The 113237-nt window shown below is 65.8% G+C and carries 108 protein-coding genes, 3 tRNA genes and 1 riboswitch (2 of these 112 running past the window's edge); of the genes, 32 read left to right on the forward strand and 79 right to left on the reverse strand.

Annotated elements, in window-relative coordinates:
- Window positions 1-717 carry the 3' portion of a heparan-alpha-glucosaminide N-acetyltransferase domain-containing protein gene (locus GUV69_RS07475; RefSeq protein WP_164201104.1) on the forward strand. 519 nt of this gene lie to the left of the window's left edge, so 717 of the gene's 1236 nt are visible here — the last part of the coding sequence; its start codon lies beyond the left edge, outside the window; it ends in the stop codon at window positions 715-717.
- A gap of 27 nt (window positions 718-744) precedes the next feature.
- Here the strand turns inward: GUV69_RS07475 and GUV69_RS07480 are convergent, their stop codons facing one another.
- The 7 genes from GUV69_RS07480 to GUV69_RS07510 form a co-directional block, all read right to left on the reverse strand.
- The gene (locus GUV69_RS07480; RefSeq protein WP_164201106.1) at window positions 745-1227 is read right to left on the reverse strand and encodes a hypothetical protein; all 483 of its coding nucleotides are present in this window, start codon (window positions 1225-1227) and stop codon (window positions 745-747) included.
- A gap of 3 nt (window positions 1228-1230) precedes the next feature.
- Complete coding sequence (dapB, locus tag GUV69_RS07485) at window positions 1231-2001, reverse strand: 4-hydroxy-tetrahydrodipicolinate reductase (protein ID WP_164201108.1); 771 nt, start codon at window positions 1999-2001, stop codon at window positions 1231-1233.
- Between the two features lie 77 nt (window positions 2002-2078).
- Window positions 2079-2540 (reverse strand): molybdenum cofactor biosynthesis protein MoaE, encoded by a 462-nt coding sequence (locus tag GUV69_RS07490; protein WP_164201110.1) that lies wholly within the window; start codon window positions 2538-2540, stop codon window positions 2079-2081.
- Window positions 2530-3117: a MogA/MoaB family molybdenum cofactor biosynthesis protein gene (locus tag GUV69_RS07495; protein ID WP_244292649.1), complete on the reverse strand. Its 588-nt coding sequence runs from the start codon at window positions 3115-3117 to the stop codon at window positions 2530-2532. The genes GUV69_RS07490 and GUV69_RS07495 overlap by 11 nt, the downstream gene beginning before the upstream one ends.
- Window positions 3114-3608 carry a cyclic pyranopterin monophosphate synthase MoaC gene (gene moaC, locus GUV69_RS07500; RefSeq protein WP_164201112.1) on the reverse strand — a complete coding sequence of 165 codons (495 nt, stop codon included), beginning with the start codon at window positions 3606-3608 and terminating at the stop codon, window positions 3114-3116. Before moaC ends, GUV69_RS07495 begins: the two co-directional genes overlap by 4 nt.
- Window positions 3596-4840 carry a molybdopterin molybdotransferase MoeA gene (locus tag GUV69_RS07505; protein ID WP_164206315.1) on the reverse strand — a complete coding sequence of 415 codons (1245 nt, stop codon included), beginning with the start codon at window positions 4838-4840 and terminating at the stop codon, window positions 3596-3598. Before GUV69_RS07505 ends, moaC begins: the two co-directional genes overlap by 13 nt.
- Window positions 4841-4863: 23 nt before the next feature.
- Window positions 4864-6426: a molybdopterin-dependent oxidoreductase gene (locus GUV69_RS07510; RefSeq protein ID WP_164206317.1), complete on the reverse strand. Its 1563-nt coding sequence runs from the start codon at window positions 6424-6426 to the stop codon at window positions 4864-4866.
- 187 nt (window positions 6427-6613) lie between these two features.
- Here GUV69_RS07510 and moaA point away from each other — a divergent pair, with 187 nt between their 5' ends.
- The 3 genes from moaA to GUV69_RS07525 all read left to right on the forward strand — a co-directional run bounded on the left by moaA (window position 6614) and on the right by GUV69_RS07525 (window position 9796).
- Entirely contained in the window at window positions 6614-7762 is a 1149-nt protein-coding gene (moaA, locus tag GUV69_RS07515) for a GTP 3',8-cyclase MoaA (protein ID WP_208786608.1), read from the forward strand.
- Window positions 7763-7767: 5 nt separating this feature from the next.
- Entirely contained in the window at window positions 7768-8034 is a 267-nt protein-coding gene (locus GUV69_RS07520) for a MoaD/ThiS family protein (protein WP_164201114.1), read from the forward strand.
- A gap of 97 nt (window positions 8035-8131) precedes the next feature.
- Complete coding sequence (locus tag GUV69_RS07525; RefSeq protein ID WP_164201116.1) at window positions 8132-9796, forward strand: HNH endonuclease signature motif containing protein; 1665 nt, start codon at window positions 8132-8134, stop codon at window positions 9794-9796.
- An 82-nt stretch (window positions 9797-9878) separates the two neighbouring features.
- Here GUV69_RS07525 and GUV69_RS07530 read toward each other — a convergent pair whose 3' ends face one another.
- The 7 genes from GUV69_RS07530 to GUV69_RS07560 all read right to left on the reverse strand — a co-directional run bounded on the left by GUV69_RS07530 (window position 9879) and on the right by GUV69_RS07560 (window position 18061).
- Window positions 9879-10340: a DUF1579 family protein gene (locus GUV69_RS07530; RefSeq protein WP_164201118.1), complete on the reverse strand. Its 462-nt coding sequence runs from the start codon at window positions 10338-10340 to the stop codon at window positions 9879-9881.
- Between the two features lie 81 nt (window positions 10341-10421).
- A complete protein-coding gene (locus GUV69_RS07535) occupies window positions 10422-11765 on the reverse strand; it encodes a M16 family metallopeptidase (RefSeq protein WP_164201120.1) in 1344 nt (447 codons plus the stop codon).
- A 125-nt stretch (window positions 11766-11890) separates the two neighbouring features.
- Window positions 11891-14158: a polyribonucleotide nucleotidyltransferase gene (locus tag GUV69_RS07540; protein WP_164206321.1), complete on the reverse strand. Its 2268-nt coding sequence runs from the start codon at window positions 14156-14158 to the stop codon at window positions 11891-11893.
- 247 nt (window positions 14159-14405) lie between these two features.
- Window positions 14406-14675: a 30S ribosomal protein S15 gene (gene rpsO / locus GUV69_RS07545; RefSeq protein ID WP_164201122.1), complete on the reverse strand. Its 270-nt coding sequence runs from the start codon at window positions 14673-14675 to the stop codon at window positions 14406-14408.
- 238 nt (window positions 14676-14913) lie between these two features.
- On the reverse strand, window positions 14914-16173 hold the full coding sequence (kynU, locus tag GUV69_RS07550; protein ID WP_164201124.1) for a kynureninase: 1260 nt from the start codon (window positions 16171-16173) through the stop codon (window positions 14914-14916).
- Complete coding sequence (kynA, locus tag GUV69_RS07555; RefSeq protein ID WP_164201126.1) at window positions 16170-17024, reverse strand: tryptophan 2,3-dioxygenase; 855 nt, start codon at window positions 17022-17024, stop codon at window positions 16170-16172. The genes kynU and kynA overlap by 4 nt, the downstream gene beginning before the upstream one ends.
- A 53-nt stretch (window positions 17025-17077) precedes the next feature.
- Window positions 17078-18061: a bifunctional riboflavin kinase/FAD synthetase gene (locus GUV69_RS07560; RefSeq protein WP_164201128.1), complete on the reverse strand. Its 984-nt coding sequence runs from the start codon at window positions 18059-18061 to the stop codon at window positions 17078-17080.
- Window positions 18062-18315: 254 nt separating this feature from the next.
- Between GUV69_RS07560 and GUV69_RS23415 the strand changes: the two genes are divergently transcribed.
- Complete coding sequence (locus tag GUV69_RS23415) at window positions 18316-19188, forward strand: DUF937 domain-containing protein (protein ID WP_164201130.1); 873 nt, start codon at window positions 18316-18318, stop codon at window positions 19186-19188.
- Window positions 19189-19209: 21 nt separating this feature from the next.
- Here GUV69_RS23415 and GUV69_RS07570 read toward each other — a convergent pair whose 3' ends face one another.
- The 3 genes from GUV69_RS07570 to truB are packed head-to-tail and all read right to left on the reverse strand — an operon-like array spanning window position 19210 to window position 21021.
- Window positions 19210-19692: a hypothetical protein gene (locus GUV69_RS07570; protein ID WP_244292650.1), complete on the reverse strand. Its 483-nt coding sequence runs from the start codon at window positions 19690-19692 to the stop codon at window positions 19210-19212.
- A 3-nt stretch (window positions 19693-19695) separates the two neighbouring features.
- Window positions 19696-20049, reverse strand: coding sequence for a hypothetical protein (locus GUV69_RS07575; protein WP_164201132.1), 354 nt, complete (start codon window positions 20047-20049; stop codon window positions 19696-19698).
- 3 nt (window positions 20050-20052) lie between these two features.
- Window positions 20053-21021, reverse strand: coding sequence for a tRNA pseudouridine(55) synthase TruB (gene truB, locus GUV69_RS07580; protein ID WP_244292651.1), 969 nt, complete (start codon window positions 21019-21021; stop codon window positions 20053-20055).
- A 70-nt stretch (window positions 21022-21091) separates the two neighbouring features.
- On the opposite strand from truB, the gene GUV69_RS07585 reads away from it, so the two are divergent.
- Window positions 21092-22255, forward strand: a complete 1164-nt coding sequence (locus tag GUV69_RS07585; RefSeq protein ID WP_208786609.1) for a pyridoxal phosphate-dependent aminotransferase — start codon at window positions 21092-21094, stop codon at window positions 22253-22255.
- Between the two features lie 39 nt (window positions 22256-22294).
- On the opposite strand, the gene trxA is transcribed toward GUV69_RS07585, so the two are convergent.
- Window positions 22295-22720, reverse strand: a complete 426-nt coding sequence (trxA, locus tag GUV69_RS07590; protein WP_431197103.1) for a thioredoxin — start codon at window positions 22718-22720, stop codon at window positions 22295-22297.
- 23 nt (window positions 22721-22743) lie between these two features.
- Window positions 22744-23229: a nucleoside deaminase gene (locus GUV69_RS07595; RefSeq protein ID WP_164201141.1), complete on the reverse strand. Its 486-nt coding sequence runs from the start codon at window positions 23227-23229 to the stop codon at window positions 22744-22746.
- A 187-nt stretch (window positions 23230-23416) separates the two neighbouring features.
- Between GUV69_RS07595 and GUV69_RS07600 the strand changes: the two genes are divergently transcribed.
- Window positions 23417-24529, forward strand: a complete 1113-nt coding sequence (locus GUV69_RS07600; protein WP_164201143.1) for a ScyD/ScyE family protein — start codon at window positions 23417-23419, stop codon at window positions 24527-24529.
- 93 nt (window positions 24530-24622) lie between these two features.
- Here the strand turns inward: GUV69_RS07600 and rbfA are convergent, their stop codons facing one another.
- From rbfA to rimP, 5 genes are all read right to left on the reverse strand, one after another.
- Window positions 24623-25132 (reverse strand): 30S ribosome-binding factor RbfA, encoded by a 510-nt coding sequence (rbfA, locus tag GUV69_RS07605; RefSeq protein ID WP_164201146.1) that lies wholly within the window; start codon window positions 25130-25132, stop codon window positions 24623-24625.
- 285 nt (window positions 25133-25417) lie between these two features.
- Window positions 25418-28348, reverse strand: coding sequence for a translation initiation factor IF-2 (gene infB, locus GUV69_RS07610; protein ID WP_164201148.1), 2931 nt, complete (start codon window positions 28346-28348; stop codon window positions 25418-25420).
- A gap of 152 nt (window positions 28349-28500) precedes the next feature.
- Window positions 28501-28890: a YlxR family protein gene (locus GUV69_RS07615; protein WP_244292652.1), complete on the reverse strand. Its 390-nt coding sequence runs from the start codon at window positions 28888-28890 to the stop codon at window positions 28501-28503.
- A gap of 189 nt (window positions 28891-29079) precedes the next feature.
- Window positions 29080-30060, reverse strand: a complete 981-nt coding sequence (gene nusA / locus GUV69_RS07620; protein ID WP_164201151.1) for a transcription termination factor NusA — start codon at window positions 30058-30060, stop codon at window positions 29080-29082.
- Window positions 30060-30674: a ribosome maturation factor RimP gene (gene rimP, locus GUV69_RS07625; RefSeq protein WP_164201153.1), complete on the reverse strand. Its 615-nt coding sequence runs from the start codon at window positions 30672-30674 to the stop codon at window positions 30060-30062. The genes nusA and rimP overlap by 1 nt, the downstream gene beginning before the upstream one ends.
- Window positions 30675-30780: 106 nt before the next feature.
- Here rimP and GUV69_RS07630 point away from each other — a divergent pair, with 106 nt between their 5' ends.
- From GUV69_RS07630 to GUV69_RS07640, 3 genes are all read left to right on the forward strand, one after another.
- Window positions 30781-32022: a DUF4439 domain-containing protein gene (locus GUV69_RS07630; RefSeq protein ID WP_164201155.1), complete on the forward strand. Its 1242-nt coding sequence runs from the start codon at window positions 30781-30783 to the stop codon at window positions 32020-32022.
- An 81-nt stretch (window positions 32023-32103) separates the two neighbouring features.
- The gene (locus GUV69_RS07635) at window positions 32104-32832 is read left to right on the forward strand and encodes a VIT1/CCC1 transporter family protein (RefSeq protein ID WP_164201157.1); all 729 of its coding nucleotides are present in this window, start codon (window positions 32104-32106) and stop codon (window positions 32830-32832) included.
- A 7-nt stretch (window positions 32833-32839) separates the two neighbouring features.
- On the forward strand, window positions 32840-33904 hold the full coding sequence (locus GUV69_RS07640; protein ID WP_164201159.1) for an aminoglycoside phosphotransferase family protein: 1065 nt from the start codon (window positions 32840-32842) through the stop codon (window positions 33902-33904).
- Here GUV69_RS07640 and GUV69_RS07645 read toward each other — a convergent pair.
- The 11 genes from GUV69_RS07645 to dxr form a co-directional block, all read right to left on the reverse strand.
- Window positions 33888-35282, reverse strand: a complete 1395-nt coding sequence (locus tag GUV69_RS07645) for a pyridoxal phosphate-dependent decarboxylase family protein (protein ID WP_164201161.1) — start codon at window positions 35280-35282, stop codon at window positions 33888-33890. The genes GUV69_RS07640 and GUV69_RS07645 overlap by 17 nt on opposite strands.
- Before the next feature lie 52 nt (window positions 35283-35334).
- A complete protein-coding gene (locus GUV69_RS07650) occupies window positions 35335-36129 on the reverse strand; it encodes a sulfite exporter TauE/SafE family protein (RefSeq protein ID WP_164201163.1) in 795 nt (264 codons plus the stop codon).
- A 9-nt stretch (window positions 36130-36138) separates the two neighbouring features.
- The gene (locus GUV69_RS07655; RefSeq protein ID WP_164201165.1) at window positions 36139-37947 is read right to left on the reverse strand and encodes a proline--tRNA ligase; all 1809 of its coding nucleotides are present in this window, start codon (window positions 37945-37947) and stop codon (window positions 36139-36141) included.
- 342 nt (window positions 37948-38289) lie between these two features.
- Window positions 38290-39180 carry a GNAT family N-acetyltransferase gene (locus GUV69_RS07660; protein ID WP_164206325.1) on the reverse strand — a complete coding sequence of 297 codons (891 nt, stop codon included), beginning with the start codon at window positions 39178-39180 and terminating at the stop codon, window positions 38290-38292.
- Window positions 39143-40309 carry a flavodoxin-dependent (E)-4-hydroxy-3-methylbut-2-enyl-diphosphate synthase gene (gene ispG / locus GUV69_RS07665; RefSeq protein WP_164201167.1) on the reverse strand — a complete coding sequence of 389 codons (1167 nt, stop codon included), beginning with the start codon at window positions 40307-40309 and terminating at the stop codon, window positions 39143-39145. The genes GUV69_RS07660 and ispG overlap by 38 nt, the downstream gene beginning before the upstream one ends.
- A 46-nt stretch (window positions 40310-40355) precedes the next feature.
- Window positions 40356-40649 (reverse strand): YciI family protein, encoded by a 294-nt coding sequence (locus GUV69_RS07670; RefSeq protein ID WP_164201169.1) that lies wholly within the window; start codon window positions 40647-40649, stop codon window positions 40356-40358.
- 44 nt (window positions 40650-40693) lie between these two features.
- Entirely contained in the window at window positions 40694-41257 is a 564-nt protein-coding gene (locus tag GUV69_RS07675) for a hypothetical protein (RefSeq protein ID WP_164201171.1), read from the reverse strand.
- Window positions 41254-41976, reverse strand: coding sequence for a MarR family transcriptional regulator (locus GUV69_RS07680; RefSeq protein WP_164201173.1), 723 nt, complete (start codon window positions 41974-41976; stop codon window positions 41254-41256). The genes GUV69_RS07675 and GUV69_RS07680 overlap by 4 nt, the downstream gene beginning before the upstream one ends.
- Window positions 41977-42054: 78 nt before the next feature.
- Complete coding sequence (locus GUV69_RS07685; protein WP_164201175.1) at window positions 42055-42753, reverse strand: DUF423 domain-containing protein; 699 nt, start codon at window positions 42751-42753, stop codon at window positions 42055-42057.
- Between the two features lie 46 nt (window positions 42754-42799).
- Entirely contained in the window at window positions 42800-44131 is a 1332-nt protein-coding gene (locus GUV69_RS07690) for a M50 family metallopeptidase (protein ID WP_164201178.1), read from the reverse strand.
- Between the two features lie 18 nt (window positions 44132-44149).
- On the reverse strand, window positions 44150-45334 hold the full coding sequence (gene dxr, locus GUV69_RS07695) for a 1-deoxy-D-xylulose-5-phosphate reductoisomerase (protein WP_164201180.1): 1185 nt from the start codon (window positions 45332-45334) through the stop codon (window positions 44150-44152).
- A gap of 86 nt (window positions 45335-45420) precedes the next feature.
- Between dxr and GUV69_RS07700 the strand changes: the two genes are divergently transcribed.
- Entirely contained in the window at window positions 45421-46887 is a 1467-nt protein-coding gene (locus GUV69_RS07700) for a lipase maturation factor family protein (RefSeq protein ID WP_164201182.1), read from the forward strand.
- Between the two features lie 33 nt (window positions 46888-46920).
- Here GUV69_RS07700 and GUV69_RS07705 read toward each other — a convergent pair whose 3' ends face one another.
- Genes GUV69_RS07705 through GUV69_RS07735 form a run of 7 tightly spaced genes read right to left on the reverse strand, consistent with a single transcriptional unit; the run spans window position 46921 to window position 54863 of the window.
- Window positions 46921-47760: an HpcH/HpaI aldolase/citrate lyase family protein gene (locus GUV69_RS07705; RefSeq protein ID WP_164201184.1), complete on the reverse strand. Its 840-nt coding sequence runs from the start codon at window positions 47758-47760 to the stop codon at window positions 46921-46923.
- Window positions 47757-48302, reverse strand: a complete 546-nt coding sequence (locus tag GUV69_RS07710) for a MaoC family dehydratase (protein ID WP_164201186.1) — start codon at window positions 48300-48302, stop codon at window positions 47757-47759. The genes GUV69_RS07705 and GUV69_RS07710 overlap by 4 nt, the downstream gene beginning before the upstream one ends.
- Entirely contained in the window at window positions 48299-49066 is a 768-nt protein-coding gene (locus GUV69_RS07715) for a CoA transferase subunit B (protein WP_164201187.1), read from the reverse strand. The genes GUV69_RS07710 and GUV69_RS07715 overlap by 4 nt, the downstream gene beginning before the upstream one ends.
- A gap of 2 nt (window positions 49067-49068) precedes the next feature.
- Entirely contained in the window at window positions 49069-49869 is an 801-nt protein-coding gene (locus GUV69_RS07720; protein ID WP_164201189.1) for a CoA transferase subunit A, read from the reverse strand.
- A 35-nt stretch (window positions 49870-49904) separates the two neighbouring features.
- The gene (locus GUV69_RS07725) at window positions 49905-51068 is read right to left on the reverse strand and encodes an acyl-CoA dehydrogenase family protein (RefSeq protein ID WP_164201191.1); all 1164 of its coding nucleotides are present in this window, start codon (window positions 51066-51068) and stop codon (window positions 49905-49907) included.
- 2 nt (window positions 51069-51070) lie between these two features.
- Window positions 51071-53248, reverse strand: a complete 2178-nt coding sequence (locus tag GUV69_RS07730; protein ID WP_164201193.1) for an ATP-binding protein — start codon at window positions 53246-53248, stop codon at window positions 51071-51073.
- A 7-nt stretch (window positions 53249-53255) separates the two neighbouring features.
- A complete protein-coding gene (locus GUV69_RS07735; protein WP_164201195.1) occupies window positions 53256-54863 on the reverse strand; it encodes a carboxyl transferase domain-containing protein in 1608 nt (535 codons plus the stop codon).
- 289 nt (window positions 54864-55152) lie between these two features.
- Between GUV69_RS07735 and GUV69_RS07740 the strand changes: the two genes are divergently transcribed.
- Complete coding sequence (locus tag GUV69_RS07740) at window positions 55153-55725, forward strand: SACE_7040 family transcriptional regulator (protein ID WP_244292845.1); 573 nt, start codon at window positions 55153-55155, stop codon at window positions 55723-55725.
- Window positions 55726-55756: 31 nt separating this feature from the next.
- On the opposite strand, the gene GUV69_RS07745 is transcribed toward GUV69_RS07740, so the two are convergent.
- The 3 genes from GUV69_RS07745 to pdhA are packed head-to-tail and all read right to left on the reverse strand — an operon-like array spanning window position 55757 to window position 59333.
- Window positions 55757-57136 (reverse strand): dihydrolipoamide acetyltransferase family protein, encoded by a 1380-nt coding sequence (locus GUV69_RS07745; RefSeq protein WP_164201197.1) that lies wholly within the window; start codon window positions 57134-57136, stop codon window positions 55757-55759.
- 8 nt (window positions 57137-57144) lie between these two features.
- Complete coding sequence (locus GUV69_RS07750) at window positions 57145-58155, reverse strand: alpha-ketoacid dehydrogenase subunit beta (RefSeq protein WP_164201199.1); 1011 nt, start codon at window positions 58153-58155, stop codon at window positions 57145-57147.
- A complete protein-coding gene (gene pdhA, locus GUV69_RS07755) occupies window positions 58155-59333 on the reverse strand; it encodes a pyruvate dehydrogenase (acetyl-transferring) E1 component subunit alpha (RefSeq protein ID WP_164201201.1) in 1179 nt (392 codons plus the stop codon). Before pdhA ends, GUV69_RS07750 begins: the two co-directional genes overlap by 1 nt.
- 195 nt (window positions 59334-59528) lie before the next feature.
- Here pdhA and GUV69_RS07760 point away from each other — a divergent pair, with 195 nt between their 5' ends.
- Together GUV69_RS07760 and GUV69_RS07765 are read left to right on the forward strand one after the other, a co-directional pair.
- On the forward strand, window positions 59529-60023 hold the full coding sequence (locus GUV69_RS07760) for an Lrp/AsnC family transcriptional regulator (RefSeq protein ID WP_164201203.1): 495 nt from the start codon (window positions 59529-59531) through the stop codon (window positions 60021-60023).
- A gap of 159 nt (window positions 60024-60182) precedes the next feature.
- Window positions 60183-60866 carry a hypothetical protein gene (locus GUV69_RS07765; protein WP_244292653.1) on the forward strand — a complete coding sequence of 228 codons (684 nt, stop codon included), beginning with the start codon at window positions 60183-60185 and terminating at the stop codon, window positions 60864-60866.
- 118 nt (window positions 60867-60984) lie between these two features.
- Here GUV69_RS07765 and GUV69_RS07770 read toward each other — a convergent pair whose 3' ends face one another.
- Both GUV69_RS07770 and GUV69_RS07775 read right to left on the reverse strand, forming a co-directional pair.
- Window positions 60985-62601, reverse strand: coding sequence for a solute symporter family protein (locus tag GUV69_RS07770; RefSeq protein WP_164201205.1), 1617 nt, complete (start codon window positions 62599-62601; stop codon window positions 60985-60987).
- A complete protein-coding gene (locus GUV69_RS07775) occupies window positions 62598-62978 on the reverse strand; it encodes a DUF485 domain-containing protein (protein ID WP_164201207.1) in 381 nt (126 codons plus the stop codon). Before GUV69_RS07775 ends, GUV69_RS07770 begins: the two co-directional genes overlap by 4 nt.
- Before the next feature lie 179 nt (window positions 62979-63157).
- On the opposite strand from GUV69_RS07775, the gene GUV69_RS07780 reads away from it, so the two are divergent.
- The 4 genes from GUV69_RS07780 (at window position 63158) to GUV69_RS07795 (ending at window position 66962) form a co-directional block, all read left to right on the forward strand.
- A complete protein-coding gene (locus tag GUV69_RS07780) occupies window positions 63158-64348 on the forward strand; it encodes a sensor histidine kinase (protein WP_164201209.1) in 1191 nt (396 codons plus the stop codon).
- 61 nt (window positions 64349-64409) lie between these two features.
- Window positions 64410-65129, forward strand: a complete 720-nt coding sequence (locus GUV69_RS07785) for a LytR/AlgR family response regulator transcription factor (protein WP_164201211.1) — start codon at window positions 64410-64412, stop codon at window positions 65127-65129.
- Entirely contained in the window at window positions 65126-65488 is a 363-nt protein-coding gene (locus GUV69_RS07790) for a DUF485 domain-containing protein (RefSeq protein ID WP_164201213.1), read from the forward strand. Before GUV69_RS07785 ends, GUV69_RS07790 begins: the two co-directional genes overlap by 4 nt.
- 7 nt (window positions 65489-65495) lie before the next feature.
- Entirely contained in the window at window positions 65496-66962 is a 1467-nt protein-coding gene (locus GUV69_RS07795; protein ID WP_164201215.1) for a sodium/solute symporter, read from the forward strand.
- Between the two features lie 53 nt (window positions 66963-67015).
- Here the strand turns inward: GUV69_RS07795 and GUV69_RS07800 are convergent, their stop codons facing one another.
- The 6 genes from GUV69_RS07800 to rpsB form a co-directional block, all read right to left on the reverse strand.
- Complete coding sequence (locus GUV69_RS07800; protein WP_164201217.1) at window positions 67016-67600, reverse strand: DivIVA domain-containing protein; 585 nt, start codon at window positions 67598-67600, stop codon at window positions 67016-67018.
- A 96-nt stretch (window positions 67601-67696) separates the two neighbouring features.
- Window positions 67697-68617, reverse strand: a complete 921-nt coding sequence (locus GUV69_RS07805) for a phosphatidate cytidylyltransferase (protein ID WP_164201219.1) — start codon at window positions 68615-68617, stop codon at window positions 67697-67699.
- A complete protein-coding gene (gene frr, locus GUV69_RS07810) occupies window positions 68617-69174 on the reverse strand; it encodes a ribosome recycling factor (RefSeq protein WP_164201220.1) in 558 nt (185 codons plus the stop codon). Before frr ends, GUV69_RS07805 begins: the two co-directional genes overlap by 1 nt.
- Before the next feature lie 126 nt (window positions 69175-69300).
- Window positions 69301-70038 (reverse strand): UMP kinase, encoded by a 738-nt coding sequence (gene pyrH / locus GUV69_RS07815; protein ID WP_164201222.1) that lies wholly within the window; start codon window positions 70036-70038, stop codon window positions 69301-69303.
- Window positions 70039-70164: 126 nt separating this feature from the next.
- On the reverse strand, window positions 70165-71001 hold the full coding sequence (gene tsf, locus GUV69_RS07820) for a translation elongation factor Ts (RefSeq protein WP_164201224.1): 837 nt from the start codon (window positions 70999-71001) through the stop codon (window positions 70165-70167).
- 129 nt (window positions 71002-71130) lie between these two features.
- A complete protein-coding gene (gene rpsB, locus GUV69_RS07825; RefSeq protein WP_164201226.1) occupies window positions 71131-72012 on the reverse strand; it encodes a 30S ribosomal protein S2 in 882 nt (293 codons plus the stop codon).
- Window positions 72013-72413: 401 nt separating this feature from the next.
- On the opposite strand from rpsB, the gene GUV69_RS07830 reads away from it, so the two are divergent.
- A complete protein-coding gene (locus tag GUV69_RS07830) occupies window positions 72414-72923 on the forward strand; it encodes a M23 family metallopeptidase (protein ID WP_164201228.1) in 510 nt (169 codons plus the stop codon).
- On the opposite strand, the gene GUV69_RS07835 is transcribed toward GUV69_RS07830, so the two are convergent.
- A complete protein-coding gene (locus tag GUV69_RS07835; protein WP_164201230.1) occupies window positions 72920-74110 on the reverse strand; it encodes an acyl-CoA dehydrogenase family protein in 1191 nt (396 codons plus the stop codon). The genes GUV69_RS07830 and GUV69_RS07835 overlap by 4 nt on opposite strands.
- Window positions 74111-74391: 281 nt before the next feature.
- On the opposite strand from GUV69_RS07835, the gene GUV69_RS07840 reads away from it, so the two are divergent.
- Complete coding sequence (locus tag GUV69_RS07840) at window positions 74392-77166, forward strand: AAA domain-containing protein (protein WP_164201232.1); 2775 nt, start codon at window positions 74392-74394, stop codon at window positions 77164-77166.
- A 37-nt stretch (window positions 77167-77203) separates the two neighbouring features.
- On the opposite strand, the gene GUV69_RS07845 is transcribed toward GUV69_RS07840, so the two are convergent.
- The 5 genes from GUV69_RS07845 to GUV69_RS07865 form a co-directional block, all read right to left on the reverse strand.
- A tRNA-Ile gene (locus GUV69_RS07845) sits at window positions 77204-77277 on the reverse strand.
- 140 nt (window positions 77278-77417) lie between these two features.
- Window positions 77418-78614, reverse strand: a complete 1197-nt coding sequence (locus GUV69_RS07850) for a glycosyltransferase (RefSeq protein WP_164201234.1) — start codon at window positions 78612-78614, stop codon at window positions 77418-77420.
- A 175-nt stretch (window positions 78615-78789) separates the two neighbouring features.
- A complete protein-coding gene (locus GUV69_RS07855; protein WP_164201236.1) occupies window positions 78790-79698 on the reverse strand; it encodes a DMT family transporter in 909 nt (302 codons plus the stop codon).
- Entirely contained in the window at window positions 79698-80336 is a 639-nt protein-coding gene (locus GUV69_RS07860) for a CDP-alcohol phosphatidyltransferase family protein (RefSeq protein ID WP_164201238.1), read from the reverse strand. The genes GUV69_RS07855 and GUV69_RS07860 overlap by 1 nt, the downstream gene beginning before the upstream one ends.
- A gap of 42 nt (window positions 80337-80378) precedes the next feature.
- Complete coding sequence (locus tag GUV69_RS07865) at window positions 80379-81233, reverse strand: phage holin family protein (RefSeq protein WP_164201240.1); 855 nt, start codon at window positions 81231-81233, stop codon at window positions 80379-80381.
- Between the two features lie 185 nt (window positions 81234-81418).
- On the opposite strand from GUV69_RS07865, the gene GUV69_RS07870 reads away from it, so the two are divergent.
- The 3 genes from GUV69_RS07870 (at window position 81419) to GUV69_RS07880 (ending at window position 83358) form a co-directional block, all read left to right on the forward strand.
- On the forward strand, window positions 81419-82642 hold the full coding sequence (locus GUV69_RS07870) for a multidrug effflux MFS transporter (protein WP_164201242.1): 1224 nt from the start codon (window positions 81419-81421) through the stop codon (window positions 82640-82642).
- Window positions 82639-82818, forward strand: coding sequence for a hypothetical protein (locus tag GUV69_RS07875; protein ID WP_164201244.1), 180 nt, complete (start codon window positions 82639-82641; stop codon window positions 82816-82818). The genes GUV69_RS07870 and GUV69_RS07875 overlap by 4 nt, the downstream gene beginning before the upstream one ends.
- A 132-nt stretch (window positions 82819-82950) precedes the next feature.
- Window positions 82951-83358: a hypothetical protein gene (locus GUV69_RS07880; RefSeq protein ID WP_164201246.1), complete on the forward strand. Its 408-nt coding sequence runs from the start codon at window positions 82951-82953 to the stop codon at window positions 83356-83358.
- 51 nt (window positions 83359-83409) lie between these two features.
- On the opposite strand, the gene GUV69_RS07885 is transcribed toward GUV69_RS07880, so the two are convergent.
- The 6 genes from GUV69_RS07885 to GUV69_RS07910 form a co-directional block, all read right to left on the reverse strand.
- Window positions 83410-83482 (reverse strand) — tRNA-Asn (locus GUV69_RS07885).
- Window positions 83483-83607: 125 nt separating this feature from the next.
- A tRNA-Asn gene (locus GUV69_RS07890) sits at window positions 83608-83680 on the reverse strand.
- 77 nt (window positions 83681-83757) lie between these two features.
- The gene (dnaG, locus tag GUV69_RS07895; RefSeq protein WP_164201248.1) at window positions 83758-85701 is read right to left on the reverse strand and encodes a DNA primase; all 1944 of its coding nucleotides are present in this window, start codon (window positions 85699-85701) and stop codon (window positions 83758-83760) included.
- Between the two features lie 52 nt (window positions 85702-85753).
- On the reverse strand, window positions 85754-87052 hold the full coding sequence (locus tag GUV69_RS07900) for a deoxyguanosinetriphosphate triphosphohydrolase (RefSeq protein WP_167525084.1): 1299 nt from the start codon (window positions 87050-87052) through the stop codon (window positions 85754-85756).
- Window positions 87036-88214, reverse strand: coding sequence for a tRNA dihydrouridine synthase DusB (gene dusB, locus GUV69_RS07905; RefSeq protein ID WP_164201252.1), 1179 nt, complete (start codon window positions 88212-88214; stop codon window positions 87036-87038). Before dusB ends, GUV69_RS07900 begins: the two co-directional genes overlap by 17 nt.
- A 64-nt stretch (window positions 88215-88278) precedes the next feature.
- On the reverse strand, window positions 88279-89742 hold the full coding sequence (locus tag GUV69_RS07910; protein ID WP_164201254.1) for a YibE/F family protein: 1464 nt from the start codon (window positions 89740-89742) through the stop codon (window positions 88279-88281).
- An 83-nt stretch (window positions 89743-89825) separates the two neighbouring features.
- Here GUV69_RS07910 and GUV69_RS07915 point away from each other — a divergent pair, with 83 nt between their 5' ends.
- On the forward strand, window positions 89826-90620 hold the full coding sequence (locus GUV69_RS07915; protein ID WP_164201256.1) for an alpha/beta hydrolase: 795 nt from the start codon (window positions 89826-89828) through the stop codon (window positions 90618-90620).
- A gap of 105 nt (window positions 90621-90725) precedes the next feature.
- On the opposite strand, the gene GUV69_RS07920 is transcribed toward GUV69_RS07915, so the two are convergent.
- The 3 genes from GUV69_RS07920 to GUV69_RS07930 all read right to left on the reverse strand — a co-directional run bounded on the left by GUV69_RS07920 (window position 90726) and on the right by GUV69_RS07930 (window position 94267).
- Window positions 90726-91754, reverse strand: a complete 1029-nt coding sequence (locus tag GUV69_RS07920) for a GNAT family protein (RefSeq protein ID WP_164201258.1) — start codon at window positions 91752-91754, stop codon at window positions 90726-90728.
- Window positions 91755-91756: 2 nt separating this feature from the next.
- Window positions 91757-93142 (reverse strand): glycine--tRNA ligase, encoded by a 1386-nt coding sequence (locus GUV69_RS07925; RefSeq protein ID WP_164201260.1) that lies wholly within the window; start codon window positions 93140-93142, stop codon window positions 91757-91759.
- 159 nt (window positions 93143-93301) lie between these two features.
- Complete coding sequence (locus GUV69_RS07930; protein WP_164201262.1) at window positions 93302-94267, reverse strand: DMT family transporter; 966 nt, start codon at window positions 94265-94267, stop codon at window positions 93302-93304.
- A gap of 33 nt (window positions 94268-94300) precedes the next feature.
- Between GUV69_RS07930 and GUV69_RS07935 the strand changes: the two genes are divergently transcribed.
- Complete coding sequence (locus GUV69_RS07935) at window positions 94301-94534, forward strand: RNA-binding S4 domain-containing protein (protein WP_164201264.1); 234 nt, start codon at window positions 94301-94303, stop codon at window positions 94532-94534.
- Between the two features lie 55 nt (window positions 94535-94589).
- Here the strand turns inward: GUV69_RS07935 and GUV69_RS07940 are convergent, their stop codons facing one another.
- Window positions 94590-95240, reverse strand: a complete 651-nt coding sequence (locus tag GUV69_RS07940) for an alpha/beta hydrolase (RefSeq protein WP_164201266.1) — start codon at window positions 95238-95240, stop codon at window positions 94590-94592.
- Between the two features lie 149 nt (window positions 95241-95389).
- On the opposite strand from GUV69_RS07940, the gene GUV69_RS07945 reads away from it, so the two are divergent.
- The 4 genes from GUV69_RS07945 (at window position 95390) to GUV69_RS07960 (ending at window position 99061) form a co-directional block, all read left to right on the forward strand.
- The gene (locus GUV69_RS07945; protein WP_244292846.1) at window positions 95390-96184 is read left to right on the forward strand and encodes an SGNH/GDSL hydrolase family protein; all 795 of its coding nucleotides are present in this window, start codon (window positions 95390-95392) and stop codon (window positions 96182-96184) included.
- Between the two features lie 20 nt (window positions 96185-96204).
- Complete coding sequence (locus GUV69_RS07950) at window positions 96205-97407, forward strand: winged helix DNA-binding domain-containing protein (RefSeq protein WP_307480410.1); 1203 nt, start codon at window positions 96205-96207, stop codon at window positions 97405-97407.
- 371 nt (window positions 97408-97778) lie between these two features.
- Entirely contained in the window at window positions 97779-98183 is a 405-nt protein-coding gene (locus GUV69_RS07955; protein WP_164201269.1) for a GNAT family N-acetyltransferase, read from the forward strand.
- Between the two features lie 347 nt (window positions 98184-98530).
- Window positions 98531-99061 carry a hypothetical protein gene (locus GUV69_RS07960; RefSeq protein WP_164201271.1) on the forward strand — a complete coding sequence of 177 codons (531 nt, stop codon included), beginning with the start codon at window positions 98531-98533 and terminating at the stop codon, window positions 99059-99061.
- A gap of 65 nt (window positions 99062-99126) precedes the next feature.
- On the opposite strand, the gene metX is transcribed toward GUV69_RS07960, so the two are convergent.
- Both metX and GUV69_RS07970 read right to left on the reverse strand, forming a co-directional pair.
- The gene (gene metX, locus GUV69_RS07965) at window positions 99127-100242 is read right to left on the reverse strand and encodes a homoserine O-acetyltransferase MetX (protein WP_208786610.1); all 1116 of its coding nucleotides are present in this window, start codon (window positions 100240-100242) and stop codon (window positions 99127-99129) included.
- Between the two features lie 13 nt (window positions 100243-100255).
- Window positions 100256-100370, reverse strand: a riboswitch (SAM riboswitch).
- Between the two features lie 67 nt (window positions 100371-100437).
- Window positions 100438-101775 carry a bifunctional o-acetylhomoserine/o-acetylserine sulfhydrylase gene (locus GUV69_RS07970; RefSeq protein WP_164201273.1) on the reverse strand — a complete coding sequence of 446 codons (1338 nt, stop codon included), beginning with the start codon at window positions 101773-101775 and terminating at the stop codon, window positions 100438-100440.
- Between the two features lie 204 nt (window positions 101776-101979).
- On the opposite strand from GUV69_RS07970, the gene GUV69_RS07975 reads away from it, so the two are divergent.
- Window positions 101980-102618: a VOC family protein gene (locus GUV69_RS07975; RefSeq protein ID WP_164201275.1), complete on the forward strand. Its 639-nt coding sequence runs from the start codon at window positions 101980-101982 to the stop codon at window positions 102616-102618.
- Window positions 102619-102775: 157 nt separating this feature from the next.
- Here GUV69_RS07975 and GUV69_RS07980 read toward each other — a convergent pair whose 3' ends face one another.
- Complete coding sequence (locus GUV69_RS07980) at window positions 102776-103555, reverse strand: CPBP family intramembrane glutamic endopeptidase (RefSeq protein ID WP_164201277.1); 780 nt, start codon at window positions 103553-103555, stop codon at window positions 102776-102778.
- Window positions 103556-103698: 143 nt separating this feature from the next.
- Between GUV69_RS07980 and GUV69_RS07985 the strand changes: the two genes are divergently transcribed.
- Complete coding sequence (locus tag GUV69_RS07985) at window positions 103699-104379, forward strand: histidine phosphatase family protein (RefSeq protein ID WP_164201280.1); 681 nt, start codon at window positions 103699-103701, stop codon at window positions 104377-104379.
- Between the two features lie 6 nt (window positions 104380-104385).
- Here GUV69_RS07985 and GUV69_RS07990 read toward each other — a convergent pair whose 3' ends face one another.
- The 5 genes from GUV69_RS07990 to tdh all read right to left on the reverse strand — a co-directional run bounded on the left by GUV69_RS07990 (window position 104386) and on the right by tdh (window position 109943).
- Window positions 104386-105174, reverse strand: a complete 789-nt coding sequence (locus GUV69_RS07990; protein WP_164201282.1) for a DeoR/GlpR family DNA-binding transcription regulator — start codon at window positions 105172-105174, stop codon at window positions 104386-104388.
- Between the two features lie 93 nt (window positions 105175-105267).
- Window positions 105268-106479, reverse strand: a complete 1212-nt coding sequence (gene hutI, locus GUV69_RS07995) for an imidazolonepropionase (protein WP_164201284.1) — start codon at window positions 106477-106479, stop codon at window positions 105268-105270.
- Between the two features lie 11 nt (window positions 106480-106490).
- Window positions 106491-107639, reverse strand: coding sequence for an NAD(P)/FAD-dependent oxidoreductase (locus GUV69_RS08000; protein WP_164201286.1), 1149 nt, complete (start codon window positions 107637-107639; stop codon window positions 106491-106493).
- Between the two features lie 40 nt (window positions 107640-107679).
- The gene (locus tag GUV69_RS08005) at window positions 107680-108888 is read right to left on the reverse strand and encodes a glycine C-acetyltransferase (protein ID WP_164201288.1); all 1209 of its coding nucleotides are present in this window, start codon (window positions 108886-108888) and stop codon (window positions 107680-107682) included.
- An 8-nt stretch (window positions 108889-108896) separates the two neighbouring features.
- Window positions 108897-109943 (reverse strand): L-threonine 3-dehydrogenase, encoded by a 1047-nt coding sequence (gene tdh / locus GUV69_RS08010; RefSeq protein ID WP_164201291.1) that lies wholly within the window; start codon window positions 109941-109943, stop codon window positions 108897-108899.
- 142 nt (window positions 109944-110085) lie between these two features.
- Here tdh and GUV69_RS08015 point away from each other — a divergent pair, with 142 nt between their 5' ends.
- Window positions 110086-110997: a LysR family transcriptional regulator gene (locus GUV69_RS08015; protein WP_164201293.1), complete on the forward strand. Its 912-nt coding sequence runs from the start codon at window positions 110086-110088 to the stop codon at window positions 110995-110997.
- Between the two features lie 9 nt (window positions 110998-111006).
- Here GUV69_RS08015 and GUV69_RS08020 read toward each other — a convergent pair whose 3' ends face one another.
- Together GUV69_RS08020 and gatB are read right to left on the reverse strand one after the other, a co-directional pair.
- Window positions 111007-111642, reverse strand: coding sequence for a hypothetical protein (locus GUV69_RS08020; protein ID WP_164201295.1), 636 nt, complete (start codon window positions 111640-111642; stop codon window positions 111007-111009).
- 195 nt (window positions 111643-111837) lie between these two features.
- A protein-coding gene (gatB, locus tag GUV69_RS08025; protein ID WP_164201297.1) for an Asp-tRNA(Asn)/Glu-tRNA(Gln) amidotransferase subunit GatB crosses the window boundary here: on the reverse strand, window positions 111838-113237 show its 3' portion. It continues 109 nt past the right edge of the window; 1400 of the gene's 1509 nt are visible here — the last part of the coding sequence; its start codon lies beyond the right edge, outside the window — the gene reads right to left on this strand; the stop codon is at window positions 111838-111840.

The raw sequence follows: 113237 nt of genomic DNA on the forward strand, positions 1-113237 counted from the left end.
CACCTGGGGCATAACCCGTCCTGGGAGGATCTTTCGACGCCCTTTCCGCTGCTGGGCGACCTGTTCCTGACCGGCTACTACCCGGTGTTCCAGTGGCTGGCCTATTTGTTGGTAGGCCTTGTCATAGGCCGGCTGGCGCTCACCAAGGCGATGGTTCCTGTCCTGCTGCTGACCCTAGGCACAGCCGTTGCCGCCCTTGCCAAGGCTTTGGGGACTGCCGCGATGGAGAGCTGGGGCGGCCGGGCAGCCCTGGAGCAGGTGCTGAATGCCCCCGGATACCCGCTCAGCAGCGTCCTCCAGGTCAACCTCACCGGGATCCGGCAGGAAGGCTCGTGGTGGTGGCTGGCATCCGCTGCACCGCATTCCGCCACCAGCCTGGATCTAGCCCACACCTGCGGAGTGGCAGCGGCCGTGGTGGGAGCGTGCCTGCTGCTCGGCAGGCTGGCCGACTGGGTGGACCTGGATCTGCTCTTGCCGCTGCGCGGGGCGGGCGCCATGACGCTGACCCTCTACTCGGCCCATGTCTGGGTGGTGTCCGGGTTCTACCTGAAGCCCCTGCCGGCCGGCTGGACCGAGGACGGGATGTACTTCGCGCACGCCGCCACGGCCGTCGTCGTAGGCATGGCCTTTGTGCTGCTGAAATGGCGGGGGCCGCTGGAGCTCGTTGGCCACGCTGCCAACCAGCTGGGCCGCAATGGAAGGATCAGCGGGCGGTAGCGGAAACCCCCTCCGCAGCTACGTCCCTCAGCCGGCAGGAACGTTGCCGCGGAAGAGGCGGCCTGCATCACGCATCGAGGAGCGGGCGCGCTTACGGTCGCCGGCGGCGTCGTAGGCGCAGCTCAGGCGGAACCAGGAGCGCCAGTCCTCCGGGGCGGCTTCAGCCTCGGCCTTATACTTCTCGAACTCCTGGTCGGCTGCCGCCCTGATGATCCGGCCGGCAGGCGTGCGCGGCAGATTATCCACGGGCAAGCCGCCTTCGGCCTCCAGAATCCGGGCCATCTTCTCAGTACGCGCCCCGAACATCAGTTCCCGGATCAGCGCCCAGGCACCGACAACCGGCAGCACCAGGTACGCGGCACCGATGGCTTGGGCCGCCAGGTTGTTGTCCGTGAGCAGCAGGATGGAGCGCTGGAAGGACACCACCAGATAGAAGACCAGCAGGAGCGTGACGGCACCTACCCAGATTTTGGTGCGGTTTTTTGTGAATGCAGCAAGCAACCCGCCCACGGCTTAGACTCCCAGGTCCAGGTAGCCGTCCAGGCCTACCGTCAGGCCCGGGTTCGCCGCCACGTTTCGGATGCCCAGCAGAACGCCGGGCATAAACGAGGCGCGGTCAAAGGAATCGTGCCGAAGCGTCAGCTGCTCCCCCGGCCCGCCGAGCAGGACTTCCTGGTGGGCAACGAGCCCGCGAAGCCTGACGCTGTGGACGCGGACTCCGTCCACGTCGCATCCCCGGGCGCCGTCGAGTTCACTGGTGGTTGCGTCAGGGCTGGCCGGGACGTGTGCAGCTGCCCGCTCAGCCGAGATGAGCTGGGCGGTGCGGACGGCAGTTCCGGAGGGCGCATCCACTTTGTCGGGGTGATGAAGTTCGATGATCTCCACGGACTCGAAGTACTTTGAAGCCTTGGCGGCGAAGGCGGAGGCAAGCACGGAGCCGAGGGCGAAGTTGGGGGCGATCAGCACGCCGGTTTCCGGGTGCTGCGCGAGGAGTGCTTCCAGGGCGGCGAGCCGGTCTGAATCCCACCCGGTGGTTCCCACCACGGCGTGCATGCCGTGCTCGACCGCATAGCGTACGTTCGCTTCGGTGCTTTCGGGAACGGTAAGGTCCACCACGAATTCGGCGTCGGCGGCGGCCAGCTTATCCAGCGAATCCCCACGTCCCAGGGCGGCAACAAGAGTCATATCGGCGGCGGCTTCGACGGCCTTGACGGCCTCGGCGCCCATGCGCCCGTTGGCGCCAAGGACAGCCACACGGCTGGGTGCGGAGTGTTGTTCGGTCATGCTGTTAACCCTACCGTCGGCCCCGGCGCCGGACGGAACCGGCGGACGTGCGTTACCTCGCGTTGGCGCGGTCCGGCTCAGCCGCCGGCGCCGACCCATTCCACTGTGCCGTCGGCGAAGAACTGTTCCTTCCAGATGGGAACCTGCTCCTTGATCCGGTCCACAAGTTCCGAACATACGGCAAAGGCCTGGCCACGGTGGGCTGCAGATACCGCACATACCAGCGCGGGATCGCCAATCTCCAGCAGGCCGATGCGGTGGGCGGCCCAGATCCGCACCGGCTTCGCCCCGGGCGACCCGTCCGAATGCTCGGCAACCAGGCGTGCGACGACATCGGCCATGACCTGGTGGGCCGTCGGGTGCGCGCTGTAGCTGAGACGCTCGACTGCCTTGCCGCCGTCGTGGTTCCGCACCACCCCGCTGAAGCTCACCACGGCGCCGGCGGTGTCCGATTCGACGGCGGCGATGGCCTGTTCCACAGCGATGGGCTCGGCGCTCAGGACGGCGTGGACCACTTCAAAAACTGATTCAGTGCCCATTCCGGCCCTCCAGTTGGTCGCAAAGGTGCCCGATTACGGGATCCAGGACGGAAAGCCCGTCCATGACGCCTTTCGGCGAACCGGGCAGGTTGATAATGAATGTCCGGCCGGCGGCTCCGGCATGGCCCCGGCTCAACGCGGCGAGCGGCGTTTTGAGCGCACCGGCACGCCTGATGGCTTCCATGATTCCGGGAATCTCCCGGTCCAGCAGGGGCAAGGTCACATCGGGAGTCCGGTCATCCGGGCTGAGTCCTGTCCCGCCGCTGGTGATGACGACGGCGGGGTGCTGGGTCAGGAGCGCACGGATGGCGGCGCCCACCGGCTCGCCGTCGGGAACCACCATGGCCGGGTAGGCCTCGAAGCCGTGCTCGGTGAGCCAGTCCGTGATGACAGGGCCCGTTTCGTCCTCGTAAATTCCGGCCGCGGCCCGCGTTGAGGCGATGACAATTCCGGCCTTCCGGCCCTGTACCTCACCGTGCGTGTGTTGCTCGCGGGTGTGCGGCTCAGACGCATGAGGCTCAGACGCATGCGGCCCAGGCGCATGCGGCTCGGGCAGGAACGTACTGTCAGTGCTCATAGTGTCCAGTCCCCGCTCTTGCCGCCGCTTTTGGCCAGCACTTTGATATCTGTCAGCACGGCGTGCTTGTCCACTGCCTTGATCATGTCGTAAACGCTCAGGGCAGCCACCGATGCAGCTGTCAGCGCTTCCATCTCCACACCGGTGACCCCACGGGTCTTGACCGTGGCCACGATGTCCACGGAATCGGCCGCCAGCTGGAAATCCACGGTCACCTTCGATAGTGGCAGCGGATGGCACAGCGGGATGAGCTCCGGGGTCTTTTTGGCGGCCATGATCCCGGCGACGCGGGCCACGGCCAGGGCATCACCCTTGGGCAGCCCGCCGGTGCCCAGCAGGCCCATCACTTCACGGGTTGTCCGGACGGTGGCAGTGGCTGTGGCCTCCCGGGTGGTTTCGGCTTTGTTTGACACGTCCACCATTTGGGCGCTGCCGTCCTGGCGAAGGTGGGTCAGCGCCGGCGGGGTCTGTTCTGGATTCACAGCATCCATACTTCCACCTCATCGCCCTCGGCGAGCGCCGAGACCCCGGCCGGCACATGCACCAGGGCGTTGGAGCCGGCGAGCGCATGCATGAGGTGGGAGCTGTCGCCCCCTTCGAGGCGCACGCTGCCGTCAGCCTGGAAGGTCCCGCGGCGGACCTGGTGTTTGTGTTCGGGCGAGGTGAGGCTGTGGGCCAGCCGGGCCGGCAGTGCGGTCCGGGGAGCGGGCGAGCCGAAGAGTTCGGACAGCACCGGCCGCAGGAACATTTCGAAGGACACCAGGCAGCTCACCGGGTTCCCCGGGAAACCGAGGAACGGCACGCCGTCGAACGTCCCGATCCCCTGCGGGCCGCCCGGCTGCATCGCCACGTGGACGAACTCGGTGGCCTCGCCGTCCATGGCCTGGCGGACAACTTCATAGGCTCCCTTGCTGACCCCGCCCGTGGTGACGATCAGGTCCACGGTGCCGGCATGGCTTCGCAGCAGTGCCCGGAGTTCGTCGGGACGGTCCGAGGCGATGGCCGTGCGCACCACGCTCAGGCCCGCCTGGCGCATGGCACTTTCGAGGAGTGTTCCGTTGGAGTCGTAGATTTTTCCGGCCGGCAGCGGCTGGCCCGGTTCAACCACTTCGTCGCCAGTGGTGGCCAGGAGGACAGTCAGCGGCCGGCGAACGGTCACGTCACCGATGCCCAAGGCAGCGAGCAACCCCAGCTGCGCCGGGCCCAGGAAGGTTCCCGCAGCCAGCGCCCGCTCCCCCGCCGCAACGTCGCTGCCGGCAGAGCGTACGAAGGTGCCCGGCGCCGTCGCGGGCAACCACACAGTACTTGCCACACCGGGGACGGGGAACCGGTCCGGGACGGCACGTTCGACGGGCACGACGGCGTCAGCACCGGCAGGGATCATCGCTCCTGTCATGATGGGGGCAGCATCGCCGCGTCCAAGCGCCGCGGGGGTGGCACCTGCCGGGACCGGATCAACCACCCTGAGCTCCGCACCGCCGTCGGGCACGTCCGCACTGTTGATGGCGAAGCCGTCCATCTGGGAGTTGGCGAACGGCGGAAGGCTCAGGGGCGCAGCAATATCATTGACCAGGCCCTTGCCCAGTGCGTCCCGCAGCGCAACGGATTCCGCCCTGGCTTCGGTGAGCAGCGGTGCCAGCAGTCCGGCGACGGCGGCCCGGTGACTGGCAACGGACCGTGACCGGTGCGGGGCACCGCCGTGCTCGTGCGGAGAGCTGTGCATGGTCCTGCCTTCGGTGGGCGCCGTCATGGATTCACGTCAACTCTAATGGTGTGGAAGCCGGTGGCTCCGTCCGGCGCAACGGGACGGCGTTCCTCAGCCTGCGGTTTGCCACTGAGGTCTGTGGCGCGGACCTGCACCTCATACTGGCCAGGCGTCAGGTCCATGCCCAGCTGCCACTGGTACCACGTGTCAGGAGAGATCCCCGGGGCGAGGTCAGCCTGCTGCCACGGACCCCGGTTGACGCGCAGTTCGACCGACCCAATGCCGGTGTGCTGCGACCATGCCACCCCGCCGAACATCACGGTGCCGGCGCTCACACGCCTGCCGGTGCGGGGCACATCAATCCTGGAGGCCGTCTTAATGGGGCCGCGTTCGGACCAGCCGCGCGGTGTCCAGTAGCCTTCGTCGTCGGCGAATCTGGTGACCCGCAGTTCCGTCAGCCATTTGGTCGCGGACACGTAGCCGTAGAGGCCGGGTACGATCATCCGCACCGGGAAGCCATGTTCCAGAGGCAGCGGTTCGCCGTTCATCCCCACCGCCAATATGGCATCCCTTTCGTCGGTCAGAACGTCCAGCGGCGTGCCGGCGGTCCAGCCGTCTGAGCTGCGGGAAAGGACCATGTCGGCGCCGGCTTGGGGGCCCGCCAGAGCGAGCAGTTCCCGCACACGCCAGCCGAGCCAGCGGGCATTGCCGATGAGGTCGCCGCCCACTTCGTTGGAGACACAGGCGATGGTCACGTGCCGTTCGATCAGTGGTTTGGCCAGCAGGTCGGCCAGGCTCAGGTCGATCTCCCGGTCCACCATCCCGGTCACCCGCAGCGACCACGTTTCGGGGTCGATGACCGGAACGATCAGTGCTGTGTCAATCCGGTAGAAGTCCCTGTTCGGCGTGACCAGCGGCTGCATTCCGTCCAGAGTCACCCCTGCGCCGGCCGGAATCGCGGGCGCCTTCGATGCCGGGGCGGGAAGCTGCAGTCTTTCGCGGGCAGTGCTGATGCCGGAAGCCGCACCCCGCCAGATACCCGCAACAACTCCGGCCACGGCCGTCACGCCGGCGCCCGCTGCGAGGGCCTGCAGGAAGGTGCGCCGGCCGGGATCTTGTGTTCCCTTTGGGGCCGGGTGGACCGCATCAGAGTCTTCCCGGAGCCTGCGGAGCAAATACCTCAGCAAGAGTGCGCCGGCCAGGGCCGCGAGCAGGGGAACCGGCACAGCCCCGGGTGTCAGCTGCTCGCGGGTAAGAACGGCGACGAGCCCCGCGAGTCCAAAAGCAGCCACGATGGCGGTTCCGGCGTACCGCCTGCGCTGCTCCAGGATCCCGGCGACTGCACCCGCTGCTGCCACCACCAGCAGCATCGCCGCCACAAATACCGCTTTGTCCGCCGTGCCGAACAGGGCCACCGCCCAGTCCTTCACCCCCGGAGGCAGACCGTCGATCACCACCCCGCCTACAGCTGTCAGTGGCGACAGGGACGGGCTCAGCAGTCCCGCGAGCAACTCGCCGGTCACCACCGCGGCCACTGCGGAAACCGCGCCTGACGCCGCAGCCCAGCGGCGGCTGCCTTGCGCGGCATGGCGACCATCGCGCATTTCCGGGCTCGCGCCGTCGTCGGCTGTTTCCGGCCGGGGCTGGGACCTGTTCACTCCTCCAGCATAGGTTCGCGGCGGCCGGGCGGCACCGCGGTTTGCCGCTTGTCGGCAGCGTTTGCGGGGACTTGGGTCCGGTGCCGGGCGACGCGGACGTGATGAGGGGCCCCGGGTGGCGTAGCCTGAATTCATGAGTGTTCAGCTAGGCATGCCGCAACCCCGGGACGACGCACGTCCGGCCCTGCCTCCTGCCCGGCCAGCCGGCACGCCGGCGGGACTCCTTGATCAGTACGGCCGCAGGGCCACCGACATGCGGCTCTCCCTGACGGACAAGTGCAACCTGCGCTGTACCTACTGCATGCCTGCCGAGGGGCTTGAGTGGCTGGCCAAGCAGGCAGTGATGAGCGCCGAGGAAATCGTGCGGATTGTCCGCATCGGGGTGGATCACCTGGGGGTGCGTGAACTGCGCCTGACCGGCGGGGAGCCCCTGGTGCGGGCAGACCTGGTGGACATCATTGCCGCCCTCCGCAGCAACCATCCGGAGCTCCCCATCTCCATGACCACCAACGGTGTTGGTTTGGATAAAAAGGCCGCCGCGCTCAAGGCTGCGGGCCTGACGCGCATCAACGTTTCCCTCGATTCGCTGCACGAGGAGACCTTCACCAAGCTCACCCGCCGCCCGTTCCTGGACCGTGTGCTGGCCGGCGTGGACGCGGCGTGGGCCGCAGGTCTGGGGCCAGTGAAGCTCAACGCCGTCCTGATGCGCGGCATCAACGACGCCGAGTCGCCCTCCCTGCTCGCCTGGGCCCTGGACCGCGGCTACGAACTGCGGTTCATCGAGCAGATGCCCCTGGATGCCGACCACGGCTGGACCCGCCGGAACATGATTACGGCTGCCGAGATTCGTTCGTTGCTTTCTGTGGACTACGTCCTCAGCCCGGACCCGCGTGCCCGCGACGGCGCCCCGGCAGAACGCTTTGAAGTACGACGCCGGGTGGCTGAGGCAGTGGGAACGGCCGGTTCTGATACGGAGCGGCTGAGCGCCGAGGGGCCGGTGCTGGGCACCGTGGGGATCATCGCGTCCGTCACTGAGCCGTTCTGCGCCGATTGCCGACGCACGCGGATCACTGCGGAGGGCAAGATCATGAGCTGCCTGTTCTCGCGCGAGGAGTTTGATTTGCTGGGCCTTCTTCGCGGGGGCGCCAGCGATGAGGCACTGGCCGAACGCTGGCAGGATGCCATGTGGGTCAAGCCCAAGGCACATGGAATGGACCACACCGGTCTCGGCGCCGCGGACTTTGTCCAGCCGGACCGCAGCATGAGCGCCATCGGAGGCTGAATTTCTTGAACGTACGTTACTTCGCTGCCGCACGCGCCGCCGCCGGGGTGGAAGAGGAAGGCTTCGACCTTCCCCCGGGGGCGACCGTGGCCGACCTTCTGGAGGCAGTTCTCGCCGTGGAACGCGCCGAGCCGCCTGCCGGTACTCCCCCCTTGCAGCGGATCCTGTCCCGGAGCAGTTACCTGCTCAACGAAGTGGCTGTTCGCGACCGCACTGCTGTGTTAAATCCAGGCGATGTTGTGGATGTGCTACCGCCTTTCGCTGGCGGGTAGGCGCGTTGTAGTTCCTGGCGACGTGATTCACCGGAAGTTATGCACATAGGCGGTTTGCTTGGCGCGTGGTTGTAACGCGTGCTGGGAAGCTTGACAGATGGATGGCACAGCGGCTTCGGAGACGGCGGAGGACCTGGCGAGGACTTTCGCTGAGCTTGCCGTGCGGCTCCGCGGCGGGGACGGATCTATTGGTACGTGTGACCCTGCGCCCGATTCCGGACCTGGTCCTGACGCTGATCGTGATCCTAGTTCCGGCTCTGGTCTTAGTCCTGGCCTTGGCTCTGGCCTTGATCCTGACGCTGATCCGTTGCGGCGCCGGGCGGACGAGTGCCTGAACGCGCTGGCTACGGTCGCCCGGGCGGAAGCGATGATCGCTGCCCTGAAGGTTTATGCGGCGGCGGATTTCGCCTCCACCGTCCGGGCCATTGCGGGACCGGCGGTGTCGCCGGAAGACCACACCGCCCAGGACATGAGTATCGTGGCTGAAGTCGCCTGCGCCCTGACCGTCAGCGAACGCACGGCCGGCGGGCTGCTGGGCGAGGCCCACCGCCTCACCACAGCCCTGCCGCTCACGTTGGCGGCCCTTCAGGCCGGGACCTTATCGTGGCAGCATGCCCGGATCATGGTCGACGAAACAACCAACCTGGACCAGGACGGGGCAGCGGCGTTGGAGGCGCATTTCCTGGACCCGGACGCGCCGAACCCGGCCCGCGGCGCGGCCGGCGGGATGGTCCCGGGCCGGTTCCGGGCCAAAGCCCGGACGTGGCGGGAGCGGCATCACCCGGTCAGCATCGAACAACGCCACACCCGGAGCGCCTTGGACCGTCGGGTCGAATTCTGTCCGGACCGGGACGGGATGGCCTGGCTCTCGGCCTACCTGCCCGCCGACCAGGCAGCCGGGATCTGGAACCGGGCCACCACCGCCGCCCGGGCCCTCCAAAGCCCAACCGAGGCAAGGACACTCACCCAGCTCCGGGCGGATAACGTCGCGGCGTGGCTGCTCGGCGGCACACTGCACAGCACCCAGCACGCCACTCAGGGCGGCACCCTGGACGGCACTCTGGACAGCACTCAGAACGGGGCTGCCGGGAGGATCCCGTCACCGACAGCCCAGGTCCTGGTGACGGTTCCGGTGTTCGCGCTGCTGGGTCTGACCGATGAACCGGCCATCCTCGACGGGTACGGACCGATCCCGCAGTCCATGGCCCGCGCCCTCGTCGCTAATGGTGCCGAGTCGTTCCGCCGGGTCCTGACCGATCCCCGGGACGGGGCACCGTTGGAGATCGGGCGGGAGAGCTACCGGATCCCCAAGGCACTGCGTCAATGGCTCCGGCTCCGGGACGGAAAATGCCAGTTCCCCGGCTGCTCCAACCCATCCCTGGACAACGAAGCAGACCACCTGAACGCCTGGGCCCACGGCGGGACCACCGGGATCTCAAACCTGACCCAACTCTGCCCCAAACATCACAAGCTCAAACACACCACACCCTGGCAACCCACCGAAGCCACCAAGGACGAGCCGCCCGGCTGGATCTCACCCACCGGCCGCCACTACCAAAGCGAACAACCCGACCCGGAACCACCCCACTGGCCATACGGCCTCAGTAGCAACGGCATTGCAGGCATTGAGGCCATCACGGGCAGCAAGGCAACCACTGGCCGTAAGGCAATTGAAGAGAGTGGCGCGATCAATGACAGTGAGGCGGATGATGCGCGTCCGTCCATCCATCGTCCACTAGTACCTGATGGATCACGTATATGACGGTTCATTTCCCCGGGTCGGGCCTACGCAGGCTGAGTTCGGCGGCCCACGGAGCTCCCAGGCAGTGTGCAAAACGCAGTGCTCACGCGCGGCGGCACGCGGAGGACATGAACGGGACAAAGCTCTGCCCGTCGCCGAGCCGCAGCTCTGCGATGTGGGTCAGGATGCCGTCGTCGACACGAAAGGTGTGGCGGGCAGTCCCCCGGTCGCTGTGGCGCTCCACGCGCAGCACACCGTCCACCCACGTGCAGCGGACGGGAGCTCCGGGCGGCTGGCCCATGCTGTCGACGTAATACCAGAGGATGTCGTTATGGTCGGGATCGACAGTGAACACACCGTGGCCTTCAAAGTGACTGCCGTTGGCCTCAGTGTGCCGGTAGCTTTGCACTACGGCGAATCCTCCCGCGGCACGGGTAAAGCTGATTTCGGCCGAGGCTAAGCGTTCCGGGGCCCACGCCGATGCGGCAAGACGCGTGGTTCCCTGCCAATGCCCCAGGAAGTCTTCCAGCACGGCGTGCACAGTGCCCGGCAGCGGAGGGTTCATGGCTACATTATCGCCGGACAGCGCGCTCCCCGACAGAGAATGCAGCGATCTCCCCGGCAGAGAAAGACTTGTCGGCCGGCGTTAGAGGCCAAACGTCTCAGATTCGTCGAAGGGGCCCACCACGGTGACAGTCCGCGGCGCGGCGGCGAGCTCCTTTGCGAGGTCCTGGACTTCCCGGGCCGTGACGGATTTGATCAGCCGGAGCGTCTCGTCGATGTCCTGGTACTCGCCGGAGACAAGCTCGGCGCGGCCCAGCCGGGACATCCGGGAACCCGTGTCCTCAAGCGCCAGAACGATGCCGCCGCAGAGCTGGCCCACAGCCTTGCGGAGCTCGTCGTCGGAGATCCCGCCTTCGGCGAGCTTGTCCAGCTCCAGCCCCAACAGGTCAAGCACCTGGCGCACCTTTGACGGTGTGCACCCGGCGTACATGCCGAAGTAGCCGGCGTCGGCGTAGGACGAGGCGAAGGAGTAGGTGGAGTACACCAGGCCCCGCTTTTCGCGGATCTCCTGGAACAGCCGCGACGACATCCCTCCACCGAGGACTGCATTGAGCACACTCATGACGTAACGGCGGTCATCCGTGGCCACGATGGTGGGACAGCCCATGATGATGTTGGCCTGCTCCACCGCACGCTTGACCACGTGCAGTCCGGCATTGCCGGTAATGTCGGCCCGCTCGGTGGAGCGCCGCTCCACGGGCGCTGCGGAGGGCTCAAGCGACCACCCTGCAGTGTGGAGCGCGTCCACCACAAGGTTGCAGACGACGTCGTGCTCCAGACCGCCGGCGGCGGTGATGACCAGCTCGTCCGGGCGGTAGTAACGGCGGTAGTGCTCCCAGACGGAGTCCCGGGCAACGGCGCGGATGGCGGCCGGGGTGCCGCCGATGGGCCGGCCCAAGGGGTGCGTACCAAGTACCGCTGCAACAAAGTTTTCATGCGCGACGTCGGTCGGGTCATCGCTGTCCATGGCGATTTCTTCCAGGATAACGTCGCGTTCCTGCTCCATTTCGGCAGGGTCCAGAACCGCACCGGTGATCATGTCCGCAATGACATCGATGGCCATGGGCAGATCGGTGTCCAGGACGCGCGCGAAGTAGCAGGTGCTTTCCTTGGCCGTGGCGGCGTTGGATTCTCCGCCCACCTCGTCGAAGGCGGAGGCGATTTCGAGCGCAGTTCGGCGTTTGGTGCCCTTGAACAGGAGGTGCTCCAGGAAGTGCGTAGAGCCGTGCTGGCCAGGGGCTTCGTCGCGTGAGCCCACCCCTACCCAGAACCCGATGGTTGCCGAGCGCTGGCCCGGCATCGCCTCGGTCAATACCCGCACGCCGCCGGGCAGCACTGATCGCCGGACAACGGAGCCGCCGTCGGAGCCGTGGACCAGGGTGTCGCCGGGCTGGTTCTGCTCAAGCGGCAGGGGTACAACAGTCAATTGAAGCCTTTCGGGAGCGGCAGCCGGATCTGGCTGCCATCGTAACAGCGGCGGGGCCGGTGGATCATCCACCGGCCCCGCCGATTCATGCTGTGTGCGGGAAGATGCTACTCCGCGTGAGTGTACTACTCGGAGTCTGCAGCGCCCTCCGCGGCGGAAGCGTCAACGCTGTCGCCAGCGCCTTCCTCTTCAGCCACTACGGGGGACAGCGACAGCTTGCCGCGGTCATCAATCTTGGTGATTTCCACCTGGATCTTCTGACCGACGGATACAACGTCATCAACGTTGTCCACGCGCTTGCCGTTGGCCAGCTTGCGCAGCTCAGAGATGTGCAGCAGGCCGTCCTTGCCCGGGGTCAGGGAAATGAAGGCACCGAAGGTGGTGGTCTTGACGACCGTACCCAGGTAACGCTCGCCGATTTCCGGAACCTGCGGGTTGGCAATGGCGTTGATGGCGGAACGTGCTGCGTCTGCAGACGGACCGTTGGTGGCGCCAATGTAGACCGTGCCGTCATCTTCGATGGAGATGTCAGCGCCGGTGTCTTCCTGGATCTGGTTGATCATCTTGCCCTTGGGCCCAATGACCTCGCCGATCTTGTCAACGGGGATCTTGACCGCGATGACGCGCGGCGCGAACTCGGAGAGCTCGTCCGGGGTGTCGATCGCGGAGTTGATGACGTCCAGGATGTGCAGGCGGGCTTCGCGGGCCTGCTTCAGTGCTGCTGCCAGCACGGATGCGGGGATGCCGTCGAGCTTGGTGTCCAGCTGGATGGCCGTGACGAACTCGGAGGTACCGGCAACCTTGAAGTCCATGTCGCCGAAAGCATCTTCGGCGCCCAGGATGTCCGTCAGGGCTGCGTAGCGGGTCTGGCCGTCGACCTGGTCGGAGACCAGGCCCATGGCGATACCTGCAACGGCTGCCTTCAGCGGCACGCCAGCGTTGAGCATGGAGAGCGTGGAGGCGCAGACGGAACCCATCGACGTCGAACCGTTGGAGCTGAGTGCCTCAGACACCTGGCGGATGGCGTACGGGAATTCCTCGCGGGACGGCAGTACGGGCACGAGCGCGCGCTCTGCCAGGGCACCGTGGCCGATTTCGCGGCGCTTGGGCGACCCGACGCGGCCGGTCTCACCGGTGGAGTACGGCGGGAAGTTGTAGTTGTGCATGTAGCGTTTGCGCGTAACGGGTGACAGCGAGTCGATCTGCTGTTCCATCTTGAGCATGTTCAGCGTGGTGACGCCCATGATCTGGGTTTCGCCGCGCTCGAAGATGGCCGAACCGTGTACGCGGGGCAGAACCTCAACCTCGGCGGTGAGCTGGCGGATGTCCGTCAGGCCACGGCCGTCGATGCGGATCTGGTCCTTGAGGATGCGCTGGCGCACAACCTGCTTGGTGACCGAGCGGAATGCTGCGGACAGCTCCTTGTCGCGGCCTTCGAACTGGCCGGCCAGGGCAGCGGTGGTTTCGTCCTTCAGCGCGTCGGTAGCAACGTCGCGTTCCTGCTTGTCAGCGATCTGGAAGACGGCTGCGAGCTTCTCAGCGGCGGCGGCCTCAACAGCAGCGTAGACGTCGTCCTGGTAGTCCAGGAAGACCGGGAACTCAACGGTGGGCTTGGCAGCGCGTGCAGCCAGGTCAGACTGGGCGTCGCACAGTGCCTTGATGAACGGCTTGGCGGCCTCGAGGCCCTCGGAAACAACCTCTTCGGTGGGGGCAGTAGCGCCCTGTTCCTTGATGAGGTTCCAGGAGTTGTCGGTCGCTTCGGCTTCAACCATCATGATGGCGACGTCGTCACCGTCCGGACCGGACACAGTGCGGCCGGCTACGACCATGTTGAACACGGAGTTCTCAAGCTGGGAGTGCTTCGGGAAAGCAACCCACTGCGAGCCGTTTTCGTCGGCAACGAGGGCAACGCGGACGCCGCCGATCGGGCCGGAGAACGGGAGGCCGGAGAGCTGGGTGGACATGGAGGAGGCGTTGATGGCCACCACGTCGTAGAGCTCGTCGGGGTTGATGGCCAGGACGGTCACCACGATCTGGACCTCGTTGCGCAGGCCCTTGACGAAGGCCGGACGCAGCGGGCGGTCCATAAGGCGGCAAGCCAGGATGGCTTCGGTGGACGGGCGGCCTTCACGGCGGAAGAACGAGCCCGGGATGCGGCCGGCGGCGTACATGCGCTCTTCAACGTCAACCGTCAGCGGGAAGAAGTCGAAGCCTTCGCGCGGGTGCTTGCCTGCGGTGGTGGCGGACAGCAGCGCGGTGTCTTCGTCGATGTACACCATGGCTGCGCCGGCTGCCTGCTTGGCAAGGCGGCCGGTTTCAAAGCGGATTACACGCTTGCCAAAGCGGCCATTGTCAATGACTGCTTCTGAGAACTGGATTTCGGGACCCTCCAAGAGAGTCACCTCCGTTTCATGATTAACGGAGCCCAGCCGCATCAACCCAGGCCAGCATCTGTCTACTGGCCTGCACTGCACCCGGTCATCGATCGAGACCCACGGGCCGGGGCTTCCATCGTGGAAGCCGTTCCCGGGGATCACTACCGAGGACCGCGAATGCGTGATGCGGTTGATCCTCCTGTTTAGTTTTCTTCTGAAGAAGGCGGCCCGATCCACATGGGAAAGGGCCGCCCCTTAAGCCTGACTAGCGGCGCAGGCCGAGACGCTCGATGAGCGCACGGTAGCGGGCGATGTCAGTGTTCTTGAGGTAGGTGAGCATGCGCTTGCGACGACCAACCATAGCCAGCAGACCGCGCTGGGTGTGGTAATCGTGCTTGTGCTCCTTCATGTGCTCAGTCAGATCCTTGATCCGCTGGGTCAGGACTGCAACCTGGACCTCCGGCGAACCGGTGTCGCCCTCAGACGTTGCGAAATCCTTGATGATGGACTGCTTTACAGCGGCGTCAAGTGCCACAATAACTCCTAGAGATGTGCCGTGAGGCCCGAATCAGTAACTCACTGCCGGGTCTGCCCTGCGCCGGAATCCCCTGGATTCCAGGAACTTTCCATGCATGGCAGGAACCAGCCGCCACGGACTGCAGCCGGATCCATCGTTCAGTTTACCGGCACCGCCGCAGACTTGTCGAAACAGCCACCCCGCCGCACACGAGCGTCGCCGCCGCCGGCGGGCAGTTAGCGCCGCAGGTGGGCGTTTACCGCTGCAGGAGGTCGTGGATTGCGGCCATTCCCCGGTGCACCTCCGCGAAGCCGGTGCTCAGCGGCGACAACCCGATCCGGATTCCCTGCGGGGCCCGGAAGTCCGGAATAACGTCCTGTTCCCACAGCGCCGCGGTCACGGTCCGGAAGGCCGGATGGTCCAGGGTGATGTGGCTCCCCCGAAGCCCCGGTTCACGGGGCGAGGCCAACGCCACACCCAGAGGTTCGAGCCACGCTTCGAAAAGCTCCACGGCGTAGGCGGTCAGCGCCAGGGATTTTTGCCGGATGGCTGCCATACCCGTTTCCTCGATGAGGTCCAGGGTCCCGCGCATGGCCAGCATTCCGAAGACGGCCGGCGTCCCGCTGAGGAAACCGCGGATGCCGGCCGCCGGCTCGTAGCCCGCTGCCATCTCGAAGGCGTCCTTGCGCCCCATCCAGCCCCAGATCGGCTGTTGAAGGCCGGGCAGGTGGCGTGCGTTGACATAGGCGAAAGCCGGCGAGCCCGGTCCCCCGTTGAGGTACTTGTACGTGCAGCCGGCGGCGAAGTCGACGCCGGCGGCGTCGAGCTCGATCTCCACCGACCCCGCCGAATGGCACAGGTCCCAGACCACCAGTGCGCCCGCGCTGTGCGCCACCCCGGTGATGGCGCGCAGATCCGCGAGGAACCCCGAACGGTAGGCCACGTGGCTCAAGAGTACGACGGCGGTGCCCGGTCCGGTTGCGTCGCGCACCTGCTCAGGGGTCACCCCTGTCGCGGGATCCGCCTTGATCCAGGTGAGGGTCAGTCCTTCCTCACGGGCGATTCCCTCAACGAGGTAGCGGTCGGTCGGGAAGTTATCGGTGTCAAGGACAATCTCTGTGCGGGCAGGATCATCGACGGCAGCCAGGGCCGCGCGGATCAGCTTGTAAAGCACCACCGTGGTGGAGTCAGCGATGATGGTCTGCCCCGGGGCTGCGCCGAGGACAGCCCGGCCCAGCTGGTCGCCAATGGCCTGCGGCAGGTCCAGCCATTCCTCATCCCAGCCGCGGATCAGGCGCCCGCCCCAGCCGTGCCGGATGAAGGCACTGATATCGTCAACGGTCCTTTTCAGCGGACGGCCCAGGGAGTTTCCATCGAGGTAGGAGAGGTCCGTGTCGGTGCCGACGAAGAGGTCCCGGTAGCGGGCCAGCGGGTCCACGGCGTCAAGGTGCGCCGCCCGCTTCAGGAGGGCGGCGGCGTCGTGATTGTCCGTCGTTGCCTCGGTAGCCCTGCTCATTGGCCGATCTCCGTCCGTACCGCGAAAAGTTCCGGGAAAAAGGTGAGTTCCAGGGCCTTCTGCAGGAATGCGGCGCCGCTGGATCCGCCGGTTCCCGATTTCATGCCGATGGTGCGTTGGACCGTGCGCAGGTGCCGGAACCGCCACAGCTGGAAGTTGTCTTCGAGGTCAACCAGTTCCTCGCAGGCTTCGTAGGCTCCCCAGTTATCGGCTGCATTTTCGTAGATGTGCTTGAACAGCGGCACCAGCTCCGGGCAGAACTCATGGGCACGGGTGACGTCGCGTGCCAGGACGCTCTGCGGGACGTCATAGCCCTGACGCGCAAGGTAAGCCAGGAACTCGTCATAGATGCTGGGAGCATTCAGCAGTTCTTCGAGCATGGCGTGGGCGGCCGGGTCGGATTCGAACACGGGTAGCATTTTGCGGTTCTTGTTGCCCAGGACAAACTCGACTGCGCGGTACTGGCTCGACTGGAAGCCTGAGGAATTGCCCAGGAAACCACGGAACTGGGAGTACTCCGTGGGCGTCAGCGTGGCCAGCACAGACCATTGTTCCGTGAGTGTCTTTTGGATGTGCTTGACCCGGGCGATGCCCTTGAGCGCGGAGCCGAGATCGTCGGCGCGGAGCCATGCTGCCGCGCTGCGGAGCTCGTGCAGCACCAGCTTCAGCCACAGTTCCGTGGTCTGGTGCTGGATGATGAACAGCAGTTCGTCATGGTGCTCGGGCTTGCTGACCGGATGCTGGGCGCTGAGCAGGGTAGGCAACTGGAGGTAGGACGCGTAACTCATCCGGGAACTGAAATCCCGGACAATTCCCTTGTCCAGCTTGCGGGTGTTCTTCTCAACGGTCACTGCGGTGCCTTTCGTGTCCTCGACGGCCGCGCGCTGGTTACCGGGCTGGCCGGTCAGCGCCTCGCCAGGAGATCGTGGGCCTGGATGACATCCAGCCGCATCTGGTCAACGAGAGCCTCAGGCCCACGGTAGGCCACCATGCCGCGGAGACGCGCCACAAACTCCACAACTACTGTCTGGCCGTACAGATCGAAGTCCTCGACGTCTTCGTGCGGACGGTCGATCACGTGGGCCTCGACCTGGCGGCTCACGCCGTCGAACGTGGGGTTTGATCCCACCGAGATGGCCGCCGGCCACCGCTTGCCGGACTGGTCAACCAACCAGCCGGCGTAGATGCCATCGGCCGGAACGAATCCGCTGGACTCGTGGGCGAGGTTGGCCGTGGGGAAGCCGAGGGCCCGCCCACGGGCCGCGCCGTGCACGACTTCGCCGCGCATGCGGTGCGGCCGGCCAAGCACAGCAGCAGCGGTGGCAACGTCGCCCTCCTGGAGTGCTTCGCGCACCCAAGTGGAGGAACAGCGGCGGTCCGTGCCGTCGTCGGTATGCAGCGGGTAGCCTTCGGAACCGAACTCGCTGATGACCTGGACGTCGAAGTTGAACTTTTCGCCCAGTTGCTTCATGGTGTCCAGATCGCCGGAATTGCCGCGGCCGAACCGGGCGTCGTGACCAATCACCACATGGCTGGCATGGAGGCTGTCCACCAGGACCTGGCCCACAAATTCCTCCGGGGTCAGGCTGGCCAGGTTCAGCGAGTACTTCATCACGAGGATGCCGTCCAGGCCCAACTCCCCCAGCGCCACCAGCTTGTCCTCCAGGCCCATGATCATCTCGGGCGCGGACTCCGGGCGGTGAACCAGGGCCGGGTGCGGGTCAAAGGTGACGGCCACGGCTTTGGTCCCGTTGATGCGGGCAGAGCGGATGAGCTCGGAGAGCACCTGCTGGTGGCCGCGATGGACGCCGTCGAAGTTGCCGAAAGTGACAACAGAGGGACCAAAGTCCGCCGGGACTTCGGACGGATCGTTCCAGATGTAGACCATCAACCTCGCCTTTTACTGCGTGCACTGACATCACTCCCAACGCGCCGGCGCCGGAACTATCTAAGATTACCCGCATTCGGCATCGCTGCCGGACGGCGCCGGGCGGGCACAACGCGAGAGGCAAACGTGCGCGGCGTCTCCTAGTACTCGGCCGGGGCCCGGGACTACGATTCAGGGGCAGACCTCCGGCGGTACGCCGCGCGTGCCGCATCGACCCATGTCCGCGGTCCGTCGCGGCGCCGAAGGAGTACCTCATGACCGAGATCCACGACCTCCTGAACCAGATCGACGTGAACCAGATGGCTGCCCTGTTGGGCACCGATCCGGCGTCCGCGCAATCCGCCGTCGAAGCCGCACTGCCCACCTTGCTGGCCGGGATGCATACCAATGTGCAGGCTCCCGACGGCGCCGCCTCACTTCAGTCGGCCCTCGTCCAGCACCAGGACGGTCTGGTTGACGGTGGCGTGGACGCGACGCAGGTTGACACCGCGGACGGCGAAAAGATTGTAGGCCACGTGTTCGGCGGCCGGCAGGATCAGGTGGCCGCGCAGCTGGCGGGCACAGCCGGACTGGGTGGCATCGGCGGCGACCTGATCCGCAAGGCCCTGCCCATCCTCGCCCCGATCGTGATGTCCTACCTGGCGAAGAGGATCCTGGGACAAGGCGGCCAGGCCGGTGGAGCGGGAGGCGCGCAGGCAGGCGGGATCGACCTCGGCAGCATTTTGGGCGGAATCCTCGGCGGTGCCGGTGCAGGTGCCGGTGCCGGTGCAGGTGCCGGTGCCGGTGCCGGTGCCGGGACAGGGGGAAGCGCCGGAACCGGCCAGGGGTCGGTGTTGGACAGCATTCTGGGCAGCCTGGGCGGGTTGCTCGGGGGTGGAACCGGGGCTGGTTCGCCGGACGGCTCGCCGACTAACCAGCCGGCGGGATCACCGGCGGGATCACCGGCCGGCCAAGGAGCGGACAGTGGCCAGCAGCCCGGTCTTCAGCGCCGGCCCGGGGAGCCCTCCGTCCAGCCGTCGGAGGCCATCCAGGTTGACCTGCCCGGCGGAGAACCGGCACAGCAGCAGGAACACGGGAAGGAAGGCGGACTCGGCGGCCTGCTCGGGGGCCTGTTCGGTAAGAAGTAAGGCCTACGCCTGGAGTAGGGCTTACGCCTGGACGCCGGCCGGGCGTTGGCCGGGCCGGCGGCGGTACAGCCAGACAAGGCCCAGGATGGGCAGCAGCAGCGGAATAAACGCGTAGCCCCGGCCGAACAGGGACCAGACCGTTTCGTGCGGGAAGGCCACCGGGTCGAAGACACTCAGCGCGCCCACCACAATGACCCCCACGAGCTCAACGAGTACGGCGGCCAACGAAACCTTGAACCATGTGGCCCCGGCTTTGGCCAGGGAAACGGTGGCCACTAGGTACACAACAGCGGCGAAGGCGGACAGCAGGTATGCCAGCGGAGCCTCGGAAAACTTGGTGAGGATCTGATAGCCGGCCCGGGCAGTGGCCGAGATGGCGAACACGGCATAGACGGCGATCAGGAGCCTCCCCGGCCCGGTGTTGCGCGTGTCCTTGGCGGGGACGGGCGCGTTATCCGGAGACGCTGCGGGTCGGGAGGCTTTCACGTTGGGTGCTTCTTCCATGTGTCAGTACCAGATCTGATTCATTCGGGCGGCCATCACCAGGGCGGTGACACCGACGGCGGCGAGGACAAAGTTGCTCCAGCGGGTCCGCTCCAGGATGGACCAGTAGACCGCGGCGGGCGGCAGGAGCATGGCCGTGGCCAGGTAGCCCCAGAACTCCCAGGCTTCCCCGGCGATGGGCTCCCCGGCGATGACCCGCACAACCGAACCCACCAGGTAGACGATGAGTGCCAGTTCGACGGCCGCCACGGACAGGATGGTGATGTCGTTGGGCGCCTTCTTGAGGATGCCGGCAACCAGGCAGATTACGCTCGAGAGCAGGCCGACTACAAGGATGATGTAGAAAAACGCGTCCATGCCCTAGGCGTCCCCGGCTGCGGGATCAGCGGACACGGGATCAGCGGACATGGGATCAGCGGGCGCAGCATTGCCGGGCGCGAACACCAGTACCGGCTTGGCGAAGCTGCCCGCATCAGCCAGGAGCGCCACCAGGCTGCCGTCCGGAGCGAAGGCCGCCGCGGGATGCTCCACGGTGGCGCGCCCGGGGCTGCCCGTTGCCGCCCCCGCAGCGATCCGGCGGCCAAACGAAATCTCGGTGGTCTCCTCGGCTGTCAGTTCGCGGTTGGGCATCAGTGCCCGCGCAGCCTGGGACATCTCCAGGACCTCAAGCTCTTCGGCCAACTGCTCAAGGGTCCGGGCCTGGTCCAGGGAATAAGGACCCACGTGGGTCCGGCGGAGGGCTGTCAGGTGTCCGCCCACGCCAAGCCCGTCGCCGAGGTCGCGGGCCAGCGCCCGGATGTACGTTCCGGAGGAGCACTCCACGGTGACGTCGAGGTCAACAACATCGTTGCCTTGTTCCCGCCTGATGCCGTGTACTTCGAAGCGGTGGATGGTCACAGGGCGCGCTGCGAGCTTCACTTCTTCACCGGAGCGGACACGTGCGTAGGCACGCTCACCGTTCACCTTGATGGCGCTGACGCTGCTGGGCACCTGCTGGATGTCCCCGGTGAGGGCGGCGACGCCGTCGTAAATCGCTGCGTCCGCGACGGCGGCGGCGCTGACGGCGGCAATAACGTCACCTTCGGCGTCGTCCGTGATGGTGGACTCACCCAGGCGGATGGTGGCCGTATACGTTTTGGAGGTGCCCACGATATAGGTGAGCAGGCGTGTGGCTTTGTTGATGCCAACTACCAGGACGCCTGTTGCCATGGGGTCGAGGGTGCCCGCGTGCCCCACTTTTCGGGTTCCGGCGATGCGCCGCATCCGACCAACCACATCATGGCTGGTCCATCCCTGCGGTTTGTCCACTATCACCAGTCCAGAAAGCACGCTCCCCAGTATATCGGCGCCGAACACCGGAAACCGCCCACGCGGACGGGCGGCAGTTAGGATGGCAGGCATGCCTGAGCTTGCTGCGCACGTGCCCGAGGTCCCCGTCAACCAGATCCGGGAGATCACCGAGGCCGCGTGGCGCACACCGGGCGCAATCGTCCTGAGCATCGGCGAACCCGGTTTCCCGCTCCCCCGCCATGTGCTGGACGCCGGCATGGCCTGCCTGGACCGGGACGAGACCAACTACACGCCCAACGCCGGAATTCCGGCACTGCGCGAGGCCTTTGCTGCCAGGTTCCGTGAACGCGCCGGCCTGGACGGGAGCCGCATGGGGGCTGACCGCGTTTACGTGGTGGATGGCGCCCAGCAGGGCCTGCACTTTGCCATGAGCCTCCTCCTTTCCCCCGGCGATGAGGTGCTGATCCCCAACCCGGGTTACCCCACCTTCGCCATGACCGGCCGGCTCCTGAACGCGGTGCCTGTACGCTACCCGCTCTATCCGGATCACGACTTCCAGCCCCGGATCCAGGACATCGAGGCCCTGGTCACGGACCGGACACGCCTCCTGATCCTGAATTCCCCCTCGAACCCGCTGGGGGCAGTCCTCAGTGAAGACCTGACCCGGGACCTGGTGGACCTTGCCCGCAGGCGCGACCTCTGGATCATCTCGGACGAATGCTATGAAGCATTCACCTACGACGTGCCGCACGTGAGCCCGGCGCGCTTCGACAGCGACGTTCCCGGCGAGGCACGGGTCTTCACGTCCCTGACCCTGTCCAAGACGTATGGCCTCACCGGCTTGCGGATCGGCGCGCTGGTCTGCCCGCCCGGCCTGGAGCGGACCATGAATAACGTGATGGAAGCGATCGTCTCCTGCGTGGCGTCGCCGTCCCAGTACGCTGCCCTGGCGGCACTGACCGGTCCGCAGGACTACGTCAGCGAGGCTCACGCGCACTACCGGGCCAACAGGGACGCGGCCTCCGCCGTGCTGGCAGCCAAGGGCATTCCCTTCCTGAGTGCGCAAGGTGCGTTCTACCTCTGGGCCGACGTTTCCCATGCGAGCGACGGCGATGTGCGGGCCTGGACGCGACAGTTCCTCGGTGACAGAGGCGTGGCGCTGGCGCCGGGAACAGCTTTCGGCTCCATCGGCGAAGGCTGGGTACGCATCGCGCTGTGCGGCAGCCACGCGGACCTCGTCGAAGGGGTCAGCCGGTTGCCTCAACGCAGCTAAAACCGGACAGCCCAGACAGGGGTGTCTCAGCCCCAGGCGTTAGACCCGGCCCGCAAGCGCCGCATCGAGCCAGGACCGCAGGGCTCCTGCCGGGGCTGCCCCTGCCTGCCTGGCCAGCACCTTTCCGCCGTCCATGACCATCAGGGTGGGAATGGCCTGGACATCGAACCGGTTCGAGAGCCGCGGCGCCCGGTCCACATCAACTTTGACGAGCTTGATGGCACCGGCCCGTTCCGTGGCCAGCTTATCCAGGACCGGACTCACCATCCGGCAGGGCCCGCACCAGGCTGCCCAGAAGTCAACGAGCACGGGGACCGGTGATTGTTCGGCCACCGCGGCGAAGTCGTCATCCCCGGCGGCTGTGATCCAGGGCAGCCCCCGTTTGCAGTTCCGGCACCGGGGCCGCCCGGACGCAGCGGCCGGAACACGGTTGGTCTTGCCACAGCCGGGACAGGTGATCAGCATGGGTTCCACAGGTGCCCCCGGTCTCAGTATTCAGTGCGCTGCGCGTGGGCGCGCCAGGCATTAAACGGTGCGTCCGACGTCGGAACCGCCTCGTGTGCCACCGGCAGCAGATCGGGCCTGGTGCCGTCGAAATACTCGTAGAACACGGCGTCGTCGAACCCGGCGGCGGCGGCGCCGTGGCGGTCGGCGGCAAAATAGACGCGGTCGATTCTCGCCCACAGCGCGGCGGACAGGCAGAGCGGGCACGGCTCACAACTGGTGTAGAGCACTGCGCCGCTGAGGTCGAAGTTCGCGGTGGCGGCGGCCGCGGTCCGGATGGCAACCACTTCGGCGTGGGCCGTGGGATCGTTGTCCCGGGTGACACGGTTGGTCCCTTCATGGACCCGGCCGTCCGGAGTCACCACCAGCGCGCCGAACGGACCCCCTCCGTCTGCAACGTTCCGGATGGCCAGCTCAACGGCCTGTTCCAGGTATCGGGTGGCCTCGTGGTTGTCGCTCGCGTGGGTCATAGCTAGATCCTAGCCATGACCATGGATCACGGCGCGAAAATAGGGGGCTCAGAAAAGGGAAATTCCGTCGACGTCGTCTATCCGGAGGACTAATCTTGCGCCCGGGGGCTCTATAAATCCATATCTGCTTTGGTCTCATTGCCCAGCCCCGTCTGCGGGGTGGTGCACCTCAACCCCGGAGGATGCAATGAAGAAGAAGTACCCGCTCGTCGCCTGCCTGGCCGCAGCGGCGTTGTTTGTTCCTATGGGGCCGGCCGCGGCAGGCTCCACATCGCCGGATCCAACGGTCCTGGCCGACGGACTGGTCACCCCTTTGAGCCTCGCGGTCGGCAGGGACGGTTCTGTCCTTGTGACCCAGAACTTCGTGGGCCGGCTTGACCGCGTGGAGGATAACGGCCAAATCGCCAACGTCTACACAAAGGCGAATTGGGACGTCGGCGGTGTAGAAACCCGCCGCGGGACCACTTATTTTGTGGAGAGCGTGGGCGCCGGCGGAGGCAATCCGGATGCGCTCGAAGGCTACCTGAAGTCGATCGACGAATGGGGCACGGTTAATGCCATCGCCGACCTCGCCGCCTACGAACGCGAACACAACCCGGACGGCGACGAGGAATATGGTTTCGGTTCCGATGTCCCGGCTGAGTGCCTGCAGCAGTGGCCTGTTTTCCCGCCGGCCAAGTACACAGGAGCGGTGGATTCGCACCCCTATGCCACCGCGGTGAAGGGGTCCACAGCCTACGTTGCGGACGCCGGCATGAATGCCGTCCTCGAAGTCGACCTGGATTCCGGTGACGTCTCGACGCTCGCTGTCTTGCCGCCACGGCCGGCCGCCATCCCCGCCGGGACAAGGATCCCCATCGACATGGCTGGAGGAACAGTTGAAGTCCCGGCCTGCGTTGTTGGCCACGAGTATGCCTTTGAGTCTGTGCCCACGGACGTGGAGTTCGGCCCTGATGGTTGGCTTTACGTGTCATCGCTACCGGGCGGCCCGGAGGACCGGTCCCTGGGCGAGCGTGGCGCGATCTTCAAGGTCAACCCGTGGACCGGACATACACGCCTCTGGGCTGAGGACATCCTGAGCCCCACCGGCATCGCCGTGTCGGACCATGGGGATGTCTACGCAGCATCGATGTTCGGCAATGAGATTGTCGAGATCGATGCCTGGACCCGCGAGTCTTCGCAGTTCCTGGCTGTCGACGGACCCGCGGCTGTCGAGCTGAGCGGGGACACCCTCTACGCCACGGCGGGCTTCAGCTTCGGGCAACCGACCGGAACCGTCATCAAGGCCGACATCAAATAGATCCTGCCGGCCCCGCCCGGCGGACGAAAGAAGGCCCGGACCGCAGCAGCTGCGGTCCGGGCCTTCCTCTTAGCCGGTTATGTGCTGGACCGGTTACTTGTGGGCGTCTTCGTCGAGTTCGTCATCGCCGCCGAGGTCAATATCCTCTTCGTCGAAGTCGTCCTCATCGATTTCCACATCGGCAGGGATGTCGCTCTTGTACGGGTCGGCATCGCCGGCGTGCTTGGCGTTTTCCGCAAGGGCGGCCACTTCCGCGTCGCGCTTCTTGGCTTCCCGGAGAAGTTCCTCGAGGTTGGAGGCAACCACGGGGATCTGGTCGGCCACAAATTCCAGCGTGGGGGTCAGGCGAACGGTAACGTTGCGCCCCACTTCCTGGCGGAGTACACCCTTGGCCTTCTCCAACCCCTTTGCCGCGTCCTGCTGGACAGCCTGGTCGCCGAAAACGGTGTAGTAGATGGTGGCATGCTGCAGATCATTGGTCACCCGGGCATCAGTAACAGTGATGCCCTCCAAACGGGGATCCTTAACCTTCCGGCCAAGAGCCTCCGCAACAACAACCTTGATCCGCTGCGCCAACTTGGCAGCCCGTGCGGGATCAGCCATTTCCACTCCTAAAAATTTGGGATGTACGACGGCGCCGGAACAGTTCAGCGTTTTGAGTTGTCTTTGCTGCCGCGCACATGAGGTGAGTCTAAGACGATGCCGGAGGGTTTTGGGGGCGCCCGGGAGTGGCATCGGGCCTGCCGAAGCTGGGCGGCTCGGGATCGAAGATCCCCAGCCGCCCAGCGAAGGGGCGGGGCGCCCCCAAAACTCGGAGGCTCCCGGGTTGGGCTGAGGGCGGGGCCGCCGGAAAGAATCCGACGCCCCCGACCCGTCAAGCAACGAACCTTAGACGCGCGGCTTTTCGCGCATCTCGAAGGTTTCAATGATGTCGCCTTCGGTGATGTCGTTGAACGAACCAAGTCCAATACCACACTCGAAGTCCGTGCGGACCTCAGTGGCGTCGTCCTTGAAGCGCTTGAGCGTCTCAACGGTGAGGTTGTCACCGATGATCTTGCCGTCGCGGCTGACGCGGGCCTTGGCGTTGCGCCGGATGACACCGGAGCGAACGATCGAACCTGCAATGTTTCCGAACTTCGAAGAGCGGAATACTTCGCGGACCTCGGCGGTGCCCAGCTGGACCTCTTCGTACTCCGGCTTGAGCATGCCCTTGAGGGCCATCTCGATGTCATCAATTGCTGCGTAGATGACGGAGTAGAAGCGCATGTCCACGCCTTCGCGGTCTGCCAGTTCGGCAACCCGCTCGGCAGGCTTGACGTTGAAGCCGATGATGACGGCGCTGTCCACCGTCGCCAGGTTGACGTCGTTCTGCGTAATAGCACCAACGCCGCGGTGGATGACGCGCAGCTGCACGCCTTCGCCGACGTCGATCTTGAGCAGTGCGTCTTCGAGGGCTTCCACGGCACCGGACACGTCACCCTTGAGGATGAGGTTGAGGGTGTCGATCTTGCCGTCGGCCACGGCCTGGTCGAAGTCTTCCAGGCTGATGCGCTTGCGGCGCTTGGCCAGGGCGGCGTTACGGTCGGCTGCTTCACGCTTCTCGGCGATCTGGCGGGCGGTGCGCTCGTCAGCGGTCACAAAGAAGGTGTCGCCGGCGCGCGGCACGTTGGACAGACCCAGGACCTGCACGGGGCGGGACGGGCCGGCCTCGGTCAGGGCGCTGCCGTCGTCGTCGAACATGGCGCGGACACGGCCGTGGGCCGTACCGGCAACGATCGTATCGCCGACGCGCAGTGAACCGGACTGCACCAGGACGGTGGCCACGGAACCGCGGCCCTTATCCAGGTTGGCTTCGATCGCGATGCCGCGGGCGTCCTTGTTCGGGTTGGCGCGCATGTCCAGGGCAGCGTCTGCGGTCAGCAGGACAGCCTCGAGCAGCTCGTCAATGTTGAGGTTCTGGCGGGCAGAGACCTCCACGAACATGGTGTCGCCACCGTATTCTTCGGGAACCAGGCCGTACTCGGTCAGCTGGCCGCGGACCTTGTCCGGGTTGGCGCCTTCCTTGTCGATCTTGTTCACGGCCACCACGATGGGCACATTTGCTGCCTGCGCGTGGTTGAGGGCTTCAACGGTCTGCGGCATCACGCCGTCGTCCGCTGCGACCACCAGGATGGCGATGTCAGTGACCTTCGCACCACGGGCACGCATGGCGGTGAACGCCTCGTGGCCCGGAGTATCGATGAAGGTGATCTTGCGATCCTGGCCTTCGTGGGTGTGCGTGACCTGGTAGGCACCGATGTGCTGCGTGATGCCGCCGTGCTCGCCCGCCACAACATCGGACTTGCGGATGGCATCGAGCAGGCGGGTTTTACCGTGGTCAACGTGGCCCATAACGGTCACAACCGGAGGACGTGCCTCCAGGTCTTCGTCGCCTTCAGCTTCCAGCTCTGCGTCGAAGTCGATGTCGAAGGTGGAGAGCAGCTCGCGCTCCTCGTCCTCCGGCGACACGACCTGGAGCTTGTAGCCAAGCTCCTCGCCGAGCAGTGCGAAGGTTTCCTCATCCAGTGACTGCGTGGCCGTGGCCATTTCACCAAGGTGGAACAGGACAGTGACCAGTGCTGCGGGGTTTGCCTCGATCTTGTCGGCAAAGTCCGTGATGGACGAACCGCGGCGGAGCCGCACTACGGTGTTGCCGTCGCCGCGGGGTACGCTCACGCCACCCAGCGACGGGGCACTCATCTGCTCAAGTTCCTGGCGCTTTGCGCGCTTCGACTTGCGCTGCTTGCCACGGCCTGCGCCGCCCTTACCGAAGGCACCCTGGGTGCCACCGCGACCGCGGCCACCCTTGCCGAAGCCGCCGCCGGCGGGAGCTCCGCCACCGGCACCGGGAGCGCCGCCTGTACCTGGAGCGCCACCGGGGCGTCCGGGGCCACGGGCTCCGCCACCGGGACGCCCTGCACCAGCGGGTGCGGGACGCTCGGTGCGGTTGGGCATCATGCCCGGCGTGGGACGGTTTCCACCGGCACCTGCGGGACGGGGTGCACCCGGACGGGGCCCACCTGCACCGACAGCGGGACGGGGCCCGCCTGCACCGGCTGCGGGACGGGGACCACCCGGACGGGGGCCACCTGCACCGGCTGCGGGGCGCGGACCACCGGGACGGTCGCCGTCGGGACGGCCACCGGCGCGGGGCATGCCCTGCGAGGGAGCGAAGGGGTTGTTACCCGGACGGGGAGCGCGTTCTCCGTCGCCGCCGCGGCCGCGGGGCATGCCCTGGGACGTGGCGAACGGGTTGTTGCCCGGACGGGGACCGCCGGGACGCGGAGCAGAGCCGCCCTGCGAAGATCCGCCGGAACGGGAGGGTGCCGCCGGGGTTTCAGCCTTGGGTGCCGGACGGGCACCCGGCTTGGCACCGGTGGACGGGGCGCTCGCGGCCGGAGCCGGGGCAGCGGGTGCTGCGGCGGCAGGGGCTGCAGGCGCGGCGGGTGCAGCCGGAGCTGCTGCTGCCGGCGCTGCGGGAGCGGCGGCAACGGGAGCTGCGGGGGCCGGTGCTGCCGGAGCCTTGGGAGCTGCGGGACCCGGAGCGGGTGCTGCGGGACGTGATTCTGCCGACGGGGCAGGCGCCTTGGGCGCGGCTGCCGGAGCTGCGGTTTTTGCCGCGGCGTCGGGGTAGGCGTTGCGGAGTTTCCGCACCACCGGGGCCTCAATGGTGGAAGAGGCGGAGCGAACGAATTCGCCCAGTTCCTGCAGTTTTGTCACTGCATCTTTGGAAGTAATACCGAGCTCTTTAGCGAGCTCGTGTACGCGGACCTTGGCCACATTTCTCCTGTCTCGGTCCGCACCGAGCCAGGCACGAACCGTCTACTTCTTACTGCGGGCCCCAGCCGCGGTTGCGTCTGAAGGGCCCATTGCAGAGCGCAACAAAGTTGTCATCGTTGCGCACTCATCGCTGGGAACTCATCGGGTTTCCATCAGTTTTCTGACCCGCTTTCAGGTTGGACGGTTTTTGCTGCATCTGCCAGAGGCATGTGCTGTGGCATTTGCAGCGGGCCGGCGGCCTGCTGACCTGCCAGGATCCAGCGTTCGACGGCGGTGGCCCCGGTTGCGCCGTTAAGGGCCCTTCCGAATGCTCGCCGTTTGACCGCCAGGGCCAGGCACGTTTCGCTGGGGTGCAGCCATGCACCCCTGCCAGCCATCCGGCGTCGTACGTCTACCAGCACTGCGGTGGAACCGCTGCCTTCGGCGACGAGCCGGAGTAACTCAGACCGTGGAGCCTTCTTCCGGCATCCGATGCAGGTACGCTGCGGTTGATCCTCGCTGTGTTGATTCGCGCTGTGAAGCACTTCTGCCACGGTGAGCATCTTCCTGACGTTCATTACTGCCGGCCTAGAGGTCCCGCGCCGCAAGTCTGCGGAACGGGAAAACTCAGGGCACACAAATACCGGCCGTTAGGCACGGCCAATGTCTATTCTAGCCCCTCCGGGCCGTTCTGCCCGAAACCGGTGTGCCGGCCGCCGGTATCAGCAGGCGGCCGGCACACCGGAAGCGGGTTAGCTTTCGCGTGGCGCGGCGGCGTCCGAGACGATATCGATCCGCCAGCCAGTGAGCTTGGCCGCCAGGCGGGCGTTCTGGCCCTCCTTGCCGATGGCCAGGGAGAGCTGGTAATCCGGGACCACCACACGGGCGGAGCGGGTGGCTTCGTCGATGATGGTGACCGAATTCACGCGCGACGGGGACAGCGCGCTGGCAATAAAGGTTGCGGGATCTTCACTGAAGTCGACGATGTCGATCTTTTCGTCGTTCAGTTCGTTCATGACCGCGCGGACGCGGGAACCCATTTCGCCGATGCAGGCACCCTTGGCGTTAATGCCCGCGGTGTTGGCCTTGACGGCGATCTTGGTGCGGTGTCCTGCCTCGCGGGCCAGGGCGACGATTTCCACGGAACGGTCCGCGATCTCCGGGACCTCCAGTTCGAAGAGCTTCCGGACCAGGCCCGGGTGGGACCGGGACAGGGTCACGGAGGGGCCCTTCGTGCCGCGGTGGACATCGATGACCAGGGCGCGGAGCCGGTTGCCGTGGGTGTACTTCTCCCCCGGCACCTGCTCGGGCGGCGGCAACAGGGCTTCGACAGTGCCCAGGTTGACCTGGATCATGTGCGGGTTGTTGCCCTGCTGGATCAGGCCGGCCACCAGTTCGCCCTCGCGACCCTTGAATTCGCCGAGGATGTTGTCGTCCTCGACGTCGCGCAGGCGCTGCAGGATGATCTGGCGGGCGGTGCTTGCCGCGATCCGGCCGAACCCGGCAGGCGTGTCCTCGAACTCGCCGATGGGGGCGCCGTCGTCGTCAATTTCCACAGCCCAAATAGTCACGTGGCCGCTCTTGCGGTCAAGCTCGGCACGGGCTTTCTCGAAAGCACCGGGCGACTTGTGGTACGCCACCAAAAGGGCCTGCTCGATGGTGGGGATCAGGAGGTCCAGCGGGATCTCGCGCTCACGCTCCAGAAGTCTCAGCGCGCTCATGTCAATATCCATCAGGCCTCCTCAGAAGGTCCATTGTGCTCAGGTTCCAGACCAGCTTCTTCAAGGTGGCTGAATTCGATCTCGACTTTTCCGTTACGGATCCTGTCGAAAGGAAGTGTTTGGGGCTCGCCTTGCTTGGGCTTCATGCCCTTCTTGACCGCGATCTCGGGAACGATGGTCACGCCGGCGTCGTCCACTGACTGGACCCTGCCCATGACGTTTTCGCCCTGGATGACATTGACCTTGACCATGCGGCCCTTGGCCCGGTGCCAGTGCCTGGGTTCGGTCAGGGGACGGCCGACACCCGGGGAGGACACCTCGAGATCGTAGGGACGCCCGTCGTCGGCAGGATCGTTGTCCAGGATGTCCGACAGGACCCTGGAAATGTCAGCGATGACGTCCAGGTTCACGCCGCCGGTTTCCTCCTGCGGCAGGTCGACCACCACGTGGACCACACGGTGCGAGCCCGGAATGATGGAGACGTCTTCGAGGTAGAGGCGGTTGGCCTGGACCGCGGGTTCCAGCAGGGCCCGGAGCCGTGCGGCTTCCGGATTATAGGCGGGCGCAGCTTCAGCCGTACCCGATCCGGTAGGGTCTGATGAAGTCGTGGCTTCTGCATTGCTCACGATGCCGGCCGCCTTCCAATAGATGATGTTGTGACTACTAGACTAGCGATTTTCCGGCCGCAGTGGTGCACGGCGGCGCCCCCCAAGCGTGACAACATGGTCTGTTGTGAACGACGACACCCAGGAATCCGGCCGCCGCAGACGTTATTTCCGGTACGCCGTTTTCACCCTCGCCGCAGTCCTTGTGGTCAGCCTGGGATTCGTCCTGATCCCCCGTGAGCCTGACGATCCCGCGCCGCCGGCGTTTTCCGAGCAGGCCAGGGCCGCGGCGTACTCGGATGCAGTGATGCTCGGGGCTGCTGTGCACGAACTGCAAGTCGCGTCCGATGCCGGCTCCCCGGCTGGTCAGGCCGGCGCTGTTTCCGAATCCCTATCCTTCGCTTTGGGCCGCACTGTGACTTTGCTGACTGTCCAGGCGCGGGCCCTGATGCTGCCCGATAGTTTGGCCGCCGCCGGGGCTGCCACTTCGTCTGCGTCTGCTTCCGCTTCTGCATCGCCGTTTACGCCGCCGGTTGCGCCGGCGTCCACCACCGCCGGACTCGCGGCTGCCCTGCACGCGAGCGGTGTGCGTCGCATCAGTGACGCGGGAACGGCCGACGGCGGCCCCGCCCGGCTGCTCGCCGGCGTGGGGACCGCGCAGATTCTGGCAGCCGAGCAACTGGCGGTTGCCGCCGGTATTCCGCTGGAGGCATCTGCTGATGAGGCATTGCCCTCCCCTGCATTGCCCTCCCCTGTGTCGGCTTCTCCAGGGTCGGCAGCAACCGCGGGCTGTACCCCCGCGGCGACAGGCGGCAGCGCGGCTTCAGGTGGCGGCACTGCCGGCCAGGCGTCCGCCCTCACCGCCATCCTCGACGCCGAGCTGGAGCTGGTGTACGCGTACCAGGCTGCCCTCCCGCGGCTTGGCCCCGGCTCCGCTGCTCCGGCGTCGGACTTTCTGGCCCGGCACGAAGCACTGCGCGACGAAGCGGAAGGCATGGCTGCCCGGTGCGCCGTGCTTCCCCCGACGCCGGCGGGCTACGTGCTGGACCAGCCGTTCCTGACAGACCCGGCAGCCGCCCTGGGCGCCATGGAGGCGGCAGCCCTCCCTGTCTACGGCGACGCAATTGCTCTCAGCGACGGCGCCGTGCGGGCCTGGGCGGTATCCGCATTGCAGGCCGCCACCCGCAGGACGGCGCACTGGGGCGCCCCGCTGGGCCCGGTCCCCGGCGTGGTCCTTGACGAAGCACGGCTGCCGGAGCTACCCGGGCCGCCGGAACAGCAAGAGCTTCCGGAACAGCCAGTGCTTCCGGAACAGCCCGGGACAACTACCGCCAACGGCACTGCGCCCGCGGGCTCCCGGCAGCCCTGACCCCTGCCTCCGGCGGCCGAAATGTCGTCGCGGAACCCGCCTGCAGTGGCCAGCCACCTGCACTAATGATTTGCTGGAGGCATGGACAACGCACCGGTGCCCGCTCTTCATGAGGACGAGCCACACCACAACGACATCGCCCACCGCCTCAATTGGCTTCGTGCCGGTGTGTTGGGTGCCAATGACGGAATCGTGTCGGTGGCAGCCATCGTGGTTGGTGTAGCCGGCGTGACCAACGAACCGGGTCCGATCCTGGTGGCCGGCGCTGCCGGCGTCGTTGGCGGCGCTATCTCCATGGCCCTGGGCGAGTATGTGTCCGTCAGCAGCCAGAAGGACAGCCAGCAGGCACTGATTCAAAAGGAACGCCGCGAGCTGCTGGAACAGCCCGAAGAGGAGCTCGCCGAACTCGCTGCGATCTATCAGTCCAAGGGGCTCAGCGTGGAGACTGCCCTGACCGTGGCGCGGGAACTCACGGCTCACGACGCCCTCGGTGCCCATCTGTCCGCTGAGCTCAACATCGACGAGACGGACATCGTCAGCCCCTGGCACGCCGCGTTTGCCTCCGCCATGGCATTCCTGGTGGGCGCCGTCCTGCCCATGCTGGCCATCCTTCTCCCGCCCGCGGACATCAGGGTCCCGCTCACCTTCGCCGCCGTCCTGGTGGCCCTTGCCGCCACGGGGGCGCTTGGCGCCTGGATCGGCGGCGGGTCGAAGTGGCGGGCCGCTGTCAGGGTGGTGGTGGGCGGCGCCCTGGCCCTGGTTGCCACGTTCTCCATCGGTAATCTGCTCGGGGCAAGCGGCGTCCTGTGAGCCTCCAGTGAGCGTCCGAAGCACTGTCCTGATCCCGCCGGCCCTCAGCGTGCGGTACAGCCGCGACAGCGCAGGACGGGCGTGGCTGGGCTCCCTCCCCGGACTGATCCAGGGACGGCTGGAGCATTGGGAGCTAACTGTGGACCTGCCTGCGGGAGCATCCCCGTGGCATGGCCACGGCGGCGTTGTGATCCCTGTCCGGCTTCCGGACGGGAGCCCGGCGGCCCTCAAGGTTGCCTTTCCCCACGACGAGGCCCGGCTGGAACGCCATGCGCTTGCCCTGTGGGGCGGAGCCGGCGCCGTCCGCATGCTGGATGCCGACGCCGGAACGTGCGCCATGCTGCTCGAGCGGCTGGATGCCGGCTCCTCGCTCCAGACGGTGCAAATGGACGAAGCGGCTGCTGTATGGGGCAGCCTCGTGCGGCAGCTCAGCCTGGTGCCCGACCACCGGCCCGCCTGGCAGGAGTTCGACCACATCGCGGGGCGGGCAGAACAGTGGAGCGATGACCTGCCCGCCGACTGGGAACAGCAGGGCAGGCCCTTCCCGCGATGGCTGCTCGAGGCCGCACTGGAGGTCTGCCAGACCCGCGGGGCAGTGGGCCGCCGCTCGGGCCGGGACGTCCTGGTGCACACTGACTTCCACTTTATGAATATCCTGGCCCGGCCCCGGGCATCCGCTGCTGACGGCGCCGGCAGGTCTGCCGGCTTGAGCTACGTGGCAATTGACCCGCAGCCCATGATCGGCGAACCCGAATTCGCGGTGGCCCCGTTGCTGTGGAACCGCCTGGGCGACCTGCCGCGGAGCGATCCCGCTGCAGGGCTGAACCAACGGTGCCTGGACTTCAGCGCCGCCGCAGGCTTGGATGCGGACGCCGCCCGCCAGTGGGCGGTGGCCCGGGAAGTGGAGAACGCGCTCTGGTACGCCTCCCGGCCAGGCCATCGCGGGGATATGCAACGCTCGCTGTGGGTGGCCAGCACGCTTGCCGGGCAAACCCTGGACGGCCTTCCCGCAGCGCAAGATTTGCCCGAGCCGTCGGCAGCGTCCGGGGGGAGCGTCAGCCCGCGGCCCTGACTGCTGCGAAAGCCGAGCGGACCGCCTCGACGGCCGTCCCGACGTCGTCCGCATCAGTGCTCCAGTTGCTGACCGAGACGCGCAGGACGTCCCGGCCCTGCCAGCGCGAACCGGACATCCAGACCTTGCCGTCCTCAATGACCTTCGCCGTGACGGCGCGTGTGGTGGCATCATCGCCGAAGGCGAGCGACACCTGGGTGTAGCCGACGTCGTTGAGTACCTCGATGCCCTCAAGCGCAGCCAGCTGCTCCGCCAGCTGACCGGCGCGCAGCACCAGCCCGCGGACCTGGTGCGCCACACCCTCCCGGCCCAATGATCGCAGCGCTGCCCAGACCGGCACGCCCCGGGCCCGGCGTGAGAGTTCGGGCACCTTTTCCAGCGGGTCGGCAGCACCGTCGGCGGCCTGGATCAGGTAGCTGGCATGCACGCCCATGGCGGAGCGCAGGGCGGCGGCGTCCCTGACAACGGCTATGCCGCAGTCATAGGGGACATTGAGGGTCTTATGCGCGTCGCTGGCCCACGAGTCCGCCAGGTCCATCCCGGCAGTGAGCGCGGCAAGTTCGGGCACGGCGGCTGCCCACAGCCCGAACGCTCCGTCCACGTGGACCCAGGCACCGTGTGCCTTCGCGACGCCGACGGCTTCGATGAAGGGATCAAAGGCCCCCGAATGCAGGTTCCCCGCCTGCAGGCAGACGAGGACCGGACCGGAGCCTGCGGACAGTTGCCGGTCGAGCCCGCCTGGCACAATCCTGCCTTGCCGGTCGGAGGGCACAACAGCCGGCCGCCCCAGCCCCAGGTACCGCAGGGCGAGGTCAACCGAGTCGTGCCGTTCCTGGCCTACGAGGCAGCGGAGGCGCGGTGCGCCGAAGAGCCCGTCGCGTTCCAGGTCCCAGCCGGCGCCCGTGAGGAGGCTCCAGCGCGCGGCAGCCAAGCCGGCGAAGTTGGCCATCGTGGCTCCGGTGACAAAGCCGACGTCGGATCCGTCCGGGAGGCCCAGGAGGTCCACCAGCCAGCGGCCCGCAGCGTCCTCGATGGCCGCCATGGCGGGTGCCGAGACCCGGAGCACCGCGTTCTGGTCCCACGCGCTGACCAGCCAGTCGGCGGCCAGGGCGGCAGGCAGCGTTCCGCCGATGACCCAGCCGAAGAACCGCCCGGAGGGCATGGCCATCAGCCCGGGTTCGGCCTTGTCCGCCAGGTACTCCACGACGTCAGCGGCAGGAAGGCCCCGGGAAGGGAGGGGACCGCCGAAGGCTGCTGCGAGGTCCCGGGCGCTTTGGGCCGGTCCCACATGCCGCGCCGGCATGCTCTCCAACCACTCGGCCGCCCGACGGGCCGCGGCCGACAATGCTTCCGAATAAGGTTCGCCGCCTGCGGACATACCTGCATGCTACGCCGGGCCAGAGGGGGCTGCGAGGGATCCGCCTACCCTGTCAGGCGAAGTTTTCCTGCCACACGTCGACGCCGAGTTTGATGATCAGGGCGCCCACCACCACCAGGAAAACCACCCGGATGAAGCCGCTGCCCTGCTTCACGGCGGTGCGTGCCCCGAGATAGCCGCCGGCCATGTTGGAAACGCCCAGCACCAGGCCCACACCCCACAGGAGCGATCCATGGGGAAGGAAAAACAGCAGGGCGCCGGCGTTGGTGGCCATGTTCACGATCTTGGCTTTCGCGCTGGCTTCCAGGAAGGCGTAGCCCATGGCGGAGACCAGCGCGATGATAAGGAAGGAACCGGTTCCCGGACCGATCAGGCCATCGTAAAAGCCGATCACGGCACCGATCAGGCATGCCACCACATAGTGCTTGTGGCCGTCATGACGCAGCAGGGTGATGTCACCGACGTTGGGCTTGAGGGCCGTGAAGAGTGCGACGGCGATCAGCGCGGCCACGATGATCGGTTTGAAGACACTGGCCGGCAGCGTAGCGGCCAGCACCGCGCCTCCGAAGCTGCCGGCCAGGGCAATAACCGCCATGGGGATGGCCGTCCGCAGGTCGGGTTTGACCCGCCCGTAGTACGTCACAGCACTGGTGGTGGTGCCGAAAATTGATCCCATTTTGTTGGTCGCCAGCGCCTGGACCGGCGTGATTCCGGGGACCAGCAGCAGGGCGGGCAGCTGGAGCAGCCCGCCGCCGCCCACCACCGCATCCACCCAGCCCGCGGCAAATCCAGCCACCACGATCAGGATGATGGTGGTGAGCTGGATCGACTCGAACCCGGAGATCACCTCCGGAGATCAGCTACGGACGGCGGTGACTACGTAGTCAACGGCCTTGTCCACCGCTACGTTCTCCGCTTCGCCGCTGCGCCGGTCCTTGATCTCCACCACGCCGTCCACCAGGCCCCGGCCGACGGCGAGGATGGTGGGGACACCAACCAGTTCGGCGTCGCCGAACTTGACGCCCGGTGAGACCTTGGGACGGTCATCATAAATAACGTCCAGCCCGGCGGCCTCCAGGTCGAGGGCCAGTTTCTCCGCGGCTGCGAAGATTTCCTCGCCTCGGCCCACAGCCACGACGTGGACATCGGCGGGGGCGACGGCGCGCGGCCAGGTCAGGCCCTTGTCGTCGTGGTTGGATTCGGCCAGGGCCGCGACGGCGCGCGTCACGCCCACGCCATAGGAACCCATGGTGACAACAACCTGCTTGCCGTTCTGGTCCAGGACCTTCAGCTCGAGGGCTTCGGCGTACTTGCGGCCAAGCTGGAAAATGTGGCCCATCTCGATGCCGCGGGCGATTTCCAGCGGACCGGACCCGTCCGGGGCCTGATCGCCTTCGCGGACGTCCGTGCATTCGATGACGCCGTCCCAGCCGAAGTCGCGTCCGGCAACGAGTCCGAACACGTGCTTTCCGGCCTCGTTGGCACCGGTCACCCACGCGCTTCCGCTGACCACGCGGGGATCGACGAGGTAGAGGAGCTTGGTCGCGCTGTCGCTTCCCAGCAGGGGTTCCTCCAGCGTCATGCCGGGGCCAAGGTAGCCCTTGACGATGAGGGGCTGCTTCTTGAGGTCGTCGTCGTTGGCGGCTTCGAGTCCGATTTCGCCGGCGATGGGCAGGAAGGAACCGATGTTGGCTTCGACACGCTTCAGATCCACCCCGCGGTCACCCGGGAGGCCAATGACAACCAGCTGGCGTTCACCGGTGGGCAGGGTGACGGCCAGGACAACATTTTTGAGCGTGTCTGCTGCCGTCCACGGGCCGCCGTCGGCCTCGGTACGGGGGGCGAGCACGTTGGCGGAGGCCACCAGGGTGTCGATGGTGGGGGTATCCGGGGTGTCCAGGACTTCGGCCGCCGGGGCACCGCTGAAGTCGATGTCCGCCGGCACCACCGTGGTCACTGCCTCGACGTTGGCTGCATAGCCGCCCGCAGACCGCACGAAGGTGTCCTCGCCGACCTCGGTCGGGTGCAGGAACTCCTCGCTCTTGGAGCCGCCCATGGCACCGGCGGTAGCTGCGACCGGAATGACTTCCAGGCCCAGCCGCTCGAAGATGCGGATGTAGGCCGCGCGGTGCGCGGCGTAGCTGGCGTCCAGCCCGGCGTCGTCCACGTCGAAGGAGTAAGAGTCCTTCATGATGAACTCGCGGCCGCGCAGCAGGCCTGCCCGGGGCCGCGCTTCGTCGCGGTACTTGTTCTGGATCTGGTAGAGGCTCAGGGGCAGGTCCTTGTACGAGGAGTACAGGTCCTTGACCAGGAGGGTGAACATTTCCTCATGCGTGGGAGCCAGCAGGTAGTCCGCACCTTTGCGGTCCTGAAGCCGGAAGAGGCCCTCGCCGTATTCGGTCCAGCGGTTGGTGGCCTCGTAGGGTTCCCGCGGCAGCAGGGCCGGGAAATGCACTTCCTGGGCACCGATCGCCGCCATTTCCTCGCGGATCACCGCTTCGACCTTGCGCAGCACACTCAGCCCGAGGGGCAGCCACGTGTAGATGCCCGGTGCCGCGCGCCGGATGTAGCCGGCCCGCACCAGGAGCCGGTGGCTGGCCACCTCGGCATCGACGGGATCTTCACGCAGGGTGCGCAGGAAAAGCTGGGACAGTCTTGTGACCACGGGCGGGTATCCGTTTCTGGGGAATGGCTGCTGGAAGCAGAGCCGGGCAATTCGTCTGGGTACTAATCTACCGGCAATCCGCGCTCCGTCCCGCAGTCCGCAGTCCCCCGGCCCCGGAGTCCCGCAGTCACGCAATAGAGCCACGCCCGGAATACAGAGCCCCTGGCCGTGAACGGCTGGTCATTGCATTCAGGCGTGGCTCTACGGCCGTTGACGCTTAGATACTGGTGAGGACTGGTGAGACCGCCCACCCACTCCAGCGCAGCTAGATCGAACCTATGTGTTGGCGGGCACCTTTGACAAGGAATTTCTCCATTCGAAGGTTTTGACGGGCACGGAAGCCTAAAACAAGACGGTTGCGAACGTGCCGACCTGCTGGAACCCCACCCGTTCGTAGGTGGACCGTGCGCGGAGGTTGAAGCCGTTGACGTAAAGACTGGTCACCGGCGCCAAAGCACGGGCCTTCTCCACTACTGCTGCCATGTAGCCCGCGCTCAGCCCCTGGCCGCGGTAGCCGGGGTTCATCCAGACACCCTGGATCTGCGTAACGTCGGCCGTGACTGCTCCGAGTTCGGCCTTGAACACCACTTCACCGGAGTCGTTGACGTGTGCCAGTGAATGGCCCTGGCGGATGAGGCCCTCCACACGGCGGCTGTAGAACTCCTTGCCGCCGAGGAACGGCGAGTAGCCCACTTCCTCTTCGAACATGGCAGCACAGGCCGGCAAAATGCGGTCAAAATCGGCCAGCCTGCCCAACGCGAGATCAGTGTTCGGCTCCACCGCCGGCGGACCGGAGAGAGTCATCAGCGGCTGCTCATCCCGCACCTCGTGGGCGGCATGCCCCAACTCAGCCAGCTCAGCATAGAGGGCGAGGACTGAGGCCGCAGGACCGAACGCGGAGGCAAAGCGGCGGCCGGACGCGCTCGCCGTTTCTGCTACCAGCCCGGCAAACCCGGGGTCCAGTTCCACCGGAACGAGGTTCGCTCCCGCCCAGCACGCGCCCAGGAGGATGCCGTCGTCGAACACGCCCAGAACAGCAGCGCCGCCGGTGGTGGGCGCCGCTGACCCCGCCGTCCTGAGATGGGCGAGGATGAAGACATTGGCTACCGGATCCTGCAGGGCAAGGCGCCGGAGGGCCGGGGTGTCCGCGCCGGAAAGGGCACGGACGGTGACCCCCTCCGGTTCGGCGTCGGGTTTATGAGACGCTAACCACGGGGCTACCTTTGACAGCATCTTCGCCATCGGCCTCCCCCATCTCCTCGGCAATGCGCATGGCCTCTTCGATCAGTGTCTCAACAATTTCACTCTCAGGCACAGTCTTAATGACTTCGCCCTTCACAAAGATCTGGCCCTTGCCGTTGCCCGAGGCCACGCCGAGGTCGGCTTCACGGGCTTCACCGGGTCCGTTCACCACGCAGCCCATCACGGCCACGCGCAGCGGAATCTCCATGCCTTCCAGTCCGGCGGTGACTTGCTCGGCCAGAGTGTAGACGTCCACCTGGGCACGTCCGCAGGACGGGCACGAGACGATCTCCAGCTTGCGCGGACGCAGGTTCAGGGACTGAAGGATCTGGTTGCCCACTTTGATTTCCTCCACCGGCGGGGCCGAGAGGGAAACGCGGATGGTGTCGCCGATGCCCTTGGCCAGGAGTGCCCCGAAGGCGGTAGCGGACTTGATGGTCCCCTGGAAGGCCGGTCCGGCCTCGGTGACGCCCAAGTGCAGCGGCCAGTCACCCTTCTCCGCGAGCATCTCGTAGGCCGCCACCATGATGACGGGGTCATTGTGCTTGACGGAGATCTTGAAGTCGTGGAATCCGTGCTCCTCGAACAGCGATGCTTCCCAGACTGCCGACTCAACGAGGGCTTCCGGTGTGGCCTTGCCGTATTTCTTGAGGATCCCGGGTTCCAGGGAGCCGGCGTTGACACCGATCCGGATGGACGTTCCGTGGTCCTTTGCCGCGCGGGCGATTTCCTTGATCTGGTCATCGAACTTGCGGATATTTCCCGGGTTCACCCGCACTGCCGCGCAGCCGGCTTCGATCGCCGCAAAAACGTACTTGGGCTGGAAGTGGATGTCCGCTATCACGGGGATCTGGGACTTGCGCGCGATGATGGGCAACGCCTCGGCATCGTCGGCTGACGGGCAGGCAACGCGCACAATGTCGCAGCCCGACGCAGTCAGCTCCGCGATCTGCTGCAGGGTGGCGTTGATGTCCGTTGTGGGGGTGGTGGTCATGGACTGCACGCTGATGGGCGAGTCCGAGCCGACTCCCACCGAACCCACCTTGATCTGGCGCGTCTTACGGCGGGGGGCGAGGACAGGCGGCGGTGCTGACGGCATTCCCAGGCTGACCGAGGTCACGTGGACTCCTTGGGTAGGTATTTCGGGAGGAAAAGTGGTACGGAGATCAGGACGCGTGCGGGGCCAGGAGGCCTATCACGGGGGTCCATTCGGCAGTGCGGATCCCGGCGATGGTTCCGGCAATGGCGAACGGGTCCTGCTTGAGCAGCTCGTTCAGCCGGGTTTCGTCCTGGACCTTGAAGATCAGCAGCGCACCCGCCCCGTCACCATAGGGTCCGCTGGTCAGCAACTGGCCGCCTTCCGCCAGGCCTGCCAGCCACGCGCGGTGCGCAGGGCGGTGTTCATCAAGGGCGGCGGTGGAATCGGCGGCGTACACGTACTCAACGGCAAAAACAGTCATAAGGACACCCTATCGCCCGGGGCGGGCTGCCGCCGATCCGAAACCTACTGCAGCAAGAACACCTTCACGATCGCTCCGGTGCCGGCCGCCCACAGCATCGACGTCAGCGTTCCAATGATGAACCGCTCTGCAGCCACCGGCGTTTCCTTGAGTTCGGCAAACCTGCCCAGGCCCTTGATGGCCACAATGTAGGCAATAGCCACCGGCTGCCCGGTCAGGATGGCCAGGCAGACGCCCAGACGTTCGAGCACCCCGATAATGGCACCGCCGCGCAGAATTCGCTGGGCCGGAACTGCGGGACCCGGCTGCCCGGGACCTTCAGCTTCCGGGTGGGTGGCGTCCGACGGCGGCCTGTCGCCGCCCGCTGTCAGCTCGCCGTCAACGGTCTGACCGGGCTGCTGATCATCCGCCGGAATGTCCGGCAGGTTGTCCACCGTCACATCTGCTGACGGATCCTGGCCGGAGTCACGGCCGGCGGCACCGCCGGCCTTCGCTGCGGCGTCGGCCTTGTCATCGATGGTCCTGGCCAGCCGGAACACCAGCGAGGTCACAGGCCAGCCCGCAAAACCCGCCACCAGGAGGGCCGCTGCGATCCAGAGCGCGTTCACCGGTTCCCCTCGGTCGAAGTATCCCCTACCTGGACTGTCCACGGCGCAGGAGCCCCCGACGGAGCAAGGATCCGGGCGTGGGCGCACTCCAGGAGCATGGCGGCGGCAGGCCTGGCAGCTGCCTCTTCCGGCCAGCCGGACCGCAGCAGGGCACGGCTTACCGACTGCTCGGTGATCCCCAGCTCCCGGGCCACATGTTTCTGGCTGCCGTGACGGCCTTCGCCGCCCTGGTAGGCGCGCAGGCTGTCCACCACGCGCCACTGGGCCGGCGTGCGTTGCTGCACAACGCGTCCCAGCAAGCGGAGCACCGCCTGGGCGTGTGCACTGGTCATGGCGCCCTTCCCGGCATCGGGAGGTAGGTCCCGGCCACGTCCCATACTGCCGGACACCACCGACAACGGCACCTGGGCCGCCGCGCCCTTGGCCAGTTCCACTGCTTTCCGCGCTGCCACAAAGCCGCTGCCGGTGCCTTCCCGGGGGCTGCCGCCGGGAACCAACTGCACCGCCCCGATCCCGATCCCGACGTACCAGTGTCCGTCCCGGAGCGCATGGAGCGCTATGTCCACGACGTCCGCAGCGTGTTCCACAACACCCTGGAGCTCATCGCCTACCGAACGCTCGAACGGGGCAGGTGTGAGGCTGTCCAATGCGGAAATCAGGCCTGGAACCCGGTCCATGTCTGCAGTGCTTCCGCGCTGGTCGATGGTCAGTACGTACATGCCATAAACCGTACGCAGGCAAGAGGAAATAATCAATCACTAATAGCTGATTATTAAAAATCAGCCATCTATGGCTGATTATCTGGAATCAGTCGTCAGCCGCTGTGATTCCGGCGGAACAGCGCTCCGCCGGGTCGCCTCCCACGCCATCCACACCGCGGCAACTCCCATCAGCAGGCCCCCGGCACTCTGGGTAGGCAGGCTGCTTCCGGTGGTGGCCTGCCCCAGGATCACGCCGAGGACATAGAACAGCACGGCTCCTGCCGCCCAGAGCACCCCGGCCCACCGCGGCAGGACCCGGGAACGCCATACTGCGATCCCCAGCAGGAGGTTGCCGGCACATGCCAGCAGGAGGCCCAGCAGGAACGCCCCGTTCATCGATCCCGGGAATTCCAACTGCATCACGTCCTGGTTTCCAGCCAGGTAGGCCTTACCGATGGCGGGAGTGGCGAACGTGGAAATCACAGCGGGCACCAGCAGCAGTGCGGTACCGGCCACTGCACTGACCATTGCTGTCAACGCGAGGCCTCCGGCCCGGCTGCCGGCAAGGCAGCACCCCAGCGCAAAGGTCCCCAAGATGGCCAGGATGGTGCCGCCGGTGCCGCCCAGCAGATGGCCCATCTGGTACGAATCGGAGCTGACGAAGCGGGCCCAGGCTTCCGGGTCCCGGGCCGCGTCCGGCTGTGGCTCCAGCGAGGACCAGGCTGTGACGAACCAGGAAACGGCCAGCGCCCACAAACCGGCCTGGACCCAACGGCTTACTTTCTGCGGGCTCATTTTTGTTCACCTTTCTCCGCGAAGGCATCGGGCAGCGCGAGGCATCTCAGCCGAAGAGGTTCACCGGCTTCACAATGTCCGCGTAGATCAGCAGTGCGCTCATGCCCATCAGCAGCACGGCCACCACATAGGTCACGGGAAGCAGTTTGGCGATGTCGAAAGCTCCCGGGTCCGGTTTGCCGAACAGCCTGGCCACCTGCCGCCGTGCCCCCTCATAGAGCGCTCCGGCCACATGCCCGCCGTCGAGCGGCAGCAGCGGGATCAGGTTGAAGACCGCGAGCGCAAAGTTGAGGCCGGCCAGCAGGCCCACCAGTGCGCCAAGCCTGGACTGGAGCGGCACCTCTTCCATGGCCGCCACTTCACCGGCTACGCGTCCCACGCCCACCACGCTGATGGGACCGTTCGGATCGCGCTCTTCCTCGCTGAAGGCGGCCTTTGCCACGCCGACCACCCTCGCGGGCAGATTGAGGACAACCCCCGCCACCTGCCTGATGTTCTCCCCCGCCATGGGCAGGACGGACGACGCCGGCTGGGCCACCAGTTCGGTCTGCGCGCCGATGCCGAGGAAGCCCACGTCCTGGTACAGGAGATTGCCGGCGTCATCCTTTGCCTGGCGTCCGTCCACGCCCACAACGGGGCGGGCGGACAGGACGGGGGTCACCGTGGTGGTAACCGGTCCGCCGTCGCGCTCCACGGTGATGGCGACTTCCCTGCCGGCGGAGGCGCGGATCCACTCGGTCAGCTGGTCCCAGCCCGTGACTGCTTTTCCGTCAAAGGAGGTGACCACATCGTTCGGCAGGAGCCCGGCAGCCGCAGCGGGAGTCAGCTGGCAGTCCGGCGAATCGGGGTCCACCGTCTGCCCCGCAGCCACCTGGCACTTGGACACATCGGAAATGGTGGTGGTGGCTGTGGCCACGCCAAAGCCCATCAACAGGACAGCGGTCAGCACCACGCCGATCAGCAGGTTCATGACCGGGCCGCCGAGCATCACGATGATTTTTTTCCAGACCGGCAGGCGGTAGAAGACGCGGTTCCCGTCCTCCGGGCCAACCTCTTCGTGGGCCAGGGACCGCGCCTCCGTGGCCAGTGTCTGGAACATGCCGGTGCTGGAAGGCCGGACCGTTCCGTCGTCCTTATTGGGCGGGTACATCCCGATCATAGACACGTAGCCGCCCAGCGGGATTGCCTTCACACCGTATTCGGTCTCGCCTTTGCGCCTGGACCAGAGCGTGGGGCCGAAGCCGATCATGTACTTGGTGACGCGCACCTTGAACAGCTTGGCGGGCACCAGGTGCCCCACTTCGTGGAGCGCAATGGACACGGCAATGCCGATCGCCACAAAGACGACGCCGAGGATAAAAAGGAGGATGGGGCTCATGCGTGGATCTGCTGCTTCCTAGAGACTGCTTACTGCCAAACGTTCGTGGGCGCGTGTTCGTGCCCAGCCTTCAGCATCCAGCACCGACTCAAGGGTCAGCTCCGAGGATCCTGGGTGTTCGCTGAGGACAGCATCGATGGTGTCCACAATGTCGGTGAAGCGGATGCGGCCGGCATGGAACGCCAGGACTGCTTCCTCGTTGGCCGCGTTGAAGACAGCAGGGTAGGTGCTGCCCTGTTTGGCGGCGTCCTTGGCCAGGTCCACGGCCGGGAACGCTGCGCTGTCCAGCGGTTCGAAGGTCCAGCTGGTGGCCCGGGTCCAGTCACACGGGGACGCCGCGTTCGCCACCCTGTCCGGCCAGCCAAGCCCCAGGGCGATGGGCAGCCGCATGTCCGGCGGTGAGGCCTGGGCGATGACGGACCCGTCAATGAACTGGACCATGGAGTGGACCACCGACTGCGGGTGCACCACAACATCGATCCGGTCCAGCGGCACGTCAAACAGCAGGTGGGCTTCGATCAGCTCAAGGCCCTTGTTGACCAGGGTTGCCGAATTGGTGGTGACCATCAGGCCCATGTCCCAGGTGGGGTGTGCCAGGGCCTCCTGCGGCGAAACATCGTGCAGCTGCTCCCGGGTCCGTCCGCGGAACGGCCCGCCGGACGCCGTCAGGATGAGCTTCTCCACCTCGGCCGCCGAGCCGGAGCGCAGGCATTGCGCGATGGCCGAATGTTCGGAGTCCACCGGGACGATCTGGCCTTCGCGGGCTGCGGCCTTGACCAGCGCGCCACCCACAATCAGCGATTCCTTGTTGGCCAGTGCCAACGTGGCACCGGACTTCAGCGCAGCGAGCGTGGGGGCGAGGCCGATGGAACCGGTGATGCCGTTGAGCACCACGTCCGCGTCCACGGCTGCGATTCGCGCCGAGGCATCCGGGCCGTGGATGATCTCCGGACGGTAGCCCTGCTTGCCGGCACGGCGTGCGGCTTCGGCGATCAGCTCCTGCAGGCGCCGGGGATCACCGGAGGCGATGCCGACGGCGGCAGCGCCGGTGTGGACCGCCTGGCGGGCAAGGAGTTCAAGGTTCCCGCCGCCTGCACTGAGTGCCACCACCTCGAACAGGTGCGGGGCGCCGTCGACGACGTCAATCGCCTGGGTGCCGATGGAACCGGTGGATCCGAGGAGGACGATTCTGCGAGGCTGCATGGATCAAGTATCCCGCACTCCGGGGCCCGTCCGGATCTGCCGTCCGGCCCTAGGAGCCGGGAACGGCCAGGCGTAACGTGGATTGCGTGGACTGGGTTTCCTGGTTCGATGCGCCGGACTACGAATTCGCGCGGCAAGTGCTGCAGCGCGGCATTGCAGTGCTGTACTTCGTGGCGTTTCTGTCCTCCCTCAACCAGTTCCCGGCATTGCTTGGCGAACACGGGCTCCTTCCCGTTCCGCGATATCTGGAGGGGTTCAGCGTCCGGCGCCGGCCCACGCTCTTCCGCTGGCGCTACTCGGACCGGCTGCTGCGATGGGTCTGCGCGGCGGGTCTGGTTATTTCCGCGCTGCTAATGGCCGGCCTCCCCCAGCTCGGCCCGCCCTGGGTTCCGATGCTCGCTTTCCTTGCCCTGTGGCTGCTCTACATGTCGATCGTCAACGTGGGCCAGACCTTTTACGGCTTCGGGTGGGAAATGCTGATCCTCGAAGCCGGTTTCACCGTCGCATTCCTCGGCTCAGACCAGACAGAGCCGCCCCGAACCATCCTGATCCTGGTGGCCTGGCTGGTGTTCCGCCTGGAGTTCGGCGCCGGCATGATCAAGATCCGCGGCGGCCGGGAATGGCGTGACCTGACAGCGCTGTACTACCACCACGAGACGCAGCCAATGCCCGGTCCTTTGAGCCGGCAGGCGCACCTGCTGCCCAAACCCTTCCACCGGCTCGAGGTGCTCGGGAACCACTTCGCGCAGCTGATCGTGCCGTTTTTCCTCTTCGCCCCGCAGCCCCTGGCCAGCATTGCCGCCGGAATTATCATCTTCACGCAGCTGTGGCTGGTGGCCAGCGGCAACTTTGCGTGGCTGAACTGGATCGCCATTGTGCTGGCTTTCGCCGCCGTCAGCGACCCCGTTGCCCATGCTGTGTTCCCGTTCATGCCCCTGGACTGGCACCCTGATGCGGGCACGCGCGGGAACCCGCCATATTGGCTTGCCCTCACCCTCGCCGCCACGATCCTGCTGGTGGTGCTGAGCTACTGGCCGCTGCGCAACCTCATCTCCAAGGGTCAGCTGATGAATGCCAGCTTCAACCGCTGGCAGCTCGTCAACACCTACGGCGCGTTCGGCACAGTGACCAGGCAGCGCATCGAGATTGTGGTTGAAGGCACTCTCGACGCGGACCCGGATGATGCGGCGGCCTGGCGCGAGTACGGGTTCAAGGGCAAGCCCGGGGACGTGCGCAGGCTGCCGCGGCAGTGGGCGCCTTACCACCTGCGGCTGGACTGGCTGATGTGGTTCCTGCCTTTGCGGACGGTGCACGAGGAGTGGTTTTACGCCTTCCTCGGCAAGCTCCTGGAGGCCGATCCGCGGACCCTGCGGCTTCTTCGCGAGGACCCGTTCGACGGCGAACCGCCACGTTGGGTGCGCGTCAACAGTTACCTGTACCGTTTCGCCACCCGGAGCGAGTTTCGGGAATCCCGGGAGCGGTGGGTCAGGACCTTGCTGTATGAGGCCATCCCGCCGGTCTCACTCCGCGGTTCCCGCGGGCGGCGGCGGTGATCACGCGGGATGTTGGTGATCACCCGGGATGTTTCAGGCGTGCGTGCCGGCCCTGCGGAGCGTGGCTTCGGCGTGCTTGAGGATAGGCCCGTCGATCATCTTGCCGTTGAACTGGAAAACGCCCGACCCTGCCGCCGCGGCGGCCCGCAACAGTTCCTGGGCAGCGGTGACGTCCACCTCGGACGGCGCATAGGCGCCGCGGACAACGTTCGACTGGCTGGGGTGGATGCAGGCCTTGGAACTGAAACCTGACGCAACAGCGTCCGCGGCCTCCGCAGCGAGCCCGGCAAGGTCCGGGATGTTGACGTAGACGGCATCCACGGCTTCCTTGCCAAACGCCCGGGCGGCGATGAGAACCGCGGAACGGGCGTGCAGCGCCACGGCGCGGTAGCCGCCGTCGTCCCTCCTGCTGGAGGTGCCGCCCAGGGAGGCGAGCAGGTCCTCGGCGCCCCACATCAGGGCCACCACGTTCGGGGCAGCCGCGATGGCGGGTGCGTTGAGGATTCCGGCGGCGGTCTCGCACAGGGCAATGACGTGGTAATCCTTGAGTGCTTCCAGCTGCCCCGCGTTCTCCGCCTTGGCCAGCATCACCGTGCGGTACGGCGTATGGGCCAGGCAATGCAGGTCCTTCTCGAATTCGTCCGTGCCCGCCGGATTGAGGCGGACGATGGTCCGGCTGGGATCGAGTTCGGGGCCGACGCCCGCAGCACCGAGCTGGGCGAGGATCGCGCCGCGGGCCCGCTGTTTGTCCGCGGGAGCCACGGCGTCCTCCAGGTCCAGGATGACGGCGTCGGCGCGTTCGGCTGCCTTCTGGAAGCGTTCGGGACGGTCGGCGGGGCAGAACAGAAGGGCGGGACCCATCACAAATGTCATACGGACATTGTCCCCTTTTCGCTGCCCTCTTCGCTCCCCTTTTCCGGTTCCGCGGGACGCCCGGCGTGGGCGTCCCGCGTCCACATCAGGCAGCTCCGCGTGGCCAGGGCCACCACGGTGCCGTCCTGGTTCCTGCCGGTATGCTGCATTGTCACGATTCCCTGGCCCGGCCGTGATTCCGAGAGCCGCTTCCGGGTGATCACGGTCTCGGTGTAGAGCGTGTCGCCGTGGTACAGCGGATGGGGAAAGGAAACGTCCGTCAGGCCCAGCTGGGCGATGATGGTGCCCTGGGTCAGCTGCGATACTGACTGCCCCACCACAGTGGACAGCGTGAACATGGAGTTGACCAGGCGCTGGCCAAAGGGCTGCCCAGCGCTCCAGGCGGCGTCCAGATGCAGGGCCTGGGTGTTCATGGTCAGCGTGGTGAAGAGGACGTTGTCCGCCTCTGTCACGGTGCGTCCGGGCCGGTGCGCGTAGACAACGTCCTCGTCCAGCTCGTCGAAGTAGAGGCCGCGCTGTTCAATGACGCGCCGGCCTGTCATACAGTGAGCTCCTGGTCCTCTTCGAAGAGCTCCGCCCCTGTGGCCGCAACGACCTCCTCGACGGACACGTTGGGTGCGAGTTCGCGGAGCACCAGCCGGGACTGCCCGCCTTCGGTGACAACATCGATCACGGCGAGGTCGGTGATGATCCGGTCCACGCAGCCTTTCCCCGTCAGCGGCAAGGTGCACTGCTCCACGATCTTCGGGCGGCCGTTCCGGTCAACGTGCTCCATCATCACGATCACCTTTTTGGCCCCAAAAACCAGGTCCATGGCGCCGCCCATGCCTTTGACCATCTTGCCGGGGATCATCCAGTTGGCCAGGTCACCGTTCCGGGCCACTTCCATGGCACCCAGAACTGCCACATCCACGTGCCCGCCACGGATCATGCCGAACGACGCGGCCGAATCGAAGAAGGCCGCCCCCTTGTTGACTGTGACGGTTTCCTTGCCGGCATTGATCAGGTCCGGATCCACGGCATCCTCGGCCGGGTAGGGCCCGACGCCGAGGATCCCGTTTTCCGAGTGCAGGACCACTTCCACACCGGCGGGAATGTAATTGGGAATCAGCGTCGGCATGCCGATGCCCAGGTTGACATATTGCCCGTTGCTGAGCTCCCGCGCCACGCGTGCAGCCAGCTCGTTGCGGGTCCAGCCCTTTGTGTCCGGGTTGATGCCCTCCGGGTGCCCGGCGGTGGAACGGCGGTATTCGGGCCGGACTGCTTCAGGGCGGGGAGGCGCTCCCTGCGTGCTGTTCGACTCCATGGCTACGCTCCTGCCTGTGATGTGTCTGTGGCCTGCCCAGGTGCTGATGCCGGCGGGAAGGCCACGGTCCGCTTTTCAATCCGCTTCTCGCCGTCGGGCACCACCACCACCCTCTGCACGAAGATGCCGGGTACATGGACGTGCTCCGGATCGAGTTCGCCCGGTTCCACAAGCTGCTCCACCTCGGCGATGGTGATCCTGCCGGCCATGGCACAGAGGGGGTTGAAGTTCATGGCGGTGGCGTGAAACACGAGGTTTCCGTGGCGGTCGCCCTTCCACGCGTGCACCAGTCCGTAGTCCGGCGTCAGTGACTCCTCAAGGACGTAGTCAACCCCGTTGAACGTCCGCACCTCCTTGGGTGCGGAGGCGATCGCAACCCCGCCGTCGGCGTCGTACTTCTGGGGAAGCCCGCCCTCGGACACCTGGGTGCCCACGCCCGCCTTGGTGTAAAAGGCGGGGATGCCGGCGCCGCCGGCGCGGAGTTTCTCGGCGAGGGTGCCCTGCGGGGTCAGCACAACTTCCAGCTCACCGGCCAGGTACTGGCGGGCGAACTCCTTGTTCTCGCCGACGTAGGAGCTGACGGTGCGCCGGATCCGGCCGTCGCGGAGGAGGACGCCCAGACCCCAGTCGTCCACGCCGCAGTTGTTGCTTACGGTCTCCAGGTTCCGGGTGCCGTGCCTGTGCAGGGCGTCAATCAGGGCCACGGGGATCCCGCACAGGCCAAACCCTCCCACCGCGAGCGACGCACCGTCCGGGATGTCCGCTATGGCTTCCTCGGCGCTGGCAACAACCTTGTTAATCATCAGTGATCCTCTCCGGCCGGCTTCAGTCCCTGTTACTACAGTCCGAGTTCGCGGGCGATCAGCATCAGCTGGACCTCCGTGGTGCCCTCCCCCACTTCAAGGATCTTGGAGTCGCGGTAGTGGCGTGCCACGGTGAATTCATTGATGAAGCCATAGCCGCCGAACACCTGGGTGGCATCCCGCGCGTTGTCCATGGCTGCCTCGCCTGCGACCATCTTAGCGATGGCCGCCTGCGTCTTGAACGGCTTGCCGGCGAGCATTCTCGAGGCGGCATCGTAGTACGCCAGGCGGGCGGTGTGGGCCCTGGCCTGCATGCGGGCGATCTTGAACGCGACGGCCTGGTGCTTGCCGATGTTTTGACCAAAGGCACTGCGTTCCTTGGCGTATTTCACCGACAGGTCCACGCAGCCCTGCGCGGCTCCCGTGGCCAGCGCGGCGATGGCGATGCGGCCTTCATCCAGGATGGAGAGGAAGTTGGCATAGCCCCTGCCTTCTTCCCCGAGCAGGTTTTCCTCCGGCACCCGGACGTCCGTCAACGTGAGCGGATGCGTGTCCGAGGCGTTCCAGCCCACCTTGTTGTAGGCCTTCTCCGCTTTGAACCCCGGCGTGTCGGTGGGCACCAGGATGGTGGAGATCTCCTTCTTGACGCTGCCGTCCCCGCGCTCCGTCTGGCCCGTGACCGCTGTGACCGTCACCAGGCGGGTGATGTCGGTCCCGGAGTTGGTGATGAACTCCTTGTGGCCGTTGATCACCCACTGTCCGCCGACGCGTTTGGCGTGGGTTTTAGTGCCGCCGGCGTCGGACCCGGCTTCCGGTTCGGTGAGGCCGAAGCCTGCGAGCGCCTCACCCGAGGCGAGCACCGGAAGCCACTCCTCCTTCTGGGCTTCTGTACCGAACCGGTAGACGGGCATGGCGCCCAGGGAGACGCCCGCTTCGAGCGTGATGGCCACGGACTGGTCCACCCGCCCCAGCTGCTCAAGGGCGAGCGCCAGGGCGAAGTAGTCCCCGCCCATCCCGCCGTACTCCTCCGGGAACGGCAGCCCGAAGAGACCCATGTCCGCCATCTGCTTCACGATTTCGTAAGGAAAGCTGTGTTCCTCATCGTGCTTGGCGGACACCGGGGCCACCACGTTGTCCGCAAAGTCGCGGACCGTGTCGCTGAGGTCCTGGTATTCCTCGCTGAGTTCGAAATCCGGCATTGCTAGGCTCCCTCGGGTGTTTCATGGCTTGAATGGTGGATGGTGGCCAGGACCTGGTCGGCTTTTACCAGGTCCCCGGCCTTGACGCTGATATGCACCGTGCCGGCCACTTCGGCCACCAGCTGGTGTTCCATCTTCATGGCTTCCACGGACAGGAGGACCTGGCCTGCCTCCACGGTGTCGCCGTCGCTGACGGCAACGGACACAACCGTGCCGGGCATGGGCGAACGCACCTCGGGGTCGGCGGCGCCCTCCTCGCGCTGGATGGCGGCGAGCACGCGGGCGAGCCGCGACTCCCTCGTCAGTACTTCAAGCCGGCATGCCCAGCCGCCGTTGCCCAGGAACAGTTCCTGACCGCCACCGGCGCCGTCGTTGCCCGCGTGCCGGCTGGCTGGACCCGGACTACCGGAACCCCGGGTTACCGGGGCCAGCGCATACTCCGTTGCCTCGCCGTCGAGAGTCACCTCCACGTGTCCATGCCTGGAAAAGCGAAGGGACGCCGTACGCCGGATCCCCGTCCCGACCCGGGCCGTGACAGTGCCGCCGGCCACGCGGCCTGTGACGCTGACTGTTGCGGTGCCGCCGTCGGGCGTTCCCAGGCTGACCCGCTGCGGCGCCGGCGCTCCGATCCGCCAGCCGTTCCGGACCCCCCAGGGCCCGGACGGGACGGGTGTGCCTTCATGCTCCCTGTTCATCAGGACGTAAAGGGCTGCAACGACCAATTCTGCGTCGCCCACCTGCCGGAAGGAGAAGGCCGGCATCCTGCGCTCGATCAGGCCGGTGTCAAGGTGCCCTGCACGGACATCGTCGTCGTTGATCAGCAGCCGTAGGTACTCCACGTTCGTGTCGACGCCAAGCGCGGTGTAGCCGGCGAGCGCTTCATCCAACGTGTCCAGGGCGGCGGTGCGGTCCGGGCCCCACGCAATGACCTTGGAAATCATCGGATCGTAGCTTGATGAGATTGTCAGACCCTCAAGGAGGGCCGAGTCCACCCGGATCCTGCCGGTGGAGTGGCGGGGCAGTTCGTCCAGCAGGAACACCGTCCCGCCTGAGGGCATGAAGTTCCGTTCCGGGATTTCCGCATAGACGCGCGCTTCGACGGCGTGCCCGTTAAGTTCGACGTCTTCCTGGCGGACGGTCAGTTCCTCACCGGCGGCAATCCGCACCTGCCATTCGACCAGGTCAACACCGGTGACCATCTCGGTGACCGGATGCTCCACCTGGAGGCGGGTGTTCATCTCCATAAAAAAGAACTCATCCGGAGCATCGTCGGAGACCAGGAATTCGACCGTGCCGGCACCGCTGTAGTGGACGCTCCGGGCTGCCTGGCACGCGGCCTCACCGATGCGGGCACGGGTGGCCCCGTCGTCGTTCAATGAATCCAGCAGCGGCGACGGCGCCTCTTCGATGACTTTCTGGTGGCGCCGCTGCAGTGAGCACTCGCGCTCCCCCAGATGGATCACGTTGCCGTGGTTGTCCGCCAGGACCTGGACCTCGATATGCCGCGGCGTGCGGACCAGCCGTTCAAGGAACAGCGTGTCATCCCCGAAGGCGCCGGCTGCCACGCGCCGGGCGGTGCCCAACGTTGCTTCCAGCTCCCCGGGGCGTTCCACGATGTGCATGCCCTTGCCTCCCCCGCCCGCGGAGGGCTTGATCAGCAGCGGGAAGCCGACGGCGGCCGCGGCCTTCATCAGCTGCGCGTCGGTCATGCCCGGCTTGGCTATCCCCGGAACCACGGGAACGCCGTAGCCCGCCACATGGTTCTTGGACCGGATCTTGTCGCCCATGATGTTCAGAGATTCGACACCGGGGCCGATGAACGTGATACCGGCTGTCTCCAAAGCCCGGGCGAAGTCGACGTTTTCGCTGAGGAAGCCGTAACCGGGGTGGACGGCTTCTGCTCCGGTATCGCGGCAGGCCTGGATGATGGCTTCGATGTTCAGGTAGCTCTCCGCCGCGGAGGCGGGGCCGATCCGCACGGCAGCGTCGGCTTCGCGCACGTGCCGGGCACCGGCGTCGGCATCGCTGTAGACGGCCACGGACCGGATGCCCAGGGCGCGCAGGGTCCTGATGACGCGGCAGGCGATTTCCCCGCGGTTGGCCACAAGGACCGTCCCGAAAAGGGTGGTCCCGGGCGCCGGGGTGCCTGTGGCCAGGGGGGAGGTCGGCGAAGTAGGCATTACTGGCTCACATCCGGAAAAGGCCGAAGGAGGTTTCCGGCAGCGAGGTGCGGGAGACGACGTCGAGCGCCAGTCCCAGGACGGTGCGGGTGTCCGCGGGATCGATGATGCCGTCGTCCCAGAGGCGGGCGGTGGAGTAGTACGGGCTGCCCTGGTCTTCATACTGTTGTTTGATGGGGGCCTTGAACGCCTCTTCGTCGTCGGCGGGCCATTCCTGGCCGGCGGCTTCGTACTGGTCGCGTTTGACGGTGGCCAGCACGCTGGAGGCCTGGTTGCCGCCCATCACCGAGATGCGGGACGCGGGCCACATCCACAGGAACCGCGGCGAGTAGGCCCGCCCGCACATGGAGTAGTTGCCCGCCCCGAAAGAGCCGCCGATGACAACTGTCAGCTTAGGGACGCGGGCTGTGGCCACCGCGGTGACCATCTTGGCGCCGTTCTTGGCGATGCCGCCCTGTTCGGAATCCTTGCCCACCATAAAGCCGGAAATGTTCTGCAGGAAGACCAGCGGGATACCGCGCTGATCGCAGAGTTCGATGAAGTGCGCGCCCTTGAGTGAGGACTCGCTGAACAGCACGCCGTTATTGGCGACAATCCCCACCGGGTGGCCATGCAGTCTGGCAAAGCCGGTGACCAGCGTGGTGCCGTACTCCTTCTTGAACTCATGGAATCTGCTGCCGTCCACCAGCCGGGCAATGACCTCGCGGACGTCATACTGCGCGTTGACGTCCGTGGGCACGGCTCCATAAAGCTCACCGGGTTCCGCTGCCGGTGCGACGGCGTCTTCCACCTCCCATACGGGGGCTGAAGGCCTGGGAAGCGTGGCGACAATGTCGCGGATGATCTGCAGGGCGTGTTCGTCGTTCTCGGCCAGATGGTCGGTGACACCGGAAATCCTTGAGTGGACGTCACCGCCCCCGAGTTCCTCAGCCGTGACAATCTCACCGATGGCTGCCTTCACCAGCGGCGGGCCGCCAAGGAAAATAGTGCCCTGGTTCCGGACAATAACTGTTTCGTCGCTCATCGCCGGGACGTAGGCGCCACCGGCCGTGCAGGAGCCCATCACCGAGGCAATCTGCGGGATCTTCGCCGCCGACAGCCGGGCCTGGTTGTAGAAGATCCGGCCGAAATGTTCCTTGTCCGGGAACACCTCGTCCTGCTTCGGCAGGAACGCGCCCCCGGAATCCACCAGATAGATGCAGGGCAAGCGGTTCTCCAGCGCGATTTCCTGGGCGCGGAGGTGCTTCTTCACCGTCATCGGGTAATAGGTGCCGCCCTTGACCGTGGCATCATTGGAAATCACCAGGACCTGCCGGCCGTGGACCAGGCCGATGCCTGCGATCACCCCGGCTCCGGGCGACTCATCGTTGTACATGCCGTTGGCAGCCAGCGGAGCAATTTCCAGGAACGGGCTGCCGTCGTCCAGCAGCTGGTCGATGCGTTCGCGCGGCAGCAGCTTCCCCCGGGCCACGTGGCGCTCGCGTGACTTCTCCGGCCCTCCGAGGGCGGTCTCGGCAAGCCTGGCTTTCAGTTCCACGGCCAGCGAACGCTGCGCGGCATTGTTGGCCGCAAACACGTCACTGTCAGCCTCAAGCCGGCTGGTGAGGGTCTCCATCGACGCGGTCCGTTCCTAGTGGTTTGAGAGCCGTTGACTGCTTATGTCCGCACGAGCCGGATTCCGACTCGGTTAGTGTCATGTAACTGAGATTTAGGTTAGTCTCTATTAACTGTGATGTCCAACACACGGACGCGTTGTTAGAATTTGCAGGTCCGAGGAGGAAAGCGTGCCCATCACCCGACCTGCGCAGCCATCCCAGCCGCCGCCGTCAGACCGGCCCGCTCCAGGTAGCCAACCTGTTCCCGAACCGTCCGCCCCGGGAACCCAGCGAAGCCAGGCCAAAGAGATCCGGCGCCAGGCACTGCTGTCCGCTGCCGCATCGCTTTTCGCGGTGAACGGGTTTAACCGCGTGTCACTTGAGGACCTGGGGGCGGCGGCAGGCGTCAGCGGCCCGGCCGTGTACCGGCATTTCCCCGGTAAGCAGGCAGTTCTGGGTGATCTGCTGCTGACTGTCAGCCGGGACCTCCTGGCAGGCGGGCAGCGTGTGGTGGCGGAAACCACGGATCCGATCGAGGCCCTCCGCAGGCTGGTGGCGTTCCAGGTGGATTTTGCGCTGAGTAAGCCTGATGTGATCCGGGTCCAGGACAGGGACTTCAGCAATCTCGCCACGCAGGAGCAGGCCGAGGTCAGGGCGCTGCAGCGAAACTACGTGGAGCTCTGGGTCCAGGTGCTGGCCCGCCTGGACCCCGCGATCGACGCTGCGGAACTGCGGATGCGGGCCCACGCCACGTTCGGACTGATCAACTCCACGCCGCATTCAGTCCGGAACCATGGCCGAAGGATCGCGCCGAAAGCCGCCCGCCCCTTGCTGGAGAGCATGGCGCTGGCGGCCCTCACGGCGAAGGTACCGGGAATCTGACAGCCCGGCCATTCCTCACGGCACCTGCCGGCTAGACCATCGTGAGCACCATGCCGGGGTCTGCCAGGATGGCGCCGACGTCGGCCAGGAATCGCGAGCCCTGCTCCCCGTCCACCAGGCGGTGGTCAAAGGACAGGCTCAGGGTCACGACCTGGCGCAGCGCCACCTCGTCCTGGAATTCCCACGGCATCTTGCGGACCGCCCCCACCGCCAGGATGGCGGCCTCGCCCGGGTTCAGGATGGGTGTGCCGGCGTCGATCCCGAAGACCCCGATGTTGGTGATGGAGATGGTGCCGTCAGCCAACTCGGCCGGAGCCGTTTTCCCGGCCCGGGCTGTCTCCGTCAGGTCAGTGAGGGCTTCTGAGAGTTCGAGCAGGGACAGGGTGTCCGCGTCCTTGATGTTGGGAACGGTGAGGCCGCGGGGCGTCGCTGCGGCGATCCCGAGGTTCACGTAGTTGAACTGCACAATTTCCTGGTTGGCCTCGTCCCACCGCGAGTTAAGCGACGGGTTCCGGCGAAGGGCAATCAGCACGGCCTTGGCCACCAGGGTCAGCGGAGTGAGCTTGTGGTCCTGGAACGCCCGGCTTGCTTTTAGTTTCGCCAGGAGGTTCATGGTGGGCGTGAGATCGACCGTGAGGAACTCCGTTGCGTGCGGTGCCGTGAAGGCGCTTGCAACCATCGCCGCGGCCGTGTACTTCCGGACTCCCTTGATGGGCGTCCGGACTTCGCGCTCACCCTGAGCAGCCGTCAGGCCTGCTGGAACGGCGGTTTCTGACACAGCAGACAGATGCCGGGCGGCCGCCGGGACATCACCGCCGTCAACAAAGTTCCGGACGTCCTCCCGGGTGATCAGTCCGTGAGCTCCGGTGCCCGGGACAGCGGCCAGCTCGACGCCCAGGTCCTTGGCCAGCTTCCGCACAGGCGGCGTGGAGCGCGGCCGTTCGAAGGCCTGGGGTTCGGGATGCGTGGTTTCGACAGGCTTGGTTTCCGCAGGCGTGGTTTCGACAGGATTGGTTTCTACAGGCGCAGCAACCGGCGCTGCAAGGGTGCGCTGCCGGCGCACCGGCCGGCCGGAACTTTCGACGACGGCGCCGTACCCCACAAGGTTGGGCTGCCGCTTAGGTGCCTCCCCCTCAGCCGGAGCTGCCACCGTGGGTGACGCGCCGGCGTCGTCCGGTACTTCAAAGGAGACGATCGGTTTGCCCACTTCCACCACGGTGCCGGGCTGCTCGTGCAGTGCGGTGATCACGCCCGCGAACGGCGAAGGCAGCTCCACCACGGCCTTGGCTGTTTCCACCTCGGCGATCACCTGGTTCAGGGTGACAGTGTCCCCCACGCCGACCTTCCAGCTGACGATTTCGGATTCCGTAAGGCCCTCGCCAAGGTCCGGGAGCCTGAATTCCTTGATCATGGTGGCGCTCATCCTTCCAGCCCGCTGAGTGAGTTCGGCCGTCCGAGTGCACGGTCCACGCCGTCGAGGATCCTGTCCAGGCTCGGCAGGTGGTGCATTTCCACCTTGGAGTACGGGTAGGGCACGTCGAACCCGGTGACGCGGACGGGCGCTGCTTCGAGGTGGTAGAAGCACCTCTCGGTAATGCTGGCAGCCACCTCGGCGCCCAGCCCGCCTGACTGGCCGGCTTCGTGGGTGACTACCAGCCGGCCTGTCTTCCGCACGGATGCTTCAACTGTGGCGTAGTCCACCGGTGCCAGCGAGCGCAGGTCGATGACCTCAATGGAGATGCCTTCGTCGGCCGCCGCAGTGGCGGCGTCCCGGGCAGTCCTGACCAGCGGCCCGTACGCCACCAGCGTGACGTCGGTGCCCTCAGCCAGCACACGGGCTGCACCCATCGGCAGCGCGGTGCGGACGTCGATGGTCTCGTCCACGTCACCCTTATCGTGGTAGCGGCGCTTGGGTTCGAAATAGAGGACCGGATCATCGGACAGGATGGCCTGCTGGATCACGGTGTAGGCATCCTGCGGGTTGGAGACCGTGACAACCCGCAAGCCGGACGTGTGGGTGAAGTACGCCTCGGGTGACTCCGAGTGATGCTCGGGTGACCCGATGCCCCCGCCGAACGGCACCCGGATGGTGATGGGCATCTTCACCGCACCCTGGGTGCGGTAGTGCATCTTGGCCACCTGGCTGACGATCTGGTCGAAGGCAGGATAGATAAAGCCGTCGAACTGGATCTCCACCACCGGACGGTAGCCGCGGTACGCAAGACCCACGGCGGTGCCGATAATGGCTGATTCGGCCAGCGGCGTGTCCACCACGCGGTGTGTGCCGAAGTCCTTCTGGAGGCCGTCGGTCACCCGGAACACACCACCGAGGACGCCGATGTCCTCGCCCATCAGGATGACTTTGGGATCATTTTCAAGCGATTTGCGCAGGCCGGAATTTATGGCGCGGGCAAAGGTCATCCGGGTCATCAGCGTGCACCTTCCTGGGAAGTGGCTCCTGCGGGATCACCGAAGGAGGCAAGGTATCGGGCGTAGTGGTCCTGCTGGCGGTCCAGCCACGAGTTCGGGGCGCTGTACACATTCTTGAAGACATCCAGCGGCTCCGGCTCCGGCATAGCAATGCACCCGGCGCGGAGTTCACGTGCTACGGCGTCCGCCTTGTCCTTGACGTGCTGCTGGAACTGCCCGGTGAGGAGGCCCTTGCGGTCCAGGAGGGCTTTGACCCTGTCGATGGGGTCCTTCGCGGCCCAGTCTTCGAGTTCGTTGGCATCGCGGTAGCGGGTGGGATCATCGGCTGTGGTGTGCGGTCCCATGCGGTACGTGACGGCCTCGATGAACGTCGGCCCGCCGCCGTGCCGGGCACGGTCCACGGCCAGCCTCGTCGCGGCCATAACGGCCAGGACGTCGTTTCCGTCCACCCGCAGGCTCGGGATGCCGAAGCCGGCGGCCCTGTCCGCAAGCTGCACGTGCGACTGCAGCCGTACGGGCTCCGAGATAGCCCAGTGGTTGTTGGAGCAGAAGAAGACCAGCGGCACCTGGAAGCTGGCTGCAAACACCATGGCCTCGTTGACGTCGCCTTCGCTCGTGGCACCGTCGCCGAAGTAGGTCACCGCCACGGAGTCGGCGCCGTCGTTCTGTATGCCCATGGCGTAGCCGGTGGCGTGCAGCGTCTGCGCGCCGATGATGATCTGCGGGGTGGCCATGTTGACGGTGTACGGATCCCAGCCGGAGGAGCCGTTTCCGCGCCAGACACGCAAAATGTCGGTCAGGTCCACGCCCCGGCAGTACGCCACGCCGTTTTCGCGGTAGCTGGAGAAGATGAAATCGTCCTGCCGCAAGGATCTGGCCGAACCGACCTGCGCCGCTTCCTGGCCCAGCAATGGCGGCCACAGGCCAAGCTCGCCCTGCCGCTGAAGGGCGGTTGCCTCGACGTCGATGCGCCGGACGGCTGTCAGGTCCTCATAGAGGGAACACAGTTGTTCATCCCCGATGTCTTTCACCCAGGGATCGAATTCCGGATGGCTGATCCGCTCACCCTCCGGGGTGATCAGCTGGATCAGATTCCGGCCGGATGCACCTTGGGTTCCCGCACTGCCGGCGGGGGCACCTGCCCTTGTTCCGCCCTGGCCCGTTTCGTCTGTAGACACGATGGCACGCAACCTTCTCACGTCGTTTGACCGGCGCCTGGGGACTTATGGTCCCGCCGGCAGCCAGCCGCCCGGGCGCCGTTGCCCCGGATAATTGTGACCCTACTCACAATGTTCATAGGGTACAACTACCGCCGCGGATACTGAGCATAATGCCCTGTTTGAAGCCTCGTTCCCGTGCTAATGTTGCGCATTATGCAAGCTTTGGATGGCACTGACACCCGCCTGCTTTCAGCCCTTGCCCGCGACCCCCGCCGGACGGTGGTGGCCCTCGCCCAGAAACTGGGGCTTTCCCGGAACACTGTCCAGGCGCGCATGGCCCAGCTGGAAAAGAAACACGTCTTCCTGTCCTTCGAACGCAGGATCAACCCGGCGTCGCTGGGGTATCCGCTGATGGCTTTCATCTCGGTCCACGTTCAGCAGCAGAAGCTGGGACAGCTGGCCCACGACCTCGCCGGCATTCCGGAAATCCTGGAAGGGTACGGATTGACCGGCTCGGCCGATCTCCTGCTGCGCGTGGTGGCAGTGGACGCGGAGGACCTCTTCAGGATCAACGGAAAGATCCTTGCGTGCGACGGCGTGGACCGGACGGACACCGCCCTGGCCATGGGTGAGCTCATTCCCTTCCGCATCCAGCCCCTCCTGGAACGGGGATCCGGCGACAGCCCGGATCCGGAGCCGGCGCACTGACCTCGGCGGGGAACTGATTCGGCCAGTATTTCCGTGCGGGTCGGACCGGTGCGCGCCCGCCGCAAACTCGGTTATAGGCTGGTCCAAGGTAAACCCACGGGACCGCCCGGCGGCTCCCAGCAAAAAGGCAGTGCCACCGCGTTGCCGGAAAGGCTCCATGTGAGCAATCCTCAGGAACCGCATCAGCCGGTCCAGCCTGCACCTTGGCCCCAGCAGCCGCAGCAACAGCCACAGGCCCAGCCGCCGGCGGGCCAGTTCGCCGCGGCTCCGGGTTACGGCGCGTCCGCGCAGCACGCGGCACCGGGACAGCCCGCGGCACCCGGGAAATACGGGGTGCCCGGCCAGTACGGGACGCCCGGCCAGCCCCCGGCCGACGGGCCGTTCGGACTTCCCGGCGAACAGCCCCCCGCGCGCGGCCGCCGCAGGCTGTGGACCATCCTGGGGGTGGCGGGCGGCGTCCTGCTGCTGGTCATCCTGGGCGTTGTCATCCTGGTCAACGTAGTGGCAGGCCCCACCAACCACGCCAGGGGCCTTGCCGACGACTTTACGAAACTGGTGATCAACGGCGAAACCTCCACGGCGTACGACGAATACCTCGACCCTGCCCTCCAGGAGCAGGTAAGCAAGGAAACGTTCATCGCCGGCATCAAGACCCTGGAGATGGACAACACGTGCAAGCCGACCTACAACGAGGTCACGGCCAGCACCGAGAACGGCACCAAGGCAGCTGATGTGGTGGGGCTCATCACCTGCAGCGGGAACAAGAACATCGACCTCGTCTACCGCTTTGAGGGCACCGACGAGCTCAAGATGATGAACATCAAGATCAAGCCCAAGGTGTAGGGCTCGCCGGATACAGGAAAGGCCCGCGGCCCCCGAAGGGGACGCGGGCCTTTCCTTGCGCGTACGACCGCGGCTGCGGGCCGCCGTCGTACGTTCGGCTGGACCTAGTGTCCGGGGATCAGTGATCCACGGCCTTTTCCGCACCGACGCCGGTGAGTGAGCGGACTTCCATCTCGGCCTGCTTGGTGGTGTCCTCGCGCTTCTTGTCCAGCACGGTGCCGAGCCAGCCGAGCAGGAACGCCAGCGGGATGGACACAATGCCCGGGTTGTTCAGCGGGAAGATGGCGAAGTTCACGTCCTTGATCATCGAGGTCGCGCCGCCGGAGACGACGGGCGAGAAGATGATCAGGAGGATCGCCGAGCCCAGGCCGCCGTACATGCTCCACACCGCGCCCTGGGTGGTGAACCGCCGCCAGAACAGCGAGTAGACGATGGTGGGCAGGTTGGCCGACGCTGCAACGGCGAAGGCCAGGGCCACGAGGAACGCGATGTTCTGGCCGTTGGCGAGGATGCCGCCCAGGATGGCGAGGATGCCGATGACCACTACGGTACGCCGTGCCACCTTGACCTCGGTATCGGCGTCGGCCTTCCCCTTGGCGATGACATTGGCGTAGATGTCGTGGGCGAAGGACGCAGCTGCGGTGATGGTGAGGCCGGCCACAACGGCGAGGATGGTGGCGAACGCCACCGCCGAGATAAAGCCGAGCAGCAGCGGGCCGCCCAGGTAGAAGGCCAGCAGCGGTGCCGCAGCATTAACGCCACCCGGAGCGGACTTGATGGTCTCGGCACCAACCAGTGCGGCTGCACCGTAACCGAGCACCAGCGTGAAGAGATAGAAGAGCCCGATCAGCCAGATGGACCACACCACGGACTTCCGGGCTTCCTTAGCCGTCGGCACCGTGTAGAAGCGCATCAGCACGTGCGGCAGCGCCGCGGTCCCCAGGACCAGCGCGAGGCCGAGGGACATGAAGTCCAGCTTGGACGTCTCCGACTTGCCATACTGCAGGCCCGGGTTCAGTACCGCGGGGTTGCCGGAGGTTTCAACAGCGGCACCGAGGAGGCTGGAGAGGTTGAAGCCGTAGATGGCCAGCACCCAGAGGGTCATCACGGCGGCGCCGGCAATAAGCAGGACAGCCTTGATGATCTGGACCCAGGTGGTGCCCTTCATCCCGCCGATCAGGACGTACATGATCATCAGGGCGCCGACGACGATGATTACCAGCGCCTGGCCGCCCCAGTCGCTGATGCCCAGCAGGAGCGAGATCAGGCTGCCGGCTCCTGCCATCTGCGCGAGCAGGTAGAAGAAGCAGACAGCCAGGGTGGAAATGGCGGCCGCGATGCGGACCGGCCGCTGCTTGAGCCGGAAGGAGAGGACATCGGCCATGGTGAATTTGCCCGTGTTCCGCAGCAGTTCTGCCACGAGCAGCAGCGCCACGAGCCAGGCCACCAGGAAGCCGATGGAGTACATAAAGCCGTCGTAGCCGTTAACGGCGATGGCCCCGGTGATGCCCAGGAACGAGGCGGCGGACAGGTAGTCGCCGGCAATGGCGGTCCCGTTCTGGGAACCGGTGAACGAGCGGCCGGCGGCGTAGTAGTCGGCGGCGGTTTTGTTGTTTCGGCTGGCCCGGATCACGATCACCATGGTCACCGCGACGAACAGGCCGAAGATGCCCATGTTGAGAAGGGTGGTTTCCTTAAGGTCGGCGACGTTGACCGCCGTGGCAATGCCGATCATTTGTTCACTCCAGTCACGCGGTTGCCGTCCTTATCAAATTCATGGCCTTCAATTTCGTGGCGGATCTCGGCCGCGATCGGGTCAAGCTTCCGGTTGGAGTAGCTGACGTACCAGCCAGTGATGGCGAAGGTGGAGACAAACTGCAGCAGGCCAAGGATCAGGCCGATGTTGATGTTGCCCCACACTTTGGTGGACATAAAACCTACTGCGTAGTCTGCGAGCAGGACGTACGCGAAGTACCACAACAGGAACGCGACCGCCATGGGGAACACAAAGCTACGGTGACGTCTGCGCAGTTCCTGGAACCGCGCCGTCGACTGGACCTGTTCGAAGTCCACGGACGCTGCTGCGTCCGGAGTGTGGGCATCGTTACCCATCGTTCCTCCTCATTGAGAGTTGAGTGGCCCACCGGCTGCCCCCGGCAACCGGGATATCGCCAATGTGACTGCAATCACCTTGCGCCGTGACGGGCGCTACATTCCAGAGCAGCGGGTGCAATGGTCGCTCAACGGTCGCGATGCTGCGGCAAACGGCACCCGCCACTACGCTGGGCACCATGCCGGACTCCCCACTCCTCACCGCAGCAGCCATCGCCGTGATCGTCCTGGCGATCGCCGTCGTCGTCGGTGTGGGCATCAAGGTACTGCGGTCCTTCCGTGACCTGGGCACCGATGCCGAGCGCGCCACGTACAACACTTTGCACGCCGCGTCCCGCGCGGGGCAGCACCTGCGGACCGGGCTGAACCCTGCAGGGGCAGCCAAGGCCAGCCGCCAGCTCCGCAATCTCCTCGGCTGTGACGCGCTGGCCATCACCGATACCGCAGGGGTCCTCGCTTGGGACGGCGCCGCTGAGGACCTGAAACCGCGGCTGATGGACCTTGCCGCGGACGTCCTGAGCGGAGGACGGACAGCTGTGCTCCAGCCTCGGGACCTGGGCGCCGAACGTGCCGCCGGCGGCCTCGCCGCCGTCATCGCGCCGGTGCGCGCCGGATCGCGGGTGGTGGGCGTGGTGGCGGCGTTTGCCCCGTCCGCGGGCGCCGGGCTGGTCCGTGCCACAGGAGAAGTGGCCGACTGGGTGGCCGTCCAGGTGGAGCTGGCGGAACTTGATGCATCCCGGACCTTGCTCATGGAAGCCGAGGTGCGGGCCTTGCGCGCGCAGATCAGCCCGCACTTCATCTACAACTCGCTCAACGCCATCGCGTCGTTCATCAACACCGATCCCCAGCGTGCCCGCGAACTCGTGGTGGAGTTCGCCGATTTCACGAGGTACTCCTTCCGGCGGCACGGTGAGTTCACCACGCTGGCCGAGGAACTGCGCTGCATCGACCGGTACCTCCTGCTGGAGCGGGCCCGCTTCGGGGAGCGCGTCCAGGTCAGCCTGCGGATCGCGCCGGAGGTGCTGAGCACCGTCATCCCCTTCCTGAGCCTGCAGCCGCTCGTGGAGAATGCCGTAAGGCACGGCCTGGAGGCGAAGGAAGGAGAAGGCCACATCACCATCACCGCCAACGATTCCGGGGCCTTTGCGGAGGTGACCATCGAGGACGACGGCGTGGGGATGGATCCTGCCGAGCTCCAGTCCATGCTGGCCGGCCACCGGGACGGGGACCACGTGGGGCTGCGGAACGTCGACGCCCGCCTGCGCCAGGTCTATGGGGACCAGCACGGCCTGGTGATCGAGACCGCCCTCGGCGAGGGGACGCTGATCACCATGCGCGTCCCGAAGTCCCAGCCCGGCCATGACGCCTGATTCAGGCTTCCCTGATCCCGGCCGCCTCCTTCCATCCGCCTCCGGCGGCTAATGTAGGACCATGATTAACGTCCTCGTCGCAGACGACGAGTTACCCGCCGTGGAGGAACTGGCGTACCTGCTGGGCAGGGACGACCGCATCGGCACCATCCACCGCGCTTCCTCCGGTTCAGAGGCCCTGCGGGCCCTGACCACCGAATCCGTTGACGCCGTCTTCCTGGACATCCACATGCCCGCCGTGTCCGGCCTCGATGTTGCCCGCGCCATTGCCCGCAGCAGCAAACCCCCGGCGGTGGTGTTTGTCACCGCCGATGAGGACTGCGCGCTGGAAGCCTTCGAGCTGGCGGCCATCGACTACCTTCTCAAGCCCATCCGGGCCGAGCGGCTGGCCCGCTCGGTGGGCAGGATCAGTGAGTTGATGCGCGACGGCGCCGCCGCGCCTGAGATGATCACCGTGGACCAGGGCGGGACCACCAGGATGATCCGGCGCGACGACGTCACGTACGTCCAGGCGCAGGGCGACTACGCCCGCCTGCACACCGTCGATGCGAGCTACCTCATCCGTGTGCCGCTGGCCGACCTGGAACAGCAGTGGGCGGAGGCGGGCTTCATCAGGACACACCGGTCTTACCTGGTGGCTTTGAAACACGTGTCGTCAATGAAGCTGGCGGCGGATAAGCCCAGCGTCTCGGTGGCCGGCGCCAGCCTCCCCATCAGCCGCCGCCACCTTCCCACGGTCAGGGAAAAGCTGGAGGCCACCCGCATCCGGCCGCAGGCATGACCCGGGTCCGGGTCACGGCACCGCGGTCGGCTCCGCGGTCGGCTCCGCGCCCTGCCGGCGAATCACGCGAAGCTGCCGAGGAATCGGACGTGGGACAGGTCTTCGTCCGGTCCCTCATCCGTTCCCAGCTGCGGCTGGCCCTGGTGGTGGCTGTCGGGTTCATGCTGATTCTTGGCGCGTTCCCCGTGCTGCTGGCCGCCGTGCCCGGCCTGGCTGAAACCCGGATTGCGGGCATCCCCTTCGACTGGCTGCTGCTCGGGGCCGGAATCTATCCGGTCATCGGCCTCAGCGCCTGGCTGTTCATCCGGACGGCTTCCCGGAATGAGGCCCGGTACCGCGACCTGGCCGGGGACAGGTGACTTCCTGATGAATCCCGCCGTTGGTGTGGTGGCACTGGTTGTGGTCTCCGTCGCCACTGCCGTCATCGGTTTCTACGGCCTGCGGATTTCCCGCACCACCGGGGATTTCTATGTCGCCTCCCGCACGGTCAGGCCGTGGTGGAATGCTTCGGCCATCGGCGGCGAATATTTGTCCGCGGCGAGTTTCCTGGGCGTGGCCGGGCTGGTCCTGCTCTCCGGTACTGACGCCCTTTGGTTCCCTGTCGGCTACACCGCGGGCTACCTGATGCTGTTGCTGTTTGTGGCGGCCCCGCTGCGGCGGTCAGGGGCCTACACCATCCCGGACTTTACCGAGGCGAGACTGGATTCGCGGGCCGTCCGCCGCGTTACCAGCCTGGTGGTGGTTGTGGTGGGCTGGCTGTACATCGTCCCGCAGCTCCATGGCGCGGCGCTGACCATCAGGATCACCACCGGGCTTCCCGCCTGGGTGGGCTCCGTGGCCGTGGTCATTGTGGTGTGCCTGACCGTGGTGGCAGGCGGCATGCGCTCCATTACTTTTGTGCAGGCGTTCCAGTACTGGCTGAAGCTCACAGCCCTCGCGGTGCCGGTCCTTTTCATCGTCTTCACCCTTGCCGGCAACGGGACTGCCGCCGTCGCCCCTGCAACCGTGAATCCCACTGCCATGGCTCCTGCCAGCGCGTACCAGAACATCTCGCTGCTGGTTGCGCTGCTGTTCGGAACCCTGGGCCTCCCCCACGTCCTGGTGCGCTTCTACACCAATCCCGACGGAAGCTCGGCACGGCGGACCACCCTGATAGTGCTCGGCCTGCTCTCGGTTTTTTACCTCTTTCCTACTGCTTACGGCCTGGCAGGGCGGATGTTCGCGCCCGAGCTCGCCCGGTCCGGGCGGGCGGACGCGGTGGTTCTGCTCCTGCCGGGGCAGCTGATCGGAGGAACTGCCGGTGACCTGCTCTCGGCCCTCGTGGTGGCCGGGGCGTTTGCCGCCTTCCTGTCCACCACGTCCGGGCTGGTGGTGTCGCTCGCCGGCGTCATCAGCCAGGACGTCCTGGGCGGCGGCGTCCGCGGATTCCGGCTCGCCGCCGTCATCTCCGCCCTCGTGCCCCTGGGTTTCGCTGTGATGACCGATTCCCTGGCCCTGGCCGGCAGCGTGGGCCTCGTATTCGCTTTTACCGCTTCCACGGTCTGCCCGGTCCTCCTGCTCGGAATCTGGTGGCGGGGCCTCACCGACACCGGCGCCATTGCCGGAATGGTCACCGGCGGCGTCCTCTGCGGTGGCGCCATGGTGTGCGGCACTGTCCTGGGCGCCACGGGAACACCGTTCTGGCTGGCCCAGCCGGCGGCGTGGACCGTGCCCGCCGCGTTCGCCGTCATGGTGTTCGTCTCCCGCGGGACCAAAGACCGGATTCCCAAGACCATGACCCGGGTCATGACGAGGCTGCACACGCCGGAACGGCCGTTGGTCACGGAACGCTGAACGTCGCCGGCTCTTCAGTTGACGGCTACCTGTGCGGGGCCGGACAGCCGGGACTAGTCGATGGCTGCCATGAGTTCGACAACGCGGTCCAGGAAGGCGTCAACCTGGGTCTCCTCATATCCGTCCTGGCCCGCCGCCGGGCGGAACACGGCACGGCGGACGCTGTCCACGCTGAGCGGCTGGTCCTCCTCGAGGTAACCGATCAGGTCGTAGCAAAGTTTGTCCACGTCCGCGATGTTGTAGCTACGGACCTTCTTTTTGGCGGGCCGGCGGAAACGTTCGCCGTCAGGGCGGTGCAGACGGCCGCGGAGAATCCCCGAGAGTTTGCCGATCTCCCGCAGCCACGCATCTTCACCCCGGGCTGCAATCAGCTCATCCCGTTCACGGCGGGCAAACGCGTCTTCGAGCCGGTCCAGCGCCGCGTCCACCACGGCTGCGGAGTAGCCGCCCTTGACCGGATCAAAGGAAACGCCACGGACATCGGCGCTGCTGATGGCATTGATGGCGGCCTGGGGTGTCTCGAGCGCCACCCTGGCGCTCTGGAGGAACTGGTCCACCTGCTTGGCGTTGTAACCAAAATCGTTGCCCCGCACGCGCTCAAACGACGCGGGAATTTTCCGCTGAAAATCCAAAGCCACTGTTGTTCCTTTGTTGCTGTGAAGCCGGGTTTTGTACCAGTCTATTGGCGCGGCCGGTGCCGGGCAGGCGGGGCGGCCAGTCGGGGACGTGCAGGATCAGGCCCCCGAAACCATCGAAAAGAGGACGAACGCCACCGGTGAAGCAAAGACGATGGAGTCCAGCCTGTCCATCACACCGCCATGCCCGGGCAGAATACTGCTCATATCCTTGATACCGAGTTCACGCTTGACCATGGACTCGGCCAGGTCTCCCGCGGTGGACGCAGCGACCAGGCCCACGGCCAGGACCACTCCCACCCACCAGGGTTTGTCCAGGATGAAAAGGCAGGCCAGGATGCCGATCAGCATGGCGCCGGCGATGGATCCGGCGAACCCTTCCCAGGATTTCTTGGGGCTGATCTTCGGGGCCATGGGGTGCTTGCCCAGCGAGGCTCCCACAAGGTAGCCGAAGGTATCGTTCGAGACCACCAGCAGGAGCATCACTGCCACCTGCCAGGCTCCGGGCGGGATTGATCCGCCGGGCCAGAGTCCCAGGGGGACGGCTACACCGGTGGCATGGAGCGGCAGCGCCGCGAAGCTGATGAAAAACGGCACCCAGCCAAGCGTAAATACACCGGCGAAGATGCTGTTCGCCGAACCGGCGGGGCTTTCCACCGATCGCCAGAGGAGCACGGCGACGCAGCTGAGGATCATGGCGAAAAGCAGGCTTTCCACACCGCCGAAGTACGCGGAGAACGGCATGCCCACGGTGCCCACCATAACCGGGACAATAGGCATCCGCGTCCCGTTTGCCTCCAGGGCGCGGAAGATTTCCCACACACCGAAGACTGCGAACCCTGTGGTGACGGCAACGAATCCGAGGGGCAGGAAGAGCAGCCCGCCCAGCACACCGATCAGCATGGCCAGGCCCACCACTATGGCTGCCGGAAGATTCCGGCCGGCTTTAGGGGTCGGGTTGCTCCGCGGCTTCCCCTTGGTGCGCGCCCGTTGTGCCGGGGCCTGCTCTGCCTGGCTCATCAGACTTCGAGCAGCTCTGCTTCCTTGCGCTTGAGCAGCTCGTCGATGCCGTCCACGTGAGACTTGGTCAGCGCGTCGAGTTCCTTTTCAGCGCGGTTACCTTCGTCTTCGCCGGCTTCGCCATCCTTGACCAGCTTGTCCAGCGTTTCCTTCGCCTTGCGCCGGATGTTCCGGATGGAAATCTTGGCGTCCTCGCCCTTGGTCTTGACGATCTTGACGTATTCCTTGCGGCGTTCCTGGGTCAGGTCCGGGATGGTGATCCTGATGACGTTGCCGTCGTTGGAGGGGTTGGCGCCCACCTCGGAGTCACTGAGGGCGCGTTCAATATCGCGCAGGGCAGTTTTATCGAACGGGGTGATGAGAATGGTGCGTGCGTCCGGGATGGCGAACGACGCGAGCTGCTGCAGCGGGGTGGGTGAACCGTAGTAGTCCACCAGCACCTTGTTGTAGAGCCCCGGATTTGCCCGACCGGTCCGGATCGAGGCGAAGTCTTCCTTGGCTACCTCTACTGCCTTGTCCATCTTCTCTTCGGCTTCGAGCAAGGTTTCTTCGATCACGGTCTCTCCTCAGAAATCAGTGCAGTCCGGCTACCGGCTCCATGCACAATCTTGGTTCAGTGTTCCTGGTTCCATTGGTGCCCCGGCCAGCGGGATGGAACCGTGCTCAGATCATCCTAGCCGTAGCTAGGGGGTCACCAGCGTACCCAGCTTTTCGCCCCGGATGGCGCGGGTAACGTTCCCTTCGCCTTCCATCCCGAAGACGACCATGGACAGGTTGTTGTCCTTGCACATGGTCATTGCGGTCTGGTCCATCACGCGGATGTCCCGGCGCAGGGCTTCGTCGTAGCTCAAGGTGTCCAGGCGCTCGGCCTCCGGATCCTTTTTGGGGTCGGCTGTGTAGACGGCGTCCACACCGCTCTTGGCCATCAGGACAACGTCGGCGTGGACTTCAAGGGCCCGCTGGGCCGCTACGGTATCGGTGGAGAAATACGGCAGGCCGGCACCTGCGCCGAAGATGACAACGCGGCCTTTTTCCATGTGGCGGATGGCACGGCGCGGAATGTAGGCCTCGGCCACCTGGCCCATGGTGATGGCGCTCTGGACCCGGGTTTCAACGCCGGCCTGCTCCAGGAAGTCCTGCAGGGCCAGGCAGTTCATGACCGTGCCCAGCATGCCCATGTAGTCCGCGCGTGAGCGGTCCATGCCGCTCTGGGACAGTTCGGCCCCGCGGAAGAAGTTGCCGCCACCCACCACTATGGCAACCTCGACGTCGGGAACTGCTGCGGCGATCTGCTTGGCCACACCGCGGACGGTGTCGGGGTCAACGCCCAGTTTTCCGCCACCGAAGACCTCACCTGAGAGCTTCAGGAGGACGCGGCGCCGGTTCTTTTCTGGCTGGCTTGAAGTATTGACGGCTTCCATGGGTGCCTTCCCGTTGTGGACTCTGAAAAAGATTATCGTGCTGGGCGGCCAAAGGTCTCATCCGGCCCTTGCCGGGTGCATGCAAAAGGGGCGGCCACCGAAGTGGCCACCCCTTTGCGGATTCGACTAGGAGCCGACGCGGAAACGTGCGAAGGACGTGCCCTTGACGCCGGCCTCTTCGAGAACCTGCGCCACGGACTTCTTGGCATCCTTGGCGAATGCCTGGTCTACCAGGACCTCGCCCTTGTAGAAGCCCGTAACGCGGCCTTCCACAATCTTGGTGAGTGCTGCCTCGGGCTTGCCCTCAGCCTTGGCGGTCTCTTCGGCGATACGACGCTCGGACTCGACCAGCTCGGACGGAACGTCTTCGCGGGTCAGGTAGTTCGGCGACATGGCGGCGATGTGGACTGCAACGTCGTGTGCGGCGGTTGCAGCGGCTTCGCCTTCACCGTCGACAGCGAACAGGACGCCGACCTGGGCCGGGAGGTCCTTGGAGGTCTTGTGCAGGTAAGCGTCGACAGTGCCGCCCTCGATGCGGGAGATCCTGCGGACAACAACCTTTTCGCCCAGGATTGCGCCCTCTTCGACGACAACCTCGGACAGCGGCTTGCCGTCAACCGTGGTGGCGAGGAGGGTGTCGAGATCGGCAGCGCCGGACTCCACAGCAACCGTCAGGACCTTGTCGGCCAGCTGGATGAACTTGTCAGCCTTGGCAACGAAGTCCGTCTCGCAGTTGACCTCGATCATGACGCCAACGCCGTTGCTGACCTTTGCGGCCACGAGGCCTTCAGCGGTGGAGCGGCCTTCGCGCTTCGTAGCGCCCTTGAGGCCCTTGATGCGGATGATCTCGATGGCCTTTTCGGCGTCGCCGTTGGCTTCGTCGAGTGCCTTCTTGACATCCATCATGCCGGCGCCGGTGCGCTCGCGGAGAGCCTTGATATCAGCGGCAGTGTAGTTCGCCATGTGAACCCCTCTGTCTAGAAAATTTATGTGGTGTACGGACCGACAGGACGGCGGCTCACCGGGTGAGCCGCCATCCTGTCAGTGATCCGGCGCTGCGGGCAGCACCGGAGAATCCGGGATTTACTTGTCTTACTTGTCCGCGTCGGCGGCGGGCGTTTCCTCAGCAGCCGGAGCAGCCGGGGCTTCCTCGGCAGCCGGAGCGGCAGCTTCCTCTGCAGCCGGAGCGGCAGCAGCCTCTTCGGTCTTGCTGCCTTCGAGGAGTTCGCGCTCCCACTCAGCCAGCGGCTCTTCCGGAGCCTCGGTGGTGCCGGTTGCACGCTGGTTGCGGGCGATGAGGCCCTCGGCAACGGCGTCGGCGACAACGCGGGTCAGCAGGTTTACGGAGCGGATGGCGTCATCGTTGCCCGGGATCGGGAAGTCGACTTCGTCAGGATCGCAGTTGGTGTCCAGGATGGCCACAACCGGGATGTTCAGCTTCTTGGCCTCGTCAACGGCGAGGTGTTCCTTCTTGGTGTCCACGATCCAGAGCACGGAAGGTGCCTTGGTCAGGTTGCGGATACCGCCGAGGTTGGTTTCCAGCTTGGTCAGTTCACGGCGAAGGAGCAGCAGTTCCTTCTTCGTGTACGCGGAACCGGCGACGTCGTCGAAGTCGATCTCTTCCAGTTCCTTCATGCGCTGGATGCGCTTGGAGACGGTCTGGAAGTTGGTCAGCATACCGCCGAGCCAGCGCTGGTTCACGTAGGGCTGGCCCACGCGGGTAGCCTGCTCAGCAATTGCTTCCTGGGCCTGCTTCTTGGTGCCGACGAAGAGAACGGTGCCGCCGTGTGCAACGGTGGCCTTCACGAACTCGTAGGCGCGGTCGATGTAGGACAGCGACTGCTGAAGGTCAATGATGTAGATGCCGTTGCGCTCCGTGAAGATGAAGCGCTTCATCTTCGGGTTCCAACGGCGGGTCTGGTGTCCAAAGTGGACGCCGCTGTCAAGCAGCTGGCGCATAGTTACGACGGGCATGCCGGCGCTCCTTCCGGCAGGTCATTCATGAGAAAGCCTCGCGGCCCTCTTACCCTGCCAATAGTTGACGGTTGATTAGCGTGGCCCAGGGCGGGCCGTGCTCCTGGCATCCCTTGCGACTCTCATCAGGACCGGGGTCCTGACCGTAAGAGGCGCAATCCTCCTCAACTAAGCCGGGGCTCTAGAATTGGAGGTCTGGATGCGCGTAGTCAGTTGCTGCTCCCCCGCATTCCTGAATGAGGCGTGCCGACGCAAACGCGTTGAGGGCACAGCAAACTGCTCCACCAAGTGTACTACAGGCGCCGATATTCCCAGGACAGCCTCCGCCCGTCCGGCCGCCGTTTTCCACATGGCAGCACCGGGCACTCGCGGTAGCCGGCCGGCAGCGGAATGCTGGGCGGATGACAGCTAATCTTGTGCTTGCCGCCGTCCTGCTGCTCCAGGCAGTCACGGTTCCCCAGGCATCGGCTCCGCGCCCGGACTGGGACTGGCCGCTCACGCCCAGGCCTGCAGTGGTGCGGACCTTCGACCCGCCGGACAAGCCGTGGATGAGCGGGCATCGCGGCGTGGACCTTGGCGCAGCGCACGACGGCGTCCCGGTCACCTCGCCTGCGTCCGGCACTGTGAGTTTCGTCGGCGTGGTGGTTGACCGTCCCGTGATCACCATCGATCACGGCGGCGGGCTGCGCAGCAGCTTTGAGCCCGTGGAGAGCACCCTAACGGCCGGAACCGCCGTAGCGAAGGGCGAGGTCATCGGAACGCTTATGCCGGGTCACTGCGGCGCGCTGCACTGCGTCCACTGGGGGGTCAGGCGTGGCGATGACTACGTCAATCCACTGGAATTCGTCATCGACCTCCGGCCGTCGATCCTCCTGCCGGTCACCGCAGCGGTTCCGCTCCGGCTGCCCTAGACGATGGCTGAGATTCCGGTGATGGCGCGGCCGGTCACCAGCGTGTTGATCTCGTGGGTTCCTTCGTACGAGTAGATGGCTTCCGCATCGGCGAAGATCTTGGCCATTTCGAAGTCGGTCACGATCCCGTTGCCGCCCAGGAGGCTGCGGCCGATCGCCACGCTTTCCCGCATCCGGGCGGTGGTGAATGCCTTGGCCAGGGCAGACTGCTCATCCTTGGCCTGGCCGGCGTCCTCCAACTGGGAAAGCCTGACCATCATGCCCATCGAGCTGACGGCGTTGCCCAGGATCTGCACCAGCTGGCTCTGGACCAGCTGGAAGGAGGCCAGGGGGCGGCCGAACTGGTGGCGTTCCACGGCGTAGCGGCGGGCAACATCGAACGCGGCGAGCTGCTGCCCCACTGCCTGCCAGGCCACGGCCAGCCGGGTGACCTTGAGGACCTTGTTGGTGTCGCGGAAGCTGTTGGCGCCGGCAAGTTTGAAGAAGTCGGGGACCACAACGTTGTCCAGCGCGATATCTGCGTTCTGGACGGTACGGAGTGAGATCTTGTTTTCAATCTTGGAGGCACTGAAGCCGGGCAGTGTTGTATCAACCAGGAAGCCCTTGACCTGATTGTCGGCAAGGTCGCGGGCGTAGACGACCACCCAGTCGGAGAAGGTGGCGTTGCCAATCCACCGTTTGGCGCCGTTGAGGATCCAGGTGTCGCCGTCGCGCTGCGCCGTGGTGCGGGTGCCGCCTGCCACGTCGGAGCCGCCCAGGGGTTCAGTGAGGCCGAACGCGCCGATCTTCTTCAATGAATAGATGTCCGGGAGCCAGGCGTCCTGCTGTTCCTGGGAGGCCAGGGCCTCGATGGATCCGGTGAAGAGTCCGTCGTGGACGCCAAGGAAGGTGGCGATGGAAGTGTCCGCACGCGTGGCCTCGGCGTGGACGAGGCCGGCAAACAGATTCGAATAGCCCTGGCGCCGCACCGGACTGACAAGGTCGATTTCAGCCAGCTTGGGGATGAGATCCATGGGGAATTCGCCGCGGTTCCAGCAGTCGACGGCGATGGGCCGGACTTCGCGGGAAAGGAAGCCGCGGATTTCGGCCAGGCGGTCCTGCTCCTTGCCCGTAAGCAATTGCTCGAAGGCAAAGAAGTCACCGTCGGCATATGGAAGATCGTTGATGTCAATGGATTTCTTGGCCATGGTTTCCTCGCTCGGGATCAGTTCTGGCGAACAGAACTCCGAGGATCACGAACCCCGGAGTTCAGTAAGTTACTGGTGAGTAACTTACCGCAAGGACCTCTTCCCCGCAACGGCGGGTGGATGAGACGGGCGGCCTGGTTGGTGCGGAGGCCGCAGGATCCTAGGCTGCCTGGCTTTGGACGGATAATGACCGGTCCGGGTGCGGCAGGGAGGCGTGACACCTAACTTCGGTAAGGTCAGGATTGCAAGGACGCTGGGATCATTTGCTTGGGGGAATGGACATGACTGACCCACGCCGCGAGGCCATCCTTATCCGTCGCCCGGATGAGTCTGGTTTTGACGACAGGACCTCCGACGTCGTGGAATGCGTTGCCGGCGCAGATTACACCTACCTCACGTTCCAGCCGGCCAAGGGAAGTCCGAAAAAGTACCGGTACTCCACCCGGAAAATTCTGGTTCTCAGCAATCCCGAAAGGCAACGCCTCGGCGATAGGGACTGTGTCAGCGTGCGGGGCCAGTTCGTGCAGGGAGTGACGGAAGTCTGGCGCTTCGATGGTCCCGGCCAAACCTGGTGGCGGGTCTTTTCACTAAACGGCGGGCACGAGACACATCAAATGTGCGTGCAGGACGAGTTCGCCATAGTTCCGGCCGCTGAGCTTCCACCCGCAGCTTATGACGTCCTCAACTACTGGCACGACGTCGTTTCCCACCTGGAAACGAAGGATCCTTTGCGTCCGCTCTATGAAAAGTTCAGGACGGTTCCGCAGGGAAGCGTCCTGGATCTGTATCTTCGCGGAGCGGCTCCTGATGCCTCGGCTGATCCTGGCGAGCTCATCTTCCCGTTCTCTACAAACCTCAGCCAGCGTGAAGCCCTCAGAAAAGGCCTCACCCACCGTATATCAGTGATCGATGGGCCCCCGGGAACGGGCAAGACGGAAACAATACTCACCCTGGTGGCCAACATCATCCGCACTCCAGGAAAAACAGTGGGCGTTGTATCCTCCAACAACGCTGCGGTGAGGAACGTCCGCGACAAACTCACAGCCGAAGGGCTCGGCCACGTCGCAGCAGACTTGGGGAACAACGAAGTCAAAGTCAATTTTTTCACCGGCGACCACCCCGGCAACACAGAGGTGCAACGCAAGGCCGGCAGGACACCTGTACCGCGGCCTGCCGCAGGACAGATTTCAGACCTCGACGAGCGAGTCCAGCACGCGCAGACCACGGCCAGGGAGCTGGCCACGCGTCGGCAGGAGCTGGCTGCCTTCAAACTGGAGCGGCGTCACTTCGGCCAGCACATCGGCAGCCACGATCTGCCACCACTGCCAGCCTTGGCCATCCTGCAGCGGCCGTCAGTCCGTATCCTCGAATTCCTGGCCGAGACAGCGTCCGTTCCGGCCAATGAAAGTCCGTTCCAGAGACTTTTTCGCCGCGTGAGGGGGCGATTCCGGTACGGTCCAACCAAACACATCGATCCCTATGACACGGACGTGGTACTCCGCCTCCAGGCCGCCTTTTACGACAAGCGGATTGCGGAACTCGAACAGCAGGTCCTGCAGCTGGAAAGGCAAAGCGACCAGAACCACGCTCCCGGGCTCGACGGCGATCTGCGGCGGCTGTCGAGGCAGGCGCTGGATGCCAGCCTGCATGAGCGTTACGCCACGGGAGGGTCACAAAGTTATTCGGTGGGGAGCTACCGCCGGCACTTCAGCGCTTTTGCCCATGACTACCCGGTCATACTCAGCACCTGCCACTCCCTGCCCGGCAGCATCCCTGACGGCTTCCTGCTGGACTACCTGATCATTGATGAAGCGTCACAAGTGGACCTGCTGGTTGCCGGCTCTGCGCTTTCCCGCGCTCGGAACCTCATTGTGGTGGGCGACCTGCAGCAACTCCCCCACATTCCCAAGCCGGATGCAGCCCAGCGTGCCCGGCCGTCACCGGCGGCCAGTTATGACTATGAACGGCACAGCATTCTGTCCTCGATCATCGAACGATTCGGCACCGGCCTCCCCCGGACCATGCTTCGGGAGCACTACCGCTGCGACCCTGCCATCATCGACTTTTGCAACAAGAAGTTCTACGGCGGCCAGCTGATCCCCTTCACCACCAGCGATCCGGGCAATAGGCCGCTGGTAGTGGTACGGACCGCCCAGGGAAACCACATGAGGCAACATGCCGGTGGCCGCACCAATCAGCGGGAAGCGGATGTCATTGCCGAGGAGGTGCTGCGGAAATTCTGTTCGGACACGGACCCCGAAGACATCGGCGTGGTGACCCCGTACCGGCTGCAGGTGGACAAAGTGGCAGCAGCCATCGTCAATACCATCCAGGCTGACACAGTCCACAAATTCCAGGGCCGCGCCAAGGACGTCATCATCATGAGCACAGTCCTGGACGAGACCAGGAACGGACGTTTCGGGGTTCAGTTCGTGGACAACCCGCACCTGGTCAATGTGGCGGTTTCCCGCGCGGTCAAAAGGTTTGTCCTGGTGACGAATTACGACATGCTGCCGGCCAGCCGCCATCTCCGCGACCTGATCCGATTCATTCAGTACCAAGACCCCGAACACGGCGTGTTCGACAGCTCAGTCCTCTCCGTGTTCGATCTCCTGTACAAGGAGTACTCAGCGGTGCTGGGGCCCTTGGCTGCCCGCCTTCACACCACGTCCAAGTTCGCTTCAGAGAACATCGTGTGGACCTTGCTCCTGGACATTCTTGCCGAGGACGCCCACACGCATCTGGCCGTTGCCCAACAGGTGGTCCTGCGCAATCTGCTCCCGGACCTGTCCCGGCTTACGCCCCGGCAGGCGGACTATGTGAGGAACCGCGCCACAATGGATTTCGTCATCTACAACCGGATTACCAACATGCCCATCCTCGCGGTGGAAGTGGACGGCTTCGCCTTCCACGAAGCTGACCCCCTGCAAAAAGTCCGGGACGGCCTGAAGGATGCGATCTGCAGCGCGCACAGTATTCCGCTCCTGCGGCTGCCTACCACCGGGAGCGGGGAAGAACCGCTCATCCGTAACAGGCTTACGGCGGTGGACATCTGACTGCCGGGATCTGACCCGGCATGCCTATTAACGTTCGTAGGGCTACTCGGACTTGAACCGAGGACCTTAGGATTATGAGTCCCGCGCTCTAACCAGCTGAGCTATAGCCCCATGCCCATGACTGAACGGATCCGGAAGGACTTCGGATTCAGCAGGGCAAAAACACTCTAGCAAACGAGGACGCCGCATCTGACCACCGCTGCTGCCTGGCACGCCAGGTCGACGGCCGCCTGGCCACCGATTGCCCGCCCTTAGACCACTTTGTCTTCGAAGCTGGCGCCGCGGTAGAGGTCCTCGAAGGTCTGCAAAGTGCCTTGGATGCTGTGCGGTTCCACCATGCGCCGGCTGGCCTGGCCCATCGCTGCGCGCTCCGACGCGGGCAACTGCAGGATCCGGGTGATCTTGGCTGCGAGGTCGTCGCTGTCGTTAGGGGTGAAAAGGTAGCCGTTCTCGCCGTCGCGCACGAGGTGCGGCAGCGCCATGGCGTCCGCGAGCAAGACCGGCGTGGAGGCCGACATGGCTTCCAGGGTGACCAGGGACTGCAGTTCGGCAGTGCCGGGCATGCAGAACAGGTCCGCCTTGATGTACGTCTCCCGGAGTTGTTCATCACTGGCCAGTCCGAGGAACCGCACCCGGTCCTCGAGCCCAAGCCGTTTGGCGAGCGCTTCGAGGGACTGACGGACTTCGCCGCCGCCGACGATCTCCAAGTGAACATTCAACGCGGCAGGAGTTTTGGCCACCGCGTTAATGAGGACGTCGATGTGCTTTTCCTCAGCCAGCCTGCCCACAAACACCACGGTCGGGTTCGCATGCGGTTCGATGACCTCGCCGGGCTGCAACTCATACGCGGCCGAGTCGATGCCGTTGGAGAGTGGCAGCACCTTGCGGAGGAAGGCGTGCTGGTGCATGGCTTTCGCGGCCAGCGGCGTGGGCGTGGTGACCACGTCCGCCTGGCCCATGACCTTCCCCATGTCCTTCCAGGAGATCTTGCCGATGATGTCCTTGAACCACTGCGGGAAAGGCAGGAACGGGTTGAGGTTTTCCGGCATGAAGTGGTTGGTGGCCACGATCCTGATGCCCCGCTTCACAGCCTCATACAGGACGTGTTCGCCAATCATGTAGTGGCTTTGGATGTGGACCACGTCAGGCTTGACCCGGTCGAACAGGAGGCTGATCTCTTTCTTGATTTCCCAGGGCAAACAGATGCGGAAGTATTCGTGGGTGAACACGCCATGCGAGCGGAGGCGGTGCACTGTTGCTTCGGAGCGGAACTCAGTGAAGCTGGCTCCGTTGTCCGCACGGCAAGCCAGGACATTCACATTGTGGCCGCGGCCGGTCATGCCCTTCGCCAGACGGTAGCTGAACTGCGCCGCCCCGTTGATGTGGGGCGGATACGTATCCGCGGCGATCAGGATGGTCAGGGGGCGCTGGTCAGAGGGCGTTGTCACGTTGAGAGCTCCTGAAGGTCACGGTGCGGGCACCTGACGCTGAGACACCGGTAGCCGCATGCGCGGTAGCACGGGGCCTCGTGGTGAAAGTCGGTTTGTTCAAAACTGGCTAGGTCAAGACTTGTTGGTCGGAAATCGGTTGAGACTACTGGACATGATTTGTTGGTGAGACAGGCTAGTGGGACGCCCTGCCTGCCGCCTTCCGCGCATCTTTCTTGCGCTTGGTGACCTCAGGGTGGTGCCTGGAAAGGGCGATCACCCCCACGATAGCAAGGGATGCTGCCGTGGCCATGGCAATCGCCATTACGGCGTGGACGTCAGGGCGCAGCTCACCCAGGATCACGATCCCGATGGCGATCCCCACAATCGGATCGATGACTGTCAGGCCGGCGATAACCAGATCAGGCGGGCCGCCCGAGTAGGCGCTTTGGACGAACCAGGAGCCGAGCCCGCCGGCTGCGGCGATTGCCACCACCGAATACCACTGGACGTTGAGCAGGAACAGCCCGTTCGGATCCAGCAGGTGTTTGCCGATGATCCGGGTCAGCACCGCCACAAAGCCGAAGAGAACACCGGCGCCGAGGATGTAGACAAATGCACTCATGCGGTGCCGGAACATCACCGCCAGGGTCCCGAAAACCCCGACAGCCAGGGCAAGCAGCAACACAATGGTGAGCTCATCCTCCTGGTTCACATGATGGTTTTCCTGGGTCACGTTCACGGCAAGGAGGACAAACAGGGCGGACCCGGTCACGCACGCGGCGATGGACACCATGGTGGCCCGGTTGATTGTGATGTCCTGGTCGCGGGCGTTCACAACGGTGGTAATGACCAGTGCGATCGCCCCGATGGGCTGCACCACGGTCAGCGGCGCGGAAACCAGCGCCACTGCGTTCATGGCCATTCCAAGGCACAGCAGGAGCAGCCCGACCACCCACCGCGGATTGCGCAGCAGGCGCAGGAACCCGTTGGAACTCAGCGCGAGCCCACCCGTATCGGCCTTAACGGCACTCCCCTGCTTCTGCGCTCCCAAGGCAAGGCAGAACGCCCCCAGCACCGCCAGCAGGACTGCAACCCACACCATCAGGCGCTGCCGCCGTCGTGCTTTGCGCCATCCTGATGTGACTGCATTCTGCCCTTTCGCAGAATGGCCCAGAAATAGTTGTAGGCGGCAATCCAATGACCGGCGAGTCCGAGACCCAGCACGATCCAGGCGGCGATGAACAGCGGCTCCCCAAAGGGAGTATCCAGCCGGGAGAGGACCAGCATTGGAGTGCCCAACAGCAGGAGACCGGTACGGACCTTGCCGACCCTGCTCACCGGCAGATCGGGATGGCCCCGGAAATAGAAGAGTGTCAGGACCAGGAGCACGGCGTCGGGGACCAGGAGCGCGGCAAGGTAGAGCCAGTGGACGACGCCGGCGATCACCAGGGTGACTGCTACGGCGATCAGTGCGAGCCGGTCAGCCAGCGGGTCCATGACCCGGCCCAGCTTGGACGCCTGGTCGAAACGGCGTGCCACATAGCCGTCAATCCAGTCGGTGCCAGCCATGACTGCCAGGACAACAACGGCGATCCCGTACTCCTGTTGCGCGAGAACCAGCCAGATGAACAGCGGTACGCCCATAAAGCGCAGCACCGTGAGGGCGTTGGGGATGGTGAAGACGCGGTCGTGATCGATCTGGGGGCGGCCGGGACGCGCGCCAGCGCCGATGAACCTCACTCCGCTCCCCTCCTCACAGCACTGCGTGGACGTGTTGGTCAGTTATGGATTCCGAAGCAGCCTGCGCAGCAGCACCACAAAAACAGTGGCAGAAGCCACGAGAGCGGCCAGGGGCTTCCAACGGAGGCTGGCACCTTCAGCGGACTCGGAGAACGCTGCGAACTTTTGACCGGCCGCGTTCTTCCCGTGGTCGAGCACGGCCTTGCCCTCGCCGAGCTTTACCTTGGCCGCGCCCACAAGGAAGTTGACCTGGGGTTTGAGGTCCAACTCGGTGTCCAGCTCGTCACGGACTTCGGCGATGTGGCGCCGCCGCTGGTCCAGCCTGCGGTGGAGCTCGGGCTCGGACGCGTGCGGGAACTCCACCTTGTTTGCCTCTTCCTTGGCTTCCTTCTCAGCCTTGGCCTTCGCTGCGGCCTCGGCCTTGGCAGCCTTGGCTGCTTTTGCCTCCGGGCTGGCCGGATCCAGGATGGCGGCATTGAAGTCCGAACCTTCCTTGGCAATGCCGAGGTCATGCTTGATCCCGCGAATGGTCTCCTCCGGCATCAGGGGCATCGCCTTCTTGAACTTCCGGAGACCGATCAGCCCGCCGATGAGGGCGATAACCAGGAACACGGCGCAAACGATCAGCGCGGCCAGCCAGGCGGGCATGATGGTGGCCAGGCCCATGATAGCGGCAACGATCAGGCCAACAACCAGGAACGCCACGAACACCAGCGCGACAGCGAAAAAGGCTGCCGCCACTCCCACCTGGACGCCCTTGCGCTTGAGCTCTACCTTGGCAAACGCGATTTCGTCGTTCAGTTGGCGGGGCGCCAGGCGAAAGAGTAGTTTCAGCGTCTTGGGCAGTGCGGTGATACGCAATCCCTGGCTGGTGCGCCCGGTGTGACGTCCGCTCATCGGTTCCCGCCTTACTTGTTGCTGGTCTGCTGTTTTATCGGTCCGGCTTCGTCTACGGGAGCGTGCGCCAGCACGGTCCCGCCCCCAAAGCTATCATTCAGGGTCAGGCCAAACTCCCGTGCCGGCCCAACGGCGCGCTTGCAATCCCATAACGAGTGACCTGCCGGGGCCTAGGATTGGTCTCCGTGACCACACCCCTCAATCCGGGCGATTCCCTGAGCCGCCGCCGGAAGTTGCTGTACATCCTCCTCCTCGGTGCCCTTACCGCTTTGGGGCCCTTCACAATTGATCTGTACCTGCCGGCCTTCCCGGCGCTCGAAGCCAGCCTGGGAGTGTCAGAGGCACAGGTCCAGCTGACCCTGGCCGGCACCACCGTAGGCTTCGCGCTCGGCCAGCTGGTGGTGGGCCCCCTCAGCGACAAGTTCGGCCGGCGCCTCCCGCTGATCCTGGCCACTGCCCTGCACATTGCCTCTTCGCTGGGAGCGGCCCTGTCCACCGACATCGCCACGCTGGGCCTCTTCCGCGTTTTGATGGGCGTGGGCGCGGCCGGCGGCGGCGTGGTGGCCATGGCAATGGTCCGCGATCTGTTCTCCGGTTACGCCATGGTACGGATGTTCTCACGGATGGCCCTGGTGAACGGACTCGCACCGATCCTTGCACCGGTCATCGGATCCCAGCTGCTGCTCGTGATGCCCTGGCCCGGCATCTTTGTGTTCCTGGCCGGTTACGGCACCCTGGTGATCACTGCAGCGCTCTTCCTGGTCCGGGAAACCCTCCCGCCCGAAAAGCGCGGCCAATCCGGGATGACTGCCGGGCAGCGCTACAAAGTCCTCTTCACGGACCGGATCTTCGTGGGGCTGCTGGTGGTGGGCGGCATGAACTTCGCCGGCCTCTTTACCTACCTGTCCGCCTCGCCGTTCCTGTTCCAGGACATTTTCGGTTTCTCGGCGCAGGAGTACGGCCTTTTGTTCGGGATCAATTCCCTGGGCATCGTGGCCGGCGTCCAGATCAGCTCCAGGCTTATCCGGCGGGTCCCGCCCCAGTGGATCCTGGCATGTTCCACGGCCTGGATGTTTTTGATGGCCCTGCTGATCGTGATTTTCGACCAGGCCGGACTGGGGCTGTGGGGCGTGCTTGTCCCGCTCTGGCTTTACATCATGGGTACGGGTTTCACGTTCCCGTGTGTGCAGGTGCTGGCACTGTCCAGCCACGGAGCCCAGGCCGGCACGGCTGCCTCCCTGCTGGGGGCCGCGACCTTCATGATGGCGGGGCTGATCTCACCGGTGGTTGGCTGGCTGGGAATCACGAGCTCCACTCCGATGGGCGCCGTCCAGGCCGCGTGCATCCTGGTAGCAATTGCCGGTCTGTGGCTTATCGTGCGGCCACGGACAGTCCCGTCGATCCAGTGAGCCGCACGCCGCACCGCAACCCCCGGGGACTGTTCCTCGGGGCAGTGCTGGGCGCCGTCGCCGGCTACTTTGCCGGCCGGATGGTCGGCAGCCCTGCAATGGGAATTATCCTCGGCGCCCTCGTCGTTTCGGCGCTGCTCTATCGGGTGAACCCTGGTCCCTGGAACCGGAAATAAGTGAACCCGCAGGTTTAGGCTCAGCCCCGGCGCAGACGGTCCGCGCGGGCCTGCGGCCTCCCGTCCGCCAGAGCGGTTTGCCAGGGCCGTCCGCCCCTGACGTGGCGTACGCTGCCGCGATAAAATAAATCCGTGCCCAGCTGGCAGTACTCCTCGCCGCTTCCGGCCACATGGCAACGGTGCGATTCCGGCATCCTGCCACTGTGGTGGGACCGGCTGTGTGCGCAGACGGGCGAGCAGTCAGCGGCCCTCTATGCTGCGGGGCTCTTTACCGAAGACCGGCGCCGCCCGATTGCCCAGTGGTTCAACCCCGCCTTCAGCGCAGCCCTCCTGGTAGCCCCTGAGACGTCTCCCGAGTGGCCCGTGCAGCGCTTCGGCATCTTCTACGCTCCACCGGGCGCCGGCTTCGCCAGGGTGCACTCCGCCCCGCATGAATGGCACCCGCGCGAACCCCGCAAGTCCCCCACCGAACAGGAAGCGTTCCTCGCCGCCATCGCCGAGGCCGAGCGTTTCCTGCAGGTGGAAATGGATTTCGTCTGAAAGCAAAAGTTCCCCGCCCTCACACGGAGGACGGGGAATTTTTGTTGTTTGCTCCTCCTGCTGGACTTGAACCAGCAACCCTTCGATTAACAGTCGAATGCTCTGCCAATTGAGCTAAGGAGGAATGAAGCAGGTATGACCTTAGCAAAGGTTTCCCGCCAATGTGAAATCGGCGCTGTCACGTCCCCGCAATACCCTCCCCGGGTATAAAAAATCCCCGTTCCGGTGACCCGGAACGGGGATTGTGCGCTCCTCCTGCTGGACTTGAACCAGCAACCCTTCGATTAACAGTCGAATGCTCTGCCAATTGAGCTAAGGAGGAATGAAGCGGGTATCAGCCTAGCAAACCCACCGGCTGGAAGCGAAATCGGACGTGAAATCCAGACTGCAGCGCCCGGATCAGGAGTCCGAGCGGAGCGCCCGGCGTTCCATTTCCAGCATCATCAGTTCGCGGTTGAGCCGCTGGAATTCCTCGGGACTGGCTGCGGGGTCCAGCCGTTGCAGCTGGCCCATCTTGTCTGCTTTCACCCGGGTGATCTGGAGCTCGAACAGCCGGGCCAGGATGTCCTTGCAGTATTTCTGGACGGCGTCGGCGGTGCTGGCCGGCAGCGGCACCACAGCCAGTTCGGACACCAATGGACGCAAAGGTTCCGGGACCTCGTTCATCACCTGCTCCACCCAGCGCACGGGCTCCCCGATTGATCCTGGACCGGAGGCGCGCATGGCGTCATGAACGGCCTGGAAGGCGGGTGTCCTGAACCGCGCAGCCGAGAAGCGTTCCCAGATGCCGCCGCCCAGCAGCGCGGGCTCCTGCAGCGCCACCTCCAGCGCCTGCCGCTCCATGGACGCCACCGGATCGCGGGGATCGGGCCGGTGATAGGAGGGAACAGCGCCCGACGCCGGTCCGGCAGCGACTCCGGGTCCGCCGGGTTGCGTCCTGGGCGCCCCTGCACGGGTGCCGGGCTGGGCCGGTCCGCCCGCCGGCGGCGCGCCTGTAGCCTGCGATCCTGCAGCAGCACGTTTCATTGCCACGGCCACGGCCTGGCTGACCTCTTCAACGGCCATGCCAAGCCAGCCTGCCAGTTCCCGGGCGTAGGCAGGCCGGATGGCGGCGTCCCGGATCTGGGCCACCACCGGGGCAGATTCGCGAAGGGCTGCCACGCGGCCTTCCACGGTGTCCAGATTATGGCGTTTCAGTGTTGCCTTGATGGCGAATTCAAACAACGGACGCCGGCTGTTGATGAGGTCCCGGACAGCGGCGTCGCCCTTGGTCTGGCGCAGGTCGCAGGGATCGGCGCCGGTGGGGTCCACGGCCACATAGTTCTGGGCCACGAACCGCTGGTCCTCGTCGAAAGCCCGCAGCGCGGCCTTCTGCCCCGCGGCGTCACCGTCGAAAGTGAAGATCACTTCTCCCCCGGTGCCGTCGTCGGACAGGAGCCGCCGGGCGATCTTGATGTGTTCGGCGCCGAACGCGGTACCGCAGGTGGCCACCGCCGTCGGAATTCCCGCAAGGTGGCAGGCCATCACGTCCGTGTAGCCTTCCACCACCACCAGCTGGCGGTCCTTGGCAACATGTTTTTTGGCCAGATCGATCCCGTAAAGGACCTGGGATTTCTTGTAGAGCGTCGTTTCGGGGGTGTTGAGGTACTTGGGGCCCTGGTCGTCCTCGTAGAGTTTCCGGGCGCCGAAGCCGATGGTGTCCCCGGCGATGTCGCGGATGGGCCAGATCAGGCGGCCACGGAACCGGTCGTAGATTCCCCGGTTTCCTTCAGAGAACATGCCGGTGAGCTTGAGTTCAGCGTCAGTGAAGCCCCGGCCGCGGAGATGCTTCAGCAGCGCATCCCAGCCCTGCGGCGCGTAACCGACGCCGAACTGTTCCGAGGCGGCCCGGTCAAAGCCGCGGTTGTACAGGAAGTTCCGGCCTTCAGCGGCGCCGGGAGTCAGCAGCTGGGCGCGGAAGAACTCGTCGGCAATTTTGTGCGCGTCCAGCAGGCGCTGGCGCTTTCCCACTTCTTCGCGGCTGGGACCGGTTCCGCCGTCCTCGTAGCGCAGTTCATAGCCAATGCGGGCGGCAAGCTTTTCGACGGCCTCATGGAAAGACGTATGGTCCTGCTTCTGGACAAAAGCGATGACGTCGCCGTCTTCGCCGCAGCCGAAGCAGTGGTACCTGCCTACCTGGGGGCGGACGGTGAATGACGGCGAGCGCTCGTCGTGGAAAGGGCAGAGGCCCTTATACGTCCCCAGGCCGGCACCCTTGAGTGTGACGTAGCCGTCAACCACTTCCTTGATGTCCGTGCGCTGGCGAACTTCGTCAATATCTTCTCGTTTGATCAGGCCAGCCACAGAGCCATCCTAGCCCCGGGGTGCCGCCGGGAAGAGCGCCTGGTGTTGTTCCTCACCAAAGCGATGGCAGGCTCCCCACGAGCCGCTCGTACATGGCCAGCGCCGACCCGTCCGTGAGTGACGCCACCTGGTCGATGACCACCCTCAGCCGTGCGCCGTCGTCGGGCGCGTCCCGCCAGTCCGCCGCGAACATCGGCTCGAGGTGGCGGTCCCCCGTGGCGTTCAGGGCCGTCACCAGCGCATGCAGGACTTCGCGCTGGCGCTCGTAGATGGGCTGGCGGTGCTCGGTGGTCATCACGAACGTGGTGGCCAGGCCCTTCATCACCGCGATCTCCATAACGGTCTCGTCCGGGACCATCAGCTCGGCGTTGTACCGGGTGAGGTTCTCCGGACCATAGAGGGCACGCGTGGCCTCCAGGGCGCTCTGGCAGAACCGGCCGATCAGCTGGCTGGTCATGTTCTTCAGTGCAGCCATGGATTTGCGGCTGCCATCAGCCTCGCGGACCCAGACGTCGGTGGCCTCCAGCCGGGCAAGGGCCGCGTCGATTGCTGCGGGATCGTTGTGCGGCAGATACCACTGCTTGGCATAGCCCACCACGCGGGCGCGGTGGTCCGGGTTGTCCATCCAGCGCAGCTGGAAGTGGCCTGCCACAATGGCGTCCTCGACATCGTGTACGGAGTAGGAAATATCGTCGGCGAGGTCCATGACCTGGGCTTCGAGGCAGGACCGTCGCTCCGGCGCACCTTCCCGGATCCAGTTGAAGATGGGCAGATCGTCCTCGTAGGCGCCGAACTTACTGGTGCGCTGCCCGTGGAGGACCGGCGCGTCCAGCGCCGACCAGGGGTATTTCGACGCCGCGTCCAGGCTGGCGCGGGTGAGGTTCAGCCCCGCCGGACGGCCGTCCTCCGTCAGTACCTTGGGTTCGAGCCGGGTGAGCAGGCGGAGGGTCTGGGCGTTGCCTTCGAACCCGCCGATGGCGTGCGCCACCTCGTTGAGGGCGGACTCGCCGTTGTGTCCGAAGGGCGGGTGGCCCAGGTCATGGCTCAGGCACGCGGTGTCCACCACGTCCGGGTCACAGCCCAGGGCACGGCCGAGCTCCCGGCCCACCTGCGCCACTTCCAGGCTGTGGGTCAGGCGGGTGCGGACGAAGTCGTCGGTGTCCGGTGCCACAACCTGCGTCTTGGCGCCGAGCCTGCGCAGGGCCGAGGAATGCAGTACGCGGGCACGGTCGCGTTCAAAATCGGAGCGGTACGTGCTTTTGGGCGGCTCCTCCACCCAGCGGGCGGAGTCCCGGGCCTCGTACCCGGGCAGGACCGGTGCTGTGGTGCGGGTTTCAGCCACCGGAAACATCCAGCTCCGCGGCAGAGATGTCCTTGGACTGTGCATCGTTCAGTGCGCGGGATTCCAGCCAGTCCTTGGGCAGCGCCGGCTTCTTCGGTGAGCCGGCCCGGCCGCGGGGGCCTTCGGCATCCACCCCCGGGTAGGGCGAGTCCAGGTCCAGCTGGTCAAGCGTCTCACGGAGGACCTCCAGGCTTGTCACGAGCGCCAGCTTAGTGCGGAGTTCGCTGCCCACCACGTAGCCCTTGAAGTACCAGGCGATGTGCTTGCGGATTTCACGCAGGGCTTTGCCCTCGTCGCCGAAGGTTTCCACCATCAGCTCGGCGTGCCGGTAGACGCTCTCGGCCACCTTGCGGAGGTCAGGCTTGTGGCGGACGTCGCTTCCCTCGAAGGCAGCCATCAGGTCACCGAACAGCCAGGGCCGTCCCTGGCAGCCGCGGCCCACCACGACGCCGTCCACACCCGTTTCCCGGACCATGCGGACCGCGTCCTCGGCAGACCAGATGTCGCCGTTGCCCAGCACGGGGATGTCCGGCAGCGCTTCGCGGAGCCGGGCGATGGCGGTCCAGTCTGCTTGGCCTGAGTAGAACTGCGCGGCCGTGCGGCCGTGGAGTGCGACGGCGGCGACCCCGGCGTCGCGGGCGATCCGGCCGGCGTCGAGGTACGTCAGGTGGTCTTCGTCAATGCCCTTGCGCATCTTGATGGTCAGCGGGATATTGCCCTTGGACGCTTCCTTGACCGCCGTCTGGACGATGGAGGTGAAGAGGTCGATTTTCCATGGCAGGGCGGAGCCGCCGCCGCGCCGGGTCACCTTGGGGACGGGGCAGCCGAAGTTGAGGTCGATGTGGTCCGCCCGGTCCTCGTCCACCAGCATGCGCACGGCCTGGCCCACGGTCACGGGGTCCACGCCATACAGCTGGACGGAACGGACCTTTTCATCGTCGTCGTGCGAGATGATCCGCAGCGATTCAGGCGTCCGCTCCACGAGGGCACGCGAGGTGACCATCTCTGCCACATACATGCCGCCGCCGTACTCACGGCACAACCGGCGAAAGGCGGAGTTGGTGATGCCCGCCATGGGAGCCAGGATCACGGGGGTGTCCACCGTGATGTTGCCCAGCTTCAGGGGCGGGAGTTCCAGCTTGGGGGCAGGAGGGGTTGCGGTAACAGTCACCTGTCCATTGTCGCAAAGGCGGGCAAATCGGCGGGATCGGCTCCTGCGCAAGGTCGAGGCCGGTTCAGCCCCGGTCCGCGCGGCGGCCTCGCCGGGTTGCGGGTGCCCCTGGCTCTTCCCCGTTTTCCGCCAGGCCCGATGCCGTATCCGCCACCGCTGTACGGCGCGGGCGGGTGCTCGCAACTGCAGCGGCGAGCGCGCCCGTATCTTCGATGTCATCAGGGTTCACGTGCACCCTGCCGCCGGCATCCGCGGGCCCGGCTGCCGTTTGGATGCCGGTGGCCTTGACCACCAGCACGGCGATCAGCGTCGTTACCGGGATGGCCAGCACCAGCCCGACGGAGCCCACGAGCGTCCTGATGACCTCTTCGGAAAGCTCAGCGCTTGTCAGGGTGTCCCCCAGCGGCCGGTTGTAGAGCATCACGATGATCAGGATGGGCAGGGCTGCACCCGCGTAGGCGAACGCGATGGTGTAGACGGTGGAGGCGATATGGTCCCGGCCGATCCGCATCGCGGAGCTGAACAGCTTGCGGGCGCTGGTGCCCGGCGCCAGCTCGTACAGCTCCCACACGGCGGACGACTGCGTGATGGTGACATCATTGAGCACACCCAGGCCCGAGATGATCAGGCCGCACAGGATCACCCCGGAGATGGAGATGTTGGCCGAGGTATTGATCAGGGTGGTGGCGTCGTGGCTGCCCACGCCGGCGAGGTTGGCGGCGTCCGTGGCCCAGGCCGCCAGCAGGGCAGTAATGCCGAGCCCGAACATTGTGCCCAGCAGGGCCGTCGAGGTCCGGGCCGAGAAGCCGTGGGCAAAGTAGAGGACCCCGATCATGATCACGGTGGATCCCACCAGCGCCAGCAGCAGCGGCGGCTTCCCCTCCACCAGCGCCGGCAGCATGAAGACAGCCAGGACGAAGTAGGCGCCCACCAGGCCCAGGAGTGCCCGGAGTCCCCGCCAGCGTGCCACGGCGATCACCACCAGGGCGTACAGGAGTGCCAGCATCACGATGGGCAGGGTCCGTACGAAGTCAACGAAGATGTAGGCCGGTGACCCCTGCGAGGCCGCTGCGCCCTGCGCATTGGAGAGGTTCAGGTACCGGATCTGGTCCCCCGGCCGCACCCCGTGGGATTGAGCGACCTCGGGGTTGATGACCACCTTGACGGGGCTGCCGCCCTGGTCCGGCTGGGTGAAGGCAAACATGCATTCGGAACCCTCCGGGGCAGGCTGGCCCGTGCCGTCGGAGGACGGGCCCGCCGCGGTGGTGCCCTGCATGCAGCTTTCTTCCACCACGCTCTGGATCTTGCCCGTGTCAAAGGTGACACCGGGCGCGGCCGAGTACGGGCTGGCGAGGGAGATACCCTCCTTGGACCCGGACGGCCACAGCATGGCCATTCCTGCCAGGGTCAGCAGCGTCAGCGGCACCAGGATGGCGGCAAGTATCCGGTTTGCCTTCCGGCGAGCGGCAATCGCTTCTGCTGTCGGCTCCGAATGACCGGTGGAAGCGTGGGAGTGACCGGATCCCATCAGCAGCTAATCCTCATACCTTGAACTCTACGTCGGTCACCTTAGGGTTGATAAATGGCAGGAAGCGGGAGGAACCACACGTGATGGACCACAAGACCGGGGAGCACCGCAACACCCCCCGCAGCGCAGCCGACAGGAACGCACCCGACCGGAACGCAGCCGCCGCAAGGGTGCCCGCGGGCAGGCACCAGCCGGCGCTCACCGTCCTGGCAGCCACCGGTGCCACGAAGGGTGTGGCTTTGGTGCTGCACGGCGGCAAGGCTCACAGTTATGAGCCGGTGGAGGCCCGGCACTTGAGCCCCCTCAGAATGATCCCTTTCGCCCGCCACCTGCACCGGGCCGGCAAGGACGACGGCCTGGCCGTCTGGTCCCTGCGGAACAGCGTGCGCGGCTGGAACGGGCAGGACATGTCCGCGCTCCACGACGCCCGCTGGGCCCTGCAACAGATCAGCGCAAAGCACCCCGGTGTTCCGGTGTATCTTGTGGGCCACTCCATGGGCGGGCTCACCGCAGTCTGTGCGGCCGATCATCCGCAGGTTGAAGCCGTGGTGGCGCTCGCCCCGTGGCTGGGTCCGGAGACACCGGCCGGCCGGGTTGCCGGGCGGAAGGTCCTGATTGTCCACGGCACCGGAGACCGGATGACCAGCCCCAGGCAATCCCTGCAGTTTGCCCGCCGTGCCGCCGGCGCAGCCGCGTCCATGCAGTACGTGTCGCTCAGCGGTGCCGGGCACTTTATGGTCCGGCGGGTCCGCCTCTGGCACTCCCTGGCCACGGGGTTTGTGCTGAAGGCCTTCGCGGAGCGCACAGGCTCTGCGCACCCGGCGACCCGCACGCTGGACAAGCTGCTGCCGCCGGCCGCCACGCAGGTGAATCTCTGACTGCTGCTGGTGTGGCTGCTCGGGCACCCGTTAACTGAGTAGCGCCATCCGTCGTTGTGAGGGTTCACAACGACGGATGGCGCTACTTACTTGGGTTCGGACCCGTCAGTCGGAGACGACCAGGGTGTCATGCCCCTGCTGGTGCGCCTTGCCGCTTTCCAGCAAGGGCTCGACGGCGGCGCGCAGCGCTGTCATCGAATCGTCCAGTTCCAGCATGACCGGGTGCTGGTAGGCGAGCAGCGCGAGCAGGTCGCGGACTGCTACCGCGGCGTCGTCGGCATCCAATGCAGGTTCGTGGCCCACAAAGACATCCGTCGCCTGCTTGTCCTCGGCGGGGGCTCCCGCCGAAGGGTCCTGGGCAGGCGCCGCGTAGCTCACCGCAAAGGCCCGGATGCGGCCCTTTTTGCTGGGGGCAACTCCGGCACCGAAAGCGGAGGCCGGCTCGGCGCGCAGCACAATGGCGCCGTGGGCACCGGTGAGGTCGTCCAGGAACAGCTTTTGCACCTGCCCCACCGACAGGACACCGGGCGAATCCCAGCCGTGAATGGACGTGTAGTACCGCCCCACCACGTCGGTGAGTTCAACCGAACCGGTGGCGAGGTCCATCACCACATCGGACCCGGCGTTTTCATCGTTCGAGGGCCGGCCGCCGTTGTCCTTGGCCGGGAACACGGGCAGCTTGAGGGCGCCGGGCTCCACCACGACCAGCCGCGAGCGCTGGATGGGCTGCAGCCCGAACGCTTCGGCAAACGCGGCTCCCGGGCTGCCCGGCTCCACTTTGGCGCGCAGCCTGGTAACGCCCGAGGGCGCCTGCCCGGCTTCGCGGCGCAGCATGGTCAGGAGCGTGGCACCGATGCCGGCGCGCCGGTGATCGCGCGCCACCTCGATGTAGGCCCACAGCCGTTCGGGATGCAGGGACGCCTCGTAGACCACGCCCGCAGCAACGGGAATCCCAACGCCGTCAATGACGTCTTCGGCCACAATGGTCCGGCGCCACGGGCTGCCGTCCGTGCCGGCCGAGGAGACCGTCAGGGCACCACGGAACTGCCGGGCCTGTTCGGTCTCCGGACCGCCCCAGATTTCGAGCAGCGTCAGGTCATCGCCCTCGCGCCACTCCCGGTATTCGATGGCCACGCTCAGGCGCCGATCAGGCGGGCGGCCAGGTAGCCTTCCACCTTGTCCAGGGAGACGCGTTCCTGGCTCATGGTGTCCCGCTCACGGATGGTCACGGCCTGGTCCTCGAGGGTGTCGAAGTCCACGGTGATGCAGAACGGGGTTCCGATCTCATCCTGGCGGCGGTAGCGGCGGCCGATCGCGCCGGCGTCGTCAAAATCGATGTTCCAGTTCTTGCGCAGCTGCGTGCCCAGGGCCTTGGCCTTGGGCGAAAGGTCTTCGTTGCGGCTCAGCGGCAGGACGGCTGCCTTGACCGGTGCCAGGCGCGGGTCAAGGCGCAGGACCGTACGGACGTCGACGCCGCCCTTGGCGTTGGGTGCCTCATCCTCGGTGTAAGCGTCCACCAGGAAGGCCATGAAGGACCGGGTCAGGCCGGCGGCCGGTTCGATCACGTACGGGGTGTAACGCTCGTTGGTGGCCTGGTTGAAGTAGCTCAGGTCCTGGCCGGATGCCTTGGAGTGCGTGGAGAGGTCGAAGTCGGTGCGGTTGGCGATGCCCTCAAGCTCGCCCCATTCCGAGCCCTGGAAACCGAAGCGGTATTCGATGTCCGTGGTGCCCTTGGAGTAGTGGCTGAGCTTCTCCAGCGGGTGTTCGAAGAAGCGCAGGTTTTCCTCGCGGATGCCCAGGCCCGTGTACCAGGACATGCGCTCCTTCATCCAGTACTTGTGCCATTCTTCGTCCGTGCCGGGCTCGACGAAGAATTCCATTTCCATCTGCTCGAACTCGCGGGTGCGGAAGATGAAGTTGCCCGGGGTGATCTCGTTGCGGAAGGATTTGCCGATCTGGCCGATGCCGAACGGCGGCTTCTTCCGGGACGTGGTGAGCACGTTGCTGAAGTTCACGAAGATGCCCTGGGCCGTTTCCGGGCGCAGGTAGTGCATGCCTTCCTCGTTGGCCACCGGGCCGAGGAAGGTCTTGAGGAGGCCGGAGAATTCCTGCGGTTCGGTCCATTCGCCACGGGTGCCGCAGTTGGCGCAGGCGATGTCCTTCAGGCCGTTCTCGGCCGGCCGGCCCTTCTTCTCCTCGTACTCTTCCTCGAGGTGGTCGGCGCGGTAGCGTTTGTGGCAGGAGAGGCACTCCACCAGCGGATCGGAGAAGACCTCAACGTGGCCGGAGGCTTCCCATACCTGGCGGGGCAGGATGACGGATGAGTCCAGGCCGACCACGTCTTCGCGGCCGCGGACCATGGACTGCCACCACTGGCGCTTGATGTTTTCCTTCAGCTCGGCACCGAGGGGCCCGTAGTCCCAGGCTGACCGCGAGCCGCCGTAGATCTCACCGGCCTGGAACACGAAGCCCCTCCGTTTGGAGAGGGAAATGACCTGGTCGAGGACGGACTTTGGTGCCATGGTGGAACTCCAATTTCTACAGGGCCGCTGGGTGCGGTCCGCGGTTAGCTTGGCCCCGGCGCACACGGGTGCGGTCCCGCTGGGTGCGGGCAGGGCGGACGAAGAAAACAGGGTGCAGCAATCAGGGTGCAGAGGCTGCGTGTCCTAGCCTACCGGCCGCTACCTCCGGAAGGCTCCCCGTGGCCACGGCAAGGTGGCCACCACGATCGCGGCCAGGGTCAGGATGGTCCCCAGGACGGTGGGCAGGGCCACCACCGAGCCGGGCGCGGGGAGCACAACATCGAGGATCAGGGAGCCCACCAGTTGGCCGGCAATCATGCCCAGGCCCGTGACCAGGACGCCCAGGGCACGGACCAGCACGGCAGCCAGGCCGATGAAGATACAGCCCATGGGCCCGCCGAGGTAGTACCACCACTCCCCCGGCAGCGGATTGCCCGTACCCGCGACAGCAACCTTGATGCCCCAGACAAGCCAGAGGAGGAGGCCGCCGGCGACGAAGTTGACCAGGGTCGCCGCGATCGGCGTGCCGTAGTGGAGGGTTGCGGTCCCGTTCATGGCCTGTTGGAAACTCATCAGGAAACCCGCTGCCAGCGGCAACATCAGTGGCAGCAGCAGCAGGCCGACGTCGGCGGCGTTGCCAAAGCGCGGGGACACGGCCCAGGCCACGGCAATGATGGTCAGCACACTGCCGATGACGCGGACTCCCGTGATGCCCCGCTTGCCGCCCGGGCCGATCCCGAGCCGGTCAACGAAAAGGCCGCTCAGGGTCTGGCCGGTGACCGTGGCAACAGTGAACAGGGCCACGCCGAGCAGGCCCACGGTGGTGGACTGGGCAAAAACGAAGAAGGCGCCCACGCCGCCGGCAAGGGCGTAGTACCGGGGAAAGCGGCGGTCCCGGAGGGCGGGGATAATCCGCGTGAGCCCGGCCCGGCCCGTGGGCAGCAGCACGGCGATAACGGCGATCAGGATCAGGCCCGTACTGAAGCTGACAACGGCTGCGGCGATGCCGTCGTTCAGCCGCACGCCGAGGGCCCCGTTGATACGCCCCTGGACGGGAATGGCCAGCCCCGCGCCGACTGCCAGCGGAAGGCCGGCAAGCAGTGGCAGCCGTGGGGTGTGCGTCATTGAATCCACCTTACGTCGGGCATCATTGCTTATATGAGCAACCAGGACATTGAAGAGATCCCCATCCGCGACAGCATGATCCGCCTTGGCCAGCTCCTGAAGCTCGCCAGCCTGGTGGAAGACGGTGTGGAAGCCGCCGAGCTCATCAAGAACGGACTGGTCAAGGTCAACGGCGAGATCGACGAACGGCGCGGCCGGCAGCTGCACAACGGGGATACCGTCACGGTGAACGGGCAGACCGTGAAAGTCGTGGCCCCGGAAGCCTGATGCAACAGCGCGGCCCCCGGCACCATGCCGGGGGCCGCCGTCGTGCGTTCTGTAGTTACTTGTTCAGGACCTCATGGGTCAGGAACTCGGATACATGACCGATCTCCTGCTGGTTGATCCCGTGCCACATGCCCGTGTAGAGCACCTTGGTGAGGTGGACGTGCTTGCGCACCCAGCCCATGGTGTAGTCGATCTTGTCCGGTGCGATCACGGGGTCCTGCTGGTCGCGGCCCCAGAACAGCGGCACGGATCCGTCCAGTTCGCTGTCCCGGAAGGCAGGATCGCCGTCGGCGTTGATCACAAAACCGGACAGCCCGACGACGGCAGCGTAGTCCGCGGGCCGGTACCGGAGCAGCGTGGTGGCCATGGCCATGCCCATGGAGAAGCCGAGCAGCGTCACCGACGGGTGGTTGACTTTGACGGAGTCGATCCAGTCCTGCACATAGCTGGCCGCTTCCTTCACGGCGTCGAGGGAGTAGTCGACCGACGCGGTCAGCGGGAACCACATAAAGCCAGGTCCGGTGGGCAGCGGCGCCCTGAGCGAGGCAACAACAAATTCCTGGGGCAGCATATCCGCCAGGCTCAGGAGGTCCTGTTCGTTGGCGCCATAGCCGTGGAGCAGCACCAGCAGCGGCCGTCCGGAGCGCTGGTCCTCGGGCCGGGACCACAAAACAACAGGGGCTGGAAATACTTGGGCGTCAGTCATGGTTTCCATTCTTACAGTTACCCACCGGTAACTACCTACGTTGGCGTAGCTTACGAACGAAGAGGCAGGATAGGACCGTGACTGACTCGAAAGCCCTGCATACCCCGGACACGGCCACGGAATCCCACCCGTGGAGCCGCTATGTAGCCATGGGAGATTCGTTTACGGAGGGCATCGGGGACCCTGAAGCGTCGAGCCCGGGCGGTTACCGTGGCTGGGCCGACCGCGTAGCCGAGGAGCTGGGCCGTGGCCAGGAAGATTTTGCCTACGCCAACCTGGCCGTCCGCGGGCGGCTCCTGCAGCAGATCGTGGACCAGCAGCTCGCCCCGTGCCTGGCGCTCAAGCCGGACCTCGTGACACTTTCGGCCGGCGGCAACGACCTCATCAGGCCGGGCGGTGACCCGGATGCCCTCGCCGAGAAGCTTGATTCCGTCGTCCAGATCCTGGCGATGGGCGGCGCCACGGTAGTGCTGTTCAACGGTCCGGACACGGGTTCCTCTGTCCTGGGCCGGATCCGCAGCAAGGTGGCCATCTACAACGAGAACCTCCGCACGGTCGCGGCCCGGCACGACGCCATCATCGCCGACATGTGGTCGCTCAAACAGCTGAATGATCCGCAGATGTGGGATGCAGACCGCCTGCATTTTTCGCCGCTGGGCCACCACACCATTGCTGCCATGGTGCTCGATTCGCTTAATGTGAACCACACGCTGGAGCCTCTGCTGCCCAAGTCCCTGCCGCAGCGCACGTGGCGGGAGGCCCGCTCCGGCGATCTGGTGTGGGCCCGCACCCACTTTGTCCCGTGGGTGGTGCGGCGGCTGCGCAACCGGTCCTCAGGAGACGGCATCACGGCAAAACGTCCGACGCCGGGCCCCGTGTTTGGTCCGGGCGTCCCCTTGGGTTCCGGTGAAGGTCCCCTGGGCACCACCGGAGCCCGCCGCTAGCCGCAGGCGAAGGATCCCCCGTGACAGATGCGCCACCGGCCATGCAACAGGATGAGGCTGTGCGTCGCCGGCTGCATGCGCAGTTGCTGCGAGGGTCCCGGGCTCAGTTCCCGCACGATGTCGTCCGCCACCTCCTGGCTGTCCAGGCGCAGGAGTTTCCCTACGCCCGGTGGAGCCTGGCGCAACGCACCCGCGGGCACGGAGTTGCCGGGGCGGCCGGGACCGCCTCCGCAGCGGATGTGGAGCAGGCGGTGTCAGACGGCCGGATCCTCCGCACCCACATTCTGCGGCCAACCTGGCATTTTGTGCACCGGGATGATCTTCGCTGGCTGACAGCGTTGTCAGCACCCCGGCTCCATCAGATCAATGCCGGCACATACCGGCGGACAGGGATCGACGCTGCTGCCGCGGAACGGAGCGGACGGGTGCTGGCCGACGCCGTGCAAGGCGGACGGCATCTGACCCGTGACCAGCTGGCCGCGCACCTCCGGGACGCCGGATTCGCCGCGACCGGGCTGGAACTGGCGTACCTGATCATGCACGCCGAGATCAGCGGCGTATTGACCAGCGGATCGCCTGCGCGGAGCCCCGCGGGCGCCCTGAAGCAGACCTACGCGCTTTTTGATGAACGCGTCCCGGCCGGGCCCGCGGAGCCGTGGACCCGGGAGGAGGCCCTCCGTGAGCTTTCGCGGCGGTACTTCACCAGCCGGGGTCCTGCCACGGTCAAGGACTGCGCCGACTGGTCCGGGCTCACCATGACCGAGGTCCGGCGCGGTGTGGCGCTGACCCTGGAAACCGCGCCGGCGACATTGGAGGCGGTGGTGATTGACGGCGTCGTGCACTATGTTGCGGCGGGCATGGACGCCGGTGGCCCTGGCTTCGGCACGGCCGGTGGCGCTGACAGCGCCGACGATGGCCGGGTGGACCTGGTGCAGTGCTACGACGAATACGTGATGGGCTATTCCGCCACCCGGCACTATTTCGGCGGCAATGCCCCGGCCTTCCCGCTGGGTGGCACGCCGATGCATGTGGTGCTGTTGGACGGCCGGCTGGCCGGTGCGTGGCGCCACACGTTGCTGCCGGACCGTTGCGAACTGGACATCCGCCTGTTCCCCGCCCCGCGTCAAAGCCCGCGGGGCGATGCGGTGCAGCAGGCCGTGGATCAGTACGGCGCCTTCCTGGGCATTCCAACCGTTCGGGTGAATACGGGCGCCGTCTCCTAAGGCGTGCGCCAGCACGCGGCGGCGGACGACGACGCTTTGGGGAGGGACCCGGGAACGGACGGGCGCCGTCGAACGGCATTCCTGAGCACCCATATTGCCGAAGATGACTGCTCATGGCGCCATCTGACGCGACGTTTCACACCGTGACGTGACATGCAGGTCCGGCTGGGCGGCCTCCCTCGCTGCTCCTACAGTGGCTGTCAAGAACGCAGCGAAACAGACCGTGCCACGACGGGAGGACAACCATGACCGTTCAGCATGTCATTCACTAGGGGGCCTCGGCAGCTGACAGCCCGGACGACCCGCGCCTGAATGTTGGCTGGGTCCAGACGGATTGGGACCATCCGTGGGCAGCAGCCCTGCGCGGGCAGATGGACGCTGAGCTTGGGCCCCGGTACCGGGAATTTGTCGAACAGGGACGGCCGAGGCCGCTGCCACCCCGGGCGGAGGACATCGAAACGGTGTGGATCGACGTCGTCGACGGTCAGCCCGCAGCGACAGCAGCCCTGCTGAAGAACCCGGGTTACTGGGAGGTCAAACGGGTTTTCGTGGCGCCCGCCTTCCGGCGCCGGGCACTGGCCCGTCAGGCTTTGGCGAAGGTTGAGGAGAGCGCCAGGGGCCTGGGTTTGCCGGAGCTGGTGCTGCAGACCGGGATCCTGCAGCCGGAAGCCATCGCGCTCTACTCCCGCGAAGGCCGGAGCCGCATTCCGGGCTTTGGCCCCTACGCCGGCGACCACGGCAGCGTCTGCTTCAGGAAGGCACTGGACGGGCAATGAGCACGACAACAACAGTCGCCAGGTACCGGGTCCGCCCGGCCCGTGCGAACGAAGTCGAAGACGTGGGAGGGCTGACCTTCGAACGCTTCGGGCACCGCCAGCCTGCTCCCGTCCGGGTCACCACTTGCCCGCCAGGCCACAGACGGTGAAACCGAAGTCCGCCTCCTGGCAGTCCTGCCGGGAGCGCGGGGCTCCGGAGTCTGGTGGAAGCTGTTGGAGAGGCGTCGCGCTGTCCCGCCCCGTCGGCGGCTGGCGGTCTACACCCTGGAGTTGCCCTGTCGTTCGAGAGACGCGCCCTTTGCCGGCCGCGGCTTAAGCTGGAAGGACACAATGAGAGGCGTTATACCGTGAACAGCTTGTTTTTCTGGATCATCATCCTGTCGTTTGTGATACCCATGGCGATGCGGATGTACCGGAAGTCTGTCAACAAACGGAACCAGGGCCAGGGCTTCTCCGGGGGCTACCCCGGCCAGTATCCGGGACAGCAAAACCGGCAGCCCCGCGACGGCTATACACAACAGGACTACATGAGCGGCGGCTTCCGCCAGATTATGAGCCCGCAGCCCCTGCCGCCGAGCGAGCCGCTGCCTCCCATGAATCCCGTCCCGCCCCTGGATCAGCAGTACCCGGGCCAGCAGTATCCCGGCCAGCAGTACGGGGATTCTCAGCAATACGGGCAGCCCCAGTTCGGGCAGCCCCAGCCGGGCCCGAGCGCAGAAGCGCCCACGGCGCCCGCTGCCCCCGGAACTCCCCCGCCGCCGTCGGCCCCGCAGGGCTACCGCGCCCGGAAGCTCGCCGAACTGGACCAGCAGTACAGCAACGGTGAGCTGGCCATGGAGGAATACATGAAACGCCGCTCCGACATCATGAACGGCTGATCCGGGGCACGACGCTGATGCCGGCCAGGACGCCGACTCCTGCCGGAAGCTAGACCAGCCGGATCCTAGACCAGGAACGTGCTCCGCAGCTGACTGCCCAGCTGGCCGATTTCGGTCAGGAAGCCGTCATGGCCGATGGGGGCCTCGATGACGTGGACATCCACGTCACCCGGGAGCGCATCGGCCAGTTCGCGGGACTGCGACGGGAAGTACAACCGGTCGCTGTCCACGGCTGCGACGAAGAACCTGGCGGTAGCGCGGCTGAGCGCCTCGTCCAATGAGCCGCGCCCGCGGGTGACATCGTGGCTCATCAGGGCATCGGTCAGGGCGATGTAACTGTTGGCGTCGAACCGGCTGACCAGTTTCTTGCCCTGGTGGTCCAGGTAGCTTTCCACCTGGTAGCGGCCACGCTCCCCCAGCGCCGCGGCTCGAAGCGGCGATTCCGGGAGCTGCGCCGAGCGCCCGAACCGGCCGTCGAATTCCTCCGCGGAGCGGTAGGTGATGTGGGCGATCCGCCGGGCCAGGGCCAGTCCGTCCTCGGGCAGCGGACCGCCGTAGTAGTCGCCGTCGTTGAAATTGATATCCTGGCGGATGGCCAGTGTCTGGGCCTGGGCGAAGGCGATCTGTTCAGCCGTGCTCGCGGCCCCCACGGAAATAACAGCGCAGCGCTGCACCCGTTCCGGATAACTGACTGCCCACTCCAGGGCACGGGCTCCGCCCATGGAGCCTCCCAGCACGGCGAACCAGCTATGGATGCCCAGCTGGTCAGCCAGCCGCGCCTCAGCGGCCGTTGTATCGCGCAGCGTCACCAGCGGAAACCGGGAGCCCCAGGGTTTTCCGTCCGGCGCCTCCGACGACGGCCCGGTGGACCCGTAGCAGCCGCCCAGAATATTGATCGAGACCACAAAGAATCGGTAAGTATCCACTGGTGCACCCGGTCCGGCGAGCTGTTCCCACCAACCGGGCTCGTCACTGTCGCCGCGCGTCACGTGGGTGCTGCCGGTCAGGGCATGCTCAATCAGGACAGCGTTGGAGCCGTCAGCGTTCAGCGTTCCCCACGTTTCGTACGCCAGGGTGACCTCGGGAAGGTAACCGCCGGCCTCGAGCTGCAGGGCGCCAACGGTGGCATAGCGCACTACGCCGTTTCCGGGAGCCGCTGTTCGGGAGATGGTGATCGTCATGGAAAGGACCTCTTCTACGCGCTTGCCTGCCGTCAATTGACCGGCAGGCCAGGTCCTCACCCGGGGCACCCCGCCACGAAAGAGGGTTGCCGGCCAGCAAGCCGGGGCTGTCGCTGGCACTCATGACCTTCCATGAGTGTACGAAACAGCCCCGGCCTATGGCCAAGCGTGTGACTGGTTGTGACTTTCGGGTGATTACTCCCCGGGCCCGCCCCCGGTGGCATCCTTGGCCGCCCGGAAGCCTGCTTCGAGGTCGGCGATGATGTCGTCGATGTGTTCGATGCCCACCGACAGCCGGACCAGCCCGGGCGTCACACCCGCGATGGCCTGCTGCTCGGCCGAGAGCTGGCTGTGCGTGGTGGATGCCGGGTGGATGACCAGGGACCGGACGTCCCCGATGTTGGCCACGTGCGAGTGGAGCTCCAGGGCGTCCACAAAGCGCTTGCCCGCTTCCGCCCCGCCGGCCAGGATGAACCCCACCACCGCGCCGGTACCCTTGGGGCCGTACTTGCGGCCCCGTTCGTACCAGGGGCTGGACGGCAGGCCCGCGTAGGCGACCGATTCGACGTCGTCCCTTGCCTCCAGCCACTGCGCAACGTGGACGGCGTTGGCGACGTGCCGTTCCACGCGCAGGCTGAGCGTCTCCAGCCCTTGGGCAATCAGGAAGGCGTTGAACGGGGACACTGCCGAGCCGAGGTCCCGAAGCAGCTGGACGCGCGCCTTCAGGATGTAGGACAGGTTGGCGCCGAGCGCCCCGCCGGCGCCAAGATCCTTGGCATAGACGAGTCCGTTGTACGTGGGATCGGGGGTGTTGAAGCCCGGGAACCGTGCGGGGTCCTTGCCGAAGTCAAACTTGCCGGAGTCTACGATCACGCCGGCGATTGCGGAGCCGTGCCCGCCCAGGTACTTGGTGGCCGAATGGACCACGATGTCCGCGCCCCATTCGAGGGGGCGGATCAGATAGGGCGTGGAGAGCGTGTTGTCCACGATCAGCGGCACACCGGCGTCGTGGGCGGCCTGCGACACGCCTTCGATGTCCAGCACGTCCTGGCGCGGGTTGGACACCACTTCGGCGAAGAAGAGCTTGGTGTTGGGCTGCACGGCGTCGCGCCAGTGGTCAAGATTGTCCGGGTCCGCCACAAACGTTACAGAGATGCCGAACTTCTTCAGCGTGTGCGCCAGCAGGTTGTACGTGCCGCCGTAGAGGCTCGGACTGGCCACCACATGGTCACCTGCTTCGGCAATGTTCAGGATGGCAAACGTTTCGGCGGCCTGCCCGGAACTCAGCAGCAACGCGGCGAGACCACCCTCCAGGCTGGCGATGCGCTGCTCCACCGCGTCCTGCGTGGGGTTGCCGATGCGGGTATAGATCGGCGCAAGTTCGGCAAGGGCAAACCGGTTGGCGGCGCTTTCTGCGCTGGGGAAGACGAACGACGTCGTCTGGTAGATCGGGAGGGCACGGGCACCTGTGGCACTGTCCGGCTCCTGGCCAGCGTGGATCTGGCGGGTTTCGAAAGACCATCCGTTCGACATTCAATGCTCCTTGACGTGGTGTGGCACTGCTCGGTTGCGTTCAGCATAGGAAGACTTCCCGACAGGGAACATGATTGTGACGAAGGTGGTCAAAAGGCTGTCTCCGGTGTCCCGGTGCCGGATTTTCCTCAACGGCCGCAACACAAAATCCCAGTAAGGCTACCCTTAGCTGAGAGGCTCATCACAAAGTGCCAAGATGATGGCATGCGCATGGATCACGTCTCTTACGCCTGTGAACAAGATGGCCTCGTTGCCACCACCGAACGTATTTCGTCCGCCCTCGGCGTTGAAGCCGTGAAGGGTGGAGTGCACCCCCGTTTCGGAACCCGGAACATGATCATTCCCCTCGCCGGACACAAATACCTGGAAGTTGTGGAGGTCCTGAACCACCCGGCCTCGGACAAGGCTCCCTTCGGGCAGGCAGTCCGGGCACGGTCCGAAGCCGGCGGCGGCTGGATGGGCTGGTGCGTCGAAGTGGACGATCTCGCCCCCTTCGAGGAACGCCTGGGCCGTGCGGCGGTCAACGGCAACCGCAAGTTCCCGGACGGCCGCGAGCTGATCTGGAAGCAGATCGGCATCCTTGGCCTGATCGCGGACCCGCAGGTTCCGTACATGCTCAAGTGGGAGGGCGACCCCGCCCTCCACCCGTCGAATGCTTACGAAAGCAACGTCAAGATGAGCTGCCTGACCATCGCCGGCTCTGCCGAGCGCGTTACTGAGTGGCTCGGGGAACCCGTGGAGAAGCCGCTGGAGGACGTCGCTGTTGAGTGGGTCGCTCCCAAGGGCACCCCCGGCATCCTGTCCGTAACCTTCGAAACCGCCACCGGGGCCGTCACCATCTGACGGTTCCACCCTGACCGAATCCCTACCCTCCCGGGCAGCGCCGCCCGGACAATAACTTCGGCCGCCTTCAGCGGGTGTCAACGACGCCACCCGCTGACGGCGGCCGAATCGCTTTAAGCCCGGAGCCGCTTCTCATCAGCCCAGTGCGGCCCTTGGGTCAGCCCAGGCCCACTGCCCTGCCGAACAGGCTGAAGCCAACAAACGCCACGATGTCCAGCAGTGCGTGCGCGATCACCAGCGGCATCACCCGCTTGGTCCGTGTGTACAGCCAGGCGAACACCACCCCCATCACCACGTTGCCGATGAACGGCCCGAAGCCCTGGTACAGGTGATAGGTGCCCCGGAGCAGGGAGCTCGTGACAATGGCCAGGGGCACGCTCCAGCCGAACTTGCCGAAGCGGTCCAGGAGGTAGCCCACCACAATGACCTCCTCCACCACGGCATGCCGCAGGGCGGAGAGAATCAGGACCGGAATGGTCCACCAGTGGGCATCCAGTGCGCTGGGAATGATGGCGGTGGTGATCCCGAGTGCCCGGCCGGCGGCGTAAAGGCCGAGGGAGGGAATCCCGATCAGTGCTGCGAGGCCCAGGCCCTGCAGCAGGTCCCGGCCCGGCCTGGTGAAGTTGAACCCGAGTTTCTGGAAGGCCGAACCGCCGTGTTTGTCCGCACCAGTTCCGGGCTGCCGCTGGTCCGTGAGGAAATAGATGACCAGCAGCACGGGCACCAGGGCAAAGACAATGTCCAGCAACTGGTAAGTGAGGTCGAAATACTCGCGGGAGCTCCGCGACTGGTTCAGCGTTGAGGTTCCCTCCGCCAGTGGCGCCCGCGACATCTTGTCGAGCAGTTGAACAACGGAGTACACGGCGGACTGCCCAAGGGACAGTCCCAGGACAATCCAGACTTCGATCCGCAGCCGACGGCGGGAGGGAACCAACATGGTTCCATCTTGCCTGTTGCGGCTGGTTCTTTGCTGATTACTGAATGCCCGGCCCGCCGGGCACACCAAGGTGAGAGAGCGTTCGCCAAAAACCCACATCAAGTGAGAGAGCGTCCGGAGTTGGACACTTATGCTTGGGGCTTATGAGCGCGCCAGGGAAAATCATCATGATCCGGCACGGCCAGTCAACGGCCAACGTCGATACCTCCATCTACAACAGGGTCCCGGACTACCGGATACCGCTGACGCCGCTCGGGCTTGAGCAGGCCACCGCTGCTGGCGAGCAGATCCGGCGGGAGCTGGACGGCCGGCAGGTCTGCGTCTATGTGTCCCCGTATCTGCGGGCCTACCAGACGCTGGAGGCCCTCAACCTTGGCAGCCTCACCGAGCGCGTCATCGAAGAGCCGCGCCTCCGTGAGCAGGACTGGGCCAACTTCCAGATCAGCGGGGAGATCGAGGACCAGAAGGAACTTCGCAACGCGTACGGCCATTTCTTCTACCGGTTTCGGGAGGGCGAGTCCGGCTCAGACGTCTACGACCGGATTTCATCGTTTATGGAAACGCTCTACCGGCATTGGTCCAAACCGGACTACGCTCCGAACACGCTGCTGGTGACCCACGGCCTGACCATGCGGCTGTTCTGCATGCGCTGGTTCCACTGGTCGGTGGAGTACTTCGAATCGCTCAACAACCCGAACAACGCCGAGGTCCGGACCCTGGTGCGCACCGAACTGGACAAGTATGAACTGGATATTCCGTTCACCCAATGGGTGGCGCGGCGGGTGGACGAAACCGTCCTGGACGCGCCGCCGGTGATGTACTGACACCGTCTAGTGCGGCGCCACAATCACTTCGGTGCCTTTCGCCTCGAACGCGGCCTTGTCCTCGGCAGAGATGCCGGAGTCGGTAATAAGCCGGGTGAAGGCGTAGCCGTCCATCGTCGCAAAGGCCCGGACACCCACCTTGGAGGAGTCTGCCAGCACGTAGGAGACCCTTGCCCGGCTGGCCAGCAGGGCATTCACCGAGGCTTCGCCCTCGCCGGTGTTGGTGGGTCCCACCTCGGGGTCGATGCCGTTGACACCGATGAAGGCGATGTCCAGGACCACCTTCTGCATGATGATGTCCGTGTATGGCCCCACCAGTTCGTAGGAGCGGGGGTTGAGGATGCCGCCGGTCACCATGACTTTGATGTTGGGCCGGACGGCCAGCTGGGAAGCAATGTTGATGGCGTTGGTGACGACCGTCAGCGTGGGCTGGTTCGCGGGTGCGTTGAGGTCTTCGCGGGTGGCCAGGATCTGCGCGAGTGCGGTACTGGTTGTGCCGCCGCAGAGTCCGATTACAGCGCCCGGCCGGATCAGCGCCGAAGCGGCCTGGGCTATCTGCTCCTTCGCTTCCGCGTGGTCGTCACGGTTGTAGCGCCCCGGCAGGTCATACGCGAGGGCTCCGATGGTGGCACCGCCCCTGGTCCTGGTCAACAGCCGCCGGTTGGCGAGGCTGTCAAGGTCCCGGCGCGCCGTGGCCGGTGAGACGCCAAGCTGCGAGACGATCTCGTCCACCTCCACCTGCCCGGTCTTGGCGAGGATATCCAGGATGGCCGTCAGGCGGTCAGTGCGGGTCATGGGGGCCTTCCAGCATCAAACAATCACCGAAATGTGACGTTTTTGATCATAACAGAGATAAACAATCATCAAACGTCACTTTGATGGTGCCCGCTACCGTGCCCGGACCCCTGCCCGCCACACGGCGTACGTGAGCGGCATGCCCGGACGGTAGGCGAGGTGCGTGGCGGAGGGAGCATTCAGCATCTGCACGTCTGCCCGGTGCCCGACGGCGAGCGAGCCCACCGCCCGTTCGCCGTCGGCGTCGTTCCCTGCCTCCCGGTGCAGCGCGAGCGCCCCGCCGTAGGTGGCGGCACGCACGGCTTCGTGGACACTGAGCCGCATCTGCAGGACGGCGGTGGTCACGCAGAATGCCATGGAGCTTGTGCAGGACGTGCCCGGGTTGGCATTGGAGGCCAGCGCCAGCTGCACCCCGGCATCCAGCAGTTCCCGTCCCGGGGCAAGCGGCTGCCGCGTCGACAGGTCGCATGCGGGCAGGCAGGTGGCGACGGTGCCGCGCGCGCCCGTCCCGGTCGCCGGACTCCAGCCCGACCAGCTGTCCGCGAGCGCCGAGACGTCACCGGCGGACAGGTAGTTCGCATGGTCCACACTCGCCGCGCCCAGCTCCACGGCCAGCCGGACGCCGGGGCCGGCGCCGAGCTGGTTGCCGTGGACCCGGATCCCCAGCCCGGCAGCACGGCAGGTCTCAAGAACCCGGCGGGACTGTTCAGCGGTAAATGCGCCTTCCTCACAAAAGACATCCGCCCAACGGACATAGGGCCGGACAGCGTCCAGCATGGGGCCACAGACGAGATCGGTGTAGGCGTCGGCATCGATGCCGGCGGGCACAAGGTGCGCGCCCAGGTAGGTCACTTCATCGGCCACCGTGGACGCAATCCTGGCGCTGCGTGCCTCGTGCTCGACATCCAGCCCGTACCCTGTTTTGGTCTCGACATACGTGGTTCCCTGCGCAACGGCTTCGGAGACACGGGCCATGGCCAGTTTGGTGAGGTCGTAGTCGGAGGTGCGCCGGGTGGCGTCCACCGTCACGGCGATGCCGCCGGCCGAGTAGGCCTCCCCTGCCATCCGCGCCTCGAACTCCGCGGTGCGGTCCCCTGCAAACACGAGGTGCGTGTGGGAATCCACCCAGCCTGGCAGCACTGCCCGGCCGCCGGCGTCCACGGCGTCGTCGGCCGCCGGAGCATCCGCCGCCGAACCAAGCCAGGCGATCCGCTCACCGTCGATCACCACCGCGGCGTTTTTCAGGACCCGGTGTTCCAGGTCCTGGGTCATCAGCTCGGCGATGTTGGTTATCAGGGTACTCATGCACCCATTCTTCAGCGCCGGATGGACCAGCGTGTGGCAGCCACTGCCTCCGCTGTCCGGGATTCCGGACCCGGGCCGGTATCGGCACGTGGATCCTGGCCCTGCGCTCGTGGTTCCTGTCCCTGCGCCGCGCCCTGGCCTGCCAGGATCTGGGCGGCTGCAAGTTCCGCCATTGCCGGCGAGATCTGGAGGCCATAGCCGCCCTGTCCCGCGAGCCAGTAGAAGCCGGGGGCCTCGGCATCGAAACCTGCCACCGGGAGGCCGTCGGCCGCCTCGGTCCGGAGGCCGGTCCAGGCGCTCCGAACGCCGCGGATCCCGAGCGTGGTCACCTGGTTGAGTTTTTCGATCAGGCGTTCGATGTCGCCGGGACGGGGGCGCGCATCCTCAGGGCCGCTGGGGACCGCTTCCGAGGGCGAGATCAGCACCCCTGCGCGCTCGCGGCGGAAGTAGAACGAGTTGTCTGCCGCCGCCACCATGGGGCTGCCCTCGGGAAGGGAGTGTTCGACGTCGGCAATCGCCGCTGTGCGCCGGTACGGCTGCAGCCCGAGCTTCTCCACCCCGCTGATCACCGCCAGTTCGTCAGCCCACGCCCCGGCGGCGTTGACCAGGACCGCTGCCTGGAACCCTTCCTGCCCGGCCCCGATCTCCCAGCCCGAGCCCAGCCTCTGGGCCGAATGCACCCGGGCACCGGTGATGATGTCCGCCCCGGCAGCTTCAGCACGCGCCCGGTGGTCTGCTATCAACAGCCGTGCATCGCAACCGAAGGAGCCTTCGTCCAGGCCGGCGGCAGCGAAGGATTCCGGCACCAGGACCGGGCACAGCTCCAGAGCCCGGGCGTGCGTGATTGGCTGCAGGGTGCCGCCGGCCTCCGCCCGGACGGCGTCCTCCGAACCGATCAGCATAAAGCTGCGCGGCGACAGGACAGGTTCAGGAAGTTCCGCGTCCCGCGCCGCCAGCAGTTCCAAGGACCGGAGGGTCAGCTGCTGGACCACCTCCGGGCCGTGGACGTGAAGCTGGCGGGCTGAGCGGGAGGACGAGTGATACGCCAGGTCCTGCTCTGCTTCCACCAGGGCCACGCTGCACGTGCCGGCGAGCGCGGATGCCAGGGACAGGCCGGCTATGCCGCCGCCGACAATCAGAGCGTCATATTGTGCTGCCATGGCTCCATCTAACCATCACCGGTTCACGCGCGGCCGATTTTTAGCCCGCTACAGCGGCACGGCTGGCGACAAAGGCACCCACGCAGGCTTCGACGTCGTCCGCTGAATGTGATGCCGAGAGCTGCACGCGGATCCGGGCGGCGCCGCGCGGAACCACCGGGAAGCTGAAAGCGGTGACAAAAACGCCGTGCTGGAGCATCTGGTCCGCCACTTTGGCGGCCAGCACGGCGTCCCCGAACATCACGGGCACAATCGCGTGTTCCCCGTCCAGGAGGTCGAAACCCTCTTCGGTCATCCGGCGGCGGAACAGGCCCGCGTTTTCGAACAGTTTGGTCCGCAGCTCGCCGGAGTTCTCCACCAGGTCCAGTGCCTTGACGGTGGCGGCCACGATGGCGGGTGCCAGGGAGTTCGAGAACAGGTACGGGCGGGCCTTCTGGCGGAGCATGGCCACCACTTCGCTGCGGCCGGACACGTAGCCGCCGGAAGCGCCGCCCAGCGCCTTGCCAAACGTCCCGGTGTAGATGTCCACTCGGCGCGAAACGCCGGCGTGTTCCGGGGTTCCGGCGCCGGTGGAACCCATAAAGCCGACGGCGTGGGAGTCATCCACCATGACCAGGGCGTCGTACTTGTCGGCGAGGTCGCAGATGGCCTCGAGCGGGGCGAGGTAGCCGTCCATGGAGAAGACGCCGTCGGTGACGATGATCTTGCGCCGGGCAGGCTGGTCCTGCGTGGTGGCCTCGATGAGCCTGGCCTCCAGGTCCGCCATGTCCCGGTTTGCGTAGCGGAACCGTTGGGCCTTGCAGAGCCGGATGCCGTCGATGATGCTGGCGTGGTTGAGGGCGTCGGAAATGACCGCGTCCTCGGGTCCGAAGAGCGACTCGAACACGCCGCCGTTGGCGTCAAAGCAGCTGGAGAACAGGATGGTGTCCTCGGTGCCCAGGAACTTCGATACCCGGGCCTCGAGCTCCAGGTGCAGGTCCTGGGTGCCGCAGATGAAACGCACGCTGGCCATGCCGAAGCCGCGGGTGTCCATGGCTTCTTTGGCTGCGGCGATGATGTCCGGGTGGTCGGCAAGGCCCAGGTAGTTGTTGGCACAGAAATTCAGAACGGCTGTGCCCGGCTTGCCGATTTGGCCCGCGGTGACGTGGCTGGACTGGGGTGAATCGATGTGGCGTTCTGTCTTGAAGAGCCCGGCGGTGCGGATCTCGTCCAGCTCTGCCTGCAGCTGGTCCTTGATGGCGGTGTACATGGTGCTCCTTAGAGTTCGGTCCAGTCGAGGACAACTTTTCCGCCGACGCCGGCGCGGGCAATGTCGAAGCCTTTTTCCCACTCGCGGGCCGGCAGCCTGTCCGTCACGACGGCCGAGATGCCCGCGTGGAGCACCGGGTTCGAGGAGAGCATGGCGCTCATCGCGTACCAGGTCTCGTACATTTCCCGGCCGTAGATGCCCTTGAGGGTCAGCATGTGCGTGACCACTTTGCCCCAGTCAATGGTGATGTCCTGGCTGGGCAGGCCGAGCATGGCAATGCGTCCGCCGTGGTTCATGTTGTCGATCATCTCAGGCAGCGCGGTGGGGTGGCCGGACATTTCCATCCCGATATCGAAGCCTTCCCGCATGCCAAGCTCACGCTGGGCGTCGCGTACCCGGGTTGTGGAGACGTCGATGGCGAGGTCCACACCCAGCTGCCGGGCCAGGTCCAGCCGCGGCCGGGAGACGTCGGTGATGGCGATCTTGCGGGCTCCGGCGTGGCGGGCGACGGCGATGGCCATGAGTCCGATGGGGCCGGCTCCGGTGATGAGGACGTCCTCGCCCACCAGGGGGAAGCTGAGGGCCGTGTGCACGGCGTTCCCGAACGGATCAAAGATGGCGCCCAGTTCCGGGGTGACTGACGGGTCGTGGTGGACCCAGACGTTGGTCTCCGGGATGACCACGTATTCGGCGAAGGCCCCGTTCCGCTGGACGCCCACGCTGACAGTGTGGATGCACATCTGCCGCCGGCCGGCCCGGCAGTTGCGGCAGATCCCGCAGACCACGTGGCCTTCCCCGGACACCCGGTCCCCTACCTTGACGTCCCGGACGTCCGCGCCCGTCTCCACTACTTCGCCGTAGAACTCGTGGCCGGCAATCAGCGGCGCTTCGATCATCCCCTGTGCCCAGGAGTCCCAGGACTGGATGTGCAGGTCCGTGCCGCAGATGCCGGTGGTCATGACCCGGATCTTGACGTCATCGGGGCCGGCTTCGGGCTCGGGGCGGTCAACCAGCTCGAACCCTGCGTGGGCGCCGGACTTGTAGAGGGCCTTCATTGGCTTCCTGACTGTTGGCGGGGGCCCTGCGTTCTGCGGTCCAGGGCGGAGATCTACCTTCATTAGAGCCATTCCAAAGCATTAGCACAAGCAGTATTTTCTCAATCGACGATGAAGGTTTGCTAATGCGTAGACTGGATGGATGGAAATTCATCAGCTCGAAATCCTCCGCGAGCTCGGCGCCCTCGGCAGCGTGAAGGCAGTGGCTGAGACCCTGATGGTGACGCCCTCTGCGGTGTCCCAGCAGCTCGCCTTGCTGCAGCGCAACGTGGAGGTGCCGCTGACCCGGAAGGAGGGGCGGAACCTGGTGCTCACCGAGGCAGGCCAGGTGCTCGCCGATGCCGGCGCCGCCGTCGTCAGCGCCATGGCAGATGCCAGGACGGCGATCGGCGCCTATCACGGCTCACCGGTTGCGCCCGTGACGGTCAGCGGCTTCCACAGCGCAGGCCAGGCATTGTTTGCGCCGCTCGCACGGCGGCTGGACGCGCCGGGACAGCCGAGAATCCAGCTCTCGGACGAGGACGTGGCGCAGCAGGACTTCCCGGCGCTGACCGCACGTTATGACCTGGTCCTCGCGCACCGGATGGACCACAGCCCGCGGTGGCCGGAGGAACGGGTGGCGGTGATCCCGCTGGCCCACGAACCGCTGGACGTGGCCCTCCCGGCGGACCATCGCCTGGCCGGCCAGGGCACGGTGACCGCGGCCGACGTCGTCGGGGAACCCTGGGTGACCAGCCACACCGGGTACTCCCCCGCCGATGTGCTGTCCGCCGTCGCGGCCGTCTCCAGCAAAGAACTGAACATCGTCCACCGGATCAACGACTACTCCACCGTGGCGGCGCTGGTTGCGGCGGGCGGCGTGGTGGGGCTGCTGCCGCGGCATACCGCGCGGCCGGTGCTCAATCCGGGCATTGTCCTGCGGCCGCTTGAGGGGATCAGCACCCGGCGGCGGATTGACATCCTTGCCCGCCCGGAGAACCTAAAGCGCCGCGCGGTAATGATTGTGTGCGAGGCGCTGCAGGCGATCATGACCGGGCTGGTGGAAGACAGCTGACCCGGCTGCTTACTTTTCGAGCCCTCGCCCGTGGCCTTTGGCTGATTCCTTGCCGTGCCCCTGGCCCAGGCCAAGCCCCTTGCCCAGCCCCATGCCTTTGCCAGGGCCGGTCCCGGAGCCTTCCACGATCCCTTCAGCCGTGACCGAGTCGCCGCTCCTTACCCCGGAGACCCGGACCGATACACCGGTGGCGATTTCCCCGATGGCAACTTCTTCGGGCCTGAGCCGTTTGCCGTCGGCGTCCTTTGCGGGCGAGCCGTCAGCCGCGGCTGCCGGGAACTTGATAATCCTGGTCTCGGCGTTGACCGCGTAGGCCTGGGTGAAACCGTCCTCGCTCTTCACGGTCACCGAGGTTTCGCTGACGGATTCCACCGTGCCCTGCTGGGTCAGCTGCGTTTCGAAGGTGCCGTCCGCCTTCTTCACCACGCTTTCACTGTGCAAGTGCTGGGGGCGCTGTGACTTCGCCGGCTTCTCCTTGCCCGGCGCTTTGTCCGACTTCCCCGGGGCAGGCTGCGACGGCGACGGCGACGGAGTAGGCGTGTCAGAGGCGGACCAGGCTATGGCTGAGCCAGCGCCGGTCAGCGCCAGCGCCACGGCTCCGGCCAACAATGCCTTGCGCAGCCTCGACGGCTCCCGAACTGACATGACCAGACCTCCCCGAGCACAGGCAGGGCACGGGCGCCCCGGATCTTCAGTGTAAGACGGGGATCCACCTCTGCACACGAGTAGTTTGCGCGCACGGAAAAGTGAGTACTTAACGCCAAACTGGGTAGCGCTAACTGTCGTTAAGAGGGTTCAAAACGACAGTTAGCGCTACCCAGTTGGGTTAAAACGGGTGGCTTAGCCTTCCACCCCGAGCTTCTTGAGGATCAGCTCGCGCACGCGGGCGGCGTCGGCCTGGCCGCGGGTGGCCTTCATGACTCCGCCGACGATCGCACCGATGGCCTGCAGCTTGCCGCCGCGGATCTTGTCCGCGACGTCGGGCTGCGCGGCCAGGGCGGCATCGATGGCTTCCAGCAGGGGGCCGTCGTCGGACACCACGGCCAGGCCGCGCTTCGCCACAATCTCGGCCGGAGTACCTTCGCCGGCGAGCACGCCGTCCAGGACTTCAGTGGCCATTTTGTTGTTGATTTTGCCGTCTTCCACCAGCTTGTTCAGCTCGACGATGGTGGATGGCTTCACGCCCAGCTGGCCGGGATCGACGTCGGCGTTTTTGGCGCGGCCGACGATCTCGCCCATCCACCACTTGCGGGCCACGGTCGCCGAGGCGCCGGCGGCGATGGTTTCCTCGATCTCGTCCATAACACCGGCGTTCACGACGTCGCGGAATTCCAGGTCCGAGTAGCCCCAGTCCGCCTGCAGGCGCTTGCGGCGGGCTGCCGGCGGCTCGGGCAGGGTGGCGCGGAGCTCCTCAACCCACTCACGGGACGCAACGATCGGAACCAGGTCCGGCTCCGGGAAGTACCGGTAGTCGTCGGCGTCGGATTTTGCCCGGCCCGACGTCGTCGTGCGGGTGTCCTCGTGCCAGTGGCGCGTTTCCTGGATGACCGGCTCACCGGAGTCCAGCACGGCAGCGTGCCGCTGGATCTCGTAGCGGACGGCGTGTTCGACGGCGCGCAGCGAGTTGACGTTCTTGGTTTCCGAGCGGATGCCGAAGCGTTCGCGGCCGTGCGGACGGAGCGAGACGTTCGCGTCGCAGCGCACGTTGCCGCGTTCCATCTTCGCGTCGGACACGCCGAGGTTCTTCACGATCTCCCGGACGGCGGCGACGTACGCCTTCGCCAGTTCCGGGGCGCGGCTGCCGGCGCCCTGGATCGGCTTGGTGACGATTTCCACCAGCGGCACGCCGGCGCGGTTGTAGTCCACCAGCGAGAAGTCCGCGCCCTGGATGCGGCCGGTTGCCCCGCCCATGTGGGTCAGCTTGCCCGCGTCCTCTTCCATGTGGGCGCGCTCGATTTCCACACGGAAAATGGTGCCGTCCGAGAGCTCGATGTCCAGGTAGCCGTCATACGCGATGGGGTCTTCGTACTGTGACGTCTGGAAGTTCTTCGGGGTGTCCGGGTAGAAGTACTGCTTCCGGGCGAACGTGCAGGACTCGGCGATCTTGCAGTTCAGGGCAAGGCCGATTTTGATGGAGGACTCGATGGCTGTCTTGTTCACCACCGGCAGGACGCCGGGCATGCCCAGGTCCACTTCGTTCACGTTGGTGTTCGGCTCGTCGCCGAAGACGTTGGGTGCGG

Origin of the sequence: [Micrococcus luteus] ATCC 49442, from assembly GCF_010367585.1 — a bacterium.
Taxonomy (GTDB): Bacteria; Actinomycetota; Actinomycetes; order Actinomycetales; family Micrococcaceae; genus Arthrobacter; species Arthrobacter luteus_A.

Coding starts and splice junctions, on each gene's coding strand:
- GUV69_RS07720 (WP_164201189.1), bottom strand. CDS start 49,869: ATGATTAACAAGGTTGTTGCCAGCGCCGAGGAAGCCATAGCGGACATC.
- GUV69_RS07780 (WP_164201209.1), top strand. CDS start 63,158: ATGCCGGACTCCCCACTCCTCACCGCAGCAGCCATCGCCGTGATCGTC.
- rpsB (WP_164201226.1), bottom strand. CDS start 72,012: ATGCCCGTCGTAACTATGCGCCAGCTGCTTGACAGCGGCGTCCACTTT.
- GUV69_RS07915 (WP_164201256.1), top strand. CDS start 89,826: ATGGACCACAAGACCGGGGAGCACCGCAACACCCCCCGCAGCGCAGCC.
- hutI (WP_164201284.1), bottom strand. CDS start 106,479: ATGAGTACCCTGATAACCAACATCGCCGAGCTGATGACCCAGGACCTG.
- GUV69_RS07980 (WP_164201277.1), bottom strand. CDS start 103,555: ATGTTGGTTCCCTCCCGCCGTCGGCTGCGGATCGAAGTCTGGATTGTC.
- GUV69_RS07705 (WP_164201184.1), bottom strand. CDS start 47,760: ATGACATTTGTGATGGGTCCCGCCCTTCTGTTCTGCCCCGCCGACCGT.
- GUV69_RS07615 (WP_244292652.1), bottom strand. CDS start 28,890: ATGCTCACCGTGGCAGAAGTGCTTCACAGCGCGAATCAACACAGCGAG.
- GUV69_RS07750 (WP_164201199.1), bottom strand. CDS start 58,155: ATGACCCGGATGACCTTTGCCCGCGCCATAAATTCCGGCCTGCGCAAA.
- GUV69_RS07760 (WP_164201203.1), top strand. CDS start 59,529: ATGCAAGCTTTGGATGGCACTGACACCCGCCTGCTTTCAGCCCTTGCC.
- GUV69_RS08005 (WP_164201288.1), bottom strand. CDS start 108,888: ATGTACACCGCCATCAAGGACCAGCTGCAGGCAGAGCTGGACGAGATC.
- GUV69_RS07660 (WP_164206325.1), bottom strand. CDS start 39,180: ATGCTGTCAAAGGTAGCCCCGTGGTTAGCGTCTCATAAACCCGACGCC.
- metX (WP_208786610.1), bottom strand. CDS start 100,242: ATGACGATCACCATCTCCCGAACAGCGGCTCCCGGAAACGGCGTAGTG.
- trxA (WP_431197103.1), bottom strand. CDS start 22,720: ATGCTGATCACCTGTCCCGGCTGTGGCAAGACCAACCGTGTTCCGGCC.
- GUV69_RS07725 (WP_164201191.1), bottom strand. CDS start 51,068: ATGCCGGATTTCGAACTCAGCGAGGAATACCAGGACCTCAGCGACACG.
- GUV69_RS23415 (WP_164201130.1), top strand. CDS start 18,316: ATGACCGAGATCCACGACCTCCTGAACCAGATCGACGTGAACCAGATG.
- rbfA (WP_164201146.1), bottom strand. CDS start 25,132: ATGGCTGATCCCGCACGGGCTGCCAAGTTGGCGCAGCGGATCAAGGTT.
- GUV69_RS07900 (WP_167525084.1), bottom strand. CDS start 87,052: ATGTTTCCGGTGGCTGAAACCCGCACCACAGCACCGGTCCTGCCCGGG.
- GUV69_RS07785 (WP_164201211.1), top strand. CDS start 64,410: ATGATTAACGTCCTCGTCGCAGACGACGAGTTACCCGCCGTGGAGGAA.
- GUV69_RS07730 (WP_164201193.1), bottom strand. CDS start 53,248: ATGCCTACTTCGCCGACCTCCCCCCTGGCCACAGGCACCCCGGCGCCC.
- dapB (WP_164201108.1), bottom strand. CDS start 2,001: ATGACCGAACAACACTCCGCACCCAGCCGTGTGGCTGTCCTTGGCGCC.
- moaC (WP_164201112.1), bottom strand. CDS start 3,608: ATGGATGCTGTGAATCCAGAACAGACCCCGCCGGCGCTGACCCACCTT.
- GUV69_RS07930 (WP_164201262.1), bottom strand. CDS start 94,267: ATGACGCACACCCCACGGCTGCCACTGCTTGCCGGCCTTCCGCTGGCA.
- GUV69_RS07795 (WP_164201215.1), top strand. CDS start 65,496: ATGAATCCCGCCGTTGGTGTGGTGGCACTGGTTGTGGTCTCCGTCGCC.
- GUV69_RS07985 (WP_164201280.1), top strand. CDS start 103,699: ATGAGCGCGCCAGGGAAAATCATCATGATCCGGCACGGCCAGTCAACG.
- GUV69_RS07990 (WP_164201282.1), bottom strand. CDS start 105,174: ATGACCCGCACTGACCGCCTGACGGCCATCCTGGATATCCTCGCCAAG.
- tsf (WP_164201224.1), bottom strand. CDS start 71,001: ATGGCGAACTACACTGCCGCTGATATCAAGGCTCTCCGCGAGCGCACC.
- kynU (WP_164201124.1), bottom strand. CDS start 16,173: ATGAGCAGGGCTACCGAGGCAACGACGGACAATCACGACGCCGCCGCC.
- GUV69_RS07585 (WP_208786609.1), top strand. CDS start 21,092: ATGCCTGAGCTTGCTGCGCACGTGCCCGAGGTCCCCGTCAACCAGATC.
- GUV69_RS07560 (WP_164201128.1), bottom strand. CDS start 18,061: ATGGTCTACATCTGGAACGATCCGTCCGAAGTCCCGGCGGACTTTGGT.
- GUV69_RS07940 (WP_164201266.1), bottom strand. CDS start 95,240: ATGACTGACGCCCAAGTATTTCCAGCCCCTGTTGTTTTGTGGTCCCGG.
- GUV69_RS07945 (WP_244292846.1), top strand. CDS start 95,390: ATGGGAGATTCGTTTACGGAGGGCATCGGGGACCCTGAAGCGTCGAGC.
- GUV69_RS07840 (WP_164201232.1), top strand. CDS start 74,392: ATGACTGACCCACGCCGCGAGGCCATCCTTATCCGTCGCCCGGATGAG.
- dxr (WP_164201180.1), bottom strand. CDS start 45,334: ATGCAGCCTCGCAGAATCGTCCTCCTCGGATCCACCGGTTCCATCGGC.
- GUV69_RS08000 (WP_164201286.1), bottom strand. CDS start 107,639: ATGGCAGCACAATATGACGCTCTGATTGTCGGCGGCGGCATAGCCGGC.
- GUV69_RS07570 (WP_244292650.1), bottom strand. CDS start 19,692: ATGGAAGAAGCACCCAACGTGAAAGCCTCCCGACCCGCAGCGTCTCCG.
- GUV69_RS07770 (WP_164201205.1), bottom strand. CDS start 62,601: ATGATCGGCATTGCCACGGCGGTCAACGTCGCCGACCTTAAGGAAACC.
- GUV69_RS07865 (WP_164201240.1), bottom strand. CDS start 81,233: ATGAGCGGACGTCACACCGGGCGCACCAGCCAGGGATTGCGTATCACC.
- GUV69_RS08020 (WP_164201295.1), bottom strand. CDS start 111,642: ATGTCAGTTCGGGAGCCGTCGAGGCTGCGCAAGGCATTGTTGGCCGGA.
- GUV69_RS07495 (WP_244292649.1), bottom strand. CDS start 3,117: ATGAGCACTGACAGTACGTTCCTGCCCGAGCCGCATGCGCCTGGGCCG.
- GUV69_RS07600 (WP_164201143.1), top strand. CDS start 23,417: ATGAAGAAGAAGTACCCGCTCGTCGCCTGCCTGGCCGCAGCGGCGTTG.
- GUV69_RS08015 (WP_164201293.1), top strand. CDS start 110,086: ATGGAAATTCATCAGCTCGAAATCCTCCGCGAGCTCGGCGCCCTCGGC.
- GUV69_RS07635 (WP_164201157.1), top strand. CDS start 32,104: ATGGACAACGCACCGGTGCCCGCTCTTCATGAGGACGAGCCACACCAC.
- GUV69_RS07935 (WP_164201264.1), top strand. CDS start 94,301: ATGAGCAACCAGGACATTGAAGAGATCCCCATCCGCGACAGCATGATC.
- GUV69_RS07670 (WP_164201169.1), bottom strand. CDS start 40,649: ATGACTGTTTTTGCCGTTGAGTACGTGTACGCCGCCGATTCCACCGCC.
- GUV69_RS07745 (WP_164201197.1), bottom strand. CDS start 57,136: ATGATCAAGGAATTCAGGCTCCCGGACCTTGGCGAGGGCCTTACGGAA.
- GUV69_RS07530 (WP_164201118.1), bottom strand. CDS start 10,340: ATGAACCCTCCGCTGCCGGGCACTGTGCACGCCGTGCTGGAAGACTTC.
- GUV69_RS07505 (WP_164206315.1), bottom strand. CDS start 4,840: ATGCACAGCTCTCCGCACGAGCACGGCGGTGCCCCGCACCGGTCACGG.
- GUV69_RS07775 (WP_164201207.1), bottom strand. CDS start 62,978: ATGGGTAACGATGCCCACACTCCGGACGCAGCAGCGTCCGTGGACTTC.
- GUV69_RS07975 (WP_164201275.1), top strand. CDS start 101,980: ATGCGCATGGATCACGTCTCTTACGCCTGTGAACAAGATGGCCTCGTT.
- GUV69_RS07690 (WP_164201178.1), bottom strand. CDS start 44,131: ATGAGCCCCATCCTCCTTTTTATCCTCGGCGTCGTCTTTGTGGCGATC.
- GUV69_RS07575 (WP_164201132.1), bottom strand. CDS start 20,049: ATGGACGCGTTTTTCTACATCATCCTTGTAGTCGGCCTGCTCTCGAGC.
- GUV69_RS07710 (WP_164201186.1), bottom strand. CDS start 48,302: ATGACAGGCCGGCGCGTCATTGAACAGCGCGGCCTCTACTTCGACGAG.
- moaA (WP_208786608.1), top strand. CDS start 6,614: ATGAGTGTTCAGCTAGGCATGCCGCAACCCCGGGACGACGCACGTCCG.
- GUV69_RS07835 (WP_164201230.1), bottom strand. CDS start 74,110: ATGGCCAAGAAATCCATTGACATCAACGATCTTCCATATGCCGACGGT.
- GUV69_RS07925 (WP_164201260.1), bottom strand. CDS start 93,142: ATGGCACCAAAGTCCGTCCTCGACCAGGTCATTTCCCTCTCCAAACGG.
- pyrH (WP_164201222.1), bottom strand. CDS start 70,038: ATGGAAGCCGTCAATACTTCAAGCCAGCCAGAAAAGAACCGGCGCCGC.
- GUV69_RS07685 (WP_164201175.1), bottom strand. CDS start 42,753: ATGAGCCCGCAGAAAGTAAGCCGTTGGGTCCAGGCCGGTTTGTGGGCG.
- GUV69_RS07970 (WP_164201273.1), bottom strand. CDS start 101,775: ATGTCGAACGGATGGTCTTTCGAAACCCGCCAGATCCACGCTGGCCAG.
- tdh (WP_164201291.1), bottom strand. CDS start 109,943: ATGAAGGCCCTCTACAAGTCCGGCGCCCACGCAGGGTTCGAGCTGGTT.
- GUV69_RS07490 (WP_164201110.1), bottom strand. CDS start 2,540: ATGGGCACTGAATCAGTTTTTGAAGTGGTCCACGCCGTCCTGAGCGCC.
- GUV69_RS07805 (WP_164201219.1), bottom strand. CDS start 68,617: ATGAGCCAGGCAGAGCAGGCCCCGGCACAACGGGCGCGCACCAAGGGG.
- GUV69_RS07910 (WP_164201254.1), bottom strand. CDS start 89,742: ATGGGATCCGGTCACTCCCACGCTTCCACCGGTCATTCGGAGCCGACA.
- nusA (WP_164201151.1), bottom strand. CDS start 30,060: ATGGATATTGACATGAGCGCGCTGAGACTTCTGGAGCGTGAGCGCGAG.
- GUV69_RS07955 (WP_164201269.1), top strand. CDS start 97,779: ATGGACGCTGAGCTTGGGCCCCGGTACCGGGAATTTGTCGAACAGGGA.
- GUV69_RS07510 (WP_164206317.1), bottom strand. CDS start 6,426: ATGCGCGATGGTCGCCATGCCGCGCAAGGCAGCCGCCGCTGGGCTGCG.
- GUV69_RS07525 (WP_164201116.1), top strand. CDS start 8,132: ATGGATGGCACAGCGGCTTCGGAGACGGCGGAGGACCTGGCGAGGACT.
- GUV69_RS07735 (WP_164201195.1), bottom strand. CDS start 54,863: ATGGAGACCCTCACCAGCCGGCTTGAGGCTGACAGTGACGTGTTTGCG.
- GUV69_RS07790 (WP_164201213.1), top strand. CDS start 65,126: ATGACCCGGGTCCGGGTCACGGCACCGCGGTCGGCTCCGCGGTCGGCT.
- GUV69_RS07680 (WP_164201173.1), bottom strand. CDS start 41,976: ATGTACGTACTGACCATCGACCAGCGCGGAAGCACTGCAGACATGGAC.
- GUV69_RS07645 (WP_164201161.1), bottom strand. CDS start 35,282: ATGTCCGCAGGCGGCGAACCTTATTCGGAAGCATTGTCGGCCGCGGCC.
- GUV69_RS07855 (WP_164201236.1), bottom strand. CDS start 79,698: ATGGTGTGGGTTGCAGTCCTGCTGGCGGTGCTGGGGGCGTTCTGCCTT.
- GUV69_RS07595 (WP_164201141.1), bottom strand. CDS start 23,229: ATGACCCACGCGAGCGACAACCACGAGGCCACCCGATACCTGGAACAG.
- GUV69_RS07715 (WP_164201187.1), bottom strand. CDS start 49,066: ATGGAGTCGAACAGCACGCAGGGAGCGCCTCCCCGCCCTGAAGCAGTC.
- GUV69_RS07830 (WP_164201228.1), top strand. CDS start 72,414: ATGACAGCTAATCTTGTGCTTGCCGCCGTCCTGCTGCTCCAGGCAGTC.